This window comes from Arthrobacter sp. UM1, from assembly GCF_020483305.1.
GTDB lineage: Bacteria > Actinomycetota > Actinomycetes > Actinomycetales > Micrococcaceae > Falsarthrobacter.
The window spans coordinates 1-113,756 of sequence record NZ_JACWAB010000006.1 but is presented as its reverse complement, the minus strand read 5'-3'; the positions used below and the strand labels follow the sequence as shown (position 1 = coordinate 113,756).

The following is a 113,756-nucleotide window of genomic DNA, read 5'->3' as shown; positions in this document are numbered from 1 at the left end:
CTCATAGAAGACGGGGGGTTCGATGATCTCGAATATGGCCCGGATGAATGGCCAGAGCGGGTGCCTCTGGCGGATGGAACTGGCGCCGCCTGTCAGAAACTCAGCCTCCGAAAGGCCCCTAGGGCGCCGGGGCGTCTTCTGGCTCGGGACCGGGAAACCGCTTACGTGCTCTACACGTCAGGCACGACAGGCCGGCCCAAAGGGGTGCGGCTCGGTTCTCAAGGCATTGTTGATCTGCTTTCACATGATAGCCGTGTGGCTGTTGGCTCGGAAGATCGAGTAGCGATGCTCGCATCCCCGGCGTTCGACGCGATGCTCCTCGAAGTTTGGCTGGCGCTGACCAATGGCGCTTCTCTGGTGGTTGGTGCTTCTCAGGACGTCATGTCTGTATCCAGCCTCGGGGATTTTCTCTGGCGCAACAGAGTGTCGGTTCTGTGGCTGACGGCGGGGCTCTTCCATGAAATCGTCAGAGCTGACGTGGAGGTTTTCAGGGGACTCCGCCGACTGATGACAGGCGGGGATGTCGTCTCGACAAGGCACTTTGCGCGAGTTCGGCAGAAGTTTCCAGCCATTGAGCTTTTCAATTGTTACGGGCCAACTGAAAACACAATTTTCTCGACAGTTTACGAAGGTAATCCCGAAGGGGAGGATTTAGGGTCTCCGCTTCCTATTGGCACTCCGGTAGGAGCGACAAGAACACGAATCGTCGATTCTGAATATCAAGAAGTAGCCCCTGGTTTTCTTGGGGAACTGTGGGTCGGGGGCGCTCGGCTGTCTCCTGGGTATCTCAATTCTGATCACCATAATTCAACACGTTTCACATTTGATGAAAATGGCGAGCGGTGGTTCAAGACGGGAGATTTTGTAAGACTGCGTGCAGATGGTGAGCTTGAATTTTGTGGAAGAGAGGATGACCAAGTAAAAATCCGAGGGCATCGAGCCAGCCTCGGTGAGATACAGAACGCCGTTCTCCAGGCTCCAGGGATACGGGACTGTTGCGCCGTCTTAAGTCATGAAGACCCTCCGCGTCTCATTGCATATGTTGTGGAGTCGGGCGAGTCCACTCCCGCTGGAGGGCTCCTACCCCCCGGCGTCCAGATCGAGTTGCGGGAGACAGTAGGAAATTCGCTCCCGGATTCAATGGTCCCGCAGCTTTTCATCGCTGTCCGTGATTTTCCTCTAACGCCGAATGGGAAGACTGACAGGCGAGCGTTGCCTTTTCCGGAATCAGCTGAAGCGTTCGGCCTTGAGCAGAACAGAATCGAGAGTGGATCGGAGCTCGAGCAGGAAGTGCTCCGCTTGTCTTCTCAGGCCGTGCGAGCGCAAACCGGACTTAGAACAAATCTCCTGACAAGCGGCGGTGGTGACTCCCTTTCGCTTATGCGTCTAATTGCGGCCGTCGAGCGTCAATACGGCGTTTGTCTCGCCGCCGAGACTGTATTCTCAGATCCCACGCCGGCGGGAATCGCGGCTGCAGTGAGCGAGGCAAAAGAGAGAGGAGGGACGTTTGTCTCCAATTCTGGAAAAGGCGGGCCTCAGCGGCAAGCCCCGGATTTTGCCTCCTCTTCCAGCGAGCAGACGACGGGGCAAGGGGCGATCCAGTACCGGGCGGCCCCGGCACAGCAGCAGTTCTGGCGGGCACACTGCGCTGCTCCAGCCTCCGTTCAATACAACTGCCCGCAGGCGTTTAGGCTTCGAGGGGGCATACAAACTGAGTGTTTAATTGACTCCGTCGACGCCCTGGTTGATGAGACCGGGTTGCTTCGCTCAACCTTCTCGGAAGACGTAGATGGAGTTCTATGGGTGCATGAACATCCCAGGGTGAGGAGGATCCTAGATGTAGTCGACCTGACAGGGCAGGTCCCGGAAGAACGCGAAGCACAGCTGAACGCGTTGCTTGAGGCGTACTGTGCACAGCCGTTCGCTCTCGAGAGCGGGCCGGTTCTCCGCGGTGCGTTGATTTCGCTTGCAGAGGACGAATTCGTTCTCTTCCTCGACGTACATCACATCGTCACAGACGGGTGGTCGCAGGGTCTGCTTAATCGTCGTCTGAACGAACTCTATTCGGACAAGTGCGCCGGGCGAGCAAGCGCAGCGCCGCCTGGGGAATCCTACTCAGAGGCTGCACGCCGTCGGGGCGAAGATTCTCACTTGGCGCGGCTTGAAAATCAGCGGCAGTGGTGGGGGGAAAGACTATGCGAAGTAGAGCCTCTTCGATTGCCGACGGATCGCCCGAGGCCTCTCACCCGATCCAGAGCGGGAGACCGGGTGACATCCAAGATCGCGCCCGAGCTTCTTGAGCGGTGCCAGCTGTTCGCCTCCGAGGAACACGCGTCCGTCTTCTCTGTTCTAGTGGCAGCTCTGAGGATCCTTTTAGCTCAGCATTCCGGTCAGATGAACCCCACTCTCGGCGTAGTCGTATCTGGACGAACCGATTCGCGTGAAGACGAAACAGTGGGGCCGTTCGTCAACACTCTTCCCATCACGGGGTCCCTGGATCCCGATGAGAACTTTAGTGGCGTCGTCGCGAACAGCCGGGATTCAATGATGGAGGCGTTCGCTGCAGGAGATCTGGCAGTTGGTGACATCCTCGCAGCCTGGAATGAGCTGGGGCCGGGGGAAAGCTACGCTGAGATTAGTGTGTCCGCGGTCTTACAGGACGAGCAGGATTCGTCTCTCATGCTTGACGGAGCGGAGGTTGAAGCGGTCTGTCTTCCGAGGCATGCCGCCATCTTTGACTTGGCCTTTGAGTTCACAAAGACACAGAACTCCATGGACGTCTCGCTGGAGTACGACGCAGAGATCTTCGACAGAGAGACTGTTCGCGCCCTCTTGGAACGCTTTGGCTCGTTGCTGGAGATGTCTGTAGGGAACGCGCGCGGAGGCTCTAAGACTCTCGCGATACGCAACCTTCCAATCGTGTCGCCTCATGAGGAGCAGCGGATCCTCCAGGGGTGGAACGGGCGCCATGAAGCCTTTGACGAATCGCCGGTTCACCTTCAGTTTTTGCATCAGGTTCAGGCGGATCCGCAGAAGCTTGCATTAAGAGAACTAGGTTGCTCTGTTTCATATGGAAGACTCGAGCAGCTGGCGCATGCCGGAGCAAATCGGCTTCGCGAGGCAGGGGTAGTTCCGGGCGATATCGTTCCCGTGGCTCTTCCGCCAGGGGTTGATTTCGTCGTTGCCCTTCTGGCGCTCGGATTTTGTGGTGCGGCGCCCACGCCGTTGGCCCCGGAAACACCGCGCGCGCGGTTTGACTACGTTGTCCGCGACACCCGCGCCCAGGTAGTCGTAGCGAACGCGTCTACAACGGTGCCTGTGGGCCCACGCGTTGTGGACATGTCGAGGCTCCTTGCGGATCAAGGTGAACGGGCGGTTTTCCAAGCGGACCAGGACCACCCTGCGTACGTCATTTACACCTCGGGCACGACGGGGCGACCCAAGGGCGTCGTCGTGGCGCACAGGCAGCTGGCCGGGCTTTGCCACTGGGCTCGTCGCGAACTTGGTCTCCGACCTGGGAAAAGAATGGCTCAGCTGGTCAGCCTGGGGTTCGATCCCGTCATGCTGGAAGTATGGGGCACCCTCGCTTCGGGAGCTACGCTGACGGTGCCTGAAAATCGGGTCCTGGGTGATCCGCCCGAACTAGTTCGCTGGCTGGCAGAAGAGGAAGTAACGCATGCCATCGTCGTGACTTCACGAGTTGACTCCGTGTTCGATGAGATCAGTTTGTTGCTGGAGCGGGCCGATCGCGAGGGGACACCCAGCGGACTAGCTCTGGATGCCCTTATCGTCGGAGGCGAGAGGCTCCGGCGGCGACCGGAACAATCGTGGCGCTTTCGGGTCTACAACGCGTACGGGCCGACTGAGGCGACTGTCCTCGCAACAGTGGGCCTCGTTGCTCCTGAGAGTCCACGCATGCCGGAATCTCCGAGCATCGGTCAGGCGATTCCCAACATGGATGCTCTCATCGTGGACGACGAAGGCCGGCTTCTTCCCCCAGGCATTCCAGGTGAGCTTTGGCTGCGCGGGGTAGGTCTTGCCGTGGGGTACCTCGGTCAAGAGGGCCTGACCACGGAGAGGTTCTTCAACTCAGAGTGCTTCGGCCGCGTCTATCGGACTGGAGACACAGTCCGGTGGACCCGGACTGGCGAGATTCAGTTCATCGGCAGGAACGATTCGCAGGTGAAGATTCGCGGACATCGGATCGAGCTCGGCGAAGTGGAGCAAGTTCTTGCAGAATCTGGTGCGCCGAGCGGGACTCGAGTGCTGGCCCGACAAGATGCCCGTGGCCACACCAGGCTCGTGGCATATGCACTCTGTTCTTCCGAGGGGCCGGACATGGTGGCTCGAGAGGCGCTCTCCGCCTCCGTTCTCGCCGCCGCGAGCCGAATGCTGCCAGGCTACATGCAACCGGAGTTCCTTTGGATAGATAAGTGGCCAATGACTTCTCGGGGGAAACTCGACGAAGGCGCGCTTCCGCTCCCCGCCTGGGGTGAGGGTAGGACGTCGGTCGAAAATGCTGAGCCTTTGAGTGTCGGCGAACAGGCGCTGGCTGAGGCCTGGGAAGAGGTTCTCGGCCTTCCGCCGGCTTCTCGGAATGAGAGCTTTTTCGCAGCAGGCGGCGATTCGATCCTTGCTCTCCAGCTCGTGTCTGCTGCGCGCAGGAGGGGTTTCACCTTCAATGCTCAGGCGGTGTTTCGCGAACAGACAGTCCAGGGCCTTGCTGCTGGGCAGACGGCCTCGTTGGAGTCCGGAATCATCCAGACCGAGCCGTGGGGAGAGTTGCCCTTGCTTCCCGTCCATAGGCTCTACTTCGAGGGGGTGCCTGGAGGGGCCGCCTTTAATCAGTCAGTAGTGCTGGGACTTCGGACGGAGGTAGAAGACGCCGAAATCATCGATGCAGTGCGGAGGGTCGTCAAGGCGCACCCTGGACTCGGATTGCAGGTGCAGACTGGGCCGGGAGGACCGATTGAGACCCTACAAGCGGTGGAGCCCAATGTAGAGGTTAGGACGCTTCCCCGTACCCAGTCTCTCCATGAGGTCATCAGCGAAATCCAAAGCGAACCCCTGCCTGCTCGAGAACCATCACTTTTTCGCGCTGTCGTGCTCAGCGCTGGCGGCGAGCGAAAGCTGGTTCTTGTGGCCCATCACCTTGTCATCGATGGGGTCTCGTGGCGCATCATTTTGTCAGATCTCGAACAGGCTTGGGCCGATTTGAGAACTGGAGGCAACGGGATCTTGCCAGAGGGCACGGGACTGCGAGCATGGGCCACTGCGCTAAATAGTCAGCGGGCTCGCTTTGAGGGGGACCGGGAGAAGTGGGCTGAGCACATGCGGGGTCTCTTGTCTCCACCACCTGGGTTAGAGCCCGGCCGGGAATCGGAAGCAGTCACAGTGACGGCAAGATTCTCTCAGGCAGAGACATCGCGTCTCGAAGAGCTTTTGAGACTAGCTCACCGGGGCAGCATGAAGGACGTCCTCCTGGGGGTGGCTTCTGTGGCCGTGATGGATTGGCTCGGCGATGACGAGATTACCGTCGGTATTGAAGGACACGGCAGAGACGAAGACCTGTTCCAGGGATGTGACTTGAGCCGTACCGTTGGCTGGTTCACGAGCTATCACCCATTCAGAGTCATTCGTCCAGCGGCAGCCTCAGGCCGAGCGTATTCAAGCACGGACCTACTGGGGAGTATCGAGGAGATCCGCCGCCAGGCGGAAAGGATTCCCAATCCTGTTGGGTTCGGGCTGCTCGAGGCTGGAGCCGAGATCGGAAAGAGCGGAGGTCGTCCGGCAATCTCGTTTAATTATCTCGGCCGTTTTACTGAAACCGAGTCGGCAGTGGCAGAGTCTGTTTCTGGCATTGTCTTGGCTACCTCACCGGATGCTCCTCGACTCCATGGTCTTGATCTTCTGTTCCACGTTTCGGGTGGGCGACTGGAATTCACCGCCGTCTGCGGGGGGCGTTCCGCTCAGAGTCCTCGTCTTGCAGAGCTGGCTGATGTTATCGGAACCCGGATCCGGCAACTGCTCTCGGCTCTCGGCGACGAGGAAGAGACGGGCCCGTTTCCGCTGACTGAGATGCAAAAGGGCTTATTGGTCCACAGTCTGGGGCGTGGGGGAGTTCAGAGGGCCGGAGGGGGACCACACGAGGGGAAGCGCGCGGCTGCTTACCTTGAGCAGATCAGTTTCGACATCCATGGCACTGACGATCCGGAGCGCCTGGCAGAAGCCTGGAAGGAAACGGCACGTTCGCGGCCGGTCATGCGGACGACCCTTCACCTCGACGGAGCAGACGGCGGGGTTCAGCGCGTTCATGAGGACTCAGAGGGTGTAACCGTTTCGGTTTGCGACTGGCGGGACTTCAGCGAGTCCGATATTCGCGAGAAAACGGCTGAATATGTTCGCCAAGACGCTGCCAGGGGCCTTCGCCTGGATAGATTGCCAGTGATGAGAGTTATGGTCGCGCAAACCGGCGCGAGCACAGCTCGAGTCATCTGGACCTTTCCTCATGCACTTTTGGATGGCTGGAGCGGTGCTCAGCTTATTGCAGAGGTCCTACTTCGCTTCGCGGGGGACCGGGAGAGAGCGGCCCGACCTCGACCGTCGTTTCGGTCCTATGTGGACTGGGTGCGCTCTCAGTCGCAGGACGGCCTGTTGGGCGACTGGAAACGCTATCTGGAAGGCATTGAAGGGTCGACTCCACTGCCCTTCTCCCGTCCAGGCGCGGACGACGGAGAGGTCGTGGCAGACTCATCGATTAGATTCAATCTCACCACATCGGAAACGGAGCTCCTAGAGAGATTTGCGCGCCGTGAGCGTGTGACCGTTAATACGGTCCTGCAGGGCGCGTGGGGTCTAGTGCTCTCACGCCTGACCCAAGAGGATACGGTGACCTTCGGCGCGACCGTTGCCGGACGCCCGTCCGAAGTGGCTGGGGCGGAGGACATTCTAGGGATGTTCATCAACACGCTTCCCGTCCGTGTCGACTATGAGAGGGGCAGGAGCCCCGGTGCATTCCTGCGTCACCTACAAGAAGAAGCCAGCGCCTTGCGTGCGGTAGAGAATGTAAGCCAGTCGGCATTGCGGAGCCTGGTCGGATTGAAGCCTGGTGAGTCACTGTTTAGCTCCGTCATTGTCTATGAGAATTATCCCTCTATTGCAGCGGAGTACGCTCCGTATGGGTTGAGCATAAGCGGAATGCAAGGTTACAGCGGAACCAACTTCCCCCTCAATATTGTTGCGTACCCTGGCGACGAGTTCTCACTGCTTCTGACTTTCGACGACCGGCGGATTTCGGAATGCGGAGTCCGGTCCTTGGCGCGGCTTCTGCGTATTGCTTTACTGGGATTAACCAGGGCAAAGACGTTGGGATCAATTCGTTTGACGACCGGTTCTGAGCAGGCCGAACTTGTGGCTCTCGGCGACGGGGGCGAGTCCACTGATCGATTTGAGCTTCTCTGGGAGCCGCTTGCCCGAAACGCAGAAGAGAATCCAGAGGCTGTGGCCCTAGTTGACACTGACGGGCAGAGTTGGAGTTACAAGGCCCTGTGGGAAAAGGTCCTGCAGTGTGCACGCGGGCTGATCGCTCGGCGATTCTCTCCTGGTGACCGAGCTTTGATCCTCATGCCGCGGGGCGCGGAAGCGGTTGTCGCCTTGTTCGCCGTTCTGCGTGCAGGAGGGGTGGTTATTCCATTGGAGGTGGGAACCCCCATTGCGCGGGTTCGCTCCATGGCTGAAACAGTGGGCGCACAATGGGTTCTTGTCGACGCTGAAGCCGGCGCAGCTCACTCCGACCCAGTCTTGGACGGCGTCGAAACCGTCTCCGATCTTAGTCGGGCTCCAGCTCACGAGGAGACTCTTCCTGAGAGAAACTCCCCGAGCGCTCCGGCCTACATGGTTTTCACGTCTGGCACCACGGGCAAGCCGAAGGGCGTCGTTGTCTCTCATTCCGGGGCCCGTGTGACGACGAGCGCTGCGGCGCGACTCTACGGGGTCGGCTCGGGCACGCGGGTGCTGCTCGTTTGTTCTCTCGCCTTTGACGGAGGACTTCAGGACCTGTTCGGAGTGTTGGGCGCAGGGGGGACTCTCGTTCTCGCAGGGAACAATGCTCTCGCAGGTTCCTCGTCGCTGCATGAGCAGCTGCGCAGGTTCCAAATCGACTTCGTCTCTCTACCCACCTCACTGGCTGCAGAGCTCTCTGGAGAATTCCCGAGTCTGAAGGCAGTCGGTTCTGGCGGTGAAGCGCTTACCGGTGAGATTGCCTCCCGACCTCGCACATGGGACCTCGTGAACCTGTACGGCCCCAGCGAGGCGACCATTCTTGCAACCACGAAGAGGATCGGAGCCTGGCCCTCCGGAAAAGGCGTGCCTATCGGGCGGCCGGTTTCGGGCGTCCGCTGCCGTGTCTTGGGGGCTGATCTGGCACTGCTCCCCCGGGGTGGCACGGGCGAATTGTACATCGCAGGAGCGGGAGTAGCTCTCGGTTATGCAGGTGCGCCGGCGCAGACCGCAGAGCGGTTTGTCGCCGACCCCTACGGTCCACCAGGGTCCCGGATGTATCGCACTGGGGATCTTGTCCGTTGGCTTCCTGACGGCGACCTCGAATTCGTGGGGCGGGTCGATCAGCAAGTTAAAGTCCGCGGATTTCGAGTGGAGATGGGGGAGGTGGAAAGTGCCCTTCGGGCACTTTCTGGAATCGAGGACGCTCTAGTCGTCCCGTCTGAGACAGGAGGAGTTCGCGAACTCGCGGCCTACTGTATTGCGGCTCCAGGGGCGCCTGCGCCTACTCCAGGCGAGTTGCGGGAGCAGCTTGCGGAGTCACTGCCGGAGTATTTGGTTCCAGCAGCGTTCGTCATGCTTGGGGAGTTCCCCCTAAACAGCAACCGAAAAGTTGACCGGTCTGCTCTTCCTCCTGTTGAAAGGCGTCACCGCGTGGCCTCGGCCTTTAGATCTCCTTCTAACCCGACGGAGGAAGCAGTTTTGACGGCCTGGAAGGACGTTCTTGGGATTTCAGATATGGGAGTTGATGACGACGTTTTCGCTCTTGGCGCGGACTCGCTGTCCACTCTCAGGCTGTTGCCGAGACTGACTCAAGCCTTTGGTGTAGAGATTGCGCCGAGGGATGTGTTTCAAAATCCGACTGTAGCGAAGCTGGCAGATACGGTTCTCGATCTTATCCTTCAGCAGCTCGAGGCGGCGAGCGATGAATAGAAGAGAAAAATCTGCAGGAAATTTGCATCACAACGAACGGACTGGGATCGTGGAGAATTCACTCGAACAACGTATTGCAGCTCTCCCGGCTCATTTGCGAGAGAAGTTTCTTGAGCGGTCGGCAGGTGGGGCGGTAGACCTTAGACTAGGCGAGGACGAGGAATCGGCGGGTACGGCAACCCGACTGGTACCCGTTCCCGAGAGCGAGAGGCCATCGCCGATTCCTGCGGCTCCAACTCAGGAGCGCCTATGGTTTGCGCACCAGAGCAATCCGGAAGACCGGCAGTACAACGCGCCGCTGCTGCTGAGAATCCGAGGAATACTCGACCCTGAGCGATTCGAGCGTGCCGTTCGAGATCTGGTCCGCCTCCATCCGGTCCTGACTACTACTTTCTCAAGAGAAGAGCCGGACTTAGAGCACTCAGAATATTCGTGTGTTCAGCTGCCCGGAAAGGTCGAGGACATCCACGTCGAGTGGCATTATCCGGAGGCAGAGGGGGAGCGACCGGAAGAAGCGGTCTACCGCATTGGGAGAGAAGAGCTCGAACACATATACGATCTCGAGACTGGGCCGCTTTTTCGCCCATCTGTGCACTGTCTTGGGGACGAGGATTCTCTTGTCGTCTTGGGAATGCACCACATCATCTCTGACGGGTGGTCCGCAAAGGTCCTTCAAGAGGACCTCTCCGCCCTGTACCTGGGGAAGGAACCGAGTGCTCCGTCCGTCGATGCAGTCGACCACGCGGTGTGGCAGGCATCGAAAGGCGTGGCTGGGGAGAGGGAGTCAGACATCGCATGGTGGACGGATCACTTGCAGGGTGTCCCGGTACTGGACTTGCCCGTGCGGAGGTCTCGTCCTGCAGAGCGCACAACTCGCGCGGGGTCCATTCGACGTGAAATTTCCCCCGCGACAGCTGAGGTATTTGCCAGCATGTGCCGAGAGCGTCGAGCGACGCTGTTCATGGGCGTCCTGACAGCTGGGTTCGTCCTGTTCTCCAAACTGAGTGGACAGGAAGATTTTGCAGTTGCCACGGTCGCATCTGGACGAAGACAGCCTGAACTGGAGCGATCAGTCGGCTTCTTTGCAAACACAGTAGCCCTGCGTTCGCCCTTGCCTCAAGTGGAGTCTTTCATTGATGCGCTCGAAGTCGTCACACAGGATGTCCTTGAAGCATTCCGCCACGAAGACGCACCGTTCCAGAACGTTGTAGAGGGTGTTAACCCGGTTCGGGATCCTGCAGTTCCGCCCCTAGCCCAGGTGATGGTGAATGCGGACTTGGGCGCTGGCGGGGAAGATTTTGCGGGGTTTGCTGTACAGCGCGTTGCGCTTCCGTCGACGGCCACGGATCTTGATCTCGTGTTCGACATCGCTCAGACGTCCCGGGGGCTGTCGATCTCCGTGGAGTACAGTGCAGACTTGTATGACGCCTCTGACGCAGAGCGCATGGCCCAGCAGCTAGAACGGGTGATTGAGGCCGCGTCGGCCGATCCTTCGGTTGCGATCAGATCGATTTCTTTGCTCAGCGAAGATGAGGCTGCCGCCGCGGTTTCGGCCGGGACTGACGGTGTGAAGGTCTCAGCATGCGTCGAGGGACTGCATGAAGCTTTTTTCCGCCTGGCAGAGCAGGAGCCTGACGCCGAGGTTTTGTCTGGCGCGAATCAGACGTGGTCCCGCGCCCATCTCGCAGAGCGGGCCCGGGCGGTGGCGGGTTTTCTTCGAGACCGTGGACTTGCGGTAGGGGAGAGCGTCGTCGTCGACGCGGTGCGCACCCCCGAGACCGTGGCAGCAGTCCTGGGTGTCTGGGCCGCTGGGGGTGTTGCAGTGCCCCTTCTTCCGGATGAGCCTGAAGGCCGACGCCGTCACGTCGATCGCGTTTCAGGAGCGCGACTTAGGGTCACAGTGGATGATGTACGTTCCTCGTCCGTTCGCTGGGAGAGCCCGGAAGCTGTCGACCCGAGCTCGCCTGCTTACATTCTCTTCACGTCTGGAAGTACAGGTGAACCGAAGGGCGTCGTCGTAGAGCACAGTCAGGCTTTCGCTACGCTTGCGGCCTGGAACCTGCGCTACGGCTTCTCGGAGAAGCCGCCTCGGGTGCTGAGTGTGTCCTCGCCGAGCGTGGATCTCTATTTCGGGGACATCATGATCGGAGTCTCGTTCGGGGGGTCGCTTGTCGTGGCGGAGGCAGAGGATCTCGAAGATCCGGCTCGCCTCCGACGTCTCGTGCTCGAGCAGCAGCCCACTTTCCTCGCAACGGTCCCAGGAATAGCAAGGGTGTTGTCCGAAGAACTCCATGAAGAGAGCCTGCATGCCGAAAGTCTTCGGGTGATGGCTGTCGGCTCGGAAGGATGGCGGGCAGATGAGGCGGAGCTCCTGCTTAAGGTGCTTCCCTCTGATTGCAAGGTGGTGAACGCCTATGGTGTGACCGAGGCTGCAGTCGATTCTCTCGCGTGGGATGTCACGGAAGACTCGCTGAAGGGAGAGCGGGGCTATCTTCCTCTCGGTTTCCCCCTTCCAGGGGTTCAGGCTCAGGTCCTGGGGCACGACCTCAAGCCGGTACCGCAAGGTGTGGCGGGTGAGCTCTGTCTCGGTGGCCGTCAAGTGGCGCGAGGCTATGTGGGAGACAAAGAGAGGACTGAGCGGTCCTTCGTACCGGATCCATTTTCGGAGGAGGCCGGAGCACGACTGTACCGGACTGGAGACATTGCTCGTCGCAGGGAGGACGGGACGATTGAGTTTCTGGGCCGTTCAGACGACCAGGTAAAGGTCCGCGGGTTCCGAGTGGAGTTGGGGAATGTCGAACATGCTCTTTCTGAGGTGGACGGTGTCGTCGAGGCAGTGGCAGCGCTTGACGCCTCCGATGAAGGGAGAGCCCGGCTCATTGGGTTCGTGCGTCTCAGCCCGGACGGCCCGTCTCCTGAAGAGATCCTGAGGCGCCTGCGTCTGATTCTCCCTGCTCACGCGGTCCCTGCAGACGTGTGGCCGGTAGAGGGCGCTGTCCCGCGTCTGCCCAGCGGAAAGGCCGATCGAAAGACTTTGCTTGCCGGGAGACCGGAAAGGTCGCCCATGCGATCAGCACAGCCGAAGACCCCTGCAGAGAAGGCTTTGCGGGCGGTATGGGCAGACGTGCTCGGCCGGCCCGAATCGGAGATCAGTGTCGAGGACAACTTCTTCGACTACGGGGGGGACTCCATCCTGAGTCTTCAGGTGGTCACACGCGCCCGGCGACATGGAATTCACATCTCTTCCCGTGACGTATTCAGGTTCCAGACGATTGCGGCTCTAGCCTCGATGAGCGGTTTCGCGGCAGAGGAACCGATTTTTGGCAGCGCGGACTCGACTGGATGCCATCCGCCCCTTTTGCCTGTTCAGCATGATCTTCTGCAAGGGGGCGGGGGAATGCCGGAGACGGCGCACCAGAGTCTAGCCCTGCGGGTACGCTCCGATACCGATCCTGTAGCCCTGGGACAGGCTCTGGACTGTCTTCTCGAGCGTCACGAGGCGCTGAGGACCGTGGTGGGCCATGGGAGAGACGGAGAACCCGTTCCTGAGATCCAGCCTTTCGGAAATCAAATGGGCGGAAGGTTGCTGACGGTTGTCGAGGCGGGCGAACTCCGCGGTTCGGACGCGAAATCAGTTGAAAGGGACGCAGTGTCCAGGAGCCGGGGGCCGTTTTCCCTCGAAAGAGGCCCTCTCTTCAGCGCTGAGCTGGTCCGTTTCGGCAGTTTCCCAGGCTTGCTTGCTATCGCCGCCCATCATTGGGTCGTCGACGCAGTTTCGTGGCAGATCCTGTTGGAAGATCTCGAAAGAGCCTATTTCGCCGCCACGCGTGGTGAAATACCCGAGTTCGATGCACGAACTACGAGTGCGGCGGCCTGGGCCGAGACGCTGGAAGACGTGACTCGTAGAGGGGGCTTCGACGGAGAGGCCTCGTATTGGAGGCAGATCTCCTCCCAAGTCGAGGATTCTCGGAGGCCGGTCGAGCAAGTGTCGCCCTGCGCAGCTGAGCACGATCTGGGCGTTGCGGAGTCTCGCAGGCTCTTCGACATTGCCGCTCAGTCTGGTGCGGGGGTGGAAGCGTTGCTTCTCGCGGCTTTTGCTGAGGCTTATTGCGAGGTCCGTTCCGTTTCCGCTGTGCCTGTTCTGATGGAGGGGCACGGCCGTGAGACGGAGTTGGACTCTGAGCTCGGCTGGCCCGTGGGAGCAGACCTCTCGAGAACAGTGGGGTGGTTCACTGTGCTCTATCCAGTGGTGCTTGAGCCTCTCTCTGGGGGCGGTCCTGAGGAGAAGGCGCAGGCGGTCGCTACAACGCTTGGGGGAGTGCCCAGCCACGGGCTTGGGTACGGCGCGCTCCGATACATCGCGAGAGAGAAGGTGCTGGCAGAAGCTACGGAGCCGAGTATTTCTTTCAATTATCTGGGGCGGATCGATGCGCATCGGTCAAAGGGATCCCTCATTCTCGGACATGCCGATACAGATCCCGAGACTCGACCCACAGGGATGGGATTGGATGTCACTGTGGCACTCCATGAGGGTCGTCTGCGCATCGGACTTGTTGCGGGTGATGCCGAAGAGGCAGCTGGGTCGGAGCCCCTGATGTCTGCAATTGTGCGTATCCTCGGGCACTGGGCTAAGGAGCCGTCGGGTGTCCCTGGCTCCGGGTTGCCAAAAACTGAAGTCGAGGAGCTGTTCAAACTCGTCTCGGATGCCGAAGAGGTCGCTGCGCTCACGCCCATGCAGGAAGGGATGCTGTTCCACTCCGTGGGGTCCCGGCGGGACGATGAAGAAGATGACGTCTACATGAGCGTCATGGAGGCACGTCTTGAGGGAATCGACGAGCCTGAGCGCTTGGCGCAGGCGTGGAAGACGGTTTTTGAGAAGACACCTGCCCTTCGGGCGACTTTTCATTGGGCGGGCTTCACCGCGCCGGTGCAGGTTGTCCGCTCGGAGCTAGAGCTTCCGGTGGAGCAGCTTGACCTACGTGAACGAGGGGCTGAAGAGGCAATCGCCTCGGTCTTGGCGGCACGTAACAGGTGCTCAGTCCCTGGTGATCTCTCCCAGGGGCCTCTGGCCCGGCTGGCGATAGTCCGGCTGAGTGACTCCGAAGTGCAGATTCTTTGGGGTTGCCATCATTTGCTGGTTGACGGCTGGAGTTTTGCCAAGGTTCTAGGCGACGTATTGGACGAGTATCGCGAGCCGGGAAGTGCGAGGCGCCGTGAGGGGACTGGCGAGTACTCCAATTGGGTCAGGTGCAGGGACACCGCCTCTGACATAGCTTATTGGACCGAGGCCCTCGCAGGCATTGATGGGGCAACGCCGCTGCCCGGAACTCTGTTGCCTGGCGCTGAGGGACGAAGCTCTGCGAGGGCAGAGGCTGCGTTATCCCGCGAACACACTGACAGCCTCATCGAGAGGGCACGTCGTGAGCGAGTCACGATGAGCACCGTATTTCTGGCCGCATGGGGGCGCGTGCTCGCAGCCCACACGGGGCGTAGTGAGGTCGTCTTTGGTACCACGATGTCTGGTCGGACCCCTGATGTACCGGGGAGCGAGGAGATGGTGGGCCTGTTCATCAATACTGTGCCTGTACGGGTCAATGTCACCCAGGGCACGGAGACGGGAGAATGGCTGCGGACCCTCCAAATGCGTCAGATGGAGGCGGAAGCTCATCAGTTCGTGCCACTGCATGAGATCAACCGGGCAGCAGGCTGTCGCGCGGGGGAGCAGTTGTTCAACACTCTCGCAGTCTTCGAGAACTACCCGGTGACCGAAGGTTCCGAGGCCGGTCCGAGAGTTGTGGATCTGAGAGGTGAAGAGGACACCTCCTTCGCACTGTCGCTGACGGCCGGGGGCGGAGAACGCCTGGGGGTGACTATGGGCTTTGACCCCGAGTTGATCCCGTCTTGCGTCGCCGAAGAACTGTTGAGCGATCTCACGGAGACGCTGCGTGAGTGGGGGCAGAGTGATGATGGCTTCCGTCGGCGGACAGTTTTTGGTCAGCAGAAACTTCGTGAGCTGACCGCACTCGGCGAGGGAGGGGACTCGGAGAGCGCGGAGGCCGTTCACGAGAGGTTTGCGCGCGTCGCGGCCTCTCATCGTTCCGAGCCTGCTCTGGTACATGGAGATGAGACCTGGACCTATCGGGATCTTGACACCGCGTCTCGGCAGTGCGCGGATGCTCTTCGAGCGTACGGAATCGGTGCAGGAGACCGTGTGGCTGTGTTGGCAGGACGTTCCTGCCCAGTGGTGGCTGCGCTGCTCGGCATCCTCCGCGTCGGCGGCGCGTGGGTGCCGCTTCACGAGTCGGCTCCTCCCAATTTGATCGCGGGAATCATTCGGGATTCAGGCGTCAGAGCCATCGTCACTGACCAGCCAAGCGCTGGGAGAGCAGACGAAGCGGTTTCACTGACCGGTGAGGAATGGGAGCTGCAGGGGTCAGGGGGGCTGGATGACAGCCTTGCCCTACTCGTTGGGCCTAGCACGGCGTTGGCGACACGTTCAGTACGGACGGCGGACGCACCTGCCTACATCATGCACACTTCGGGGTCAACAGGGCGGCCCAAGGGGGTAGCAGTCTCACACCGCGCACTTTCATCGTTCGTCGCAGATCCCCTTTTCGCCACACCACAGGCCAAGCGGACGCTCGTTCACTCCCCTCTGGCCTTTGACGCAAGTAATCTCGAGCTGTGGGTTCCAATTCTCACAGGAGGGTGTGCTGTCCTGCTTGAGGGAGAGATGACCCCCACTGCGCTGCGGCATGCAGTGCAGCACCAAGGGGTCAGGCTCACATTCATGACGACTTCACTCTTGCGTGCGCTTGTCGCAGATGCAGTTGACGCGTTCACAGGCCTTGAGGAGCTGTGGACCGGTGGAGAGGCGGCGCAGAGCACTGTCTTGCGGCAGTTGCGTGCAGCGGTTCCTGAGCTCACCTTGGTCAACGGCTACGGTCCGACTGAGACGACGACTTTCGCCGCGAGCCGTAGGTTTCTCCCGGGGGAGGCTGTTCCAGACGCTGTGCCGATCGGCAGCCCGATGTCTGCGACTCAAGTGTATGTGCTTGACTCCGTTCTCCAGCCTGTTTCCGCAGGGGTTGTAGGCGACCTCTACGTGGGTGGTCCTCAGTTGGCGCTCGGCTACGTTGGGCAACCAGATCAAACGGCGGAACGATTCATTGCGTCACCGTTCCGGACCGGTGAGCGCTTGTATCGGACTGGCGACAGGGCTGCGTGGAACAGCGATGGCGAGATCGCCTACCACGGCCGTGTTGATGATCAGATTAAGCTGCGAGGATTCCGAATAGAGCCGGGCGAGATCGAGAAGGCTCTCGAGTCTCTTGATGGGGTGCAGGCGGCTGTTGTCCGAGTGCGGGGAAGATCCGGGAAGGATGCCGGGGGCGACGGACGCCAACTTGTGGCGTTCGTCCGTCCAGAAACGAAGGGGGAGGAGAGCAGTTCACGGAACTTGCGGGAACGAGCAGAAGCGATCCTCCCGGCGTACGAAGTTCCGGACGAAGTAGTCATGGTGGAGTCCTGGCCGCTTACCCCGAATGGCAAGCTGGACTTCTCGGCGCTTGAGGCGTTGGCCGCCGATGACGACAAGACATCGTACGCCGAGATGAGAGAGGTTACCGGACGCCTCCCGTCAGGCAAATGGGAGGAGATCGCTGCCCGTGCCTGGACGGATGTTCTGGGCATGTCAGAAGGCGAACTGGAAGCGAACGCCGATTTCTTCTCGCAAGGAGGAAACTCGATCGATGCATTGCGGTTCGTCACCGAGGTCGAACGCAGAACCGGACATCGGTTCAGCCCGCGCCAGGTTTTTGATTCGCCGTCCGCTGCCTCGTTCGCCCGTCTTTTGGACGCGGCAGCGAAGAAAGCCGATCTTGCTTCCGGAAAATCCGTCGACTGTGGAACGGCAGTGTCCGATTCGGTAGCCAGTGAGCCTGAGCTCACGGCTGCGCAAAGGAGGCTCTGGTTCCACCAGCAACTTTCGCCCAAGTCTGCCGAGTACAACACCGTTCTTACTCTCAGGCGCGCGGACGGTTTCGAATTCGGTGCAGTCTCTGCTGCCTTGGCAAGCGTCGTCGATAGGCATCCGGCACTGCGCACGTTAGTTGAGGAGTCGAGCGGCCGTCCTGTCTTGCGCCAACTGCCAGCAGGTTCCTGGGCGCCGAAAATCGAAGAACGTAGTCTTCAGACTGTGTCGCTTGCGACAGCTACGGGAGAGGCTCAGGCCGAGCCTTTCGATCTTGGAGCTGGACCGCCGTTGCGGTGTCTCCTCCTCCGTGCTCCCGCCGGAGGCACAGACCACCTCGTACTTGTCGTCCATCACATCGTGACGGACGGATGGTCGATGGGGATCATCGCCCGCGACTTCTCGAGAGCGTATGCAGCGCAGACCGAGATGCACGCTTGGGCGCCAGAGTCGTCCGAGTCCGCTGAGCGGCCCTGCGCCCTTCTTGCTCAGGCCGCTTCAGAGGCCGCACACGAAGAGGCCAGAGCCTATTGGGAGGCTCGTCTCGAGGGGATGACTCCGCTCCGCCTCCCTGTCGATCGCCCTCGCCCTGAGCTGCGAAGCTCTCTTGGGCGTGAGGTCAGGTTCCAAATCCCCGCAGAAACGGCGGAAGGTCTGCGCCGCGTCGCTTCCGACGTGAACAGCGGACTATTTCCTTCGCTAGTCGCTGTGACGACGCTCATGCTCGCCAGGTTCTGCGGGCAGCAGGACGTCACGGTGGGGACAGTTCTGGCGAATAGAGAGGGGGCGGGGGCCCAAAATCGTGTCGGTTTCTTCGTGGACACTGCGGTTCTGAGGCTGGACTGCAATGAGGATGTCGACTTCCGAACTCTTGTTCGAAAGGCGCGGGAAGCATTCCTGGACGTTGTCGAGCACAGGATTTCTTTCGACGAGCTCGTTGACCTCATGGATGTCGACAGGGACCCGAGCCGCAACCCTCTCGTTGATGTGATGGTGACTCTTGAGAATACTCCGAGAGCCCTCCTCGACGCGGGAATTGAGGTGGCCCCTGTCGACCTCGAAGGGGCGGAAGTCTCAGACGACCTTGCGTTCGATTTCACGGATGCTGGGTCAGCGGGCATTAGCTGCCGGATTGGCTACAGCACGGCGCTGTTCGACAAGTCGACTGTGGAGAAGATGGCACGGCACATCCGGCTGGTGGCTGATCAGGTCTCTCAAGCGCCCGAAAATGAACTGGGGACTCTTCCCCTGCTCGGCGCGGACGAAGAGCATCTGGCTGTGAGCCGGGTGCCGAAGGCCTTCGAGCCTGAGAGTTTGGACGAGACGCTCCTCATGCGTCTTCACCGCTGGGCCGAGGAATCACCTGCCTCGGCGGCAGTTACAGACGATGACGGGTCGTGGACCTTCAGCGATCTCGTGGCAGAGTCGGAGGCTGTTGCTGCGGCGCTCTCCTCCCGAGGCGTGGGCCGTGGGGACATCGTCGGAATTTGGATACGGCGAAGCAAGTACAGCGTCGCCTCGATGTTGGGCGTCATGCGCGCTGGGGCAGGGTTCTTGCCTCTAGGCGATGGGATTCCAGACAGTGAGCTTGCCTTCATGGTGTCTGATGCTGGAGCGCTTCTCGTGATCGTCGATGACGAAACTGAGGGGCGAGCGAAAGTGGCTCTCCCGGAAACAACGGAGGTCGTGAGGCTTGGCGGGGCGGTCTCCGGCACCGGACTCGTTGCGTCCTCCTGCCCCGGACCGGCGAGCGACGACGTCGCCTACATCATGTACACCTCTGGCTCGACGGGAAGGCCCAAAGGCGTTGTCGTCTCTCACCGAAGCCTGGCGCACCTGGCACGCCTTTGGGACCAGTACTACGGTCTCGAGGGGACTTCGCCGACAGCGCTGTGTGTATCCGGGTTCACGGTCGATCTGTTCATCGGAGACTTGATCTGGTCAACCCTTATGGGAGGACGGATGGTCGTCTGCTCGCGTGAGGACGCCCTTGACGCGAGTCGGCTGGTCGACGCTCTGGAGCGGAGCGGAGCCGACCTGCTTGTCACTGTTCCGTCATTAGCGACTCTCATCGGCCAAGAGCTCGCCTGGCGGCGGCAGCGCCTTGACAGCCTGCGAATTCTGGCCGTGGGGTCGGAGGGCTGGAAATCGGCAGATTGCCGGTCCCTGCTTGCCTGGATCGGGCCTGAAACTCGAGTCGTGAACGCCTACGGTGCGACTGAAAACACGGTTGACGCGACTTTGTGCGATATCCGAGCTGAAGGGGAATCCGCTTACGGTGCAGGCGGTCTGGTGTCCATCGGGCGGCCGGCACCGGGAACACCCGTCTACATTGTCGATGAGCGAGGCCGGATTGTTCCTGACGGGGTACCCGGCACGATGCTTATCGGGGGGCAAGGCGTGGCCCGAGCCTACGCGAACCGAGCGGAGGAGAGCCGTCTCGCTTTCCAGCCGGACCGATGGACAGACGCCGACGCCTCTCGAAGAAAGTCGGAAGGCCGTGGTACGCCAATGGTCTACGCGACGGCTGACGTTGTTCGCCGGTCTGGTGACGGTCTGCTCCATTTCCTAGGGCGGGCTGACGACATGGTGAAGGTCCGAGGCCACCGGATCGAGCTTGGACAGGTGGAAGCCGGGTTGCGGGCCGTGCCGGGCGTCGTCGCCTCTGCAGCATTGGTCCGTTCCGATCCCGCACGTGGTCAGATGCTGTGCGGATACGTGGTCGTCGAACGGGATTCCGCGTTGACGGGCGCTCAAGTGAAGAAGGAGGCTGCTCGTCAGCTTCCTGCCCAAGCTGTCCCTGCGGTGGTGACTGTGCTCGATGCACTGCCTCTCAACAGGAGCGGAAAAGTCGATCGACGGCTGCTGCCTGAGATCCGAATAGAGCCCGCCGAAGGGGAGTCCGCACCGCTGGGGCCGCGGGAAGAAGTGGTCGTGGGCCTCTTCTCGAACGTCCTTGGCGTGCCCCATTCCCATATCGATGCCCACAGCGGGTTCTTCGATCTGGGCGGAGACTCGATCCTCGCCATCCAGCTCGTGTTCAAGGCCAGGGAAGCCGGGTACGCGCTCACCGCAAAAGACATCTTTGTCCACCAGACTGTTGCGGGAATCGCCGAGGCCCTCCGCGCCTCTGCTTCTACCGACAGTGGGGAAGCCTACGGAGACGGCATGGGCGAGATTCCGTGGACCCCGATGCAGAGAAGTCTGGTCGAGTCGGCCCGGCCGAATCTAGCGCAGTATCGGCAGTCCGTCCTTCTTGAGCTTGACGCGGGGGCAAAACCCTCCGAAGTGCTTGGCGTGATCGAAGAGATTCAGCGGAAGCATCCCATCCTGGGAGTCGAAGTCTACGAGGACTCCGGGCTGCTTCGTCAGCGTATTCCGGAGGTACCGGTTCCCGTTCGGTGGGTGACGGCTGATCTGTCCGAGTTCGAGGGTGACCCCGATGACCTGCAGAGCCCGCTCATTTGTCAGGCTGAACAGTTGGCTCGGGGGCTGGATAGGGAGAGTGCATTCGGCGACGGGCCACTTGCCGCTTTGTGGATTTTCACCCGAAACCGTCCGTTGCTCTACCTCTCCGTCCATCATCTCGTTATCGATACTGTCTCGTGGACAGTGCTGTTGGAGGAGCTGAGTGGGGGCCCAGACGGGCCGCCAAGAACTGGTGACGTGCTTCCCGCGTCTTTCGGCGTGTGGGCGCAGTTCCTCAATGAGGCTGCTGAGTCCGGTGAGTTCGAACACGAGAGAGAGTACTGGGCCGGTTCTCGAAGGCCTGTTCCGCTTCCCGGTCGCGCTGCCCTGCCCTCAGATGCAGCGGGAGAGGTCACAGTTACCGGAGCCGTTTCGGCAGAGCGGACTCGCATGCTCACGGCCGGATCTATTCGGCGGCTGCGCATGCGAGTCAATGATGCGGTTCTTTCGTGTTTCGCTTGGGCGCTTCACACTTGGAGCGGGGCAGACACATTTGACATCGACATTGAGTCTCATGGCCGAGAGGATCTCATGGCTGGAGCTGACCTCTCTCGCTCCATGGGCTGGTTCACAGTGATCTACCCGGTCACCTTCCGCTGTGACGACGACCACGACACGTGGCTTCAAAGACTGAGGACCGCCAGACGTGCTCTGCGCGCAGTGCCGGCAGGAGGAGTCGGCTTCGGCGTCCTCGCACGCAACTCGGCGGTAGCCGATGTCGCCATCGTGGATCCGACGGCTTCGACTGTGTTGTTCAACTTCCACGGACAGCGGACTTCAAAGGGAGACGTGGGTAAGAGCGAGGGCGGGAGGGTCGTGCGGATTCTGCAAGGAATTGGTGAGCCCATGCATCCCGTACACGGTCCGAGCCACTCATTGGAATTGATTGCCGCTGTCGAGGACGGCGCTCTGTGTTGGGAGCTCCGCGGTGACGCTAGCGCTGTCAGCCGTGGGGCACTGCAGGACCTATCTGACCAGTTAGCAGCGGCAATTTCAGGAGCGGCAGCTGCGCTCACGGCAGAAGCCGAGGACAGGGGGAACAGCTAATGAGCAGCTTTGCTGGGGCGCCGCTACCCAATGGCGTCCCCGATGTCGGCGAACTTGAAACTTTTCTCGAAGAGGTTTGTCGGCGATATCGAATCCCAGGTGCGCAGTTGAGTGTCATCGGCGAAAATGGCGATTTGCGCAATGCCGTCTTCGGAGAGCTCGAATCGGGGTGCGGGATGCCTGTAGCGGGGGACACCCTGTTTCCCGCAGGATCCGTCTCGAAGACTGCCACGGCGGCTCTCCTGTTTCTGCTTGCCGAAGACGGTGAGTTGAGCCTGGAAGACAGGGTCGACAAAGTCATGCCCATTTTCAGGGGGCTGGATTCGGGACAGAGCCGTTGGCCGACGTTCGCAGAGGTGCTCAGCCATCGAGGAGGGTTCGCCTCGAACACTACTGCTGAGCAAGGGCGACACGGAAACCTCTCAGGCCTTGCCCGATCGTGTGTTCGTGAGGGCGGTCTAGTCTACGCCCCTGGGGAGGTCTTCTCGTACTCCAATCTCGGCTATTCGGTTCTTGGCTGCATCGTTGAGGAGCTCTATGGTCTGCCCTGGGGCCAGTGTTCAGCCGAGATGCTTTTCGAGCCGATGGGTATTCACACAGGATGGTTGGCAGGCGGGACAGGTGTTCCGGGCCCGGTTGCGGTTGGCCACGTCCTCGGCCCCGCCGGTGCCCCCAGAGCCGTTACTCAGTCCCTCGATCGGGCAGAGCAGGGAGCCGGGGCCTTGACGGTCAGTGCCGCGGGACTTCTTGAATTCGCACAGAAGGCATTCGCTCAGGGGCCAAGTGAGGTTGGCTCTCATGTCGGGACGGCAAGTCCATCAAGCCGTCCGTTCGGCATTGCGGACGACTGGGGGCTGGGATGGGCCCGCTTCGGCCCGGGGCTCGAATGGTTTGGCCACGACGGCACGGCGGACGGGGCCTGGGCGCATGTGCGCTTCCATCCCGCAACTGGCAGAGGTGTAGCGCTGACCGTGAACTCTTCCCAGGGACTTGATGCGTGGCTCGACACCGCCGCCGTGCTCTGCCCCGATGCGCAGCCCGTCTTAGGGCCGAGCGCACCGGAGAGTACGCTCCCTGAAGAGCTCGGCGGAGTGTTCCGCAACGGCACGGACGAGGTGCATGTCACTGTGAGGGAGAGTGGCCTGTCGTTCGGATTCGCCGGTGAGACTCCTGCACAGGCTCGTCACGAGGGCGGGGGACGGTTTCGGATTCTCAGCGAGCGTGTCGACAATCCCTTTGCCTGGGGCAGTTTCCTCCAGAGCAATCCGGGCGGGGAGTGGGACCTGTTCCAGTTCAGCGGCCGCACCGCCCATCGGAGGGAAAGCCGATGACTGAAGAAGAGCAGGCTCTTCCGCTTAGTCGGAATCGGAACTACACAATTCTGTGGTCCTCCCGCTTCGTTTCGGAGGTCGCGGCGGAGATTGCCTATCTGGCTTTCCCGCTGATCATCCTCAGCACGACAGGGTCTCCGTGGGAGCTGGGTGCAGTGGCCTCAGTGCACGGGGCAGCGCAGATTCTCGGGGTGATCCCGGCAGGGCTTCTTGCAGATACGCTTTCACGCAAGGTGATCATGCTCCTCACCGAACTACTTCGCTTTGCTGTCCTCGGGTCCTTTGCGATGGTGCTAGTGATCGGTGGCTACTCCTTCCCTGTCCTGATCCTCGTGGCAGCGCTGGAGGGAGCGCTCGCCTCGGCCTTTGCGCCGGCGGAAGACGCCGCCTTGCCAAGCGTTGTGGGGAAGTCTCAGCTCGTCGCCGCGCTGGCTCGGAATACCTCGCGGACCTATCTTGCCGCCCTCCTGGGACCGGCCGTCTGTGGCGTCCTGTTTGCCGTTCATACAGCGCTCCCGTTCGTCGTTGACACAGGGGTGATCGGGCTCAGCCTCTTTGCCCTTGCGCTTCTCCGTCTTCCGTCCAATGGTCGGTCAGAGTCGGCTATGACGAAAGACGATGGGTCGGACCTGAGCAGGGAAGGGTCCTCTTGGTCGGGGATCACGTGGGTTCTGAAGCACTCTGGCTTGAGGGCCACGATCTTGTGGATTGGCTCTTCTCAGCTGCTCACGACTGGGCTCGTGGTCGTCGTGCTCAGCCAGGCCGGTGAGAACAACACCTCTGCCGGAGGAATCGGCATCATGATGACCTTCTATGGAGCGGGTGGACTGCTTGGGTCGTTAGCCGCTGAGCGACTTCACAGACTGATGAGGCCTTCGGTGGTCATCATCGGGTTCTCTTGGCTTTTGGTGACGCTTGTGGCAGCGATGACGCTGGTGCCTGCCGACATCTTCCTCGGGATACTACTCGGGCTTGTCGCCTTCTTTGTCCCGACTGCTTTCACGACCGTCATGGGTTACCAGCTTCTCGTCACTCCAGACGAGTTGAGGGGGCGACTGAGCGGCCTCACAGGTGTGGCGACAGGTCTCGCCACCACCGCTGGGCCCCTCCTTGGGGCGGTGCTGGTCTCGACGCGAGGTGTCGTCAGCCCGTTCGCAGCGGCGGCCGGGGGGCTGGCTATCGTCGCCGTTGCATCAACAGTTTCTCCGACCATCCGGAGGATTTCCAAGCTCACTGCTCACCAGCCGACCACGACCGGTGCAGTGGCTGAGACCCACAACGGAACTACGAAAGATATGGAGAGGCCATGACTGTTGAGAACTCACGTCTCATTGTGAACATCAAGTCGGGAACGGTTGACGTAGAAGAGGCCAACTTGACTGAGTTCGAGTATGCCGCCATCAACTGTCACGTTACGAATGTGGCCGACGGCCACGCCAGGCAGAAGCAGACACGCTCTCAGGCGGCGATCATCGACGATCTTCCCGCTGTCTTCCGCGAATCTGAGCGGACGCCTGTCGACGAGCTGGAGTACAGGGCGCACCGTGCCTTTTTCGGCATGCTCGGCCAGACGGGATACCCGGCCGAACACAAGGACCGGATTTTCGCTTGTTATGCGTCGTCCGTCGCCATGGAGATCCTTGCTAGAGCACTGGCGACGGAGGTGTCCTCGCTCGCACTGGTACACCCGACGTTCGACAACATCCCGGACATTCTCAAGGGGATGCATATCAATCTTGTTCCATTCGAGGAAGAGCTGCTGCATGGAGGGGAGCGATCGCGGGTTGAGGACCTTGTCCAGAGCGTCGGTGCTGTGTTTATCACGACTCCGAACAACCCCACCGGTCGAGTCCTCGGGGAGAAGCGATTGCGCATGCTGGCTGAAATTTGTGCCGCTTCTGACGCTGTCTTGTGCCTCGACACCTCATTCAGAGGATTCGACCCACGTGCGCAGTACGATCACTACTCGATTCTCGAGAACAGCGGTTGCCGATGGGCCGTCGTTGAAGACACAGGCAAACTGTGGCCGACGCTTGATCTCAAGGTCGGCTGGCTGGTTACATCCGCGAACCTTAATCTCCCTGTCGGGAAGGTTTACTCGGATATTCTCCTCGGAGTCTCGCCCATGATTCTCACGCTCGTCCGCCGGTTCGCCGAAGACGGAACCGCTGGGGGTCTCGTAGAGCTGCAGAAATTCATCGCCGAAAACCGCGAGATCGTCCGCGAGGGGCTGAGAGGGCTCGACGGAGTTACCCATGAGGGCGATGAGGTCTACGGAAGTGTTGAGCGGGTCTTCATGGAGCGCCGGTCGTCCTCTGATGTGTGGTCTGAGCTGGCCGACTCCGGTGTCTATGTTCTCCCTTGCCACAAGTTTCACTGGGCCCGACCGGAGGAAGGGGACACGTCTTTGAGGATTGCCCTCGCACGTGATCCGGAGAACCTGGCGCTCAGCGTCCGCCGGATCCGGGAGGTGCTGGAGCGGGGATGAACGTGACGTTTGTGAGAGTCCGCAACCGAAGAGACTAGGTGGAGACCATGAAAACGAGGCAGAACAGCAAAGCCGTGGATAGCCCGCGGGGGTACAGTCTTCCTCTTTCGCCTTCAGGCGTCTCGTCCATGTTGACGCCGCCGCCCTGGCATTTCGCGGGCGAGGTCACTATGGTGGAGCTACGAGTCGACCCGGATGCGGCCCGCTCGTTCCTTCCTGCTGAACTTGACTTGGGAGCTGACCCTGGGGCCGCCGCTTTCGTCTTTGCGGACTGGGCATGGTGTTCGACAAGCGGGCGCGAGCTTCGGGAACCCCGATCGTCCCAATTCGGCGAGTTTCTCGTCCTCCTTCGATGTGAGTACAACGGTCGGGCGTTGGCGAGATGTCCCTATGCTTGGGTAGACAGTGCCGTCCCCATGATGCGTGGTTGGTTGCAGGGTATGCCCAAGCAGTTTGGCGAAATTGGTACCACGCGGCCGAAGCGTGTGGGCCGCACCGGCCCTCGCCCCGGAGGGTCTGGGAACTATACCGGGACTCTGTCAGTGGAAGGCCGTAGGGTCATCGACCTCTCTGTCGAAGCGGCTTCGCCGGTCAGAGAGAGGCCGCTTCTGCACGATGTTCCTCTTGTGCACAGCAGAGTCCAGCCGCCGTGGGTGATGTCAGAGCTCAACGAGAAGCAGGGCCGGAAGGACTGGCCATTGATGACTTCCCACGTGGAGGGGGTGGAGTTCTCCGAGATCCTGGCTGGGGATGCACACGTTACATTCCAGGACGTCCTGGACCCGGACTTCGCTTCCCTTGAGCCCATCGAGATCGGAAAGGGATATGTCTTCGATTATGCCGAGACGTTGGTTGGTGGACTCGCACTCGAGTGACCCTTGGCTGAACAAGCCAGGCGCTGGTTTGCGCGGCTCGTGCGGATCGCGGCCACCGATCCGGTTGGCTCTGCCCCATGTCTTTTTCCGTGGATCGTCGCCGTGGAGGGCATTGCTCTTTGTCCTGGCGACTGCTGTCGCGGGCCCGTTCATCCTGATATCCACGTTTCCGATTGCCGTCCTCTTGGCGTCTGGGGTGGGGTCTGGGCCGCTAGCCCGGGCCGCGTCGCGTCTCTTGGCCTTGCAGACTGATCTGGTAGATCCAGTCCTGGCCTGCAGGCTGCGTCGAGGGTATGGGGAAGGCGACGGCAGGACAGTCGTGGGAGTCGCGATCGCAGCAGGACTCCTCTTTGCCCCCGTTAGCGTCGCCTTTCTCCTCTTAGCGTCGGTGACTGTCGCAGGCCTAGCACTCGCACCTCTCCTCATTCGCTGGGACTCGATCAGCATTTTCGACTGGGTGGTGAGGAGTGATGGTGAGGCTTATCTTCTCTGTTTCCTCTCGATCGCCGCCGCTGCAGGGTTCCTCTACGCAGCGACGGGACTCGCTCTTGTCCAAGTGGGCTTTTACAGGTCCCTGACTGTTTCTCGGCTTGAGGATGCGGAGGCCGAGGCCTTGGAGCTTCGAGCTTCGCGGGATCTCCTTCTGGACGCGTTCGACACGGAGCGGCGTCGTATTGAAGGAATGTTGCATGACGGTGTTCAACACAGGCTGGTTGCCCTCGCGATGAGCCTGGGGCTTGCAGAGACGAATGCCGAAAACGAGACAGTGAGACAGATGCTTTCCCATGCGCATAGACAAGCCGACGAAGCATTAGCCGAGTTGAGACAGACGATCCGAGGCATCCTGCCAAGGGCTCTCACGGAACGCGGGCTGACGCCCGCCGTCCAGGATCTCATAGCCGACTTTCCGGGTGATGTTTGTGTCGATCTTCCAACGAGTTCTCGACTCCCGCGACGGGTGGAGCAGGTCAGCTATTTTGTGGTGAGTGAAGCCTTGGCCAACGTGATGAAGCATGCAGAGGCTTCCCGTACAGAAGTAGTCGGCGAAGTGAAGGGAGGAGAATGGTTGCTGAGGATCGACGACGATGGGGTCGGTGGAGCGAGGTCGCGGCCGGGAGGTGGTCTGGAAGGATTGAAACTTCGAGCGTCGGCGTTGGGTGGAAGTCTCCGGATCGGCCCGAGGCAGGGTGGTGGTACTTCCGTGGTGATGTCTTGCCCGCTGGAGGCGAGCAGCCCCAGAGAAGTTGCTGTTCATGAATTTGATTCGGATGTCCCAAGGGGAGGCATGGATTGAGTTCTGTCGAAGAGGCGGGCGGTCGGGTGCCACAACTGCGCACACCGACAGGAGAGCTTGTGAGAGTGGCGCTGGCGGAAGATCTTCCCCTGTTGCGAGAGGGAATTTCAGCTGTAATGGCTAGGGCTGGGTGTGAGATCGCGTTGTCTGTGGGCAACGCGGAGGACCTTCACTCAGGTCTTGAACAAGCGGACGTAGACCTTGTTGTCACGGATGTTAGGATGCCGCCTGACTTCTCTGACGAGGGGCTGCGGGCGGTTCGTTGCCTGCGCCGTGAGCATCCTGAGATGCCTGTGCTAATTCTCTCCCAATATGCTTCCGTGGCGTACCTGCCGGAGATCTTGGACCAGGATGCAAGCGGTGGCCTCGGCTACCTCCTGAAAGAACGGGTGGGGCACGTGGCGACTTTCATCTCAGCGATTGAAGGCGTGCTGGCGGGAGCGACCATCATCGATCCCGACATCGTCCACGCTTTGATGCGGCGCTCTCGTCAATATGCTGGGTTGTCGGCCCTGAGCCCTCGGGAACTAGAGGTGCTGGAGCTGATGGCACAGGGCCAGACAAATGGCGCGATCGCTGAACGGCTTTGGGTTTCGGAAGCAGCTGTGCGCAAGCACGTCGGCAGCATCTTCGCCAAGCTGCCGATGAAGGAGAAGGTGGATCGTCGCGTCTCGGCAGTCCTCACGTATCTTCGAAGCCGTTCCGATGAAGAGGGGGGAGGGTAGCGTCAGCGCTACCCGCGATCGGGCCCTGAGGCTAATGACTAAAACAGCTTGGGCCGATTTGATGGAGTCATGAGCATTTACCACCTTCAGTCCAGAGGAGTGACATCCGCACAGGGTGTCGTTAAATCGTACGGAGATAGGTCGTCAGAGGCCGTTTTGCGGGGCGTGACGTATGCTTTTCGCCCCGGATCATTTACGGCGATCATGGGGCCGTCTGGGTCAGGGAAGACGACACTTCTCAACTGTCTCTGCGGGTTGGATGTCCCGGACTCCGGATCAGTTTCCTTGGATGGGCATTCGCTGACGGGGCTGGACGAAGACGATAGGGCCCTGGTCAGGCGAGACACCTGTGGCTTCATCTTCCAGGATTACAACTTGTTTGAAGCCCTCGACGTTCATGGCAACGTGGCGCTCCCTCAGCGCCTTGCCGGACGCCCATTGAGCACCTCAGACATTCGCGGCGCTTTGGAGCGTGTGGGACTCGCTGATAAGGCGCGTTCTCCAATCGGAACGCTTTCCGGAGGTCAGCGGCAGCGGGTGGCTATTGCCCGTGCACTCGCCAGCCGACCTGGCACGATCTTCGCAGACGAGCCGACGGGTGCTTTGGACAGTCGGACAGCCCGTGATGTTTTGGCCCTCATGCGTCAGTCCGCATCAGAACTCGGATCCACCACCATCATGGTGACTCATGACGCGGTGGCAGCTGCTTGGGCGGATGATGTCGTGGTGATGTCGGATGGCTCGATTGCTGACGTCGTGAGAGGCGGAGATCCTGATCAAATCTCGCGTGCGGTCAATCATATCTGGAGTTGAGGGGATGCTGACCTGGGTCTTTGCAACTGTCCGTAAGCACTGGCTTCTTTTTCTGGGTAGTTTAGTCACCCTTCTCGTGGGATCATCGATCGTTGGTGCCTGCATGCAACTCCTCATCACTGCGTTCTCGACGCCCGACGGCGGGTTCGATGTCCTCATCACGGGAAGCGGGACTCTGGACAACGATGGGAATCTAGGAGCGGCGACGGAGCACTATTCGCCGATGGGCTCAGGACGTGAGGACCTGCTCTCCGTCGCAGGCACCGTCGGTGTCGTCTGCTTGTTTCTCACCGCAGCCACGCTCTCGATGACTGTGGGGTATCTCGTGGTCGCACGTGTGAAAGAGCTTGGCGCTCTGCGTTTGCTCGGTGCTACCTCAGGGGTCCTGAGGAAGGTGTTGAGCGCCGAGGTGGCGGCGCTGGCTCTTGTCGCTTCTCTGGCCGGTTCGATCATTTCCGTGTTCCTCGCTCCGCCGGTTCTTTCGGCGCTCAGGGCAGCTGGGTACGTGTCAGCGGACTTCAGGCATTCCCCTTCACTTCTGGGGATTGTCTTGACGGTTCTCGTGACCGTGGGAGTCTCGGTCCTCGGCGCGCGTCGGGGTTCCCGAAGGGCTTTGGACGTCACGCCTATTTTGGCCAGCCGCGACATCATCCCTGCCCGCCGGATATCGAGACGCCGCTGGCTGTTCGCGCTGCTCGGACTCATGGGCATCGGCGGCTTTGGACTTCTTGCGTCGGGCTCTCCTGGCGATGGTGCAGTCGGGCTTGGACTCCTTCTGCCGATGGCCATGGGCCTCTGTGTCGCTCTTCTTGCGCCCGTCCTTATTCCAGCAGTGGTAAATATGATTGCAGGTGTGGTCAAGGCTGTTCGCCCAAGCGCCGTCGCCCATTTTGGCGCAGAGACTGCGCGTTCGAGTCGCGACGCTGTCCCCGTCGTCGCGTTGCCCGCGGTGCTTTTTGTCGGCATCGCCGGGGCTGTGACAGCAACGCTCGCCTCGGATGCATATGCAACAAATGCAGCTACTCGAGCCGAGGTGAAGGCCGATGTTGTGGCTACTGCCATCCATCCGAACTTCTCGCCGGAAGGCGCGCAGAGGCTGGGAGCCGGGGCCGTTGACGCTCCACTTAGGCAGGTTGTTGTCGCTACGGATCGAGATACTGCCCTTGAGCTGAATGCTGAAGGAATCGATCCGGAAGCGATGGCCAAGACACGAGGCGGCGTCGTGGTTGCAGGCGACCTCAGTCGAATTCGTAGCGGCGGCGTTGCGCTAAGTCGCCAAGAGGCTGCTGACGACGGTTATCGAGTAGGGCAGACTCTTACGTTCGTGACACCGGATCGTAAGCGGCATTCGCTTCCGATCGTTGCGATTGTCGGCGGGAGCTCGGATCTAATTCCTCAGGTCATGCTTGGACGGGAATGGGCTGCGAAGCATATGCCTGGGGGGACGGTGGAGCGAGCCTATTTCACAAGCCACGACCCCGAGGGACTGGCTGAACGTCTAGAAAAGAGCGGCGCTGTGGGACAAGCTCAGGGGGTCGATGCTTGGGCTGATGACTCTGCGCGAGCTTATGCGGCCAACAGCGTCAAGGGTGTGGCGGTAGTGCTGCTGCCGGCCGGTGTCTTCTCGATGCTCGCCGTCACGAACGCAGTCCTCATGTGGTATTCCACCCGCAGGGGTGAAATCGAAGCTCTGGCTCGCATTGGAATGACAAGCGGTCAGCGACGCTCTGCTCTGCTCTGGTGGGCCGGGATCGTGACTGGGGCGGGGTGCGCGGTAGGCAGTCTCATCGTCTGGGGGACGGACCTGGTCGTCCGGATAGGACTGTTCAAAAGCCCTGTAGCCCACCTCGGCTCTTTCCCATTCGGCGCCTTGCTGGTGATAATCGCTCTCATGCTGGTGAGTGCCATCGTGCCTATTTTGGTGGTTGCTCCGAAGCTCAGAGAGGGCAGCGAAGCGCCCTTTCAGAAGCCGCGTTGCGCGGAGCCGGATGAACCGCCCGTCAGGGCGCGCCGGAGCGTCGGGACTCGCGCTGAGGACGGCGTTCCGCTCCCTGCCGGACGCTCATGGCCTGCAAACGAGAACCGCGGTTAGGAAGCACGATGACTGATCACTTTGAACCAGCAAGCTCATGTCTTCGCAGGTTTCATGAGGGGCCGCGCGATGGAAATCGCATTGTTCTGTTTCCCTTTGCCGGGGGGAATGCGTCATCGTTCTTCAGGTTCTCAGAACTGCTGGCTGAAGAATATGATGTGTGGGTCGTCCAGTATCCAGGGCGTCTTGACAGGTGGGATGACACTCTGCCGGAGTCGGTGGCTGCCCTTGCTCGGGAAGTCGTTGACGCTGTCGACTGGTCTGATTCCCGTCCGGTCTCCTTCTTCGGTCACAGCATGGGGGCCGTGGTGGCTTTTGAGGCAACCCGTATGGCGGAGTTGAGGGGTTTTGGCGTGGCTAGCCTTGTAGCATCTGCCAGTGCGCCGCCTCAGATGGCCGGAGAACGGGTAGCCCGGCATCTCGATGACTTGGCGTCTGTGAGGGCTCTCGAGCAGCTCGCCGATCTTCCAAGCGGCGCTCTTGAGGGAGATGCGACTCGGGACTTTCTTCTTAAGCCGTTGCGCGCTGATTGCCGGATTCTTTCTGACTACAGGCCAGACGATGGCGTCTCGGTGTCCGCTAACTTGCTGTTGGCAGGCGGGAGCGCCGACGAGGATCTTGAGGTGAGTTCCCTCATGGGGTGGAGTCGGCTGACCAGAGGCACTGTTACAGTCAAAGTCTTCGAAGGGGATCACTTCTACCTGTGGAAGAACCTTGCATCTCTAGTGAGCTGGCTGGGCCGAGAGCTCGCGCCGTCCCAGTCCTGAGCCCCGACCGCCACCGCCGTCCTCAGCAGCCCCGCCTCCGCGCTCCAGGCGCCCCGCATCTGCCCCGGGACGCCCTCGGGAATCGGCCCCGCGTCACGGCGGATCCGCGCGGCGAACGTCCCGTCCTCGCCGAAGCGGACCGTCACCTCGTGGAAGTCGAGCCACAGGCCCGTCAGCGGGAACCACGCCTTGTAGACGGACTCCTTGGCGCTGAACAGCAGCCGCTCCGCGCTGACCGGGTGCCCGGTCCGCCGACGCGCCGCCTCTCCGAGCGCCGCGAGCTCCTCCCGCGACTCGTCCGCCGCGAGCACGATCTCCAGCACCCCCTCCGGCAGCGGCTCGTTCTGCTCGACGTCGATCCCGAGGGAGCGCACGTCTCCCTCGAGCCCGACGGCGGCCGCCCGGTGCCCCTCGCAGTGCGTGATGCTCCCGACTACGCCCTCCGGCCACAGCGGCTCTCCCCGCTCCCCGCGGAGGATCGCATTCGCCGGGCGGCCGAGGCGCAGGAGGGCGGCGTGGGCGTACTCGCGTCCCTCGGCGAACTCCCTGCGTCGCTTCCCGACGGCCTCCCGCACCAGCGCCTCCTCCTGGGCGTTGGGCCGCGCGGGCGGGAAGTCAATCCCCGTCTCGGAGACCTCCACGCCGTGCGGCAGCAGGGCCGCGAAGCCCGAATGCCGGGGCGGGCGGTCCTGTCCCGGGGTCACGAGCGGTCCCCGTTCTGCCCCGCCTCGCGCTCCCGAACGCGCCCTGCGCTGTGGTCCCCCGTCGGCCCCGTCTTGCGGTCCCCTCCGCGCCCTGGCTCGCCCCGCCTCCGGTTCCCTCGGGTGCGGAGCCTGACCTTCGGCAGCGCGGGCGCCGGGATCGTCTCCTCCGTGACCGGCGCGCCGTAGCGACTCGTGTCCGGGATGTGCGGCGGTCGGCCTCCGTCGTCGTGCTCCGGGCCGCCGCTACGGGGAGCGGTCCCGGGAGTCTCAGCGCCGATCTCCGCCTGCCGCGCCCCGATCTCTTCCTGCCACTCGGCGCGGAAGGCCGCCACCTCGTCATGCGTGCGGCCCACGAAGTTCCACCACATGAGGATCTCCTCGCCGAACGGCTCGCCGCCGAGCAGGAGCAACCGCGCCGGGCCGCCTCGCGCGCTCAGCGTCATCCGCGTGGCTCCCGCGTCCACGGCCGCGAGCTCAGAGGGGCGGATCTCCCGGGCCTCCCCGCCCTCCACGGCAAGCCCGACGACGCCGCTCTCGGGCGTCCCCTCGACGGCACCGCTCTCGCCTGCAGGCTCGACGACGCCGCCCGACGGCATCTGGTCCACGAGGACCCCGTGCTCGAATCCCGGGTTCAGGGGCAGGTCCAGGGTGGCGCCGTCGTCGAGCAGGATCTCCGCGCCGAGCAGCGGCGAGAATGCCGTCACCGGCGACGTCTCCCCGAGGAGGCTGCCGAGGAAGACGCGGACCGTGGCCCCCGGAAGCTCAAGGGGCTCCGGCGCGTAGTGCTCGAAGCCCGGGTCTGTGAAGCGCGAGCCGTCCGGCAGCGCGACCCACAGCTGGCAGCCGTGGAGGACGGTGGTGCCAGCGGCGGTGAACTCGGAGTGGTTGATGCCGCGGCCGGCGGTCATGAGGTTGAGCTCGCCGGGGCGGACGCGGGCGGCGTGGCCGGCGGAGTCGCGGTGGTCGATCTCGCCCGTGAACAGCCAGGACACCGTCTGCAGCCCGGTGTGCGGGTGCGCCGGGACGTTCATGCCGCCGGTCTGGGAGACGTCGTCGGGCCCGTAGTGGTCCAGGAAGCACCACGCGCCGATGAGCGAGCGCTCCCTCGCCGGCAGCGTCCGCCGCACGGTCATGGCGCGCAGTCCGCCGAGCGGAACGTCCCGCGGGCGGATGACGACGACGCCGGGCCCGTCCTCCGCGGCGGGTCCGGGCCCATCCTGCGCGGTGACTCCGTCGCCTGCGTTGGCCTGGTCCTCCGCAGTGCCCCCAGCCTGGGCGGCCGCCGTCGCCTCAATCCGGACGCCCGCCGTCGCCTCACCCCGGGCGGCCGCCGTCGCTTCGGTTCGGGCCTCCGCGCAGGCGAGGAGCGGCGGGTCCTTCTCCAGGTTGCTCATGGCGTCAGTCTAGGAGGGGACTGGAGGTCTGCCGTCCTGGTCATATCTCCCGGCCTCGCTCTCTCGGCTCGACGCCGTCCTCACTCCCGTCGCCACACCCGTTTTCGCCTTCGCACCCGCTTTCAGGCGAATACACCCGGTTCTGAGCGGGTTTTTGAGCAGAAACGGGTGTGGATCGCCGGGGCGTGCGGAAGCGGGTGTGGGCCGGCGGGGGCGTGAGCAGAAAGCGGTGTGGATCGCCGGAGGTGAGCGGAAGAGGGTGCGGTGCGGGCGAGGGGCGGGTCAAGACGGGCGAGACGAGTGGGGGAGGACGTTTTTTGGGGCCAATGGGGCGCCCCTGCACCCTGCGCGTGCACAAATGCACGCACTACTTCAAGGAACTCCTGTCATCTGTGCGCAGATCACTGGTACTCTGTCCGGAAATAGTGACCTGAGTCACGTTCATTTTCAGACCTCACCCCCACAAGGCTGACTCACCTCCAGGAGGCCACCCATGTCCACCGCAGCACCCGGAAACGGCTCGGCCGCCCCCGGAGCCGGCCGCCCGACAGGACCCGGTCACGGTGGCCCGACAGGACCGGGCCACGGCGGCCCGGCGTCGAGCCCCGCCGCCCCCGCCACCCCCGCCCCCGGCAACGGCCCCCACACCAGCGCCACGAGCCGGGGCCTGCGCCGGGTCGTGGCCGCGTCCATGGCGGGCACCGTCGTCGAGTGGTACGAGTTCTTCCTCTACGCCACCGCGGCCACGCTCGTCTTCGGCCACCAGTTCTTCCCGGACACGGGCAGCGACGCGGACGGCATCATCAAGGCGTTCATCACCTACGCCGTCGGCTTCGTGGCCCGCCCGCTCGGCGGCATCGTGTTCGGCCACTTCGGCGACAAGCACGGGCGCAAGCACCTGCTCCAGATCGCCATCATCCTCGTGGGCGTCTCCACGTTCCTCATGGGCTGCCTGCCCACGTTCCACCAGATCGGCTACGCCGCGCCGGTCCTCCTCGTGGCGCTGCGCTTCCTCCAGGGCTTCGCCGTCGGCGGCGAGTGGGGCGGCGCCGTCCTCCTCGTGGCCGAGCACGCGCCCAACAGGGAGCGCGGCTTCTGGGCGTCCTGGCCGCAGTCGGCGGTGCCGCTCGGCAACCTGCTCGCCACGATCGTCCTGCTCATCCTGTCCAAGACCCTCTCCACCGGGCAGTTCGACTCCTGGGGCTGGCGCGTCGGCTTCTGGCTCTCGGCGCTCATCGTCGCCGTCGGCTACTACATCCGCACCAAGGTGGAGGACGCGCCGATCTTCAAGGAGGTCCAGGAGGAGGTCGAGGAGTCCAAGGCCCAGTCCTTCGGCGTCGGCGAGGTGTTCCGGCGCTACCCGCGCGGCGTCTTCACGGCGATGGGCCTGCGGTTCGCGGAGAACATCGCGTACTACATCATCGTGACGTTCTCGATCACCTACCTGAAGACGTTCCTCAAGATGGACACCTCGGCGATTCTGCTCTGGATGCTCATCGCGCACGTCATCCACTTCTGCACCGTCCCGATGTGGGGCCGCGCCTCGGACCGCTTCGGCCGCAGGCCCGTCTACGCGGCGGGCGCGGTGCTCATGGCGGCGTGGGGCTTCGCCGCGTTCCCGATGTTCGACACGAAGAACCCGTTCGTCATCCTCCTCGCGATCATCCTCGGCCTGCTCATCCACGGCCTCATGTACGCGCCGCAGCCGGCCCTCATGGCGGAGATGTTCCCCACCCGGATGCGCTACTCGGGCGTCTCGCTCGGCTACCAGGTCACCTCGATCGTGGCGGGCTCGCTCGCGCCGATCATCTCGCTCGAGCTCCTCAAGCGCACGGGCGCGCCGGTCTCCGTCTCGATCTACCTCGCGATCGCGTGCGCCATCACGTTCGTCTCGGTGCTCGTGCTCCGCGAGACCCGGGGCGCGGACCTTGAGAAGATCGACGACGAGGACCGCGAGCGCCTCCTCGCCGAGAAGGGCACCGTCTAGACCGGGCGCCCGCCCAGCCCACCCCAGACCAACGCACAGGAGCACTGATGGACTCGTTCTTCGAGGGAAAGCACGCCGTCGTCACCGGGGGAGCCTCGGGGATCGGCCTCGCGGCCGCCGAGGCGCTCGCGGAGGCCGGCGCCCGGGTCACCGTGGCGGATCGCGACGACGACGGCGCACGCCGGGTCGCCGAGCGGATCGGCGGCGAGGCCTGGGTGGTCGACTTCTCCGACACCGAGGCCCTGGAGCGGGAGCTCGCGGAGCGGCCGTCCGACGTCGACATCCTCGTCAACAACGCAGGCGTCCAGCGGATGAACCCGGTCCACGAGTACAAGGCGGAGGACTGGCGGCTGCTGCACCGGATCATGCTGGAGGCGCCGTTCCTGCTCTCGAAGTGGGTGCTGCCGGGGATGTACGAGCGGGGCTTCGGCCGGCTGATCCACATGTCCTCGGTCCACGGGCTGCAGGCCTCCCCGTACAAGTCCGCCTACGTCGCGGCGAAGCACGGGCTCGAGGGGCTGAGCAAGACCATCGCCCTCGAGGCCGGCGAGCACGGCGTGACGAGCAACTGCATCGGCCCGGCCTTTGTGGAGACGCCGCTCGTGCGGGGGCAGGTGCGCGATCAGGCTCGGCTGAATAGCATGAGGGAAGAAGATGTTGTGAGCCAGATCATGCTGGCCGAGGCGTCGATCAAGCGGCTCGTGCAGCCGGAGGAGGTCGCCTCGCTCGTGATGTGGCTCGCTGGCAAGGACGCCGGCATGGTGACCGGCTCGTCGTTCCCGATGGATGGAGGGTGGGGCGCCCGATGACCCCAGAAGCACACTCGCCGGTCCCGTCCGGCCAGCCCCCGGCGCTCTCGCCGGAGCTGCAGGAGAAGGTCGAGCGGCTCGCGCAGCTGCCCGGCTCCAAGATCGTCCGCACGCCGGAGGAGGCGGTGCAGGGCATCGCGTCCGGGCAGACGCTCTCCGTAGGCGGGTTCGGCCTCAACGGCATCCCGCAGATCCTCATCGACGCGGTCCTGGCTTCCGGCGCCGACGACCTCTCCGTGGCGAGCAACAACGCCGGCGTGGACGGGATCGGCCTGGCCGTGCTCCTCGAGGCGGGGCGGCTGCGGAAGATGATGTCCTCCTACGTCGGGGAGAACAAGGAGTTCGCGCGGCAGTACCTCGCGGGCGAGCTCGAGGTGGAGCTCATGCCGCAGGGCACGCTCGCCGAGCGCATGCGCGCGGGCGGCTCCGGCATCGGCGGCTTCTTCACCCAGGCCGGCGTGGGCACGCAGGTGGCCGAGGGCGGCCTGCCGCAGAAGTACGCCGCGGACGGCAGCGTGGAGAAGGCCTCGCAGAAGAAGGAGACCCGGACCATCCGCCACGGCGGCGAGGACACGGAGTTCGTCTTCGAGGAGGCCATCGTGGCGGACATGTCGCTCGTCCACGCGTGGAAGGCGGACGTGTACGGCAACCTCGTCTTCAACAAGGCCGCCCGGAACTTCAACCCCGTCGCGGCCATGAGCGGCAAGACGTGCGTGATCCAGGTCGAGGAGATCGTCGAGCCCGGCGAGATCGACCCGGACTCCGTCCACCTGCCGAGCGCGTTCGTGGACCGCATCCTCGTCGTCGGCCCCGACATCGAGAAGCCCATCGAGAAGCGCACCACCCGTCCCGCGGGGGAGCCGGCGCCCGAGACGCCCGGAGGAAGGAACTAGCCATGGCATTCTCGCGCGACGAGATGGCGGCCCGCGCCGCCGCCGAGGTCCCGGACGGGGCGTTCGTCAACCTGGGCATCGGCCTCCCGACCCTCGTGCCCAACCACGTCCCCGAGTCACGGTTCGTCATGTTCCAGTCGGAGAACGGCATCCTCGGGGTGGGCCCGTATCCGGTGGACGACGACGTCGACCCCGATCTCATCAACGCCGGCAAGGAGACGGTCACCGTCCTCAAGGGGGCGTCCTACTTCGACTCGGCCATGTCCTTCGGGATGATCCGCGGCGGGAAGATCGACGTGGCGATCCTCGGCGGCATGCAGGTGTCCGAGACCGGCGACCTCGCGAACTGGATGATCCCCGGCAAGATGGTCAAGGGCATGGGCGGCGCGATGGACCTGGTCCACGGCGCAAAGCGGCGCGTGGTGCTCATGGAGCACACGGCCAAGGACGGCTCGGCGAAGGTGCTCAAGGAGTGCTCGCTGCCGCTGACCGGCGCGGCCGTGGTGGACCGCATCATCACGGACCTGGCGGTGCTGGACGTGGTCGAGGGCGGCCTCAAGCTCGTGGAGACCGCCCCGGGCGTCACCGAGGACGAGGTCCGGGCGAAGACCGAGGCGAGGATCCTGTAGGGGGCGTCTCTCTCCTCCCGGCCCTCTTCCCCCTTCTGCCACCCCCTTTTTCCGGTTTGTGGCGCGTTTCGTGCGGAATCCGGCCCGATTCTGCACGAAACGCGCCACAAATCCGGGACAAGGACGGGGCGGGGGCGGGGGACGGGCTGAGCCTCAGCCGGCCCTCTCCATTCGGGCCCGCTCGATCCTGGCCCGTGCCTGCCGTTCGAGCCGCTCGCGCCGCTCGCGCCGGTCAGCGGTTCCGGCCTCCCGCTCCGCCTGCCTGCTCTGCATGATGTCCCCGGCAGCGAACATCGTGACCCACGCCAGGGTGAGCGGGGCGATCGACACCGACCCTCGGATGAAGAAGAGCACGGCGTCCACGGCGAAGAGCGCCCAGGCGCAGGTCTTGACCAGCTGTGGTGTGATGCACATGCACTGTTTATAGCGCCTCAGTGGGATCCGCCCTGCAGGCCTGATCCCCGGCGTCCCCGAATCGGCGCCTCGCCGCCGGAGTCCCCTCGCGTGCTGCCGGTCACAGGGCGAGCCGGTGCTGAAACGGCGTCACTCTGCCGAAAATCCCCTGGACCAGCCGCGATCCCTACGCCCCCGGAAGCACCCGGACGAGGGCGTTGAACAGGAAGGTGAAGACAGCCACGGGGAGGACGATCTGCGCGGCGACGTCGCCGGCCGTCGTCGTCGGGAAGCCGGCAGCGGCGGGGGAGCCGCCCCGGGAGGCCTCCGAGGAGGCGCGGGAGGACGGCCTGGCCGCGTCCGGCGTCCTGCTCGCGGACATGCGCACCCGCACGAGGTGGATGACCGCGGCCAGCACGGAGGCCGTGACGGCCTGCAGGGCCGGGCGGGCCGAGTCCGCTGCGATCAGCCCGGCCGCGCTTCCGGCGAGGACGGTGACGAGGGCGGGGAGAGCTGTCATCGTGCCGAGGCCGCGGGGCGTCGCCGGCATGACGGTTCCCTGCGAGAGCACGGCGGCGTGCTCGCGTGCGGGCTGGAACAGGGGAGCGGAGGCCGCGAAGAGGATGAGCGCGTAGGCCGTCGAAGCCCAGTCCTCGCGCGAGGGCAGCGCCAGCAGCACGGCCGCCGCGATGACCCAGCCGAGGCTCATCGCGGCCGAGCCCGGCCGGCGCAGCAGCCCCACAAGCGTTCGGCGCACGGCCCGGGCGGGCGCAATGCCGAGACGCGCGGAGCCGCGTGCCTCGGGGATTCTCCCGAGGGCGCTCCCGTCTCGGCGGGTTCCGCCTTGGGCTCGGCCCGCCCCGCTGGCGGCCCGGCCCATTCCGCCTCTGTCCCAGCCCGTCCCGCGACTGCGCCCATCCCACGCGCTCGTCCGACGCAGGCCGCGCGGGGCGGGGACGAGGCCGCGGGCGCCGTCGTCGGCACGGCCCGCCGAGACGGACGCGAGCGAGCGGTCCACACGGTCCGTCGCCGAGAGCACCGTGTCCTCGCGGATCCGCGTGAGGATCCACGCGTCCAGCGCCCCGAGCCCCACAGCGGCCGCGAGCCACGGAAGGGGCCGCGCGAGCGCCTCGAAGAAGAGCGGAGCCAGCACCCCCGTGCCCGCCAGCACGACGACGCTCGCCGCCCCCGCCAGAACCGGGACGCGGCGGCCCCACTCGCCCACGGCGGCGAGGGTCAGGGCGGCGGCCGCGGCGAGGAGGGTCGAGCCGAGCATGCCCGGGACGGAGGCCGGCCGCAGCGAGCCGAACGCCATCCCCATCCAGGCCGTGACGAGCGCGAAGGCGTTGACCGCCGCCGACACCCCCGCCCAGCCGGGGCCGAGGGTGAGCACGCGGGAGATCGGGAGGCGCAGCCGCCGGCGCACTGTGGCGCTGCCCGCCCGGACGGGGCCCACCACGGTCCCGAGCCCCAGCGCGGAGAGGAGGGCCGCGCCGAGGAGAAGGCTCGCGGCGAGCGCGTCGGGGACGGCGCCGGCCGCGGCGTCGAGGGCCGCGGTGATGAGCGCGGAGACCGCCTGGCCCGCGGGGAAGGCGAAGTACGCGCCCACGATGACCGCCGTGTACGTGTAGACCCACGCCTCCACGCGGCCGCCCTCCTTGCCCCGCGCGAGCCTCGCCCCGGCGAGGTACCTCTCCGCGCGCCGGGAGCGGGAGAAGGCCGTGCCGGCGGGCTCGGGCCAGTCGGGCTCGGCGCTCACGGGGCCGCGTCCCCGGTCTCGCTGCCGGGCTGCGCGAGGCCGTCGTCGTCGTGATCCGGATCCGCGCGCGGGAGGTGCGCCTCGAGGGTAACCGTCTGGTCCGCCGCCTCGAGGATCTCGCGGCTGTGCGTGCTCACGACGACGGCGGGGCCGCCTGCCGCCAGCGAGCGCAGGGCGCGGGCGAGGATGAGGCGGCGCTCGTGGTCGAGGTGCCGCTCGGGCTCGTCGAGGAGCATGAGCCGGGAGGGGCGGGCGAGGAGCATCGAGAGAGTGAGCATCTGCCGCTGGCCGGAGGAGAGCTCGTGCGGGAAGCGGTCGAGGAAGGCGTCCACGCCGAGCTCGAGCATGACGGGCGCGGTGGGGAGGTCGCGGAGGTCGGAGACGCCGTTCCAGGCGAGGCTGACCATGACGATGTTCTCGCCGACCGTGAGGTCCGAGGCGGTGTCCACGGGGTCGATGCCGTCGCAGACGGTCCGGCGGAACTCGGCCGAGCGGGAGTCCGGCGCGCTGCCGAAGACGCTCGCGGAGCCGCCGTGCTGGGGGACGCGGCCCGCGGCGATGCGCAGGAGCGTGGTCTTGCCGCTGCCGTTCGGCCCGGTCAGGGCGGTGAGGGTCCCGGCCGGCGCATCGAGGGTGGTGGGCGGAGCGCAGACGGTGGAGCCCAGGGTGAGGCCGCAGTCGCGCAGGGAGAGGGCGGGGCTGGCCATACGGAGATCCTATCGGTGTGACCTGGGTTTCACAGGGTTCTTTCAGGTGCCCTAAGCTGTCTTGCGTTCAGCGTGCCGGCGCGGCAGCCCGCAGCCTGGGCCCCGAGTCGGCGCGCCGTCGTGACGGGCCCGGCCCGGAAGCCCGCGTCCGCACGCGACGGCACACCAGCGAAGGAGCACCATGGCGCACACGGACACCGCACCGGCCGCGAAGCCCACCCCCGAGCAGATGCGCCAGGCCGTGGCGAACACGCTCAAGGGCTCGGCCGGCAACCTCATCGAGTGGTACGACCTCTACATCTACGCCGCGTTCAGCTCCTACTTCGCGGCGCACTTCTTCGACAAGCACGACCCCGTCCAGGGCCAGATCGACGCCTACCTCGGCTTCGCCCTGACGTTCCTCATGCGGCCGGTGGGCTCGTGGTTCTTCGGGCGGTACGCGGACCGGCACGGGCGCAAGGCCGCGCTGACGCTCTCCATCACGCTCATGTCCGCCGGCTCGCTCATCCTGGCGCTCCTGCCGGGCAAGGACGCGATCGGCCTCTGGGCCATGATCATCCTCTACTTCTCGCGGCTGCTCCAGGGCTTCTCGCTCGGCGGCGAGTACGGCACCTCGGCCACCTACATGTCCGAGATCGCGACGAGGAACCGCCGCGGTTTCTTCTCCAGCTTCCAGTACGTGACGCTCGTGGGCGGCCAGGTGCTGGCCCTGCTCACGCTCATCGTCCTGCAGAACGTCCTCACCCAGGACCAGCTCGGCGAGTGGGGCTGGCGCATCCCGTTCTGGATCGGCGCCGTGGCCGCGCTCGTGGTCCTCTGGCTGCGCCGCAGCATGGAGGAGTCCCTCGAGACCGAGCAGATCGCCGTGGCCTCGGACCGCAAGGACGTGCAGAACGCGGGCACCCTCAAGGTCCTCTTCACCCAGCACTGGAAGCCGCTGCTCGTGTGCGTGCTGCTGACGCTCGGCGGCACCGTGGCGTTCTACACGTACACCACGTACATCCTCAGCTACATGAACAACGTCTCCGGGATCCCCAAGACCCAGACCTCGGTCATCAACTTCTGGGCCCTGTTCATCTTCATGCTGCTCCAGCCGCTCGCCGGCCTCGTCTCGGACAAGGTGGGGCGCAAGACCGTGCTCATCGCCTTCGGCGTGGGCGGCGTGCTCTTCACCTGGCCGATTCTCGGCACCCTCGCCGGCGTGCGCTCCCCGTTCGCGGCGTTCCTGCTCATGCTGGGCGGCCTCGTCATCACCGTGGGCTACACGTCCATCTCCGCGATCGTGAAGGCCGAGCTGTTCCCCGCGAAGATCCGCGCTCTCGGCGTGGGCCTCGGGTACGCGATCGCCAACTCGCTCTTCGGCGGCACCACCCCGCTCATCGGCGAATACCTCAGCAAGCACGGCATGCGGACCGAGTTCTTCCTCTACGTCACGGCGTGCATTGCGGTCTCGCTCGTGGTCTACGTCTTCTTCCTCCCGAAGAACCGCAGCCGCACCGCGCTCGACGACGAAATGGGCTACGCCTTCGAAGGCCTCGAGACCCGGGGCCGCCGCGCAGGGCGGACGCGGTAGGGCGGGGCGCCTGTCTCTCGCGCGCTCCTGCCCGAGCCGCCGCGAGTCGGGCGCAGCTGCACCCGTTTTCGCTCGGCATGCGCCGCCTGGACCCTGGCCGCACCCATTTCTGTGCGTCCAGGTCCGTACACACCCGGTTCCGTGCGCCTCGTGCCGTTCGCACCCGTTTCTGTGCACCTGGCGCGGTTCACACCCGTTTCTGCTCAAAATCGTGATCGAAAACGGGTGTTTACGCCGGAAACCGGGTGCGGTGGCGAAAACGGGTGTGGAACAGACGGCACCCTCCGCAGGGGTCCGCACGATTTACAGGGGGAGGTTGCACCGTCGGGGCTCTGCGCGCCCTTGCGAACCGTCAGTCGAGGTCGTCCTCCGCGAACGCCTCGCGCCGATCCCGCCTCTGCCGGAGGAACTGTGCGACGACGACGGCGGTGAAGTACAGGCCCATGACGAGGAAGGTCAGGTCTGTCCCCTCGTGGCCGGGGCCGCCGAGGTCGATGCTCGGACCTATCACCGCTTTCTTGGCCAGTGAGAGGAAGGAGACCAGAGCTGTGACCGCCGCGAGGATTCGGTAGGGAGCAGAGTCCCCCTTCCCCGTGAGGAAGGCGCCATGCCAGATGGACATGACGGTGAAGAATCCCACGCTGACCCAGAACAGGACCAGCCCCTGGGTCAGCGGTGAGGCCCACGGGCCGGTGTAGTCCGTGATGATCCCGTTGACCAGGACGAGGATCGCGAGGAGGAAGAAGCTGAACGTCCCGACTCGGCGCCGGGCGGCAAGCTGGCGCTCGTCGAAGTTCTTGGAAGCGTTGTCGGGGGTGCGGCTGGCGATGTTCATGACGGGTCCTCCCAGAAGAGGTCGTTGAGCGTGAGGCCCAGAGCCTGGCAGATGGCCACGCACAGGCGGATCGTCGGGTTGTAGTCCCCGGACTCGACGGCGCTGATCGTCTGGCGGGTGACGCCGACCCTCGCCGCGAGCTCGGACTGCGAGAGGCCGAGCCCGGCCCGGGCCGCTTTCATGCGGAGGTTCTTCGGCACGGCGCTCCTTTCGTGTGATGTCAACTATAGACGACACTGTGACTGGTCTACAAGACGTTGTGCGGGTTTCAGCTGTCATCTCTCATCGTTCGCCGCGCAGCCATGCCCGGGGGGGCTTCCGTAGGCGCCCCTGTCCCGGCTCCTTGCGCCGTTCACACCCGTTTCTGCTCAAAATCGTGAGCGAAAACGGGTGTCTGCGTCAGAAACCGGGTGCGTTGGCGGAGACGGGTGCAGAGAAGACAAGGGCCGCGATGCCGCCAGTGTCGCGCCGGTGCGCCGTCGCTCGCCGCATCGCCTTTCCCGCCAGCCTCGGCCCCTCGGCCTCTCGGGCCCTCGAGTGTCCCGCGCAGATGCCCGCCCGACTCGGCGGCGATGTGCTGGCAGCGGCACGCCGACGACGGGCGGCCTCGACTTCCCCGGCACGGCCCGCCCCCACGGGCGCGGACTTCCTCTACTTCGCGATGACGCTCGGCTCCAGCTTCGCCACCTCGGACGTCACGGTGACGACGACGCGCATGCGCTGGCACGGCCTCGTCCACTCGGCGCTGAGCTTCTTCTACAACGCGGTGGTGCTCGCCGTCGGCTTCCGGATCCTGACCGGGGGATAGGCGGGCGCCCGCAGAACCCGGCGCGCAGGGCCCAACCCCGGCGCCGCAGGCCGAGGCGCCTACAGCCCCAGGATCTCGATGGCCCGCTCCCGCATCTCGACCTTCCGCACCTTGCCGGTCACGGTCATCGGGAACTCGTTGACCACGTGGATGTATCGCGGGATCTTGTGCCGCGAGAGCTGCCCGTCCGCGAACGCGGCCACGGTCTCGGCGGTGAGCGGCTCGGCGCCGTCGCGCAGGCGGACCCACGCCATGAGCTCTTCGCCGTACTTCTCGTCCGGCACGCCGATGACCTGCGCGTCCACGATGTCCGGGTGCGTGTAGAGGAACTCCTCCACCTCGCGCGGATAGACGTTCTCACCGCCGCGGATGACCATGTCCTTGATGCGCCCCGTGATCTGGGCGTACCCGTCCTGGTCCATGACGGCGATGTCGCCGGTGCGCATCCAGCCTTCGTCGTCGATGACCTCGCGGGTCTTGGCGTCGTCGTCCCAGTAGCCGCGCATGACGGAGTAGCCGCGCGTGCAGAGCTCGCCGGCCTGCCCGCGCGGGACGGTCTCGCCGGTGCCGGGGTCCGTGATCTTGACCTCCACGTGCGGGTGCACGCGTCCCACGGTGCCGACGCGCTGCTCGAGCGAATCGTCCGTGCGCGTCTGGAAGCTGACGGGCGAGGTCTCGGTCATGCCGTAGCAGATGGACACCTCGCGCATGTTCATGCGGTCGATGACCTTCTTCATGACCTCCATCGGGCACGGCGAGCCGGCCATGACGCCGGTGCGGAGGGTGGAGAGGTCGTAGGACTCGAAGTCGGGGAGGGCGAGCTCGGCGATGAACATGGTCGGCACCCCGTAGAGGCTCGTCGCCTTCTCCCGCTGCACCGCGTCCAGCGTGTCCGCCGGGGAGAACGCGGGCGAGGGCAGGATGACCGCCGCCCCGTGGCTCGTCGCCGCGAGGCAGCCGATCACCATGCCGAAGCAGTGGTACAGCGGCGGCGCGATGACGATCCGGTCCTTCTCCGTGTAGTGCACCAGCTCCCCGTCGAAGAACCCGTTGTTGAGGATGTTCCGGTGGGTGAGCGTGGCGCCCTTCGGGCGGCCGGTGGTGCCGGAGGTGTACTGGATGTTGATCGGGTCGTTCGGCGAGAGCGCGCTCCCGATCTCCGCGAGGAGCGCATCGTCCGGCTCCTCGAACAGCGCGTCCCACTCGGGTGTCCCCATGACGACGACGGCGGACAGCGCCGCAGCATTGGGCCTGGCGGCCTCGAGCATCGCGGGGTAGTCGCTCGTCTTGAACTTGGCGCTGCTGATGACGGTGGAGATGCCTGACTGGTTGAGGACGTAGTCCAGCTCGTGCTGCCGGTAGGAGGGGTTGATGTTGACGAGGATCGCGCCGATCTCCGCGGTGGCGTACTGGACGAGCACCCATTCCCACGAGTTGGGTCCCCAGATGCCCACGCGGTCCCCGGTCTTGACTCCGGCTCGGGCGAGGCCGGTGGCAAGCGAGCGCACGTCCCGCACGAACTCGCGGTAGGTCCAGCGGCGGCCCGCGCGGACGTCCACGAGGGCGTCCTGGTCCGGGAAGCGCTCGGCGGTTTCTCGGAGGTTCTGGCCGATGGTCTGCTCGAGGAGCGGCGTCTCGGTGGGGCCGGCGTCGTAGGAGAGGGCGGTGTCGTGGGGGAGAGCGGTGTCGTGGGAGAGGGCGGGGGCTGGGCGCTGCGCGGACTTGGCGCGGTCTGCGGGCTCGGGCGCGGCCGCTGCTGCCGGGCGGTCGGTGCTCATGGGGCTCCTCTGCGGTGAGGCCGGCGGGCGGAGCCGCCGCCGGGCGGGTCGTGCTCGCCGTCCGGTTGAGGCGGACGGCGCCGTGCAGGCCCGATTGTGTGCGTCAGGTCACACGGCTTTCGTCCGACTCTAGACCAGGAGGCGCGGCGGAGGGGAGGGGGCCTTGATAGCACAGGAGAAAACGAGTGTGTGGCTTTTCCCAGGTGAAGCGGCTAACCTGAATTGGTCGCGCTCGCCGGACGCACAGGCGGGGTGGCATGAGGGGAGGGTGACATGGGGACCACCATCGTCTACGAATTCACTGCAGCTGAGGCGCTCCGAGAGGTTGAGGCCCTCAAGGGCGAGCTGGCCATGCCCATGGAGGCGGCTGAACAGCTTGCCGCCGCGGGTGCGCTGGAGCCGGAGCAGTACTCGCTGTATCGGCGTATCCATGATCTCGCCTGGCTCCTCAAGCAGTGAGCTCTGTCTTTGCGGACCAGGCCCGCAGATTCTCCGATGAGCTCGCTGCGACCCTGTCGGCCTTTACGGGCAAAGCGGTCAACTGCGAACTGAAGCGGCTCGAAGACCGGTTCATCATCACGGAAGAGGACGCTCAAGGGGTCCCCCTTCCGATCCGGGATGACAACGGCTTGTCGGTGTCGATCGTCTACAAGTGCGAGCAGGACTCGCAACGGGCCTTTCTGGCCGTCCGGGAGTCTTCGATCAAGGTGCACGGCTCTCTGAAGCCCGGAAAAGATCCGCTCTTCCGATACGAATATGAAGACGGGAAGAGCGGCGGGCTCCCATCGGCTCATCTGCATGTCCATGCGCATCGAGACCAGATGTCCCTGCTCTTGGGGATCGCTGGGCTCAATGGGGGCCGGGCTCGTGCGTCCCTTAAGAAGCCGGCCTCGGCTGGGCGGATGTCTACGCTCCACTTTCCTGTGGGAGGGCCGAGGTTCCGGCCTGCGCTGGAAGACGTCCTTCAGATGGTCTCGACCGAGTTCGGAATCAAGCCCGGCTCCGAATGGAGCAAGGTCCTCGTGAACAGCCGAATCAGATATCGGCGTTCCCAGACCGCGGCCGTGATCCGCGATTGCCCTGCTGAGGCGGTGAGGGTCCTTGAGACGCTCGGACTGAAGGTGGTCGACGCGGCGGGGGAGCGAGTTCTCCCCGAAGGACTGCGGGATCTCGAGAAGACTTCGAGGCTCCGCGAGGTGTAGTCCGGCGCTGAGCCGGAAGGCGCTCCCACGTTGCAGCCGGGTCGTTTGCGTGACGGTGCACGGACGCCAAGACGCCGAGGGGCATTCTCTGGACCCCGAGCTCGCTGGGACGCAGAGAATGCCCCTCGACGTGTCTGTCTCAGCCTTCCTTCACCGACGCCGCAATGCTCCGCCCCACGGTGTCCTTGAGGATCTCGTTGGTGCCGCCGAAGATCGTGAGGAGCCGGACCGCCATGTAGGCCTGCGCCACGGAGGACTCCACGATGTAGCCGAACCCGCCGTGGAGCTGGAGGCAGCGGTCCACGAGGTCCTTGGCCATGGAACCGGCCTGCAGCTTCACCTTGGAGGCGGCCACCGCGTCCAGCTCGCCCGCGTTGAAGCGCTCGATGGCCCGCTGCACGTAGGCCTCGGAGGCCTCGAGCTCCGCGGAGAGCTCCGCCAGCTCGAACTGGGTGTTCTGGAAGTCCAGGACCCGCTCGCCGAACACGTTGCGGCTGGACGTGAACTCCACGGTCTCCGCGAGGACGCCCTTGCCCACGGCCACCGCAGCCACGGCGATGGCGAGACGGCCCTGGGGCAGCTGCTCCACGACGTAGTCCAGGCCTTTGCCCTCCTCGCCGATGAGGTTGGCGGCGGGGACCTCGACGTCGTCGAAGAAGAGCTCCGCCGTGTCCGAGGCCTTGAGGCCCATCTTGTCCAGCTGGTTGCCGGCGGTGTAGCCCTTGTGGTCCTTCTTCTCCACGAGGAAGAGGCTGAAGCTGTCCCGGCTGCCGCGGCCCTTGCCGCCGTCCGTCCGCGCGAGCACGAGCGCGGCGTCTCCCGAGATGCCGTTGCCGATGAACGTCTTCTGCCCGTTGAGGACGTAGTGGTCCCCGTTCCTCACGGCCTTGGCGCGGACCCCGCGCAGGTCGCTGCCCGCGCCGGGCTCCGTGAACGCCACGCTCGTCACGAGCTCCCCGGAGAGCATGCCCGGCAGCCAGCGCGTCTTCTGCTCCTGCGTGCCGTAGGCGAGGATGTGGGGGAGCACCCAGTCGTCATGCAGGTGCAGCGCGAGGCCGAGCGCCATGTGGCCGGCGCGCACGAACTCCTCGTCCATGACCGCCCGGAAGCGGTAGTCCGTGAGGCCCATGCCGCCGAACTCCTCGGGGATGGCGAGGCCCACGAGCCCGGCTTCCGCGGCCGCGGTCCACACGGAGCGGTCCATCATGTGCTTCTCGTCCCACTCGGCGTAGTGCGGGGCGACCTCGCGCTCGTTGAACTCCCGTGCGACCTCGCGGAACTCCTCGTGCTCCTCGCTGAAGTAACCGTCCGTCATGATGCGACCTCTTTCTGCCGTGAGGGTGAAGGATCCGGCGCGTCCACGGCGGAGCGCGCCATCTGGGTGAGCACGTCCTCGATGTGCCGGGTGGTGGTTCCGGTGCGCGGACGCGAGTAGGCGGTGGAGTTGATGAGCCCGATGACGCCGAACGCCCGCGTCTCCAGCTCTTCCTCGTCAAGATGGGGGTGCACGTGGCGCAGGAGGTCCTGCCACTCGGCCACGTACGTCCTCTGGGCCTCCCTGACCTCTGAGCGGTGGGGCTTGTCCAGGGAGCCGAAGTCTCTGTCATGCACGCGGATGACGTCCTTGTTGGCCACGGCGAAGTCCACGTGGAACTCGATGAGCTCGAACAGCGCGTCCAGCGGCGTGTCCGCGGAGGCGCGGATGACCCGGGCGCCGTCCACGAGGAACGTGGACACCCCGTTGAGCATCTCCTTGAGGATGTCCTGCTTGCTGCCGAAGTGGCGGTAGACGCCCGGCCCCGAGATGCCCGCCTTCTCCCCGATGGCGTCCAGGGGCACGTGCGCGTAGCCGTAGCGGGCGAACAGCTGCGCGGCGGAGTCGAGGATCTGCGAGCGCCGCTGGGCCTTGGCGCGGCCGCGCGCGGTGGTCTCCATGGGCGCCTCCCCTCCGGCTTCCGGACCAGTCTGGACGGACTGTGGACATCGGTCTCGAACGTGTTTATAGTCTAACTCAGTTAGCGGGCGCTAACTGAAACCGAAAGGTTGGCTATGGCTTCCCTGGAGACGACGGCGGACCGGCACTCGCCCGAGTTCGCGCGGAACGCGGAGACCAACGCGCGCCTGTGGAGCGAGCTCCGCGAGCGCACGGAGACCGCTGCGCTCGGCGGCCCGGAGAAGAGCCGCCGGCGCCATGTGGAGCGCGGGAAGCTGCTCCCGCGGGAGAGGATCGCGCGGGTCCTGGACGAGGGCTCGCCGTTCCTCGAGGTCGGGGCGCTCGCGGCCAACGGCATGTACGGGGACGTGTGCCCGGGCGCCGGCGTGATCGCCGGAATCGGGCTCATCCGCGGGCGGCTCTGCATGGTCGTGTGCAATGACGCCACGGTCAAGGGCGGCTCGTACTACCCCATGACGGTCAAGAAGCACCTGCGGGCTCAGGAGATCGCGGCGGAGAACCGTCTGCCGTGCGTCTACCTCGTGGACTCCGGCGGTGCCTTCCTGCCGATGCAGGACGAGGTCTTCCCGGACCGGGACCACTTCGGCCGCATCTTCTTCAACCAGGCCAACCTCTCCGCGCAGGGCATCCCGCAGATCTCGGCCGTGCTCGGCTCGTGCACGGCCGGCGGCGCATACGTGCCCGCCATGAGCGATGAAACGGTGATCGTCCGCAACCAGGGCACCATCTTCCTCGGCGGGCCGCCGCTCGTGAAGGCGGCCATCGGCGAGGTGGTCACCCCCGAGGAGCTGGGCGGCGGCGAGCTGCACTCCGTGCGCTCCGGCGTGACGGACCACCTCGCGGAGGACGACGCGCACGCGCTGGAGATCGTCCGGGACATCGTGGACACGCTGCCGCAGCAGAAGACCGCGGCCTGGGACGTCATCGCCGCTCGGGAGCCGGACCTGGAGGCCTCGGACCTCGCGGGGATCATCCCGAGCGACGTCAATGCGGGATACGACGTCCGCGAGCTCATCGGCCGCCTCGTGGACGCGAGCGAGTTCCACGAGTTCAAGAAGGACTACGGCACCACGCTCGTCACGGGGTTCGCGCACATCGACGGACACCCGGTGGGCATCGTCGCCAACAACGGCATCCTCTTCTCCGAGTCCGCCCAGAAGGGCGCCCACTTCATCGAGCTGTGCGACCAGCGCGGCATCCCCCTCGTCTTCCTCCAGAACATCACCGGGTTCATGGTGGGCCGGGACGCGGAGGCCGGCGGCATCGCCCGCAACGGCGCCAAGATGGTGACGGCGGTGTCGACGACGCGCGTCCCCAAGCTCACCGTCGTCGTCGGCGGGTCGTTCGGCGCCGGCAACTACTCGATGTGCGGCCGGGCGTACTCCCCGCGCTTCCTCTTCATGTGGCCCAACGCGCGCATCTCCGTCATGGGCGGTCCGCAGGCGGCCTCCGTGCTGTCCACGGTGAAGAAGGACCAGCTCGCCGCCTCCGGCGAGGAGATGAGCGCTGAGGAGCAGGAGGAGTTCGAGGCGCCCGTCCGCGAGCAGTTCGAGCGCCAGGGAAGCCCGTACTACTCCACCGCCCGGCTCTGGGATGACGGTGTGATCCAGCCCGAGGACACGCGGCGCGTCCTCGCGATGGCGCTCGCGGCCGTCTCCCTCCAGCCCCTGCCCGAGCCGCGCTTCGGCCTCTTCAGGATGTAGGAGCACCCATGTTCAGCACAGTCCTCATCGCCAATCGCGGCGAGATCGCGGTCCGGGTCATCCGGACCCTCCGCCGCATGGGCATCGAGTCGGTGGCGGTGTACTCAGACGCCGACGCCGGGGCCCTCCACGTCCGCGAGGCGGATCGCGCAGTCCGGATCGGCCCTGCTGCGGCCGCGGAGAGCTACCTCAGCATCGGGGCGATCCTCGACGCCGCCCGCCAGACCGGCGCGGAGGCCGTCCACCCCGGCTACGGCTTCCTCGCGGAGAACGTCGAGTTCGCCCGGGCCTGCGAGCGGGAGGGGATCGCGTTCATCGGGCCCCGGGAGCACGCGCTCGAGGTTATGGGGGACAAGATCCGCGCCAAGCAGCAGGTGGCCGAGTACGGGGTCCCGCTCGTGGGCGGCGTCTCGGAGCCAGGCCTCTCGGACGACGAGCTCATCGAGGCGGCGCGGGACATGGTCTACCCGGCCCTCATCAAGCCGTCGGCAGGCGGCGGCGGCAAGGGCATGCACCGCGTGGACCGCTTCGAGGACCTGCCCGAGACGCTGGCGGCGGCCCGGCGCGTGGCCAAGCAGAGCTTCGGGGATGACACGCTCCTCATCGAGCAGCTCATCGAGACGCCTCGCCATATCGAGGTCCAGGTCCTCGCGGACCAGCACGGCAACGTCATCCACCTCGGGGAGCGCGAGTGCTCGCTGCAGCGCCGGCACCAGAAGGTCATCGAGGAGGCGCCTTCGGCGCTGCTGGACGAGGCCACGCGGGCGCGCATCGGCGAGTCCGCCGTCAACGCGGCCCGCGCCGTGGACTACGTGGGCGCCGGCACCGTGGAGTTCCTCGTCTCGGACGCGGACCCGGAGACGTTCTACTTCATGGAGATGAACACCCGCCTCCAGGTGGAGCACCCCGTCACGGAGATGGTCACGGGCGTGGACCTCGTGGAGCAGCAGGTCCGGATCGCGGCGGGGGAGAGCCTCAGGCTGCGGCAGGAGGACGTCCGGCTCAACGGCCACGCCGTCGAGGCCCGCATCTACGCGGAGAGCCCGGCCCGCGGCTTCCTGCCCACCGAGGGCACGGTTCTGCGACTCGAGGAGCCGCGCGGCCGCGGAATCCGCATGGACTCCAGCCTCGTCGAGGGCCTTGTGGTCGGACTGGAGTACGACCCGATGCTCGCCAAGGCCATCGCCTGGTGAGCCACCCGGCGCGAGGCGTTCGAGCGTCTCGCCGGCGCGCTGGAGCGGACCGTCGTGCTCGGCGTGGAGACCAACATCGAGTTCCTCCACGCGCTCGTGAGCCATCCCGAGGTCCTCGCAGGGCGCTTGGACACAGGGCTCATCGAGCGGATCGTCCCCGAGATCGAGTGGGCCGAGCCGGACGAGGAGCTCGAGCAGCTCGTCCGCGAGTTCGCCGGACAGGAGAAGACGCCCGCGTTCACAGGCGGGGGCACCGCCTGGACCAGGGACGGGTTCGCCCTCGGCGCCCGTCTCTCTCAGCGGCCCCGGCCGTCCGAGACGTCGGACCGGACCGTGAGCAAGGCCCTCGGCGAGGGCAGCGCGGACACGGCGGCCGGCGTCGTCGTGCACGTGACGGAAGGGGAGCGGACGTTCGCCCTGTCGGTGCGCTCGCGGGCCGGCGAGGTGGCGCGGATGCTCCAGGACCGCGAGCACCCTCCGGGCGAGACCGGGCCGGAGCTCCGCTCGCCGATGCCGGGCACCGTGGTGGCCGTCCAGGCCGAGTCGGGCTCGCACGTCGAGGAAGGCCAGACGGTCCTCGCCGTCGAGGCCATGAAGATGGAGCACCGCATCACGGCGAGCATCGCGGGAGCCGTCACGGTTCTCGTCGGCGCAGGAGACCAGGTCTCCCTGGACCAGGTGGTCGCCCGGATCGAGCCGGAAGACCAGACCGCACACCCATCCCCGAGCGGGGCCTCAGACGAGGCCCCTGAACAGAAGTGAGTGGACCAGCATGAACCAGGACATCGAGCTCAACACGTGGGAGCTCTCGGAGGAGTACCAGGCGCTCTCGGACGCGGTCCGGGAGTTCGCAGACGAGGTCGTCGCGCCCGTCTCGGCGAAGCATGACGAGGAGCACTCGTTCCCCTACGAGATCCAGTCCCAGATGGCGGAGATGGGCCTCTTCGGCCTTCCGTTCCCGGAGGAGCACGGCGGCCAGGGCGGCGACTACTTCGCCCTCTGCCTCGCGCTCGAGCAGCTGGCTCGCGTGGACCAGTCCGTGGCCATCACCCTCGAGGCAGGCGTCTCGCTCGGCGCCATGCCCATCCACCTCTTCGGCACGGACAAGCAGAAGGAGGAATGGCTGCCGCAGCTCGCGAGCGGCAAGGCCCTCGCCGGGTTCGGCCTCACCGAGTCCGAGGCGGGCTCGGACGCCGGCGGCACGCGCACCAAGGCCGAGCTCAAGGACGGCGAGTGGGTGGTCAACGGAACCAAGGAGTTCATCACCAACTCCGGCACGGACATCACCAGGCTCGTGACGGTGACGGCGGTGACGGGGATGTCCGAGGGCAAGGACGGCAAGCCCAAGAAGGAGATCTCCACGATCCTCGTCCCCACGGACACCCCCGGGTTCACCGCGGAGAAGGCGTACAACAAGGTCGGCTGGAACGCCTCGGACACGCATCCGCTGACGCTCAAGGACGTCCACGTCCCCAAGGAGAACCTCCTCGGCGAGCGCGGCCGCGGATTCGCCAACTTCCTGCGGATCCTCGACGAGGGCCGCATCGCGATCGCCGCCCTCTCCACGGGCGCGGCGCAGGGCTGCCTCGAGGAGTCGGTCCGGTACGCCAAGGAGCGGCAGGCGTTCGGCCAGTCGATCGGCGAGAACCAGGCCATCGCCTTCAAGATCGCCCGGATGCGCGCCCGCGTCCACCAGGCGCGGCTGGCCTACTATGACGCGGCCTCCCGCATGCTCAAGGGCCAGCCGTTCAAGACGGAGGCGGCGCTCGCCAAGCTCATCGCCGGCGAAGCGGCCATGGACAACGCCCGGGATGCGACGCAGGTGTTCGGCGGATACGGTTTCATCAACGAGTTCCGGGTGGCCCGCCACTACCGCGACTCGAAGATCCTCGAAGTCGGCGAGGGCACCACCGAGGTGCAGCTCATGCTCATCGCCCGCGAGCTCGGACTCTAGGGCCCGGATACCCGGACGGAAAGGCGGACGCATGGGACGCGTCATCGAACAGAGAGGCCTCTACTTCGACGAGTTCGAGGTGGGGGACGTGTACCGGCACGCCCCTGGGCGAACCGTCACGGAGGCGGACAACGTCCTCTTCACCACGCTCACCATGAACACGCAGTCCCTTCACCTGGACGCCGCGTGGAGCGAGCAGCAGGAGTTCGGGGAGCGGCTCGTGAACTCGATGTTCACCCTCGCCACCATTGTGGGCGCCTCCGTGGCGCAGCTGACGCAGGGCACCATCGTGGCCAACCTCGGCTTCTCCGAGGTGGCCTTCCCTCACCCTCTGCACCACGGGGACACCCTCTACACGGAGTCCGAGGTCCTCGAGAAGCGTCCGTCCAAGTCCCGCCCCGGCCAGGGGATCATCACCGTGCGCCACACGGGGAAGAACCAGGACGGCACCGTCGTCGCCACCTGCGTGCGTTCGGTGCTCATGCAGTCCTCGCCGAAGGAGACGGAAGGAGACCGAGCATGACCGAGCAGACCTTCACCCTGGGGCCAGCCCTCCTCTTCTGCCCTGCGGACCGCCCCGAGCGCTTCGCCAAGGCTGCGGAGCGGGCGGACGCCGTCATCCTGGACCTCGAGGACGCCGTCGCCCCGGACAAGAAAGCCGAGGCGCGCGCGAACCTGGCCGGGGCGGGGACGGACCCCGAGCGGACCGTGGTCCGCGTCAACTCCGCGGACACGGGCCTGCTCGAGGCGGACCTCGACGCGCTCAAGGACACCCCCTTCCGCACGGTGATGCTCGCCAAGGCCGAGTCCGCCGAGCCCGTCCGGCTCATCCGCGCCGCCCTGGCCGGCGCCCGCGTCATCCTCCTCTGCGAGACGGCCCTCGGCGTCGTCCGCGCTTCAGAGCTGGCGGAGGAGGACGGCGTCGTGGCGCTCATGTGGGGCGCGGAGGACCTCGTGGCCTCCCTCGGAGGCCAGTCGAGCCGCCGCAAGGACGGCTCGTACCGGGACATCGCGACGACGGCGCGCGCCAACGTCCTTCTGGCCGCCGGTGCGGCGGGCCGCGCCGCCATCGACGCCGTCTACGTGGACATCCCGGACCTGGACGGCCTCGCCGCCGAGGCAGAGGACGCCGTGGCCAGCGGCTTCGCGGCCAAGGCCTGCATCCACCCCAGCCAGGCGGGGCCGATCCGCGCCGCCTACCTGCCCACCGAAGAGGAGGCGGAGGCGGCGCGTAAGCTCGTAGAGGCGGCGAAGGACCAGCCCGGCGTCTTCCGCTACGAGGGCCGCATGGTGGACGCGCCGCTCGTCCGCCACGCTGAGCGCACCATCGCCCGGGCCGAACAGGCCGCGCGGGCTTCCGAGTGAGGACCAACCCTGTGAGGATTGAACTATGAGCCACATGAACGTCGTCGTGCTCGTCAAGCACGTCCCGGACGCCCAGCTGCGGCGGAGCTTCTCCTCCGACCTCACCCTCAACCGCGAGGAGTCCATCCTCTCCGAACTGGACGAGTACCCCATCGAGGCCGCCCTGGCCCTCCGTGAGGCCGCCCAGGACAAGGAGATCTCGGTCTTCGCCCTCACCGTGGGCCCGGAGAAGGCCGCCGCGGCCGTCAAGAAGGCGCTGCAGATCGGGGCGGACGCCGGCTTCCACGTCCAGGATGCGGGCATCGCCGGCTCGGACGCGCTGACCACCTCCAAGGTGCTCGCCGCCGCCGTGACCAAGATCGGCGAGGAGCACGGGGGAGTGGACCTCGTGCTCACCGGCATGACCTCCACGGACGGGGAGACCTCCCTGGTGCCGGCGCAGCTCGCCGAGCTCCTGGACGTCGCGCTCGTCACCCAGGCGGACTCGCTCGACTGGGCGGAGGACGGCTCCTCCCTCGCCGCCACCCGCTCCGGCGGATCCGTGCAGCAGAGCGTCGAGGTCGCGGCGCCCGCGCTCGTGTCCGTGACGGACCAGGCCAACGAGCCGCGCTACCCCAACTTCAAGGCCATCATGGCCGCCAAGAAGAAGCCGGTCACGGACTTCAGCCTCGAGGACCTCGGCGTGGACGCGGCAGGCGTGGGCCGGGACGCCTCCACCATCGCGGTGGTCTCCGCGGACGAGCGCCCCGCCCGCGAGCAGGGCGAGATCATCCGGGACGAGGGCGACGCCGGCGTGAAGCTCGTCGAGTTCCTCGCCTCCGAGCGCCTCATCTAGCCAGCCGACACCGAGCACCAGGGAGAACCCATGAACATCCTCGTCGACCTCGGATCCTCGGCCGAGCTGACCTCCTCCGAGTCCGAGATCCTGACCCTCGCCCGCCAGCTCGCGGACGGCGGCGTCGTCTCCGTCCTCACCCACGTTCCGGCTGAAGACGGGTTCGTGTCCGCCGTCGGAGAGTACGGCGTCGGCCGCGTCCTCGCCCCGGAGAAGGCGGCAGAAGACCTCTCCGCCACGGACACCGCGCTGCTGGAGGCCGCCGTGGACGCCGCGTCGGCCACGCTCGTCCTCGGTCCGTCCACGGCTGACGTCACCGAGTGGTTCGGCCGCCTCTCCGTCCGCCGCGGCGCCGCTGTCATCACGGATGCGGTGGCCCTCGCGGAGGACCAGACCGTCACCAAGTCCGTCCTCGCGGGCAGCTACACCACCACGGTGCGCCCGCAGACGGACCTCGTCTTCATCACGGTGAAGCCGAACTCGCTGGACGCGGAGAAGGCCGAGTCGGCCAGCACTCCGCAGGTGCAGGCCCTCGAGGCCTCCGGCTCCCGCCCCGCCGCCCGGATCACGGGCAGCAGCCCGAAGCCGGTCTCCAACCGCCCGGGCCTCACGGAGGCCCGCGTGGTCGTCGCCGGCGGCCGCGGTCTCGACGGCGACTTCAGCCTCGTCGAGCAGCTGGCCGACGAGCTCGGCGGCGCCGTCGGGGCATCGCGTGCCGCGACGGACGCGGGCTGGATCGACCACAGCGCACAGGTGGGGCAGACCGGCGTCACCGTCTCTCCGCAGCTGTACGTGTCCGTGGGCATCTCGGGCGCCATCCAGCAGCGGGCGGGCATGCAGACGTCCAAGGTCATCGTCGCGGTGAACAAGGACGAGGACGCCCAGGTCTTCGAGATCGCGGACTTCGGCGTGGTCGGCGACCTCAACACCGTGCTGCCCCAGGCCATCGAGGAACTGAAGCGCCGCAAGGCGTAATCTGGAAGGCGTGCAGGACCGGATCACGCTGAAGCCGGCGCTCCCGCAGGCGGGGCGTCATCGGATGGCGCACGCCTTCCTGGCCCTGCTGCTCGCCTGCGCGGCAGTCCTGGGCCCCGTGGGCCCGGCGCGGGCGGACAGCTACCTCGTGGACTCACAGCCCACGGCAGGGTCCCAGGCGAATCCCGGCCCGGCCGAGATCCAGCTCTCCTTCGCGGACATCCCCGTGCAGACGAGCGTCTACGTGAGCGTCAAGGACGCCAAGGGCCACGAGTGGGCTCCGGCCCAGCCGGTGCTCAACGGCACGCTGGTGCGCCAGCCCCTCAAGCCCCAGGCCCCCGCCGGGTCCTACACCGTCTCATGGGCCGCCGTCTCTTCCACGACGGGCGCGCAGCAGTCCGGCAGCTACACCTACACGGTGACCACCGGCCAGGGCGTGGGCGGCCAGGTCCAGGAGAGCGGCGTTCCCGCTCCGGCCCCGAGCAACGGTGCGGAGGACAAGGCCGTCGAGGCCGCCGGCGAGCGCCAGTCCCAGCAGATCTCCACGGTGGTGGTGGTGCTCATCGCGCTCGGCCTCGTCGCGGCCCTCGCCGTGGGACTCGGCGCGCGCCGCAAGCTCATTCAGGCGGACCGCGGCGAGCCCGGGGGCTCCCACACCGCCCGCGGCGAGCCTGCTGGCTCCCACGCCGTCCGTCCTCCTGACGAGCGCTGACCCAGGTTTTCCGCACCCTGCGGGTGTAGCCTGAAAGGACACGAGGCAAGGAGCAAGAGCATGTCCACGAGCACCCCGAATTCCGCTGATCGCCTGGGAATCCTGGTCGGGTATGACGGCTCGGAGAGCTCAGACTGCGCCCTCGAGTGGGCGGTGGACGAGGCGAAGCGCTCGGGCCGCCCCCTGAGCATTGTGACGGCGTACTCCATCCCCACGTACAGCACCGTCGGCATGGAAGCGGCCGTCATGGTGCCGGAGGACGAGTCCATCAAAGCCGGCGCGGAGGCCGTGGCCGGCCAGGGCCGTGAGCGGGCCGAGGCCGCAGGGGTCGCCGCCACCGCCCTCACCGCGTTCGGCGACGCCACCGGCGTCATGCGAGACCTCTCGGAGCGCGCTGACCTGGTGGTGCTCGGAGCCCGGGGCCGCGGCGGCTTCATCGGCCTGCTCGTCGGCTCCACGGCGGCCTCCGTCCCCGGCCATTCGCACTGCCCCACCGTGGTCGTGCCCAAGTGCGTGGCCCATGAGGACGAGCGGGGAGTGGCGCGCGAGAACACCGTCGTCGTCGGCCTGGACGGCTCGGAGCGCGGACGTCTCGCGGCGCTCGTGGCCGCGGAGCGCGCCCAGCTGACCGGTGCCGCGCTGAAGCTCGTCTGCGCGCTGCCGCCCTTCAACGGCACGGTGGCGTGGATTCCGCCGAGCGACGCCATGGAGACCGTCCGCGAGGACGTCCAGACCCAGCTGGCCGCCGCTCGCGAGTGGATCCTCTCCCATTTCCCCGACCTCGAGGTCCAGACCGGCCTCGTGGACGGCGCTCCCGCCCGCGTCCTCACCTCGGAGAGCGAGAAGGCCGCCCTCACGGTGGTCGGCGCCCGCGGCGGCGGAGGCTTCGTGGGCATGCTGCTCGGCTCCACGTCCCAGGCGGTCCTCTCTCAGGGCCGCGGCCCCATCATGGTGGTCCCGGAGCGCGACGACGACCCGCGCCTCGCCTCCCGTGCCGACTTCGGGCCGAAGCACATTCCGACGTTCTAGCGACGCCGCTTCACTCAGACCGCCGCTGCGGGCCCCCTCGACGAGGGGGGCCGCAGTCGTGTGAGGCAGCTGATTCCGGCCTGCGGGGGCTGAGCGGGGACGTTCACAGGAACCCGAGACGCAACCGGCACACAATCGAGACCGTATTGTGATTTGAATTGGTACCGATAGATATATTGGCCGCCTAGGATTGAGTTGTTCCCGGCGAAGACTGCTGGGAAAGTCTCAAACCAAGACTTCTCGGAATCTCATGATTCGGGGAAGTCCATTCCGAAAGGGAATCGATATGTCCCGCATCACCAAGGCTGCTGCCGCTTCTGTCGCTGCGATCCTCCTCGCCTCTGCGGGTTCTGCCGCAGGCGCCGTCACTCCGAAGGCCTCTGCCGCCCCGACGTCGGCCCAGGCCGTCTCCTACCCGACCGCAGGCGCCACGTACCGCCAGGTCCACGCCAAGGTCTCCAACGGCTCCTCCTACGCGTGGACCACGAACCCGCACAGCACGATCAGCGCCGCGGCTACTTTGACGCCGAAGCCGGCCTACAGCTGGTCCGTCATGGGCGCGAAGGCCCCGGTGGCCCAGCGCGCTGCCGCTCCGATGCAGGCCCCGGCCGCCGCTACGGCTCAGCAGGCCGCTGCGGCGCGGACGGTCGCCCTCCCGGGCGGCATGGTGGCCACGGCACCCGCAGGCGTGCAGGTCAGCACCAACCAGTGGGGCGCGTCCTTCACCACGGCTGACGGCCTGGTCAGCGGCGCCGTCAACGTCGGCGTCGGCGGCGGCGGCAGCCTCGTCGGCGGTGCGGGAACCGTCTACCAGGGCACGCCGACCGTGATTCCGATGCCGAACGTTCAGGGCAAGATCGTCACGGAGGGGGCCTGGTTCCCGAACCGTCCGAATGCGGTCAACGTTCAGCTCGACTACATGGGCGGCGACCGTGCCGGCGGCACGGCGAACGTGGTCCTCCCGGTGAACCACAAGCCCACTCCGGCGGAGATCACCAGCATGGTCAAGCAGTTCCTGGCTTCCCAGGACGGCAAGAACGTGGTCTCCTTCTACAGCTCGGTGCGCCCGGCGCGCTGATCTGGAGAGCAGACTTTCTGAACGGAAAGTGAATTCTCGGCTGAGGCCGGGTGGTGCAGCATGGCGCACCGCCCGGCCTTTTCCGTGCTTTTTCGCCGATCACTTCAATTCGCCTGCTGTGATTTCCCTGTGTGGGAATCCTGAATACCCTGCCTCAGACTTTTCTATCCCCAGCCCAGCTCGTGGAGCCGCGCGTCCGTGATGCCGAAATGGTGGGCCACCTCGTGGACGATGGTCGTGATGATCTCCTCCACCACCTCGTCATAGGTCTCGCACGCCTCGAGGAAGGTCTCCTTGAAGAGCACCACGGCGTCCGGAAGGGCGCCGATCTCGGCGTCATAGACCCGCTCCGTCAGCGGGATGCCCTCGTAGATCCCCCAGAGCTGGGTGTCCGGATCTTCGCCGGGATCCGGCACGTAGCGGTCCTCGACGATCACGGCCACGTTCGAGAGCGAGGCGACCGCCTCCGCCAGCTGCGGCGGCAGGTTGTCCATGGCCTCGTTGACGGCCAGCTCGAACTCGATGTCCGTCAATTCGATCACGGCCGGCTCCCACCCTCGTTCGGCTCGCACGGCTCCGCGAGTCCGATGGGTCCCCGCGGCCGGAACGTGAGCGTCACGAGGCCGACGGCGACCGCGACGGCGGCGAGGTAGACCGCCGGCGCCGTCGTGCTCCCCGAGACGCTCACGAGCCACGTGCTGACGAACGGCGCCGTGCCGGCGAAGAGGAGGTACGCCAGGTTGAAGCCGAGAGCCGCGGCAGAGAAGCGCAGGCGCGGCGGGAAGATCTCCAGGACAGCGCTCGTCACCGGCCCGAAGTACAGCGCGAGCGCGGCGGCCAGAAGCACCTGCCCGGCGACCGCCGCGGCGAACGTGCCGTGGCCGGCCAGCCAGTAGGCCGGGTAGGCCGCGACGGCGATGCCCGCCGCCCCCGCCGTGAGCGTCCGGCCGCGGCCCCACGCGTCCGAGATCCACCCGCCCACCGGCTGGAGGACGAGCAGGGCGCCGAGGGCGATCGCGTTCGACCCCAGAGCCTCCGTGGGCTCCATGCGCGCCGTGGTGGTGAGGTACGTGCTCATGTAGCCGCTGATCGTGTAGAACCCCAGGCCGGAGAGCACCGAGAGGGCGAACGCGAGCAGGATGGCGCCGGGGTGGCGGCGCAGGGACTCGAGCACGGGGACGCGGGGCACGGCGTCCCGCTGGACGGTCCGGCGGAAGTCCGGCGACTCCTGGACTCGGAACCGGATGACGAGTCCCACGAGCGCGAACGCGCCGCCGAGGAGGAAGCAGAGGCGCCAACCGATCTCGCTGAACGCGGGTGCGCCCATGAGATGCGTGAGGGCCAGGACGAGGCTGGCCGCGAAGATGCCCGGGATGTTGATGCACGTGGACGAGAGGCTGACGAAGAGCCCGCGCCGACGGGCGGGGGAGTGCTCCGCCACGAGGGTGTTGCTGCCGATAGTCTCAGCCCCGGCGGAGAGGCCCTGCACCATGCGGCACAGGGTCAGCAGGACCGGAGCCCAGGCCCCCGCCTGAGCGTAGGTGGGAAGGACGCCGATGGCGGCGGTGGCTCCGCCCATGAGCAGGATGACCGCGGCGAGCACGCCTCGCCGCCCGAGGCGGTCCCCGAGGTGGGAGAAGAGGAGGCCGCCGAGCGGGCGCATGCTGAAGCCGAGGGCGAAGACCCCGAACGTCTTGAGCGTGCCGGCGAGCGGATCCCCGGGCGCGAAGAAGTGGTGGCTGATGGTGGAGGCCACGTAGGCGTAGACGAGGAAGTCGTAGAACTCCACGAACTGCCCGACGGCGGCCGAGGCGACGACGGGACGGATGCGGGAGCGCTCGGAGTCCCGGGCCCGCTCGGAGCCGTGGGAGGCGGCCTCGGCGGCCTCGGGACCCGGGCCTTGAGGGTCTGGGTGCGGGGGTTCTGCGGCGTGAGTGGTGGACACGTGTAAAGTCTATGCGGCGGCGGATCGGCGGGCTTTGTGCGGGTGCACGGCAGCGGAGGCCCGGGTTTGTGCGCAGGCGCGAGAGTGCCTTAGACTATTACGAGTCCACTTGAGAGAGTCCCGCGAGACTCGAACTCAGTGTTCAGGCCCCCATCGTCTAGAGGCCTAGGACACCGCCCTTTCACGGCGGCGACACGGGTTCGAATCCCGTTGGGGGTACTCCACCCCGGTGGACGTCCCGGATCTCGGCTTCGGCTGGGGCGAGGGAAGCGGATTCAGGAATGCGGATCCCGTCGGTTTGCACGGCGCGGAAACACATGATAGAGTCTAACTCTTGGAACGGCAAGGAAGTTCGTGAACTTCACAGCCGATTTCATCCAAGGCCCTGTAGCGCAGTTGGTTAGCGCGCCGCCCTGTCACGGCGGAGGTCGCGGGTTCAAGTCCCGTCAGGGTCGCTCAGATTGACGATTCGATCCGCTCTTCGGAGCATCGGTCGTGATCTCGGTGATCATCTCGGATGATGCCAGGCTCTGTAGCTCAGTTGGTAGAGCGTTCGACTGAAAATCGAAAGGTCACCGGATCGACGCCGGTCGGAGCCACTGAAAACCCCCGCGTAGCTTCTACATCGCGGGGGTTTTCTCATGCTCGGAAACGGCAGCGGATGACGTCAGACGCAACAGGGCCCGCGCCCCCGAGGTCGTCCCTCAGAGGCGCGGGCCCTGTCAGCGAGTGCCAGCCCGGTCAGGCTGGGCGCCCGCTCGCCGAGGGCAGGCGGGCGCCGAAGCCGTCCTTAGAACAGGCCGGGCATCTTCTTTCCGAAGTCGGACGTCGTCATGGTCAGCGAGCTGACGTCCTGGTCGTTGCCCGTGGACTTGTCGTCCTCGAGGCGGCCCGTCTGCGTCACCGAGACGGAGTTCTGCAGGCGGCCCTCGGACGTGTTGCCGTCGCCGAAGTTGAGCGTGCCGATGAGCTGGTCCTCGCCCTTGTTGACCGGGTTGGACAGCGTCACCTCGAACGAGCGGGTGGACGTCTTCTCGTTGAAGCCGAGGTCCCGCATGTAGGCACCGTTGTACCAGCCCGGCGTCATGAGGCGGTCCACGCCCTTGGGGCCCTTCTCCGTCTTCACGTCCACGCGGAAGCTGACCACGGGGAACTCGCCGTAGTAGCGCTCCGAGCCGACGTTCTTGACGCGGATGGCGACGGCGCCCGCGTAGCCCGGCGCCTTCGCGCTCGAGACCGTCACGTGGGGCGTGAGGTCGTGGGCTGCGGCGGCCGGCGCCGGCGTCTCCTCAGCGGAGGCGGCCGTGCCGAGGCCCGCGAGGGCCGTGCCGAGGACGAGTGCGCCAGCGGCGATGCGGTTCTTCACAGATGCAGTCATGGTGTTCTCTCCAGGTGTCCTCGGTGGGGCTTACTTCGTGGCGGCGTCGGCCGAGTCAGACGGCTTGTCGTAGAGCTTCACGCGGACCTCGTTCTTCACGGGGACGAACGCGGTCCAGGCGGTCGGCGTGGACCAGGTGCCGTTGGCCTTGCAGAACTGCTGGGTGCCCTGCATGCTGATCGTCCGGAAGCCGTAGGTTGCCTCGCCGGTGTAGCCCGCCGGGACGTCGTACGGTCCGATGTCCTGGCCGACCTCCCAGGAGAGCTCGTAGGAGGCCTCGCCGCCGACCATCTTGGCGAGCGACCAGGCGATGCCGGCCTGGCCGCCGTCCTTGGAGCCGCTGCCGTTGATGGACGTGGTCTCCGTCTGGCTGCCGTTGACCTTGATGGAGATCGACTGCGTCTTGGAGAGCTTCTGCGTCAGCGGGATGGTGCCCTTGGTGGTGTTCGTGGCGGAGATCGTGCCCACGGGGGAGAAGTTGTCCGTCACCTTGTAGACGGTGGTGCGGCGGTCCTCGAGGGAGTTGCACACCGGGTGCGGGTTGAGGACGTTCGGCTTGATGTGGTCCGAGCCGTGGGTCGTGTTCACGATGGGGAGCTTCGGCGTGTTCGACGGCGTCTCCGGGTACGTGTCGTTCTGCGTGATGGCCTGGGCAGGCGCGCCGGCGGCCGAGATCAGCAGTGCTGCGCCGCCGAGGGCGGCAGCGGCCTTGGTGTTCCACTTCATGGGGGTGCTCCTCTTTGGTCCGTACAGATGTGAAGGACTTCGAGGGAGACAGCTCCGGGCGTCGTACTCGGCTGCGGGGCGGCCGCCGTGGCCCCCGAGGGGGCTTGGCTGGCCGTCTCCACGGTCTCGCACCGTGAACGGGCTCCTTCGATGGCCTGTCCAGTACGGTAAGCACGCCCACATCCTGATAGCTACCTCAACGTAGGTTACGGTTCGGTAACTCCGGGTGAACCGGGCGGGAATCCCAGTCGGGACAAGGGAACGGACGTCGCAGACTTCTTGAAATGTGAAGTACTGTGCAGTAGCTAAGCGCGTAGACCGGTCTATAACATCCGAATGGAGAAATGGCGTCCCGGCTACAGGCCGCTCGTCAGATCCCGGGCGATGGCGTTGTGGACGTCCCGCCAGCGCCGCTCGAACCGGCGGTACGCGGCCGTGGCCGTCACGGTGTCCTGATCCTCGAGGGCGGCGAGCGCGATGCCGAGATCCCGCGGTGAGTCGTCCGAGCCCAGGATCCGGGAGGCGGCTCCGTAGTCCAGCTCGACGATTCCGTCGGCGTGCGGCGTCAGCCAGGCCTCGGTCCGTCCCAGCTCGTCCACGATGTCCGTGGGGAGCGCGGCCCAGGACAGCGTCAGGATGGCGCGGCGCAGCCTGGCCAGGGCGGTGTCCACGTCCACGCGGATGATCCCCGCCGCAGGCACGGGCTTGGCGTCCTCTTCGGCCCAGAGCACGAGCCAGGAGATGGGGACGCAGGCGGAGGCGGCCCACATGTAGCGGGACGCGGCCGGGTCCGCAGGGGCGAGCCGCCCGCTCACGCCGCTCAGCTCGGCGTCCAGCTGGCGGTCGTCGAACGCGTCGTGCGCCTCCTCCAAGTCTTCAGGGGAGACGATGCGGGCGAACATCTGCTCGCCGAGGGACTGGTAGAGGGCCCGCGCCGTCTCCGGGAGGCGGGCCTCCGGCTGCTCCGGCGTGACGTAGACGCGCTCGTTGGCGAAGAGCGCCCGGTACACGGGCGTGCGGGAGAGGCGCTGCTGCCGCCGCTCCGAGGCGGACATGAGGATCTCCGGCAGCTCGCGGTTCATGGCCGTGGCCTCGAGGGCCTCATGGTCCAGGCCGGCCGCGATGGTCTCGGGGCTCGTGGCGCCGGAGAAGTGCTCCGCCGGCAGGTAGAGGCGCAGGACGCTGTACGGCCGCGACGCCGCGGGAGAGGTCATCGGGACTCCCCGAGCCCCTCGAACTCCACCACCACCGGCGCGTGGTCCGAGGCGCCCTTGCCTTTGCGCTCGTCCCTGTCGATGTACGTGCTCTTCACATGCCGTGCGAGCGCGGGGGAGAGCAGCTGGAAGTCGATCCGCATGCCCTCCTTCTTGGGGAAGCGCAGCTGGGTGTAGTCCCAGTACGTGTAGACGCCCGGCCCGGGGTGCTCCGCGCGGACGGGATCCGTGAGCCCGAGGTCCAGGAAGGCCTGGAAGGCGGCGCGCTCCGGCGGGGAGACGTGGGTGTAGCCCTCGCGCTGGAAGAGCTCGATGTCCCAGACGTCCTCGTCCTTCGGCGCGATGTTCCAGTCCCCGACGAGCGCCAGCTTGGCCTCCGGATCCTCCTTCAGCCAGGCCTCCGTCTGGGAGCGCAGGACGTCCAGCCAGTTCAGCTTGTAGACCATGTGCTCGTCCTCGAGGCCGCGCCCGTTGGGCACGTAGAGGGACCAGACCCGCACCCCGCCGCAGACGGCGCTCAGCGCGCGGGCCTCCTGGACGGGGTCTTTCCCGCCCTTGCCGAACTCGGGCTGCCGGGGGAACGTCCGCTGGACGTCCTCCAGTCCCACCCGGGAGACGATGGCCACGCCGTTCCACTGGCTGAGGCCGAAGTGGGCCACCTCGTAGCCGGCGCGCTCGAAGAGCTCCCACGGAAAGTTCTCATCCTTGCACTTGGTCTCCTGGACGGCGAGGACGTCCGCGTCCTCCCGCTCCAGCCAGGACTCGACCCGGTCAGCGCGGGCGCGGAGGGAGTTCACGTTCCATGTTGCGATCTTCACCCTCCCGAATCTAGCAATTCACCTCGGCCCTCCCTTTGTGCACGTGCACTGTCGGCACCCCCTCGTTCTTGGTAGGTTGACAGGTGATTGCGACCCAGATCACGAAAGGCCTCCCGTGGACCAGAATCGACAGGACGCGAACGCCGGCAGCGCAGCCCAGGAGGGCGAGCCGACCGTCGTCGCCGAACGCCGCGGCCGCACCGGGTTCATCCTCCTGAACCGGCCCAAGGCGCTCAACGCCCTGAGCGGGGACATGATCGCCCGTATGCACGCCGCCCTGATCGGCTGGGCCGACGACGACTCGGTGGACCAGGTCGTGGTCCACGGAGCCGGAGAGCGGGGGCTCTGCGCGGGCGGCGACATCGTCGCGGTCTACAAGGACTTCACGGACGGCGACGGCTCCGCGAGCGAGCACTTCTTCCGCTCCGAGTACTCCCTGGACAACTACACGGCCGAGTACCCCAAGCCGTATGTGGCCGTCATGGACGGGCTCGTCCTCGGCGGCGGCGTCGGCATCTCCGCGCACGGCTCGGTCCGCGTCGTGACCGAGCGCACCAAGCTGGGCATGCCGGAGACCGGGATCGGCTTCCTCCCGGACGTCGGAGCCACCTACCTGCTGCCGCGCGTTCCGGGCGAGCTCGGCACGTACATGGCCCTCACCGGTGAGATGGTCACCGGGGCGGACGCCGTGGCGCTCGGGCTGGCCGACGTCGTCGTCGAGAGCGCGAAGCTCGAGGAGCTCATGAAGGCGGTCGAGGAGGAGCCGGTGGCGGACGTCCTCGCCCGCCTCAAGAGCGAGGCGCCGAAGTCCGAGCTGCTCGCCCAGCGCGAGTGGATCGACGAGGCGTTCGCGGGGAACGACCCGCGCCAGATCGTCGCCCGCCTCCGCGAGGGAGGCCACGGGGACGTGGCGGACACGATCGAGTCGAAGTCCCCGACGTCCACGTTCGTCACCCTCGAGCTGCTGCGGGAGGGCGCCGGGCAGACGCTCCGCGAGGCCTTCGACGCCGAGCTCGAGGCGGGCATGCACCTCATCCGCTCGGGCGAGATGATCGAGGGCATCCGCGCGCAGGTCGTGGACAAGGACAAGTACCCGAAGTGGAACCCGGGGCGCCTCGAGGACGTCTCGCAGGAGCGCGTCGACGAGATCCTGGGGCGCTGACCGCCGGCGGCCCGGCCGAGTGCTCGGCCGACGGCTGACCGCTTCCGGGCCGCGGGCCCGATCCCTTCCATCCGATCCCTCTGAGGAGAAGTCATGGCTGAGAGCTACGAGAACATCCTGGTGGAGACCCGCGGGCGCGTGGGCCTCATCACCCTGAACCGTCCCAAGGCGCTCAACGCGCTCAACAAGGCGACCATGCTCGAGGTCGTGGCGGCGGCCCGGGAGTTCGACCGGAACCCGGAGATCGGCGCGATGGTCCTCACCGGTTCCGAGAAGGCGTTCGCCGCCGGAGCGGACATCAAGGAGATGGCGTCGAAGGACTACGTGGACGCCTACCTCAGCGACTGGTTCGCCGACTGGGAGGGCCTCACGCGCCTGCGCACCCCGATCATCGCCGCGGTCTCCGGGCACGCGCTCGGCGGCGGCTGCGAGGTCGCGATGATGTGCGACATGATCATCGCCTCCGAGACCGCCCGCTTCGGACAGCCCGAGATCAATCTCGGCGTCTTCCCGGGCATGGGCGGCTCGCAGCGCCTCACCCGCGCCGTCGGCAAGTCCAAGGCCATGGACATGATCCTCACCGGCCGCACCATGAAGGCGGACGAGGCCGAGCGCGCGGGCCTCGTCTCCCGCGTGGTCGGCGCGGAGGACTTCCTCGACGAGGCGCTCAAGGCCGCCGAGGCCATCGCCTCCAAGTCCAAGCCCGTGGCCATGATGGCCAAGGAAGTGGTCAACGCCGCGTTCGAGACGCCCCTCTCGCAGGGCATCACCTATGAGCGCCGCCTCTTCCACTCCCTCTTCGCCCTCGAGGACCAGAAGGAGGGCATGGACGCCTTCGTGAACAAGCGCGAGGCGGACTTCAAGGGCCGGTAGGGCTTCCGGCTCTCCTGCACGACGACGGGCGCGGCGCCCGCGGTTCCCGCCGCGGGCGCCGCGCCCGCCTTCTGCGGTAACATACTGACTGCAGACCTCCCCCGTTCACGCGGATCAGGGAGGTCTAGCTGTATCCGCCCGTGCTCAGATGGCTTGAGGCCGTCGGTGGGGGTCCCGGAGTGAGAGGTGGGTGTCGTACCAGCGGTGCGCGAAATCGTGAGCCTTGATCGGGGAGAGCGCCGCGTTGGCTGACCAGGCTACGTGGTCGGCTATCTGGATCAGCTGAGAAGCAGACGAGTCGGTGTGGACCGGGTCTTCGATGATTCTGCGTTCGGCGAGCTTGAAATCCGGCCGCGGCCCAGCGCGTAGTCCGTCATGTGAAGCTCCTGCGAGGCGGGCACGGAGTACTTGAGCCACAGAGACTTGCGGTGGTCGAGCCAGGTGCGCAGGACGCCGTTCCAGTGCGCCGGTGTGAACTCGATCCAGCCGTACACCACGAGGCCTGACTGGGGACGCCCGGAGTCGTCGATGTAGATCATCCGGCTGAGGGAGGGCACAGGCATAACGACCATTTTAGGCGCGGCGCCCGCGGTTCCCGCCGCGGGCGCCGCGCCCGTCGTCGTCCCGGTCTACTCCTTGAAGTCGGCCTCGGAGTACTCGACGCCGAGGCCCTGGCCGGTGCCGCCCTCGCCGAACTCGCCGTGGCGCTCCGCCTCGGCCTTGCGCAGCTCCACGCGGCGGATCTTGCCCGAGACGGTCTTCGGCAGCTCGGCGAACTCGAGGCGGCGGATCCGCTTGAACGGGGCCAGGCGCTCGCGGCAGAACTCGAGGATGTCCTTCGCGAGCTCCGCGCTCGGCTCGGCCGAGGCCACCGTGACCACGTACGCCTTGGGCACGGAGAGCTTGATCGGGTCCGGCGAGGGGACCACGGCGGCCTCCGCGACCTTCGGGTGCTCGATGAGCACGGACTCCAGCTCGAAGGGGGAGAGGCGGTAGTCCGAGGACTTGAAGACGTCGTCGGCGCGGCCCACATAGGTGATGACCCCGTTCTCATCCCTCGAGGCCGTGTCGCCCGTGTGGTAAAGCCCGTCCCGCATGGCCTCGGCGGTCTTCTCCGGGTTGCCGAAGTAGGACTTCATGAGGCCCACGGGGCGCGGGTCGAGGCGGAGGCAGAGCTCGCCCTCGTCCCCCTCCTCGCCGGTGGCGGGGTCCACGAGGACCACGTCGTATCCGGGCAGCGGACGGCCCATCGAGCCGATCTTGACGCGGCAGCCCGGGGTGTTGGCGATCTGCACGGTGGACTCGGACTGGCCGAAGCCGTCGCGGATCGTGGCGTCCCAGGCGCGCTGGACCTGGTCGATCACCTCGGCGTTGAGGGGCTCGCCCGCGGAGACGGCCTTCTGCGGCGGGGTCTTCAGGCGAGTCAGATCCGCCTGGATGAGCATGCGCCAGACGGTGGGCGGCGCGCAGAAGCTCGTCACGCCCTCGCGCTCCATGTTGTCCATGAGGGCCGCCGCGTCGAACCGCTCGTAGTTGTAGATGAACACCGTGGCCTCCGCGATCCACGGCGCGAAGATGTTGGACCACGCGTGCTTGGCCCAGCCGGGGCTCGCGACGTTGAGGTGGACGTCTCCCGGCTCCAGGCCGATCCAGTACATCGTGGACAGGTGCCCCACCGGGTAGCTCGTGTGGGTGTGCTCCACGAGCTTCGCCTTGCTCGTGGTTCCGGAGGTGAAGTAGAGCAGGAGCGTCTCGTCCGCGCGCGTCGGCTCGGCGAGCTCGAACTCCTCCGGCGCGCTCTCGCTGTCCTCGTAGCGGAGGACGGTGCGGGATCCGGAGGGCGCGACGGCGGCCGCCTCGGACTCCTCCTCGCTCGCTCCGACGGCGATGACGGAGAACTCGCCCTCCACCTCGGCGAACTTGGCCGCGTGGGCGCCGCCCACGAGGGCCCAGCGGGCGCCGCCGCGCTCCACGCGGTCCTGGAGGTCGGCCTGCGCCATGAGCGTGGTGGTCGGGATCATGACGATCCCCATGCGGATGCCCGCGAGCATGGCCTCCCAGAGCTCCACCTGGTTGCCGAGCATGACGATCATCGCGTCCCCGCGCTGCACGCCCTGCGCGGTGAGCCAGGCGGCCACCTGCGTCGAGCGGCGGCTGAGGTCCTGCCAGGTGCGGCGCGTGGACGAGCCGTCCTGCTCCACGATGACGAGGGCCTGGTCCCCGCCGCGCTCCGAGCCGGCGACCGAGTCGAACCAGTCCGAGGCGAAGTTGAACGTCTCGAAGCGCGGCCACTCGAATGACTGCCGGGCGGCCTCGTAGTCCTCGCGGACGGCGAGCAGCGCGTCCCGGGCCTCGCGGAAGGCCTCGGCGTTGCGGGCCGGGCTCTCGGCGGCGGTGTCCGTGGGTGTCATGGAGGTCCTCTCTCCTTCTGCGGTTCCGGCCTGCGGCGGCCTGAGGATGTGAACCCAATCACACCGAAACAATCAAGAGTGTTCAAGGGTCTGTCCGCAATGCGAGTGGGACTGAAACTGCACAGCACTCGTGCACTGATGCACACTGTGAGGCGGGACACACTTCGGATAGGCTCGTTTCATGCACCGCGCCGTCGCGGCCCGCCTTTTCCCGCCGTGAGCGGAAAGAGGCAGGGGAGCGGGCGCCTGGACGACCCTGCAGCCCGAGGAGAGCGATGACGATTTCCGACCCGTCCCGGACCAGCGAGCCGCTTGTCGAGGCTCCTCCGTACGCCGATGCCGACGTCAGCTACGTCGTGGACCTCCTCGATCCGCAGGAGAAGGCCCGCTTCGAGGAGATCCGCGCCTTCCTCCAGGAGGAGGTGCGCCCGCACTCGATCGAGCCCTGGAACCGCGAGGAGTTCGCGTCCGGCCTCGTGGCCGCGATGGCCGAGCACGGCCTCGGCGAGCTCCAGCTGGACGGCTCGTCCCGTCTCTTCAAGGGTCTCGTCTACGCGGAGGTGGCGCGCGCGGATGTGTCCCTCTCCGCGCTCGTGGGCATCCACAACGAGCTCATCGTGGGCATGATCGACCACCTCGGCTCGGAAGAGCAGAAGCGGCAGTGGCTCCCGGGCCTGCGCACCTTCGCCAAGACCGGCGCCTTCGCCCTGACGGAGCCCCTGCACGGCTCGGACATCGCCGGCGGCCTCTCGACGACGGCGCGGCGCGAGGGCGACGAGTGGGTCATCAACGGCTCGAAGCGCTGGATCGGCATGGGCACCATCTGCGACTTCGCCCTCATCTGGGCGCGGGACGAGGCGGACGGCCAGATCAAGGCCTTCATCGTGGAGTCCGACCGCGAGGGCTACTCGGCGGAGAAGATCTGCAACAAGGTGGGCCTGCGCATCATGCAGAACGCCCACATCGAGCTGGAGGAGGTCCGCGTCCCGCACTCGAACCTCCTGCCGGGCGCCTCGAGCTTCCACGCCGCCAACGAGCTGCTCCGCGACTCCCGGGCCTGGGTGGGCTGGCAGGGCGTGGGCATCCAGCTCGCCGCGTTCGACGTGGCCCGCACCTACGCCCTCTCCCGCGAGCAGTTCGGCCGCCAGCTGGCCAAGTTCCAGCTCGTGCAGGAGCCGCTCGCGCGGATGCTCGGCAATGCTCACGCCTCGCTCGGCCTCATGGTGCAGCTGGCCCGCGTGCAGGAGGAGGGGCGTCTGGACATGGTCCAGGCTGCGCTCGGCAAGTCCACCACCACGCGGCTCGCCCGTGAGTCCGTGGCCGCCGGGCGGGCGATGCTCGGCGGGAACGGCATCACGAGCGACTACGAGATGGCCAAGATCTTCGGCGACGCCGAGATCCTCTTCACCTACGAGGGCACCTACGAGATCAACTCGCTCATCGTGGCCCGCGGCGTGACGGGCGTCAGCGCGTTCGTCTGAGCCGGTCCCTCGCCCGCGTCCGGGCGGCTGCGGGCCGCTCCGACGGCTTCGGCCGGGGGCTCGGGCTTCAGGACTCCGCCCTGGGACTGCCCGCTCAGGAGTGGTCGGCCGGAGCCAGCTCGTCCTCCTGCATCCACAGGTGGTTCCGCATGAACGAGCCGTCCGTCCCGCGCACATCCAGCATGTAGACCGGCGTGGTCACGACCTTCTCGATCGTGGCCCGCGCGCCCTTCATCCCCGGCATGTGCTCGGCCGTGAGGACCACCCGGTCTCCGGCCTTGTGGCTCGCCTGCCCCTCAGTCTCCTCGCGGACCACCCAGCGGTGGTTCTTCACGGGCGCCCCGCCCGTGGTGGGCGTGTAGGTCACCTCATACGTCTGGGTCGAGTACACGCCCGTCACCTTGGCGCCGGCGCCCTTCATGCCGGGCATGTGGCCTGCCGTCAGCTTGACCTGCGTGCCCACGGGGTACTTGGCGTTCGGGGCGGGGGCCATGCCGGCCGGTGCGCCAGGGCTGCTGTGGCCGTGGGTGTGCCCGTGTCCGCCTCCGTTCTGTCCGCTCCCGCCGTGGCCGCTGTGCGCTCCGCTGCCGTGGTGCCCGCCTGCCGAGGCGGACGAGGACGGCGCGCTCGCCTCCGCCTGGTCCGAGCCGGAGGCGGAGGGGGCGCTGCTCGAGGCTCCGGGAGCCGAGCCGGATCCTCCGCAGGCGGCGAGCAGAACGGAGCCGGTGAGTGCCCATGCTGCGAGCACGGGCCTGGCCGCGCGGTTCTTCAGAGACGAGCGGCGGAAGGGGACGGTGGGCGGCATGAAGCTCCTCGCGGGGAATTGAGGGAAGACTGCCCCGCCAGCATAGCAGACGAACGCTATATAAAGAACCCCCTCAGGCCCAGAAGCGAGATGCCCGCTGCCGTGAGGGCCCCGCTACTCCTTGCGCCAGCCCCGCAGCTCGTCGAGCTGCCGCCGCTCCCGTTTGGTGGGCCGCCCGGCGCCGCGCTCGCGGACGGGCACCGGCGGGATGAGCGGCTTCTCCCGCTTGGGGGTGTGGTCGATGTACTGCTTCGCCGCCACGGGAGCGCCCACGCGCTTGGCGATGAGCCCGGTCACCTCCAGGTGCTGGTCGAACCCCTGCTTCCTCACCCGGATCCGGTCCCCGATGCCGACGGTCGTGGCCGCCTTGACCGGCTCGTCGTTGACGCGGACGTGGCCGCCCCGGCAGGCCGCGGTGGCCGCCGAGCGCGTCTTGTACAGCCGCACGGCCCAGAGCCAGGCGTCGATGCGCGTGCTCATCGCTCCTCCTCGGGACTCAGCCCTGCTTCCACCAGGTGTCGAACACCGTCACCGGCGTCGTGCGCTTGTGGCGGGACGCGAGGAACTTCCGCTGGATGGCCGCGCCCGCCTCGGGGGAGACCTGCCTGCCCTCGAGGAAGTCGTCGATCTCGTCGTAGGAGACGCCGAGCTCGTCCTCGTCCGTCCGGCCCGGGTTGCCGTCGAGCAGATCCGCCGTCGGCACCTTCTGCCAGAGGGGCTCCGGCGCCCCGAGCTCCCGGAGCAGCGCGCGGTTCTGCCGCTTGTTGAGGCCGTAGAGGGGGAGGACGTCCGCGCCGCCGTCGCCGAACTTGGTGAAGAAGCCCGTGACGGACTCGGCCGCGTGGTCCGTGCCGATGACCACGAGCCGCTTCTCCCCGGCGAGGGCGTACTGCGCGATCATGCGTGCGCGGGCCTTGACGTTGCCCTTGTTGAAGTCGCTGAGCGGCTGGCCGGCGGTCTTCTCGAACTCCTCGGCGAGGCCGTCCACGCCCGGCTTGACGTTGTAGGTCCACTCGCGGTCCGCGCGGATCCAGTCCATGGCGGCCTGCGCGTCCGCCTCGTCCTTCTGGACGCCGTAGGGCAGGCGCACCGCCACGAACTCCGCCTCGTGCCCCTCGGAGCGGAGGCGCTCGACGGCGAGCTGCGCGAGCCGGCCCGCCAGGGTCGAGTCGATGCCGCCGGAGATGCCCAGCACGAAGCCGCGCGTGCCCGTGGTCCGCGCGTACTCCGCGAGGAACCCGACGCGCTTCTCGATCTCCTCGGCGGGGCTGATCTCGGGCTTGACGCCCATCTCGGCGATGATGTGTTCCTGGAGCGAGGTCATGCGACCAGCGTAGTCCCGTGCGCTGCAGCGCGGGCAGGGGCGGTCGAGGGCCGGACGGGGTGCGCACTGGCGTCGTCGTCACGGTGAGATCCCCTCGTAGAATGGCGAGCATGACGCACATCGACGCCGCTGACCGCGCCCGCCTCCTCGAGCTCGTCAAGGAGCTGGCGATCGTCCACGGGAGGGTGGTCCTCTCCTCCGGCAAGGAGGCCGACTACTACGTCGACCTGCGCCGCGCCACGCTCCACCACGAGGCCGCGCCGCTCATCGGGCGCGTCATGCTCGGCATGCTCGACGACGCCGGTCTCGAGTTCGAGGCCGCCGGCGGCCTGACCATGGGCGCCGACCCGGTGGGCACTGCCGTGCTCCACGCCTCCGCCGCCGCGGGCCGCCCGATCGACTCGTTCGTGGTCCGCAAGGCGGCCAAGTCCTACGGCATGGGCCGGCAGGTCGAGGGCCCGGGAGTCGAGGGCCGCACGGTGGTGGTCCTCGAGGACACGTCGACGACGGGCGGCTCGGCCCTCACCGCCGTCGAGGGCGTCCGCAAGGCCGGCGGCACCGTGGCGGCCGTGGCCGTCATCGTGGACCGGGACACGGGCGCCAAGGAGCGCATCGAGGCCGAGGCCGGCGTCCCGTACCTCACGGTCTTCACGAAGGAGGACCTGGGGCTGTAGACCGTCCGGCATTCGGCCCGGCCCCGCTCCTCGGGCCGCCGCTCCGCTAGCGTGGCCCCATGGACCGCCGACTTCCCCGCCGCATCATCCAGCTCCTCGTCTCCCTCTGGATGTTCGGCGTCTCGATCGGCCTCATCCTCCGCGCCGGGCTCGGCCTTCCGCCGTGGGACGTGCTGCACCAGGGCCTGGCCCACCGGTTCGGCCTCAGCATCGGCACGGTGGTCATCGCCGTCGGCGTTCTCCTGCTCCTGCTCTGGATCCCGCTCCGGGAGAAGCCGGGCTTCGGCACGCTCGCGAACACCGTCCTCATCGGCCTCTCCCTCAACTGGACCCTCTCGTGGATGCCGGCCGCGCACGGGCTGGCGGCGCAGATCGCCATGCTCGTCGGCGGCGTGGTGCTCAACGGCATCATGATCGCGAGCTACATCGGCGCCGGCATGGGGCCCGGTCCGCGCGACGGCCTCATGACCGGCCTCACCCGCGTCACCGGCCGGTCCACGCGGCTCGTCCGCACCGGGATCGAGGTCGCGGCCCTTCTGGCGGGGTGGGCCCTGGGCGGCACCCTCGGCGTGGGGACGATGGTCTACGCGCTCGGCGTCGGGCCCGTGGCCCACCACTTCATGCCGATCCTCGACGCCCGCCCGCGGCCCGCGCGCTAGCCTGAGGGGAGACCGGACCGCGCCTGCGCGCTCGCCGCGCGAGGCGCGCGGTCCGAGAATCCGATTCGCTCGAAGGAGAAGCCATGACCTCTCGTTTCCTCGTCACCGCCGAGATCCCCGAGCCGGGCCTCAGCATCCTGCGCGAGGCGGGGGAGACCACGGTGCTGCCCGAGCTGCCCTCGCCGGAGAGGCTGACCGAGCTCCTCGCGTCTGGGGACTACGACGCCGTCATCACCCAGATGGCGGACAAGGTCACCCCGGACACGCTCAAGGACGCGCAGGTCAAGGGCATCAGCAACTACGCAGTCGGGTTCAACAACATCGACGTCGAGGCCGCCACCGCGCGCGGCATCGGCGTGAGCAACACCCCGGGCGTGCTCTCCGACGCGACGGCGGACATCGCGTTCCTCCTGCTCCTCTCCGTGGCCCGGAGGCTCCGGGAGGCGGACGAGCTGGTCCGCTCCGGGCAGTTCAAGGGCACGGGGCCCATGTTCATGCTGGGGCACGACGTCACGGGCCAGACTCTCGGCCTCGCCGGCTTCGGCCGGATCGCGCGGGCGATGGCCCGCCGCGCGCTCGGGTTCGGCATGAAGGTGGTGTTCTCGCCGCGGCCGCCGCTCGAGCGCGAGGTCTCCGACGAGGAGCTCGGCGAGTTCGCGGGACGGGTGGAGCAGAAGCCGTGGGACGAGATCGTCGAGACCGCGGACTACATCTCCCTCCACGTTCCGCTCACCGACGACACGAAGCACCTCATCGACGCGGACGCGCTCTCGCGGATGAAGAAGACGGCGATCCTCGTCAACACCGCCCGCGGCCCCGTGGTGGACGAGGCCGCGCTGGTCGAGGCCCTCAACACAGGCGAGATCGCCGGGGCGGGCCTGGACGTCTACGAGGCGGAGCCCGCGCTCGCAGACGGCCTCGCCGAGGCACCGAACACCGTGCTGCTGCCTCACATCGGCTCGGCCACGGAGCAGACGCGCTCCACGATGGCGGAGATGGTGGCCCGCGACGCTATCGCCATGGCCCGGGGAGAGAAGCCCGAGAACCCGGTCAATCCGGAAGTGTTCGGGGGCTAGGCGCGGTCTTTCCCCGCGGTCCGCGTGAGCGCGGTGAAGACCAGGATCGTGCTGATCAGAGCTGTTGCTCCGAGGACGAGGGCGGCGGGGCTTCCCGCGCTCGGCGCCTGGCGTGCCAGGGCCAGGACCCCGACGACGGCCGCGGCGTGGATGACCGCCAACGGCCACGCCCAGCGTGTGCACAGGGCGCGGCTGCGGGCGCTGCTCATGCGTGCCGCCCGGCGTCCCGCGGCGGGGTGCGCCGCGCGTGGTGCTGCGCTTCGTGCGCGTGAGCCTTGTCCCGCTGGCGGGCGATGATGACGACGGCGATCGAGCCGACGAGTGGGAAGACGAGCGCCAGGAGGCAGCCGAGGATCTTCTCGTTGGAGGTGAGGTGCCTGCGCGTCACCACGAAGACCACCGCTGCGATGGGGACGACCACCAGGGCGAGGACCAGCACGAGGAAGACCGCGTGCGAGGGCTGAAGACTGGCCATGGGGCGAGGCTCCTTCCAGGAGGCGTGCGAGTGTGAGGCCAGATTAGACCTCGCCGGACCGCTCGCGCGGCGGAGAGCGCCTTGTGTGACGAACTATGACGCAGATTCCTCAGATCCGCCTTCCCCTGATCCGTCCGTTCCGTCCTCGTCCCGCAGGCGCTTGACCAGGTCTTCCACCCCGTCGAAGGAGTAGTCCGGGCTGAAGGGGAAGACGTCCACGTCCGACTCGCTCGTGATGCCCGTGTAGACGAGCACCGTCTGCAGGCCCGCCTCCATGCCGGCCACGATGTCCGTGTCCATGCGGTCGCCGATCATCGCGGTGGTCTCCGAGTGCGCGTCGATCCGGTTGAGGGCGGCGCGGAACATCATGGGATTGGGCTTGCCCACCACGTAGGGCTCCCGCTTGGTCGCCGTCGTGATAAGGGAGGCCACCGCGCCGGTGGCCGGGAGGTCGCCCTCCTTGGAGGGGCCCGTGGCGTCCGGGTTGGTGGCGATGAAGCGCGCGCCGGCCTGGATGAGGCGGATGGCCTTGGTGATGGCCTCGAAGGAGTAGGTGCGGGTCTCGCCGAGCACCACGTAGTCGGGCTCGGAGTCCGTGAGGATGAATCCGGCCTCGTGGAGCGCCGTGGTCAGGCCGGCCTCGCCGATGACGAACGCCCGGCCGCCCGGGTGCTGCCGCTTGAGGAACTCGGCCGTGGCGAGCGCGGAGGTGAAGATGCTCTCCTCCGGGACGTCGAACCCGGACTGGAGCAGGCGCGCCCGCAGATCCCGGGGCGTGTAGATCGAGTTGTTCGTGAGGACGAGGAACCGCTTCCCCGTCTCCCTCCACCAGTCGATGAGCTCGGCGGCCCCGGGCAGCGGGTGGCTCTCGTGGACGAGCACGCCGTCCATGTCGGTGAGCCAGCATTCGACGTCGTTCAGGGTGCGGGCGGGGGCTGCCATGGTGCTCCTCGGGTCAGGCGGTCACCCTCATTCTGTCACTGCGGCGCAGGCTCCTCGCCCGGCGTCCAGCTCGGCGTGAGCCCGAACTTCTCCGCGTACGCGTCCCGCAGGCGCTCCCACCCGTAGGGCATGGACTCCATGCCGAGCACGGGGGACGCGTCGTCGCCGTCGGCCAGGGTCTCCAGGGTGGCGAGGCAGATGTGCCAGCCGGCCGCGCACGCGAGGACCATGTCATCGGTTGAGCACGTCTGCGTGAGCCTGAGGTCCGTGTAGCCGTCCGCGGGGGAGAGCTCCCAGTCCAGGGTCTCGGCGCCCCAGTGGTGCTCGAGGCGGGAGGGCGGCTCGAACGCGGTGACCGAGCCGTCCACGGGATCGCTCGAGGGGTCCTCCTGCAGTTCGTATTGGCCGGTGCCCGCCATGTCCCGCGTGGGGACGCACGGGGACCACTGGGCGGTCCCGGCGGCGGTGGTCAGCATCCGCCACACCCACTCGGGCTCGCGGGCGAGGCGGCGCTCGAGCGTGAGCGCCGACTCCGCGTCGAACCTCGCCTCCTCGATCGAGTTCTCCTCGATGCGGCGCAGCACCGCCTCCTGAAGGCGGGAATCTGACATGGGGAGCCCCTTCGTCGTTGGCATCCGCTCCACCTAAACACGGATCGTCTCGGATGTGGAGACGCGATCTCACCATCCGGATTCTGCGTACGCTGGTGTTCATGCAATCGGAGGAGACGACGACGGCGGCCGAGCGCGCCGTCGCGGAGCACATCGTCGGCGTGGGTCCGTGGGAGGGGCCGTGGCCCGAGGACGAGCGCTACGACCCCGAGCTGCTCGAGCGCGGCGACCGGCGGAACGTCCTGGACCGGTACCGCTACTGGACCATGGAGGCCATCGTGGCGGACCTGGACTCCCGCCGGCACCCGTTCCACGTGGCCATCGAGAACTGGCAGCACGATCTCAACATCGGCACCGTGGTCCGCACCGCCAACGCGTTCAACGCCGCCGCCGTCCACATCATCGGGCGGCGCCGCTGGAACCGGCGCGGGGCCATGGTCACGGACCGCTATCTGCACGTGCACCACCACCCGGATGTGGAGTCCTTCGCGGCCTGGGCGCGCGAGGAGGGGCTGACCGTGCTCGGCGTGGACCTGTTCCCGGACTCCGTCCCGCTGGAGACCTACGACCTCCCGGAGCGCTGCGTGCTCGTCTTCGGCCAGGAGGGGCCGGGGCTCTCGCCGGAGGCGGTCGAGGCGGCGGAGTCCACGCTCTCCATCGAGCAGTTCGGCTCCACCCGTTCCATGAACGCCGCCTCCGCTGCGGCCATCGCGATGCACGCGTGGGTCCGCCGCTGGGCCTTCGGTCAGCGGGTGTAGCCGGTATATCCTCGGGAGCGTGCGGCCCGGAGTCTCCGCGCCGTGAAATCCTCACCTCCTCGAAGGAGCATCCCCATGACCACGCTGAACCCCTATATCAGCTTCACGAACAACGCCCGCGAGGCGATGGACTTCTACAAGGAGGTCTTCGGCGGCGAGCTCAACGCGATGACCTTCGGCCAGATGGGCGAGACCGGTGAGATCAAGGACCTCATCATGCACTCCATGCTCACCACCCCGTCCGGCTTCACGCTCATGGGCGCCGACTCCCCGAGCCCCGAGCACCCCGTCACGTACGGCGACAACATCCAGATCTCCCTCTCCGGCACCGAGGCGGACGAGCTCCGCGGCTACTGGGAGAAGCTCGTCGAGGGCGGCGAGATCGAGGTGCCGCTCGAGAAGCAGATGTGGGGCGACGAGTTCGGCATGGTCAAGGACCGCTTCGGCGTGAAGTGGCTCGTCAACATCACGGGCCAGCAGGGCGGGCAGCAGGGAGCCTAGGCGGCCGCCGTCGTCGTTCCCTGCCACAGGGGGCGTGCGCGGCTCCGGCGCTTTCTTTCCCGACCGTTCGGTGAACAGCAGGTGAAGCAGCGTCACGGTTCCGTATCGCTTCGGCGAAATCGCCCCGGAACCGTTGACTCGGCGGGCCTGCCGGCGGAATCTCTTGGTGTGGCTACTGATCGGTAGACACAGATCGAATCACGAATCAAGGAGAGTTCCATGGACTGGACCGCGCTCATTCAGCACTTCATCGAGCTGGGCAAGACCATCGCCGAGATCGTCAAGATCATCATGGGCATGGTGGGCTGACGCCGTTCCCACACCCCCATTCCGGAGGGCTCCGCGCTGCGGGGCCCTCCGGTTCCGTTTCCGGGCGGCCTGCCGCCCGAGGGCGTTCCCCTGACGTGTCCAGAGAGCGCTATTAGGATGGTGGCAAGGCGGCCTGGAAAGGCCGGTCCAGCCGACAACGAGGGAGCAGACGATGCCCATTGTGACGCCCGACAAGTACAACGAGATGCTCGACGCCGCCAAGAGCGGCGGGTTCGCCTTCCCGGCGATCAACGTGACCAGCTCTCAGACCCTCAACGCGGCGATCCGGGGCTTCGCGGAGGCGGGCTCGGACGGCATCGTCCAGGTCTCCACGGGCGGCGCGGCCTACTGGTCCGGCTCCTCCGTCAAGGACATGGTGACGGGCTCGCTCGGCTTCGCGGCGTTCGCGCGCGAGGTGGCCAAGAAGTACGACGTCAACATCGCGCTCCACACGGACCACTGCCCCAAGGACAAGCTGGACGGCTTCGTCCTCCCCCTCCTGGAGGCGTCCGAGGCGGAGGTGAAGGCGGGCCGCGACCCGATCTTCTCCTCCCACATGTGGGACGGCTCGGCCGAGACCGTGGAGGAGAACCTCCGCATCGCCGAGGACCTGCTCAAGCGCACGGCGGCCGCCAAGATGATCCTCGAGGTCGAGATCGGCACGGTCGGCGGCGAGGAGGACGGCGTCGAGAACGAGATCAACGAGAAGCTCTACACCACGGTCGAGGACGGCCTGAAGACGGTGGAGGCGCTCGGCTCCGGCGAGAACGGCCGTTACATCACGGCCCTCACGTTCGGCAACGTCCACGGCGTCTACAAGCCGGGCGGCGTGAAGCTGCGCCCCGAGCTCCTCAAGAAGATCCAGGACGAGGTCGGCGCGAAGATCGGCAAGAAGGACCCGTTCGACCTCGTCTTCCACGGCGGCTCGGGCTCGACGGCGCAGGAGATCGCCGACGCCGTGTCCTACGGCGTCATCAAGATGAACGTGGACACGGACACGCAGTACGCGTTCACGCGTCCCGTGGCCGGGCACATGTTCGACAACTACGACGGCGTCCTCAAGGTCGACGGCGAGGTGGGCAACAAGAAGGCCTACGACCCGCGCGTGTGGGGCGCCAAGGCCGAGGAGAACATGGCCAAGCGCGTGGTGGAGGCCTGCCAGAACCTCGGCTCCGCCGGCAAGTCCGTCAAGTAGTCGAGGGGGGCGCCATGTCCAGCAGCCTCGGCATGCCCGGCACAGGCCCGGCGGAGACGCTGCTTCCCGCGGAAGACGACGTCCTCGAGGCGTTCCAGCGGGGCGCAGACCCGGACGACATCGCCCGCGAGCACCCCGCCTCCCCGTTCGCGTGGGCCCTCCTGGCGGACCTCGCCTGGGCCAACGGCGAGGAGGTGCCGAGCTACGCGTTCGCTCGCGTCGGGTACCACCGCGGCCTCGACGCCCTGCGCAAGGCCGGGTGGAAGGGCGCCGGCCGGATCCCGTACTCGCACCAGGGCAACCACGGCTTCCTCCGCTGCCTTGTGGCGCTGCAGCGCGCCGCCAAGGCGATCGGGGAGGAGGCCGAGGTGGAGCGTATCGGCCAGTTCCTGGACGAGGCGGACCCGACGGCCAAGGTCGCCATCCTCAACATCTAGCCCGGGCGCTTGTGCACCCGGTGTCCGCGCTTGTGCACCCGCTGGTGTCAGGATTTCGCTCGAATCCTGACACCAGCGGGTGCTTAAGGGAGGGGAGGGCGAGGGCCTGGGCTCCTCAGTGCGTCAGCACGTGGGCCACGCCCATGAGGACGGCGATGGCCCCGCTGCCGATGAGCGTGAGCTTCTCGGAACCGCCGAGCCTGCGTCCCACGCCGTCGATGAGCCAGGGGAGGATGAAGACGTCAGCGACGACTCGCCAGTCTTGCGTGCCTGAGCCTGAGATCCACACGGCGAGGCAGGCGAGACCGGGAACGACAGCGCCGCGGAGCGTGACATCACTGGCCTCGTAATGGTGGCGTCGGCTGGCCTTGCACCGCTTCAGCTCTCGAGTCACCGAAACTGCATAGAGTACTGCCAGAAAGATGCCGACTCCAATGCGAAGGTGCTCAAGGGCCTGAAACTGAAGCATCGCGACTCAGAACGAGAACCCGCAGGCGCTGAGCTTGCCGGACCCGCTCGCCGCCGTCCTTCGATTCGGACTCGCCAGGGTTGTTGATGTGCTCATTGCGATGATTCACCTCCGCGGTGTGAGCGAGGGCCTTGTGCCGATCGCTTGGAAAGAGGGTGAGACACATCACAATAAAAAGCAAGCGTCTGTGCCGTTAAGTCGGCAACAGAGCTCCGAATCGGCGTCATCATGCCGCGGAGCGAGCCGGGTCGAGCCGGTTTCGGCGGCAGGTCGCCGGGTGCGGCGCTACGCCGCCAGGGCCGCGAGCTTCCGCAGCGTGCTGACATTCCGACTCGTGGTGACGGTTCCCAGCCGCCGCTCCACCAGCGCGTTGCTCAGCTTCGACTGGTGCACGTTCCCGCGATACCCCAGGTAGAGGAATCGCCCGCGAGCCTCGATCCGGTCTCCGCCGAAGTCCCGCTCCTGCAGTGCGCTCACGGCCTCTGCCTCGGGTGCCTCCGCACACACGCTGATGTAGACGGTGGCGAACTCGCCGTCGTCGTAGGGGAGGGCCTCCAGTGCGGCGGCCAGCTCCTCCGGGGCGACGACGACGTCCGCCGTCCCCACCCCGAGCTCGCAGCGGATTCGCTCCACGAGGGCGTCCGCGAACCCCTCCGGCTCTGTCTCGGCCACGAGATTGCCGGTGTTGAGGAGGGTGCGCACGCCGGTGGCGCCGAGCTCCTCGGCGATGCGGCGGAGCTCGGCCATGGGGACCTTGTTCCGGGCGCCGAGGTTGACGGCGCGGAGCAGGTGGATGCGGGTCACGGCGTCTCCCGTCGGTGCTGCGGTCAGAAAAGGGTGGGCTCGTCGACGGCGGCCTTCTCCGCGCCGACGCCCTTGAGGATGGCGCGGACGCCGAAGTCGAAGGCCTCGGAGGCGCGGGGGTCGAGGTCTGCGCCGAGCGCCGCAGCGTTCTGCTCCTCCGCGACGGCGGCCAGGATGTGGTGCATCAGGGTCCGGGCGCCCCATTCCGCCTCCTGCTCGGCGAGGCCGGCGGCCTGGAGCATGACGGGCAGCTCGGCGAGTCCCGGCAGCGGCTCCTTCGAGGCGGGCACGGCGATGAGGGCCACGTCGGCGCCGTCGCGGACCGAGGAGAGGGCGGCGCGGATGCTGCGCGCGAGGGTGGGGACGTCCTCGCCCCGGCAGAACTCGAGGATGGAGGTGGCCGTGAGGACGAGCAGCTCCTGCTTGTTCTGCACGTGCCAGTAGAGGGCGCTCGGCTGGACGCTGAGCTCCGCCGCGATGCGCCGCATGGACAGGTCCGCGAGACCGTAGCTCCGCAGGATGCGCAGGGCAGCCTGGGTGATCTGTTCGCGGGAGAGGGCCATGGGGCCAGCTTAGTCGGGCGGGGTGCGGGGCGGGGTCCGCTGTCCTCTCCCTCCCGTCCCTCGGCCCAGCCCCCCGCCGTTCGGCCCAGCCCCCCCCCGCCGTTTGTGGCGCGTTCCGTGCGATTCAGGGCCGGATTTCGCACGGAACGCGCCACAAATCCGAGAGAGAGGTCAGGGGTGGCTGGGCGTGGAATTGAACAGTGTTCACGAGGTGTTCTATCCTCAACTGAACACCGTTCAAGTGTGCTCCGTGGCACACCCAGACCCGTGAGGACTCCGCGATGACCACGCACGCAGCCGCCCCGAGCCCGTCCCGCCCTCAGGCCCACGCCGGAACGCCCGTCCAGACCGGAACGCCCGCCCAGGCCGGAGCGTCGGCCCAGACCGGAACGCCCGTCAGGGCCGGGGCCGGCGGCAGCGGCCCCGCCAGCCCCCGCGAGCTCGCGGACCGCGTCCTCGCCGGGCACACGCTCACCGAGGCCGAGGCGCTCGAGGTCCTCCGCACCCCGGACGCTGAGACGCTCGCCCTCGTGGCGGAGGCGTACCGGGTCCGCCGTGCGCACTTCGGCCTCGCGGTCAAGGTCAACTACCTCGTCAACCTCAAGTCCGGCCTCTGCCCGGAGGACTGCACGTACTGCTCCCAGCGCCTCGGCTCCGCCGCCGAGATCCTCAAGTACACCTGGCTGGACCGCGAGGAGGCCGTGCGCCAGGCCGGTCTCGGGATCGGCGGCGGGGCGCGCCGGGTCTGCATGGTCGCCTCCGGCAAGGGGCCCACGGACCGGGACGTGGAGCGCGTCTCCGGCATGATCGAGGACCTCAAGTCCGAGCACCCCGACATCGAGGTCTGCGCGTGCCTCGGCATCCTCAAGGACGGCCAGGCCGAGCGCCTCCGCGAGGCGGGCGCGGACGCCTACAACCACAACGTCAACACGGCCGAGTCCCACTACGAGGACATCTGCTCCACGCACTCCTACGCCGACCGCGTCCAGACCGTCCAGCGAGCCCAGCATGCCGGCATGAGCGCGTGCTCGGGGCTGATCGTGGGCATGGGGGAGTCGGACGAGCAGCTCGTCGAGGCGGTCTTCGCCCTCCGGGACATGGGCTCGGACTCGATCCCGGTCAACTTCCTCATGCCGTTCGACGGCACCCCGCTCGAAGGCACCTGGGAGCTCTCTCCGCTGCGCGCCCTGCGCATCCTGGCCCTCGTCCGCCTCGCTGCGCCGGACCGCGAGCTGCGGATGGCCGGCGGCCGCGAGATGCACCTGCGCAGCCTCCAGCCGATCGCGATCCAGCTCGCCAACTCCCTCTTCCTCGGCGACTACCTCACCTCCGAGGGCCAGTCCGCGGAGGAGGACCTCGCCATGATCCGGGACAACGGCTTCCACGTCCTCGGCGAGGAGCCCGGCGAGCCGGGCTTCCGCGAAGAGGGCTCCTGCGCTCCGGGGACGACGACGCCGGAGATCCGCCGCCGCGGCGCGGGCACGGCCTCAGCCCCCAACGCCTGATGCCGGCCGGACGCGGCTCCCTGCTCGAGCGGGACGCCGGACTGCTCTGGCACCCGTACGCGCCGCTGCGGGAGAACGGCGCCTCGAGCGCGCTCGCCGAGGTCCGGGGAGCCGCCGGGGCGCAGCTGCTCCTGCGGGACGGCGACGGCGCCGAGCGCTGGGCCGTGGACGGGATGGCCTCCTGGTGGTCCGCGGTCCACGGCTACCGCAACCCGGTGCTCGACCAGGCCGCTCACGCGCAGATCGACTCCTTCTCCCACGTGATGTTCGGCGGCCTGACGCACGAGCCCGCCGTCGTCCTCGCGGAACGGCTGCGGGAGCTCTCGCCGGCCACGCCGCACGTGTTCCTCGCGGACTCCGGCTCGGTGAGCGTGGAGGTGGCCCTCAAGCTCGCCGTCCAGCATGAAGCCGCCCGGGGGAGGCCGAGGCGGCGGCGCTTCCTGGCCCTGCGCGGCGGCTACCACGGCGACACCACTGGCGCGATGTCCGTGACGGACCCCGAGGGCGGGATGCACCGCGAGTTCGCGGGCCTCCTTCCGGAGCACGTCTTCCTGCCGCGGCCGCCTGAGCGCTCGGCGCCGGCGGAGGAGGTCGAGGCGTGGGCGGATGCCGCCCGCGAGACGGCCCGGGCGCACCGGGACGAGCTCGCGGCGGTGGTCTGCGAGCCGCTCGTCCAGGGCGCGGGCGGGATGCGCTTCTACGCGCCGGAGTGCCTGCGGGCGCTGCGCGAGATCTGCGACGAGCTGGAGATCCTGCTCATCGCGGACGAGATCGCCACGGGATTCTGGCGCACGGGGACGCTCTTCGCGTGCGAGGCGGCGGGCGTGACACCGGACGTCCGCTGCGTCGGCAAGGCGCTGACGGGCGGGTACGCCACCCTCGCGGCGGTCCTCGTGGGCGAGGCCCCCGCGCGGGTCATCGGGGACTCTCCGCTGCGAGCCCTCATGCACGGACCCACGTTCATGGGCAATCCGCTCGCGTGCGCGATCGCCTCGGCGAGCCTCGGCCTCCTCGACGGGCCGGACCCGGCGTCCGCGGCCGTGCGGCGGATCGAGCGGGCCCTCGAGTCAGGGCTCGGGCCGTGCCGAGAGCTCGACGGCGTGGCCGACGTCCGCGTCCTCGGCGCGATCGGCGTGGTCCAGGCGGAGCGGCCCGTGGACGCCGCCGCCGTGACCCGGCTGTGCCTGGAGCGCGGCGCGGGGGTGCGCCCCTTTCGCGACCTCGTCTACGTCATGCCGCCGTACGTCGCCTCCGACGACGAGCTCGCGACCCTCTGCTCCGCCGTCCGCGCGGCGGCGGACGAGCAGCTCGGAGGACAGGCGAGTGAAGGAGAGCGGCCGTGACGGACTGGGACGCGTGGCTCGCCGGCCGCTCCGCGGTGCGGGCGCGGCGGGGACTGGCCCGTGAGGACGCGCCGGCGGCGGAGACCCCGCCGGACTCGGGCCCGTGGCTGGACTTCGCCTCGAACGACATGCACGGCCTCTCCCGCCGCGCCGAGGTGATCGAGGCCGCCCAGGCCGCGCTCGAGGAGCACGGCGCGGGGGCGCGGGCGAGCCGGCTCGTCGTCGGCACCTGCGCGGAGCACCGGGCGCTGGAGGAGGAGCTCGCGGCGTTCGCGGGGGCAGAGGCGGCGCTCGTCTTCTCCTCCGGGTACACAGCCAACCTGGGGCTGCTCGGCTCGCTCTCGACGCCCGGCAGTGCCGTGCTCCTCGACGAGCACGCCCACGCGAGCATGCGGGACGGGTGCCGGCTGGGGCGAGGGGAGACCGTCGTCGTGCCCCACAACGACGTCGCGGCGGTGCGCCGCGAGCTCGAGGCGCGGCCCGGGACGCGGTGCATCGTGGCGGTGGAGTCCGTGTACTCGGTGCTCTCGGACGCGGCGTCGCTGCGGGAGCTCGCGGAGGCCTGCCGGGAGCACGGCGCGCTGCTCTTCGCGGACGAGGCGCACGGACTCGGCCTGCGCGGCGAGGGGCGCGGGTTGGCCGCGGAGCTGGGGCTCTGGGAGATGCCGGGGCTGCGGCTCGCCGCGACGGTCACGCTCTCCAAGGCGCTGGGCAGCCAGGGCGGGGCGGTGCTCGGCAGCGCGGCCCTCCGGGAGCACCTCGTCAACGAGGCGAGGCCCTTCATCTTCGACACGGCGCTGGCCCCGGCGAGCGCGGCGGCCGCCCGGGCCTCCCTGCGGCTGCTCGCCGGGCCCGAGGGGCTGCCCGGCGCGCTGCGGCGGAACGTCGAGCGCGTGGCCGGGATCCTCGGCACGCAGGCGCCCGCGGGGGCCGTGGTCTCCGTGGCAGTCCCGAGTGCCGGGGAGTGCATGCGCGCGGCCGGCGAGCTGCGCGGGAGGGGGATCCTCGTGGGCGCCTTCCGCCCGCCCTCGGTCCCGGACGGGCGGTCCCGGCTGCGCTTCTCGGTCTCCTCGGCGCTCGGCGAGGAGGACGTGCGGCGCCTCGAGCGGGAGGCGAGGGCGCTGGGGCTCGGCACGGACGACGACGGCGAGGCCCTCTCCGCCGCCGCCCGCTGCCCGGTGGGACTCACCGCGGTCACCGACCCGGCCGAGGCCGCCGAGGCCATGCGGCGGGACGACTTCGCCCCGGACAACGCTCTCACCGCCGTCACCCCGATCCGCGGGGAGGCCCTGCGCATCCTGGCCCGTGGCCGGTTCGGCCTCCCGCCCGTGCTCGCGTCCCACGCCGGGCCGCAGCACGCGGCGGTGCGGACGGCCGTGGAGACCTTCTTCAGCCCTCGCGACGTCCGGGCGCTGCGCGGCCCGATCCGCGCCTGGACCGCCGAGCGGATGGAGCTGCTGGGGCACGCGCGCCGGGCGGACCTCGCCGCCGAGGTCGTCCGGCACGTGCCGCCGAGGGCCTTCACCGCGCTGACCGGCGTGGAGGTCCCGCCGCCGGAGGTGCTTCAGCCGTGGAGCCTGCGCTCCCTGGAGCTCTTCTGGGGCTGGCCGGACGCGGACCGGCAGGCGGAGCTCGCCCGCACCGCCGTCGAGTTCCACGCCTGGCTGCGGAGCGCCGTCGCGGACGCCCCGGACGGGACGCTCTTCGAACGGGTCCGCCGGGAGGCCGCGCTCGCAGGAGTGCCGGTCACGGAGCAGCAGCTCGTCTCGCTGGGGTACTTCCTCGTCATCGCCGGGCAGGAGACCACCTCCCTGCTCGTCAACACCGCGGTGGCCCGGGCGGCGGAGTCCCCGTCCGCGTGGGCCGCCGCAGCCCGCGGAGACACCGCTCGCCTCGCGCGGCGCGTTCTCGCGGAGGAGTCCTCCGTCCCCGCGTGGCGGCGGGTGGCGAGTCGGGACACCCGGCTCGGCGGCCGGACCGTCCGCCAGGGCGAGGAGCTTCACGTCACCCTGAGCGGGCAGGGCGGAGCGTCCTCGCTCGCGTTCGGGGGAGGGGCGCACCGCTGCCTGGGCGCGCTGCTCGCGCCGCTCGAGGCCGAGGAGATCGTCGCGGGGATCGCCTCCGCGTGGCCGGACGCGCGGCTCGCGGCCGCCGGCCGCCGGCTCGAGCTCTCCTCCTTCAGCGCCCCCACGCGGGTCCTCCTCGAGCGGGAGGGCGCGGCATGAGCCTGGACCGGGAGGCTGTGGCGGCGCTGAGCCGGCATGTCGTCGTGACCGGCACGGACACCGGCGTGGGCAAGACCTTCGCGAGCGCCGAGCTGCTGCGGGTCTTCGCCGAGCTCGGCGAGCGGGCCGTCTACGTCAAGCCCGCGCAGACCGGTGTGGGGCGTCTTGGCCCCGACGGCCGGACGGCCTGCCCCGTGACCGGCGAGGATCCGGACCGGTCGGACGCCGCGACCGTGCAGGCGCTCCTCCCCGGCGCGGCGGTCCGGGAGGGCGTCCGTCTCAGCGAGCCGCTCTCGCCCCGCATGGCCGCGGAGATCGACGGCGTCCGCCTCCCCTCCGTGGCCGAGACCGCCGCTTGGATCCGTGCCTGCGGGGAGGGATTCGACCGGGTGGTCGTCGAGGGCGCCGGCGGGCTCCTCGTGGACGTGTGCCGGGACGGCGGGCCGCTCGAGCTGGCCTCCGCGCTCGCGGAGGGCGGGCCGCGGGACGATGCGGCTGGAGGCGGCGAGTCCCGGAGTCGCGGGCCCGGAGCGGGCGGCGCGAGCCTCGTCCTCGTGGCGCGCGCCGGGCTCGGCACCCTCAACCACACCGCCCTCAGCCTGCGCGAGGCCCGGCGATGCGGCTGGGAGGCGCACCTCTGCGTCGGGGCGGGCGAGGGCGAGACGGCCACGCACCGGCTCAACCGAACCGCGCTCCGGGAAGCCGCCGCCCCCGGGCACTGGCTCGGCGAGGCGGACCGCGTCACCGAGCAGCACTGACCCCTGGGAGGGGACCCCGGCCCTGCGGGTTCGCTGTGAGCGTGTTGCGTCGTCGTCCCCGTGGCGAAAGAGTGGAGGGGAAGGCCCGGGGCCGAAGCGCTCCCGGGCACGCACGCGATGCGAAGTGGAGTGAGCATGACTGAGCAGACCCTCACCGGACGGAAGATCCTCATCCTCGCGAGCCAGGGCGTGGAGGAGGTCGAGCTGACCTCTCCGCGCGACGCCCTCACGGAGGCGGGCGCGAGCGTCACGCTCGCCTCGCCGGACGGCGACGAGTTCCAGGCCCTCAACGGGGACTGGGACCGCGGGCAGTCGTTCCAGCCGGACTCGGGCTTCGACGGCCTGAGCGCCGAGCAGTTCGACGGCCTGGTCCTCCCCGGCGGCACGCTCAACGCGGACCGGGTCCGCCAGGACGAGCGCGCGCAGACCCTCGTCCGCGAGTTCCTCGACCACAGCAAGCCCGTGGCCGCGATCTGCCACGCGCCGTGGCTGCTCATCGACTCGGGCGTGGTCGAGGGACGCACGCTGACGTCCTTCGCCTCCGTAGCCCCCGACCTCAAGAACGCGGGCGCCACCTGGCTGGATGAGGAGGTGGTGCTCGACGACGGCCTCATCACGAGCCGCAACCCGGGCGACCTCGAGGCCTTCAACCGGGCGATCGTCAACGCGTTCCAGGACGAGGACGCGTCCGAGCCGACGGGCTGACGCACAGACGGAGATCGGCCCGGAGGCGTTGGCGCCTGGTGGGGATCCGGCGTCGGCGCCCGGGGCCGCTCCCGTGCCCGCGACGCGCACGTGCGCCGCCGTTCCCCCGGTGAGACAATGGAGGCGATGGCTTCCACACCCGCAACCCCCGCCTCCCGTCCCCGCAAGCGCCAGGTCCGCCCCGCCACCGAGGGGTGGACCCAGGCCACCACGCCCGAGGGCCGTCCGCTCCTGCAGTTCAAGTCCCCGCGCGTCCGGCAGCCGGACACGCACTGGGCGGACCTGACGCAGGAGGAGCGGGCCGCCGCGGTGAAGGAGCGCGGCTGGCCGGCGTTCCGGGCCAAGCAGCTCAACACGCACTACTTCCAGCACTACACCACGGACCCCGCGGCGATGACGGACCTGCCGAAGGCCGGCCGCGAGGACGTGGTGGGCGAGCTCTTCCCACCGCTGCTCACCGAGGTCAAGCGCCTCGAGACGGACAACGGGGACACCATCAAGTTCCTGTGGCGGCTGTTCGACGGCGCCCTCGTCGAGTCCGTCCTCATGCGCTACCCGGGGCGCATCACGCTCTGCATCTCCTCGCAGGCCGGCTGCGGCATGAACTGCCCGTTCTGCGCCACGGGCCAGGCGGGCCTGACGCGCAACATGTCCACGGCGGAGATCGTCCACCAGGTGGTCGCGGCCAACCAGGCCATCGCCCGCGGCGAGCTCCGTGGCTCCACGCGCGCCGAGGGGGACCCGGCGGAGCGCGTCACGAACATCGTCTTCATGGGCATGGGCGAGCCGCTCGCCAACTACAAGCGGGTCATGGCCGCGCTGCGCACGTTCGTGGAGCCGCAGCCGAACGGCCTCGGCATGAGCGCCCGCAACATCACCGTCTCCACGGTGGGCCTGGTCCCCGCGATCCGGAAGCTGGCCGCCGAGGACCTCCCGGTCACCTTCGCGCTCTCCCTCCACGCGCCCGACGACGAGCTGCGCGACGACCTCATCCCCGTCAACGACCGGTGGAAGGTGGACGAGGCCCTCGACGCAGCCCGGGAGTACTTCGAGACGACGGGCCGCCGCGTCTCCATCGAGTACGCGCTCATCAAGGACATGAACGACCACGGCTGGCGCGCCGACCTCCTCGCCCGCAAGCTCAACGCACGCGGCCGCGGATGGGTCCACGTCAACCCGATCCCCCTCAACCCGACGCCCGGGTCCATCTGGACGGCCTCGGAGAAGGACGTGACGGCCGAGTTCATCGACCGCCTCGAGTCCGCCGGGATCCCGACGACGCTCCGCGACACCCGCGGCCAGGAGATCGACGGCGCCTGCGGACAGCTCGCCGCGACGGACGAGGAGCAGGCCGAGGCGGACCAGGCCGCGGAGGGGCCGGACGCCGCGGCGCGTCCCTAGCCCGCGAGCAGCGGAACGAGCTTCTCCGCGAGGAGCCCCGCGCCGATGAGCAGCATCGCGCCGCCGGCGACTTTGGTCACGACGGCGCCCGCCGTCGGCCTCGAGGCCAGGAGCCTGCGCGCGGCGAGCGCGACGCCGAAGTACACGGCCGCGCACGTGAGCACGTGGACGCTGCCCAGGGAGAGCATCTGAGCCGAAGCCGGCCAGCCGTGGGGGCTGACGAACTGGGGGAGGATCGCGAGGAAGAGGAGCAGGGCCTTGGGGTTGAGGCCGCTCACGGAGAGGCCCTTGAGGAACTCGCGGGCGCCCGAGGGCGAAACGCCGGCGGAGAGGGCGGTGCGGGGCGCGGCCATGGCCTCGGCGGGAGTCGCGTGCTGGACCGTGGCCTCGGCGAGAGGCTGACCCGTGCTGCCCGCGAGCGGCTGGGCCGGAGCGCGGAGCGCGCCGACGCCGAGCCACACGAGGTAGGCGCCGCCGAAGACCGTCAGAGCCGTGAGGACGCCCGGATTCGCGGCGATGAGGGAGCCGACCCCGAGCGCCACGACGACGATGAGCAGCCCGTGCCCGGCCAGCATTCCCGAGACGGAAGGCCCCACCCGGCCGCCGCGGATGCCGGAGGCGATGGCGTAGCTCCAGTCCGCACCGGGCGTCAGGATGAGGAGCGCCGCGACGATCCAGAACTGCATGAGCATGGCCATCTGCATGGGAGACACCGCCTTCGTGGAGCAGGCCTTCGTGGAGCCTGTGGGGAGAATTCGGTGTAGATCCTACGAATTTGGCCGCGAAATGTGCTTCGGACTTCTGGGCTGATCGCGAGATTGCGTGCAAGAATCTCGTCTATGGATGCGCTTGACCGGGAGATTCTCTCTCATCTGCAGAAGGAAGGCCGTCTCAGCGTCACGGAGCTGGCGGGACGCGTGGGGCTGAGCCTCTCGGCATGTCACCGCCGGGTGCGGGAGCTGGAGCAGTCGGGGGCCATCGACCACTACCGGGCCGTCGTGGACCCCAGGGCGCTCGGCCTCGAGTTCGAGGCGGTGGTCTTCGTGAACCTCAAGGCCACGGATCCGGAGCTGGTGGCGGAGTTCGAGGCGGCCGTCGTCGCCCAGCCGAACATCGTGGAGGCGGAGCGGATGTTCGGCGAGATCGACTACGTCCTGCGCGTGCTCGCCACGAGCCTCGAGCACTACCAGCAGCTCTACGACGGCGTGCTCGGCTCCCTGCCCGGCGTCCTGCGCCTCAACTCGACCCTGGTCATGAAGCGGCTCCACCCGACCCGGGACGTGCCGGTGTGAGGCGCTCCAGCGCGGGCGCGGGTCTCAGCGAGTTCCCACCCGGCGTTCCTAGCCTGGGGGCATGAGCATTCTCGACTCCCTTCCTCCCGCCCGCTCCGTCAAGACCGCTCCCGTGGTGGCGTTCGGCCTCCTCGGCGGCTACCTCTCCGCCCGCGTGACCAAGGTCCGCCCGATCGGCGGCGCAGTCCTCGCGGCGGCCGGCGTCTACGCGGGCCGCACCTGGCAGGCCAAGGGCGGCGCCGGCACCACGGCCGTGCTCGCTTCGGTCTACACGCTCGGCTTCGGCCTCTCCCACCCGCTGGCCAAGAAGATCGGCTCCTGGCCGTCGGTTCTCGCGGTCACCACGGTGGCGGCGACGGCGGCCCACTTCCTCAGCGACGAGAAGTAGCGCGCTCCGGCCGTTCGCCGCTGCGCAGAGCGAAGGCCCCGGACCATTCGGTCCGGGGCCTTCGCATGTGCGGCCAGGGGGGGCACTTCTCGGCGGGGGAGTGCCAGGCGCCGTGCGGCTAGGAGCCGCTCACGAGCTCCGGGTGTTGCTTCGCGGCGACGCCGGGGTGGGCGCGGAGCCAGCCCTTGAGGACGTTCTCGCCGTACGTGGCGAGCATGGGGTTCTCCGGGTCGTCAGAGACGCCCCGCGCGTCCGCGGCGTACTCGGGCGGGAGCTGGACCTTCTCGATCGTGGCGTCCAGCCGCGGCGAGTAGAAGAACGGCACGGCGTAGCGGTCCACCCCCTCCGGCGGGGCCTGGACGCGGTGGATCGTGGCCATGAGGTAGCCGTCCGTGGCCACCTCGAGCATCTCGCCGAGGTTGACCACGAGCGCGCCCGGGATCGGCTCGACCGGCAGCCACTCGCTGCTCCCGTGCGGCTGCACCTCGAGACCGCCGATCTGGTCCTGGAGCAGCAGCGTGATGAAGCCGTAGTCCGCGTGGCTGCCCACGCCCTGGCTGCCCGCCTCCTTGAGGCCGCCCACGTAGTGGATCAGCTTGGCCATCCAGGCGGGGGTGCGCTCGAACGCCTCCGTGAACTGGTCTTCCGGAAGGCCGATGGCGACGGCGAGGTGGGAGAGCAGCTCATGGGCCACGCCGGACATCCGCTCCGCCCAGGCCATGGCCGTCTCCTCAAGCTGCGGGTACTCCGCCGGCCACTGGTTGGGGCCCTGGAGCTTCCAGTAGGCGTTGTCCTCGGGGGCGACGTCGAGCGCCGGGCGCTCCGGGCCGTAGTCGATCTGCTCCCGCGAATCGGGGCGGCCCCGGGTGATCTCCTTGCCGAGGCTCGTGTAGCCGCGGAAGGCGGGGGAGTTGAGGTTGGTCAGCGCCTCGCGCTCCTCTTCCGGGCGGCGGAAGAACTCGGCCACCGTGTCGAGGAGGTGCTGCGGCACCTGCGGATCGGCGCCGTAGCCGACGATCTGGAAGAAGCCGACCTCGTGGGCGGCGCGGCGGAGCCGCTCAATGAACTCCGGGTTGCGGGAGCCGTCCGCGAGGCGGGCCGTGGAGAGGTCGAGCACCGGGACCTCGTGCGGCGCCCCGTGCGAGGGTGCGGCCGTGCCCGGGGCGGTGTCTGCGGGTGTCTGGGGAGCGTTCATGTCTCCGACCGTAGACCCCTCCCGGGGTATCTGTCACTCGAATGTTACGTAATGTGACGAGAGGTGAAGCCTGACATGCCAGGGAAAGCGCCTTGAATGTTACGAACTGTGTTCGTCATCGGCGCACAGACCCGCCCCTGGGTGCGCGCCCCGCAGAGCAACGGGCCCGCCCACCGGAGGCGATCCGGTGAGCGGGCCCGTCGTCGTCGTTCCGGCCCGGAGGGGCGCGGCGGTCTAGCCGAAGTGCTTGGGCATGGTGCCCTCGTGGGCCTCGCGGGCCTCGGTGAGGGAGACGGAGAAGTCGTCGAACTCCACGGCCTCGGACTCCGCGTCCACCACGCCGATGCGGGCGATGGTGACGCCGCGGGCCGAGCACATGTCGTTGAACCGGACCTCCTCGCTGCGCGGCACGGAGACCACGGCGCGGGCCTGGGACTCGGAGAAGAGCGCGGTGAACGCGTCGATCCCGTCCCGCTCCGCGACGTCCGCGAGCTGGACGCGCGCGCCCACCCCGAAGCGCAGCGCCATCTCCGCCACCGTGACGGCGAGGCCGCCCTCGGAGACGTCGTGCGCGGCGTCGATCATGCCGTCGCGGGACGCGTTGACGAGGATCTCGCCGAGGAGCTTCTCCGCCGCGAGGTCGGCCTTCGGCGGCACGCCGCCCAGGTGCCCGCGGAGGTTGGCGAACTCGGAGCCGTCCAGCTCGTCCGCCGTGGTGCCGATGAGGTAGACGGCCTGGCCGTCCGCGCTCTTCTGCCAGCCGGACGGGGTGCGGCGGGAGACGTCGTCGAACCGGCCGAGCACGCCCACCACCGGCGTCGGGTGGATGGCCACGCCGGACGTCTGGTTGTAGAGCGAGACGTTGCCGCCGGTGACCGGGACGCCGAGTTCCATGCACGCGTCCGAGAGGCCGCGGACGGCCTCCGCGAACTGCCACATGACGCCCGGGTCCTCGGGGGAGCCGAAGTTGAGGCAGTCGGTGACGGCGAGCGGAACCGCGCCGCTCGCGGCCACGTTGCGGTAGGACTCCGCGAGGGCCAGCTGGGCGCCCGCGTAGGGGTCCAGGTAGGCGTAGCGGCCGTTGGCGTCGGTGGAGAGGCCCACGCCCATCCCGGTGGACTCGTCCACGCGGACCACGCCGGAGTCGTCCGGCGAGGCGAGCGCGGTGTTGCCGCCCACGTACTTGTCATACTGCTGCGTGATCCACTGCTTGGAGCAGAGGTTGGGGCTCGCGAGGAGCTCGAGCAGCGCGTTCTTGTACTCCAGGCCGGAGGAGGGAAGGCTCGCGCCGGCCGGGGAGGAGCGGAAGGCGTCCGCGGCGAGCGCGTCCTGGGACTCCGGGCGCTCGAACGGCCGGTTGTAGACCGGGCCGTCATGCGCCACGGAGCGCGGATCCACGTCCACGATGGTCTCGCCGTCCCACTCGATGACGAGCCGGCCGGTGTCCGTGACCTCGCCGAGCCACGAGTACTCGACGTTCCACTTCTCCATGATGGCCTCGAACGCCTCGGCGTTCTCCGGCGTCACCACGGCCATCATGCGCTCCTGGGACTCGGACATGAGGATCTCGCCCGGGGTGAGCGTGTGGTCCCGCAGCAGGACGTTCGTCAGCTCGATGTGCATGCCGCCCTCGCCGTTGGAGGCCAGCTCGCTCGTGGCGCAGGAGATGCCCGCGGCGCCGAGGTCCTGGATGCCCTCCACGATCTTCTCTGCGAAGAGCTCGAGGCAGCACTCGATGAGCACCTTCTCCGAGAACGGGTCTCCCACCTGGACGGCGGGGCGCTTGGACGGCTTCGAGTCGTCGAAGGACTCGGACGCGAGCACGGAGGCGCCGCCGATGCCGTCGCCGCCGGTGCGCGCGCCGAAGAGGACCACGCGGTTGCCCACGCCCGAGGCGTTGGCGAGGCGGATGTCCTCGTGGCGCATGACGCCCACGGCGAGCGCGTTGACGAGCGGGTTCTTCTGGTAGACCGGGTCGAACACCGTCTCGCCGCCGATGTTCGGCAGGCCGAGCGAGTTGCCGTAGCCGCCGATGCCGGAGACGATCCCGTGGACGAGCCGCGCGGTGTCCGGGTGGTCCACGGCGCCGAAGCGCAGCGGGTCCATGACCGCCACAGGCCGGGCGCCCATCGAGATGATGTCCCGGACGATGCCGCCGATGCCCGTGGCCGCGCCCTGGTAGGGCTCCACGAAGCTCGGGTGGTTGTGGGACTCGACCTTGAACGTGACCGCCCAGCCGTCCCCGAGGTCGGTGACGCCGGCGTTCTCGCCGATGCCCACGAGCATGGACTTCTTCATCTCGTCCGTCACCTTGTCCCCGAACTGGCGCAGGTGCACCTTGGAGGACTTGTAGGAGCAGTGCTCGCTCCACATGACGGAGTACATGGCGATCTCCGCCGCGGTGGGGCGGCGGCCGAGGAGCTTCTTGATCTCCTCGAACTCGTTCTCCTTGAGGCCGAGGGCCTCCCAGGGAAGCTCGGTCTCGGGCGTCTGGGCCGCGTTCTCGACGGTGTCGATGTTGAACTGCTTGCTCATGCTCTACTTTCCTGCGAGGACGGACGTGAGAACGGACGTGAAGAGGGCCAGGCCGTCCGTGCCGGAGGACAGGGCCACCTCTCCGCGGGCGGACTCGGACGGGCCGAAGCCCGCCTCCACCGCGTGCTCCGGGTGCGGCATGAGGCCGACGACGTTGCCGCGCTCGTTGGAGATGCCCGCGATGTCATTGCGGGAGCCGTTCGGGTTGAAGCCGACGTAGCGGAACACCACGCGGCCGGAGGACTCGAGCTCTGCGAGCGTGGCCTCGTCCGCCACGTACTGGCCGTCCTGGTTCTTGAGCGGGACCACGATCTCAGAGCCCTTCTCGACGCCCGAGGTCCACGGGGTGTCCGTGCGCTCCACGCGCAGGCGCTGGTCCCGGCAGATGAACTGGAGGTGGTCGTTCTTGATCATGGAGCCCGGCAGCAGGTGGGTCTCCGTGAGGATCTGGAAGCCGTTGCAGATGCCGAGCACGGGCAGGGCCGCCTCGGAGGACGCCTCCTTGACCACGCGGTCCACCATGGGCGCGAAGCTCGAGATGGCGCCCGCCCGCAGGTAGTCCCCGTAGGAGAAGCCGCCGGGGATGATGACCGCGTCCACGTTCCTGAGGTCCGTGTCCTTGTGCCACAGCGAGACGGCCGTGCCGCCCGCGAGCCGGACGGCGCGCGCCGCGTCCCGGTCGTCCAGAGTGCCGGGGAGGGTGACGACGCCGACGACGGCACCGCTCAGGTCCTCGCCCGCGTCCGAGGTGTACTGGCCGATGAGGGGAGTCTCCACCGTGCTCACCCTCAGGCGTCCTCGGCCGCGCCGGCGGCGCTGTCCTCGGGGAGGGCCTCGACCCGCACGACCTCCTCGATGACCGTGTTGGCGAGCAGCTCCTCCGCGGCCGTGCGGGCGGCCTCGAGGTGCGCGTCCGTCACGGGGCCCTCGACGGTCAACTCGAACCGCTTGCCCTGGCGCACGAGGGAGAAGTCAGTGAGGCCGAGGCGGGGCAGAGCCGCCGCAATGGCCTTTCCCTGCGGGTCCAGAATTTCCGGCTTGGGCATGACATCGACGACGATCCTGGCCATTCGGGGCTCTCCTTGAGGGTGGCGTGAAGTGCACAGCCGAGTCTACCGGGGACGTCCCGCCGGTTTCGGCCCCTTTCCTGCGAGAATAGGTCGCATGGACAAGGTGTACCTCTTCATTCACATCCTCGCCGCCATTCTCACCTTCGGCGTGCTCTCCGTGGCCACCTCGATGTTCCCCCGGCTCGTCCGCGACGGCGTGGACCGCACCGCCCAGACCATGGCCCGCATCACGCGGATCTACGGCTATGCGGCCTTCATCGTCCCCCTCATGGGCTTCATGATCCCGTTCGTCGGCAGCGGCGGCGGCCTCAAGATGTGGCACTGGGAGGCGCTCATCATGACGATGGTGGCCCTCGCCGTGCTCCTCTTCTGGGTCATCCCGAACCAGCAGAAGGCCCTCGAGACCCCCGCGAACGAGCGCAAGGGCCTCTTCGGCCGGCTCCACGCCTCCTCGGGCGTCTTCAACATCGTCTGGCTCTTCGTCCTCGTGCGGATGGTGTGGCACTGACCCCCGACTCCCTCGAGACGGCGGAAGGCCTCATGCGCTCGCGCTATGAGGCCTTCCGCTCTCTCGACGCCGCGCACCTCCTGGCCACCTGGCACCCCTCGACGCGGCCGGCGGACCTCGAGCTGGACCCCGAGACCGAGTGGCGCGCCCTCCGGGTCATCGACACCGTCCGCGGCGGGGTGAACGACGACGACGGCGTCGTCGAGTTCATCGCCGTGTGGAGGCAGGACGGGCAGAGGGGAGAGCTGCACGAGCGCAGCCGGTTCGTCCGGGAGGGCGGCCGGTGGCTGTACGTGGACGGGGACGTCCTCGGCTGAGGCTGAACCTGAGCTGGAAGCCCGGTCTGACTCGGGCGGGTCCGGTCATGCAGAATGGCGGCATGACGCATCAGAACGGATCCGCTGACCATGTGCACGCCGACCACCTGAACGCCGACCCGCTCCAGGCTCCGCCGTCCAACGGCCACGCGGCGCGCATCGCCGCGGCCCGCCAGGCCTCCCGTCCGGACGGCGGCCTCCGCGAGTCCTACACCCCCGGCTCCCAGCAGGCCTCGGTCCTGCCCCTGGTCCTCGGAGCCGCCGTCTTCGCCGGCCTCGGCGCCCTGGCGGCCCGGGCCGTCCGCGGCCGGCGCGGCGACGTCATCGCGGCGAAGCGGTAGGGTCTGACGCCGACCGGGGCAGACCGGCCGCCGGTCAGGCGATGCCGGGCGGTCGTCGAGTGAGAATGAAGTACTCGGCCGCCTCTGCAGAGAGGTAGCCGGACGCGTATCGAGTGAGGGCCCGTCGAATCGTCTCGACGTCGAGCTCGAGCCCGCGATCTCTGGCGTCCCACACCGCAGCCCCGACGTGCTCAGGCTCGTACGGCTCTTCGAGCAGGTCGACGATGGTTCGCGTGGGGGTGGTGACAGGCAGCCCCTTCACGATGGTGATGTCATCCGTCGTGAGCGGGGACGTGCGTGTCTCGATGTCACATGCGCGGCTCTTCTTCCCTGCAGGGACGAAGAACGAATGCTTGTGTACAACGAGATCCCCGATTTCGAGATGCTCGGCTGCGGACTCAGCCCGAAGGACGCCGAGCTCGGGACCAGCCAGCCGCTCGCTCATCGTCATGTGCGGGTAGAGGGAAAGCCAGGCAGCCTTGACGTCTTCGAGGTAGTCGAAAGGGGCCGCCTCGTGGACGTAGACGCCGCGGCGCAGTCTTCTGAGGTCTCCGCGTCGTGAGAGGCTCAGGATCTGATCTGTGCTCAGGCCGATGCGGCGTGCCTGTGCGGTGGTGACGATGCCGCCTTGACGGCTGCAGAGACTCAGGAAATCTCGATAGCTCACGTGAGAGCGACCTTTCAGGGGTTGGATGTGAGGGCGGACGGCGGCACCTCTGCCAACCGCTCCAGCACCCGCTCCCTGAGGTCCTGGGCCTCCCGCATGAATCCCTGCTGGCGCCGCACGTACTCGGCGCGGCCGGCGGGGGTCTCGATGCGGATGGGCTCGTAGCCCCATCCCGCAAGGTCGTACGGGGCCGCCTGCATGTCCATCGCGCGGATGCGGAAGGCCAGCTCGAAGGCCTCGAACACGATCTCGCTCGGCAGCAGCGGCACGAGCTTGTAGACCCACTTGTAGACGTCCATGTTCGCGTGGAGGCAACCGGGCTGCTCGAGGTCCCGCTGGGTCTCCCGGGTCGGCTGGATCTCGTTGAGCGGCCCGGCTTCCGGGGCGTAGAAGCGGAACGCGTCGAAGTGGGTGCAGGCGATCCGCGACTCCTCGACCACCGCGTCCGTGCCCTCGGCTCCGAGCCGCAGGTCCAGGTACTCTTGGCGGTGGCCGTTGGTCTCCGACTTGTAGGCCATGGCCCACTCGTGGAGGCCGAAGCATCCGAGCCTCGCCGGCCGCTCCAGGGTCCGCTGCAGGATCATGCGCGCGAACTCCAGGGCCGGGCCCCGCTTCTCGAGGAAAGCGTCGAGGTCGGCCGTCGCCGTCGTCGTGCCCTCCGGGAGGCCGAGGGCCTCCCGTTCCCCGCCCGAGAGCTCCCGGTAGAGCTTCCAGCGCAGCTGTTCGCGCGCGATCCGGCCGGTGACGACGACGCCGGCGCCCGGGTGCCACCGCCGCAGCTGGGCGGGGGTGAGGGTGTAGTAGGTGAAGAGGAAGTCGTTGACGGGGTGCTTCTCGCCGCGGTGGCGCCGCTCGAGGAAGGGCTGCGCGTAGGCGTCCACGGCCTGTTCGTGGGCGGACTTGCGGCGGAGGGCCTCGTCGGCGGACAGCACAGTGAGTCCGCGGGCAGTCGCGGCGGGGGTGCTGGCCATGGGCGGACTCCTCTCAGGATGCGGACGGGACGAGATGTGCGGGGCGGAAGAGACCCTTTGGTTCCCGAAGCGTTGGCTTTAGAATTCTCCCATGGGCAACAATTCGACGTCTCAGGATGCGGGCCGTTCCCGCGGGCAGCGCAGCTTCGCACAGAAGTTCATGGATGCCACGGGAAAGCTCCGCATGTTCTTCGGGCCGGCGGAGTCCAGCTCCCGGGACCACGAGATGACCGAGGAGAACAAGCGCTCCCTCGCCGAGATGCAGGCGCAGACGGAGGCGCAGTACGAGACGGTCCGCCGCCCGGACGGCAGCACCTACCTCATCCCGAAGCGGCCGGACGCAGGCCAGTAGGCCCCTCGGGCTTCGGGGCCCGAGCCCTCTAGCGGCCCGTGCCGCCGTAGACGGTGGCCACGGAGTCCGCGTCCAGGTCGAACGCCGTGTGGACGGCGCGCACAGCCGTGTCCAGCTTGTCCGCCGCGGTGACGATCGAGATGCGGATCTCCGACGTGGAGATCATGTCCACGTTGACGCCCGCCTTGTGCAGGGCCTCGAAGAACGTGAAGGAGACGCCCGGGTTGGAGCGCATGCCGGCGCCGATGAGGGAGAGCTTGCCGATGTGCTCGTCGAAGTCGATGGACTCGAAGCCCACGTTCTCCTGAGCAGCCTCGAGCGCGGCCATCGCCGCCGCGGACTCCGTGATGGGCACCGTGAAGGAGATGTCCGTCTTCCCCGAGCCCTTCGTGGAGATGTTCTGGACGATCATGTCGATGTTGGACTGCGCCTTGGCGATGATGCCGAAGATCTGCGCCGCCTTGCCGGGGATGTCCGGGACGCCGACCACGGTGACCTTGGCCTCGGAGCGGTCATGCGCAACGCCGGAGATGATGGGCTGTTCCAAGGGCTCTCCCTTTTCGATGGTGATCGTGTCGTCTGGATTGGGGATGACCCACGTCCCCTCGTGGTCCGAGAAGCTCGAGCGGACGTGGAGCGGGACGCCGAACCGGCGCGCGTACTCCACGCTGCGCAGGTGCAGGACCTTGGCGCCGGAGGCGGCGAGCTCGAGCATCTCCTCGCTCGAGATCCGGTCGATCTTCTTGGCCGAGGCCACCACGCGGGGGTCCGCGGTGTAGACGCCGTCCACGTCCGTGTAGATCTCGCACACGTCCGCGTTGAGCGAGGCGGCGAGGGCCACAGCCGTGGTGTCCGAGCCGCCGCGGCCGAGCGTGGTGATGTCCCTGCTCTGCGGGCTCATGCCCTGGAACCCGGCCACGATGGCGATGTTGCCCTCGTCCAGCGTGGTCTGCAGGCGGTGCGGGGAGACCTCCACGATCCGGGCACGGCCGTGGAACGCGTCCGTCATGAGGCCGGCCTGAGAGCCGGTGAAGGACTGGGCGCGGGCGCCCAGCGAGTCGATGGCCATGGCGAGGAGGCTCATGGAGATGCGCTCGCCTGCGGAGAGGAGGATGTCCATCTCACGGGCCGGGGCGTCCTCGGTGATCTGCGCGGCGAGGTCCAGGAGCTCGTCCGTGGTGTCTCCCATTGCGGAGACCACGACGACGACCTGGTTGCCCGCGTTCGCGGTGGCGACGACCCGCCGGGCGACACGCGTGATTCCCGCGGCGTCCGCCACGGACGATCCGCCGAACTTCTGGACGATGAGGCTCACACTGGTTCCTTCTGAGACTGGAGGTGGCGGTTCCATGCTATCGGCGCTCCCTGTGGCGGCCGCACAGGCCGGTCTGCCGTCCGCGATGTGGGCGGCTGGGCGGTGGCGCTCTGCTCGTAAAAAGGGGGTCGAGAGCAGAGGGCAGAAGGTCTAGGTTGTGGGGACGGGCCGCAGGGAGACTGGGCCCGTGTTTGACACCCGTGAAAGCGATACCGGAAAGCAGGGAACACACATGACCGAGATCTCTCAGAAGCAGGTTGTCGAGATCATGCGCGGCGAGCGGTTCGTCATGCTGACCTCCGTGGCCGAGGACGGCAGTCTCCACAGCCATCCGATGGTCCCGCAGGAGGTCACGGACGACGCCGACGTCTGGTTCTTCGTGGGGCTCCAGGGCGAGCAGGCGGACGCGCTGCGCACTCACCCCGAGGTGAACCTCGCCTTCGCCGAGACGGGGTCCTGGCTGTCCGTGGCGGGGCGCATCCGCTTCGTGGAGGACCGCGCCAAGGTGGACGAGCTCTGGAACAAGGGTGCCGAGGCCTGGTTCGAGGGCGGCAAGGAGGACCCCAACCTGGGTCTGGCCGTCTTCGAGAGCGAGTCGGCCCAGTTCTGGGGCCAGCCGGGCGGCAAGGCCGCCGCGCTCGCGAGCATGGTCAAGTCCCGCGTGACGGGCCAGCGGCCCTCGGGCGAGAGCGCGACGACGGAGCTCTGACGCCGCGCTCCTGAGGCTGGCCGCTGACGGCTAGCCGCTGATGGTGAGGCGGCCTTCGAATGCGCGGCCGAGGGTGACCTCGTCCGCGTATTCGAGGTCCCCGCCCACGGGCAGGCCGGAGGCGAGGCGGGAGACCTTGATGTCCAGCGTGGACATGAGCCGGGCGAGGTACGTGGACGTGGCCTCGCCCTCGAGGTTGGGGTCCATGGCCAGGATGACCTCTTGGACGCGCTCGTCCGAGAGACGCGTGAGCAGCTCGCGGATGTGGAGCTGGTCCGGGCCCACTCCGCCGATCGGATTGATGGAGCCTCCCAGCACGTGGTACTTGCCCCGGTAGGTCCGGGTCCGCTCGATGACCGCCACGTCCTTGGACTCCTCGACCACGCAGATCTTGTCGTCCTCCCGCTTCGGGTCCGCACAGATGGCGCAGAGCTCCGACTCGGTGATGTTGAAGCACACCTCGCAGAAGCGGATCTTCTGCTTGACGGTGGTGATGGCCTGAGCGAGCTTCTCCATGTCCCCGCGGTCCGCGTCGAGGATGTGGAACGCGAGCCGCTGGGCGGACTTGGGGCCGACGCCGGGCAGGCGCCCGAGCTCGTCGATGAGGTCTTGGACTGCGCCTTCGTACATGTCCTATGCGATCCCGTCTGCTGGTCGTTCGGCTTCCAGGCGGCCTCCGAGGATCCTCTCGATGGCCGCCCGGCCGTGCATGGATGACGCTTCGAGCATCTCGTCGTCGTCGCTGGCGACGTCCTCCACCTGCGGCCGTGCAGGGGCATGGGCGGCGGCCTCCTGCGCCCAGCGCTGGGCGATCCGGGCGGCCTTGGCCTCCTGTGCGGCCACGAGCCTGTCGAACCGGATGCGGCTGCCGTTGCCGGAGCCGTTCTCGGAGGCAGGGGCCCCGCCGGGCTGGCCCGAGCCCTCGCGGCCCTGAGCTTCTGCAGGCTGCCCGTGGCCCGCTTGGCTGGCCTGGCCGGCCGGGGAGGGGGCTGAGCCCGGGGTGCCGAACGTCTCGCGCTGGTCCGAGGACGCCGCGCGCTGCGCGGCCTGACGAGCTCGCTCGACGGCGCTCATGCGGCGCTGCGGGCTCCGCTCTCCGCCGCTGGAGCCGGTGTCCTGGGGAACGCCGGGCTCTGCGTTGGGGCTCTCCTCGCTGGCCGGTTCGCGTCCGCTGGACGGGGCCTGCTGGGCCGCCGGATGGGCATCCCCGCGCGGCTCCGACGCGATCGCCCACGCGGCTCCGTCTCCGCCGGGGGCGGGAATGGAGTCCAGCTCCTCCGGAGAGAGCCACTCGGGGGCGCTGCCGGCGGGTGCGGCGTTGTCAGGCGACCCGTTCGCGGGAGCATCCGGGGAGGGCGCACCGGGCGACGGTGCACCGGCCGACGGCGCGCTGGGGGCGGGCGCCGCAGATTCGGGCTCCTGCGATGGCCTCGGCGCGGCCTCCTCCTGCCCGTGAGCGCGATGCTCGGAGGGCGAGGACGAGCGGGAGGGGGCGTGTGAGGGCGCCTGCGCGGGCTCGTCCTCGAAGGGCGTGGAGGAGTCCGGGAAGGAGTAGTCCACGTTCTCCGGGACGTTCTCCCAGGCGGTGGACTCGGGCATCTCCTGCGGCGCGTAGGGGTCCTCGAAGTACGAGTCCTCCTCCGGGATGGGCTCGCGGGCGTCCCAGGGGCTGCGCTGCGGAGCAGCCTGAGCGTTCGGCTGAGGCGCCTGCTGCGGGGCGCGCTGCGGGCCAGGCTGCTGGCCCGGCCGGGGTCCCTGCTGCTGGCCGCGAGGCGAGCCTCCCTGCGCGCTGCCCTGAGCGGTGCCCTGCGGGGACTGCTGTCGTCCGGCACCGCCGGCGGGCCGTTCCGGACGCCCCGGCTGTTCCGGCGTGGGACGGGACTGCCCCTGAGGTGGGCGGCCGGAGCTCTGCTGCGCTCGGCCCTGGTCATCCCTGCGGCGCTCTCCCTGCTCCGGAGCGCGCGGGGGCTGGGACGAGTTCTGCGTGAGCCCTGAACGCTGTTCAGCCGCCGAAGACGGGCGACTTTCCTCCTTGCGGTCAGCGGCCGGGGCCGCCTGGGCTTTTGGGCCGGCATCACCGCCGTGGTGAATGGGCGTGATGGTCACCTGGATGCCGAGCGCCTGGTGGATGGCCTGGGCCAGGTTCTCCTGATGGGAGGCGTTGAACCCTCGCTCTGCGCCTGCGGCCGGGAAGCCGACGACGACGTTGTCGCCCGAGACGTCCACCACGTGGGACTGCTGGGCGAAGATCGCCGTGGCGCGGCGGATGCCCCGGAGCTTCTCCAGGATGTCCGGCCAAGCACGCCGCAGCATGTCCACCTTCTGGCGCGAGCTCGGCTCCTGGCCGCGCTTCGAGGAGCTGACCGGCTGCGGCTCCTGGCCCTGTCCCGGCCGCTGGGCCGGGGCGTCCGAGGGGGCGGGCTCACGGTCGGCTGGCCCCTGCGGGGCGTCCGGGCGAGGCTGCTCCTGGCGCGGCTGCTGCTGGGGCGGGCGCCCGGCCGGCTGGCCCGAGGGCTGCTGAGACTGCTGGCGGGGCGGCTGCTGCTGCGGCGCCGAGTGCTGGGCGCTCGGCCGCTGAGCGTCTGCGCTCTCTGCCTGGGGACGCTGCGATGCCGGCTCCTCGGCGGGTGCCTGACGGCGGTCTCCCTGGCCGGAGGCGGGCGCTGAAGCCGTCTCGGCCGGAGAGGGCTCGGCCACCGCGGGCCATCCGCCCCAGTCCCGCGCGGAGGAGTCCTCGGCCGGGGCGGGGGCAGGCGGGGCCGCAGACGCGGAGGTCCGCTGGGCGGAAGGGGACTGTGCCTGAGGCTGGGCGGGCTGCTCCGGGCGAGACTCGGGCTCCGGACGCGACCCGGGCTGTGGCGTCTGCCCGGGCTGGGCCTCGGGCTGCGGCCGCGGGGCGTCCTCGGCACGGCCCTGGCTGCGCTCACGGGACGAGCGCAGGGCCTCGCGCGCAGCCGCTGCGCCGCTCAGGCCGGCCCGCGCTCCAGACTGTGCAGATTGGGGCTGAGCCGACTGCGAGGGCGCGGAGGGGGCCTGTCCCGGCTGGGCCTGTCCGGACTGGGCCTGCGGGGCTCCGGCCTGCGCTGGGCCGGAGGAGGCCGGAGCGCCGTCGAACTCAAGACGCCGCTCCACGCGCTCGAGGCGGGCCGCGAGGGAGCTCTGAGTCTCCTCCGCCGCGGGGAGGAGCATCCGCGCGCACATGAGCTCGAGGTGCAGACGGGGGCTCGTGGCGCCCGTCATGTCCGTGAGCGCCGCGTTGACCACGTCCGCGGCCCGGGAGAGCTCCGAGGGGCCGAGCTGCGAGGCCTGGGCGGACAGGCGCTCCAGCTGGTCCCCGGACATCCCCTGCAGGACGGAGGCGGCGTTCTCCGGCACGGCCTTGACGATGATGAGGTCCCGGAAGCGCTCGAGCAGGTCCTCCACGAAGCGCCGCGGATCCTGGCCGGTCTGGATGACGCGGTCCACCGCGCGGAAGACCGAGCCGGAGTCATGGGCGGCGAAGGCCTCGATGACGTCGTCGAGCAGAGCGGCGTGCGTGTAGCCGAGCAGGGCCACGGCGCGCTCGTAGGTGACGCCCTCGGCGGATGCGCCTGCGATGAGCTGGTCCAGGACGGAGAGCGTGTCACGGACCGAGCCGGCGCCTGCGCGAATGGCGAGCGGCAGCACGCCCGGCTCGATCTGCACGCCCTCCTGCTCGCAGAGCTGGCCGAGGTAGTTCTGCAGGGTCTCCGGCGGGACGAGCCGGAACGGGTAGTGGTGCGTGCGGGAGCGGATGGTCCCGATGACCTTGTCCGGCTCCGTGGTGGCGAAGATGAAGAGGATGTGCTCCGGCGGCTCCTCCACGATCTTGAGGAGCGCGTTGAAGCCGGCCGACGTGACCATGTGGGCCTCGTCGATGATGAAGATCTTGTAGCGGTCCCGCGCCGGCGCGAACGTGGCGCGCTCCCGCAGGTCACGGGCGTCATCCACGCCGCCGTGGCTCGCCGCGTCGATCTCGATGACGTCAATGGACCCCGGCCCGCCCTGGGCGAGGTCCCGGCAGGACTCGCACTCCCCGCACGGGGTGGCCGTGGGGCCCTGCGCGCAGTTGAGGCAGCGCGCCAGGATGCGGGCGCTCGTGGTCTTGCCGCAGCCGCGCGGACCGGAGAACAGATACGCGTGGTTGACCCGGTTCCTGGCCAGGGCGGCCTTGAGCGGCTCCGTCACGTGGTCCTGGCCGATGACGGCCTCGAACGTGTCCGGGCGATAGCGGCGGTACAGGGCTTGAGTCACAGTGAAACCCTATCGCGAGGGACGCGGCGGAGATCAGGGGATCAGCCGAACGTGGACAACTTTGCGCACGGGTTTCCCCACAGGGTCTCAGGCGGTGAACACCCACGGCTCGCGCGGCACCCGACTGGGGGTGAAGACGTCGAGCGCCTGCTCGAGCGTCCGGGGGCCTCCGGGAAGCTGGAGAGAGTCCAGGATGAGCCCGACGACGGCCTCGGTGCTGCCCAGCCGCTCGGACAGCTGGCGCAGCGTGACGGCGCCGTCGCGCTTGGCGAGCCGCCTGCCCTCCGCGTTGAGGGCGAGGGGGACATGCGCGTAGGACGGCACGGGCAGGCCCAGGACGCCGGCGAGCCAGGCCTGGCGGCCGGCGGAGTCGAGGAGGTCGTCGCCGCGCACCACCTGGTCCACGCCGGTGAAGGCGTCGTCGACGACGCTGACGAGGTTGTAGGCGAAGGCGCCGTCGTTCCGCTGGACCACGAAGTCGTCCACGGGGGTCTCGGTGCGGCCGCAGAGCTCGTCGTCGACCGCCCAGGTCCGCACGTCCGCGGCGATGCGCAGCGCAGGCCGACGCCCCTGCTCGGCGAGGCGCTCGCGGCGGCGCTCCCGCTCGGACGCGGACAGGTCCCGGCACGTCCCGGGGTAGAGGGCCGGCGCGTGGGCGCCCGGGCCGCCGTTCGGGGCGCTCGCGGCCTCCTCGATCGCGGCCGCGATCTCCTTGCGGGAGCAGAAGCACTCGTAGAGCAGGCCGCGGCGGTCGAGGCTCTGGAGGGCCTCGGCATAGCGTCCCTGCTCCTCGGACTGGCGGAGCAGCGGGGGATCGAAGGTCACGCCGACGGCGGCCAGGTCTTCCCGCTGGATCTCCTCGGAGCCGGCTCGGACGCGGTCCAGGTCCTCGACGCGCAGGAGGAACCCGCGTCCGCTCGAACGGGCGAAGAGCCAGGCGAGCATCGCGGTGCGGAGGTTGCCCACGTGGAACTCGCCCGTGGGGCTCGGGGCGAAGCGGCCGGCGCCGTTCGAGGAATCAGTCACCGCTCCAGCGTACGGAATGCCCGTCCTGGGGGGGGGGGGGGGGAGAAAGCCGACGGGGCATGAAAAAGACCCCCCGCGCACCTACCAGAGCCCGCCTACCCTTGCTACCTTCCGGTCCTGGGGGAGTTCAGCAGGATGGCACCACGCGGGGAGCCGGATTCCATCGTAGCCGAGTCGGAGAGGCGGTGTCACACCGGGACGGGATCCGCCGGCGATTGGCTTCCGGGGCGCCTCTCGGGTACAGTTGTTCGAGCTGTCCGGCTCGGCCGAGCAGCAGCCAAGGAGGATTCGCCTAGCGGCCTATGGCGCACGCCTGGAACGCGTGTTGGGTTCACGCCCTCGGGGGTTCAAATCCCCCATCCTCCGCCGAGAAAGCCCCGGTTCCGCGAGATGCGGACCGGGGCTTTTCCGTGTTCGGACGCCGTTGAGGCGGCTCCCCGAGGGGCGGGCAGCCGGGCTGGACATCCGGGAAGAGGGAACAGGGGCTCCGCAGCGGCAGCAAGGCCGCTGCGGAGCCCCTCGCGTCAGCCGTTGCGGCGGCGGACGATGAAGGCGACCGCTCCGGCGGCGACGACGGCGGCTGCGGCCGCGAGGGCGCCGATCCAGGTGCGCTGGCGGGCCTCGGCCTGGGCGTGGGCGCCGGTGTCGGCCCCGGTGACGCCGTAGGAGCCGGGGGCAGAGGATGGGGCCGTGCCCGTTCCGCTCGAGCCTGTGGTCCCGGTGCCGTTGGATCCGCTGCTGCTGGAACCTGGTGCGGGCGTCGTCGACTGCGAGGGGGACGGGGCCGGGTTCGCGGGGCTCGGCGTGGAGCCCGGGGCTGTCGGGGTCGGCGAGGCCGCCGGCGTGGTCGGGGTCGGGGAGCCGGTGGGCGAGCCGCTCGGCGAGGGCGAGGTGGGGCTGGCGGTCGCCGTCGGGCTCGGGGCCGGGGTCGGCGGGGTGGTGGCTCCGGCGGGGACGGTGATGGTGACGGTGGCCGTCGTCGTGTGGCCGTCTCGATCGTCGGTGATCGTGTAGGTGAAGGTGTCCGTGCCGGAGAAGCCGGGGGCGGGGGTGTAGGTGTAGGTGCCGTCGTTGTTGTAGACCGCGGTGCCGTGGAGCGGGGCCGTGTTGGACGTGATGGCACCCTGCGCTGTGACGCCGATGGTGTCGTTGGCGGTGGCCTTGACGGTCACGGGGGTGTTCTGGGGTGTGGTGGCGGCGTCGTCGGCTGCGAGTGAGGGTCGGTAGACGATGATGTTCTGCAGGGCCGTCGCCTCGCACCCGTGGACGTTCTGGTCCACAAGCGAGCCGCCGTCCAGGCACTCCTTGATGAGATCCCGGGAGATGGTGGTCAACCCGAAATCCCAGGTCCAGGCGTACGTGGGGAGATTCTCAGATGTTGCCACAGCGGGGACAGCCAGAGCGTACGTGTAGTGCAGCACGACGGAGTCCTCCCCGTCCGGAACCACTCCGGTGTAGTCGTACTGCAGCGTGCGCAGATCCGCCTGAGGAGTGAGCGAGTTCGCCTGCTCCGGGGCCGTCGAGAGCCAGTCGTTGGAGACACCGGTGCCAGGGCTGATCCCGCCAGTGCAGATCGGGCCGCCGACGTGGTTCCTGAGGCTCGGGCTCAGGAACTGGAGATGGTTGAACGCTGGGACCGGAGTGAGGGGAGTGAGGGTTCCTGGCCGGGCCGGCGCGTAGGCATCGGTCAGCTGTGCCACGGGCCGTGCCCCGAAGTAGCTGGTGGCTTCATGAGTGCCGACCCATTGGGGTTCGCCCGGGAACACCGGCTGCATGGGACCGCCGGAGGTGAACCGTCCGCAGACACAGTCCGCGCCTCGTCCGTCGAGCTCGCTAGTCCAGTACGTCTGGGTGCCTGGCTGTGCTGCGTTTCCGGTCGGCGCCGGTGCCGGGTCCGTGGTGGCGTCGGCCAGCGCGGCCGGTGCGGCCAGGGTCACGAGTCCGACGCCCAGAGAAGTGGCGGCGAGCGCGCTGCGGGCCTGCGAGAGCAGGCGGGGAGAGGAGGTCATGGGGATTCCTTTGAGGCGGACTCGGGCGTCTGGGGTCAGCCGTTGCGGCGGCGGACGAGGAAGGCGATGGCTCCGGCGGCGACGACGGCGGCTGCGGCCGCGAGGGCGCCGATCCAGGTGCGCTGGCGGGACTCGGCCTGGGCTTTGGCGCCGGTGTCGGCACCGGCGACGCCGTAGGAGCCCGGGTCAGAGGAGGGTGCCGTGCTCGTGGCACCGGGGCCGGTGACGCCGGTGCCGGAGTTCCCGGAGCCTGGGCTGCCCGGCGTGGTGGTGCCGGGTCCGGGCGCCTGCGACGAGGCAGGCGCCGGGGTGGCGGGCTTCGCGGAGCCTGGGGTGTTCGGAGCCGGGCTTGCCGTGGGCGATCCGGTGGGTGTGCCGCTCGGGGTCGGTGCCGGCGAGGTCGGGGCGGCGGTCGTCGTCGGGCTCGGGGCGGGGGTCGGCGCCGTCGTCGGTCCGGCCGGGACGGTGATGGTGACGGTCGCCGTCGTCGTGTGGCCGTCGCGCTTGTCGGTGATCGTGTACGTGAAGGTGTCCGTGCCGGAGAAGCCGGTGTTGGGGGTGTAGGTGTAGGTGCCGTCGTTGTTGTAGACCACCGTGCCGTGGGAGGGTGCGGTGTTGCCGGAGACGGCGCCCTGGGCCACGACGCCGATGGTGTCGTTGCCGGTGACCTTGACCGTGACGGGGGTGTTCTGGGGCGTGGTGGCGGCGTCGTCGACGGCCAGGGAGGGCCGGTAGACGATGATGTTCTGCAGCCCGACAGCCTGGCATCCGTGGATGTTCTGGTCGACGAGCGAGCCGCCGTCGTGGCACTCGGTGAACGGGTCCCAGGTCGTCGTAGTTCCCACGGCGGCGCTGCCGTTGGCGACGGCTGGCACAGAGACGTTGTAGAGGAGCCGCACGGTGGCCGAGTCCGTGCCGGCGGGGAGGTAGTCCCGCAGCCGGTATTCGACCGTCCGCCCGTCAGCTCCGGGGAAGAACTGCTCCGGCTGAGGCCAGCTGCTCGCGGGGACGGAGTACGCGTCGGTGTTGACGCAGATCGGCCACGCCCCGGTCTTCTCCTGGCTGAAGACGAGTCCCCCGAACGCTCCCACCTGGGGGAGGGGGTTGATGGAGCCGTCGGACGCGGGGACGTACTTGTCCGTGAGCTGGGCGGTGGGCATGACGCCTGGAACGCCCGTGAAGGCCGAGATCGCGCCGATCCACTCCGGGCCTTGCGGGAAGACGGGGGACATCGGCCCGCCGTAGAGGAACTGGCCGCAAGCGCAGTCGGACATCTGGGTGGAGTAGTTGCCCGACTTGTAGGTCTGTGTGCCGTTGTCCGCGCCCTGCGGCTCGGGAACGGGGGCGGGAGCGCTGGAGGCGGAAGGGGCGGCCAGCGCAGCCGGGGCGCCGAGGGCGACGGCGCCCACGCCGAGCGAAGCGGCGGCGAGGACGGTACGGGCGTGCGAGAGGATGCGGGGCGAGGGCGACATGGCGTCTCCGAGGGGATGGGGCTGCGGAGACGGATCCCGGCGCAGCAAAGGGGATCAGGTGAAATGAATACTAGTCAAGAAATGTGGTCTGGCCAACCCTTCACGGTGTCCAGAATCGCCTGTGGGGCATCCGGGTCCGCGAGGAGGGCGGCGCGGGCCTCGGCGAACTCCCGCGCCCGCCCGGTGGCGTGGAGAGCCCGGGCCGTCTCGAAACGGGCCTCCGCGCGTGCGGCAGGGCGGACGAACATGAACTCGCTCGGGTGCGCAGGCGCAGAGGAGATGAGGCGCTCGAGCTCGAGGACCGCCTCGAAGCGGCGCGTCTCCACGAGCCGGCGGTACAGGACCGCTCTGGCCTCGAACCGGCCGGGCCGGAGGGTGCAGGCCTGAAGGAGGGCGTCCTCGACGGCGGCGTCGGGCATCCCCGCGAGCTCCAGCTGCTCCGCCAGGTGGAAGTGGGAGATGTACGACGACTCGCTCTCGGGGTCCGTCTCCAAGGCGATCGCCTTGCGGTACTCGCGGACGCTCTCCCTGTGGTTCCCCAGAACCCGATGCGTTCCCGCCAGATAGTAGTGGGTGACCGGGTCGTCGGGATTGTCCTCGAGGTCCAGGGCCAGCAGGCGCAGGTCCCGCTCGAACTTGTCGGAGCGGGAGCCGCCCGTGGCGAAGTGAAGCGCCTCCGTGGCGGAGAAGCGCAGGTCCGGGTTGCCCGACGGATGCACGGCGAGCTCGTGGGTGCGGTATTTGTACCGCCACCCGCGGCCAGTGCGGAAGACGCGGACCTGCCAGTACGTCTCGGTGTCCCCGATCCGCACCGCAAGGCCGTCCACGGACTCCTGCGGGTGGACCTCCTCGATCTCCCTGCGCAGCAGATCGGCCCGGTCCCAGGCCATGTCAGCGTCGAGGATGACCATCCAGTCGCACGTGGGCTCCGCGAGGTCGAGCAGGACGTTGCGGGTGCTGGCGAAGTCCGTGAACGGCGCCTCGTGGAGGAACCCGGGGTGCTCGGCCGTGTACTCGCGGAGCAGGTCCTGGGTGCCGTCCGTGCTGCCGGTGTCGAGGACCACCCAGTGGTCGGCGACGGGCTGCAGCGAGCGCAGGGCGTCCAGCACCACGTGGTGCTCGTTTTTGACCATGAGGATCGCGGCGACGACGGGCTTCTCCATGGCTCCAGTGTGCCTCACCGCCTGCCCGGGTCCGGCGGGAGGGGTCAGATTCCGGCCTGGTAGTGCTGGAGCACCTCTGTGGCCGTGAGCGGGCGGTTGTACGCGGCGGCGTACTGCATGTTGCCGGCGAAGCACTCGTTGGCACGGGCCGGCGCTTCGGGGAAGTTCGTCAGCTGCATGCAGCCGATGCGGAAGAAGCCGTTGATGTTGCCCGGCGTGGGCCCGGCCGGAGTGCTGGCCACGGCCTTGCCGTCCA

The 113,756-nt window shown here is 67.8% G+C and carries 94 protein-coding genes, 4 tRNA genes, 1 other RNA gene and 2 pseudogenes (1 of these 101 running past the window's edge); 56 read left to right on the top strand and 45 right to left on the bottom strand.

The window, feature by feature from the left end; all coding sequences use genetic code 11:
• The 11 genes from H9I38_RS08515 to H9I38_RS08465 form a co-directional block, all read left to right on the top strand.
• Positions 1-9,210 carry the 3' portion of a non-ribosomal peptide synthetase gene (locus H9I38_RS08515; RefSeq protein ID WP_226338416.1) on the top strand. The gene continues 342 nt to the left of window position 1, outside the view, so 9,210 of the gene's 9,552 nt are visible here — the last part of the coding sequence; its start codon lies beyond the left edge, outside the window; it ends in the stop codon at positions 9,208-9,210.
• A 49-nt stretch (positions 9,211-9,259) separates the two neighbouring features.
• Positions 9,260-21,697, top strand: a complete 12,438-nt coding sequence (locus H9I38_RS08510) for a non-ribosomal peptide synthetase (RefSeq protein ID WP_226338369.1) — start codon at positions 9,260-9,262, stop codon at positions 21,695-21,697.
• Positions 21,697-23,028 carry a serine hydrolase domain-containing protein gene (locus H9I38_RS08505; RefSeq protein WP_226338368.1) on the top strand — a complete coding sequence of 444 codons (1,332 nt, stop codon included), beginning with the start codon at positions 21,697-21,699 and terminating at the stop codon, positions 23,026-23,028. The genes H9I38_RS08510 and H9I38_RS08505 overlap by 1 nt, the downstream gene beginning before the upstream one ends.
• Positions 23,025-24,338, top strand: a complete 1,314-nt coding sequence (locus H9I38_RS08500) for an MFS transporter (RefSeq protein ID WP_226338367.1) — start codon at positions 23,025-23,027, stop codon at positions 24,336-24,338. Before H9I38_RS08505 ends, H9I38_RS08500 begins: the two co-directional genes overlap by 4 nt.
• On the top strand, positions 24,335-25,516 hold the full coding sequence (locus tag H9I38_RS08495) for an aminotransferase class I/II-fold pyridoxal phosphate-dependent enzyme (protein WP_226338366.1): 1,182 nt from the start codon (positions 24,335-24,337) through the stop codon (positions 25,514-25,516). The genes H9I38_RS08500 and H9I38_RS08495 overlap by 4 nt, the downstream gene beginning before the upstream one ends.
• A gap of 47 nt (positions 25,517-25,563) precedes the next feature.
• The gene (locus H9I38_RS08490; RefSeq protein ID WP_226338415.1) at positions 25,564-26,391 is read left to right on the top strand and encodes an acetoacetate decarboxylase family protein; all 828 of its coding nucleotides are present in this window, start codon (positions 25,564-25,566) and stop codon (positions 26,389-26,391) included.
• Positions 26,392-26,710: 319 nt separating this feature from the next.
• A complete protein-coding gene (locus tag H9I38_RS08485; protein ID WP_226338365.1) occupies positions 26,711-27,685 on the top strand; it encodes a sensor histidine kinase in 975 nt (324 codons plus the stop codon).
• A 26-nt stretch (positions 27,686-27,711) separates the two neighbouring features.
• A complete protein-coding gene (locus H9I38_RS08480; protein WP_319002222.1) occupies positions 27,712-28,410 on the top strand; it encodes a response regulator transcription factor in 699 nt (232 codons plus the stop codon).
• 69 nt (positions 28,411-28,479) lie between these two features.
• A complete protein-coding gene (locus H9I38_RS08475; RefSeq protein WP_226338362.1) occupies positions 28,480-29,223 on the top strand; it encodes an ABC transporter ATP-binding protein in 744 nt (247 codons plus the stop codon).
• A 103-nt stretch (positions 29,224-29,326) separates the two neighbouring features.
• Entirely contained in the window at positions 29,327-31,315 is a 1,989-nt protein-coding gene (locus H9I38_RS08470) for an FtsX-like permease family protein (RefSeq protein WP_226338361.1), read from the top strand.
• Positions 31,316-31,323: 8 nt separating this feature from the next.
• Complete coding sequence (locus tag H9I38_RS08465; protein ID WP_226338359.1) at positions 31,324-32,082, top strand: thioesterase II family protein; 759 nt, start codon at positions 31,324-31,326, stop codon at positions 32,080-32,082.
• On the opposite strand, the gene H9I38_RS08460 is transcribed toward H9I38_RS08465, so the two are convergent.
• Positions 32,013-32,786: a 4'-phosphopantetheinyl transferase family protein gene (locus H9I38_RS08460; RefSeq protein WP_226338358.1), complete on the bottom strand. Its 774-nt coding sequence runs from the start codon at positions 32,784-32,786 to the stop codon at positions 32,013-32,015. The genes H9I38_RS08465 and H9I38_RS08460 overlap by 70 nt on opposite strands.
• A complete protein-coding gene (locus H9I38_RS08455; RefSeq protein ID WP_226338357.1) occupies positions 32,783-34,180 on the bottom strand; it encodes a pirin family protein in 1,398 nt (465 codons plus the stop codon). Before H9I38_RS08455 ends, H9I38_RS08460 begins: the two co-directional genes overlap by 4 nt.
• 493 nt (positions 34,181-34,673) lie before the next feature.
• On the opposite strand from H9I38_RS08455, the gene H9I38_RS08450 reads away from it, so the two are divergent.
• The 4 genes from H9I38_RS08450 to H9I38_RS08435 are packed head-to-tail and all read left to right on the top strand — an operon-like array spanning position 34,674 to position 38,498.
• A complete protein-coding gene (locus H9I38_RS08450; RefSeq protein ID WP_319002221.1) occupies positions 34,674-36,167 on the top strand; it encodes an MFS transporter in 1,494 nt (497 codons plus the stop codon).
• Between the two features lie 47 nt (positions 36,168-36,214).
• Entirely contained in the window at positions 36,215-36,976 is a 762-nt protein-coding gene (locus tag H9I38_RS08445) for a 3-hydroxybutyrate dehydrogenase (RefSeq protein WP_226338356.1), read from the top strand.
• A complete protein-coding gene (locus H9I38_RS08440; protein WP_413463538.1) occupies positions 36,973-37,869 on the top strand; it encodes a CoA transferase subunit A in 897 nt (298 codons plus the stop codon). Before H9I38_RS08445 ends, H9I38_RS08440 begins: the two co-directional genes overlap by 4 nt.
• 2 nt (positions 37,870-37,871) lie before the next feature.
• Complete coding sequence (locus H9I38_RS08435) at positions 37,872-38,498, top strand: 3-oxoacid CoA-transferase subunit B (RefSeq protein WP_226338355.1); 627 nt, start codon at positions 37,872-37,874, stop codon at positions 38,496-38,498.
• Positions 38,499-38,651: 153 nt separating this feature from the next.
• On the opposite strand, the gene H9I38_RS08430 is transcribed toward H9I38_RS08435, so the two are convergent.
• The 3 genes from H9I38_RS08430 to H9I38_RS08420 all read right to left on the bottom strand — a co-directional run bounded on the left by H9I38_RS08430 (position 38,652) and on the right by H9I38_RS08420 (position 41,357).
• Positions 38,652-38,912, bottom strand: a complete 261-nt coding sequence (locus H9I38_RS08430; RefSeq protein ID WP_226338353.1) for a hypothetical protein — start codon at positions 38,910-38,912, stop codon at positions 38,652-38,654.
• 166 nt (positions 38,913-39,078) lie between these two features.
• On the bottom strand, positions 39,079-40,650 hold the full coding sequence (locus tag H9I38_RS08425; RefSeq protein WP_226338351.1) for a hypothetical protein: 1,572 nt from the start codon (positions 40,648-40,650) through the stop codon (positions 39,079-39,081).
• Positions 40,647-41,357 (bottom strand): AAA family ATPase, encoded by a 711-nt coding sequence (locus tag H9I38_RS08420; RefSeq protein ID WP_226338350.1) that lies wholly within the window; start codon positions 41,355-41,357, stop codon positions 40,647-40,649. Before H9I38_RS08420 ends, H9I38_RS08425 begins: the two co-directional genes overlap by 4 nt.
• 181 nt (positions 41,358-41,538) lie before the next feature.
• Between H9I38_RS08420 and H9I38_RS08415 the strand changes: the two genes are divergently transcribed.
• Complete coding sequence (locus H9I38_RS08415; RefSeq protein WP_226338349.1) at positions 41,539-42,930, top strand: MFS transporter; 1,392 nt, start codon at positions 41,539-41,541, stop codon at positions 42,928-42,930.
• A gap of 352 nt (positions 42,931-43,282) precedes the next feature.
• On the opposite strand, the gene H9I38_RS08410 is transcribed toward H9I38_RS08415, so the two are convergent.
• Both H9I38_RS08410 and H9I38_RS08405 read right to left on the bottom strand, forming a co-directional pair.
• Complete coding sequence (locus H9I38_RS08410; RefSeq protein WP_226338347.1) at positions 43,283-43,765, bottom strand: hypothetical protein; 483 nt, start codon at positions 43,763-43,765, stop codon at positions 43,283-43,285.
• Entirely contained in the window at positions 43,762-43,965 is a 204-nt protein-coding gene (locus H9I38_RS08405) for a helix-turn-helix transcriptional regulator (protein WP_226338346.1), read from the bottom strand. The genes H9I38_RS08410 and H9I38_RS08405 overlap by 4 nt, the downstream gene beginning before the upstream one ends.
• Before the next feature lie 350 nt (positions 43,966-44,315).
• Here H9I38_RS08405 and H9I38_RS08400 point away from each other — a divergent pair, with 350 nt between their 5' ends.
• Positions 44,316-44,573, top strand: coding sequence for a DUF1345 domain-containing protein (locus tag H9I38_RS08400; RefSeq protein ID WP_226338345.1), 258 nt, complete (start codon positions 44,316-44,318; stop codon positions 44,571-44,573).
• A 59-nt stretch (positions 44,574-44,632) separates the two neighbouring features.
• Here the strand turns inward: H9I38_RS08400 and H9I38_RS08395 are convergent, their stop codons facing one another.
• Positions 44,633-46,351, bottom strand: a complete 1,719-nt coding sequence (locus H9I38_RS08395) for an AMP-binding protein (RefSeq protein ID WP_226338343.1) — start codon at positions 46,349-46,351, stop codon at positions 44,633-44,635.
• Positions 46,352-46,624: 273 nt separating this feature from the next.
• Here H9I38_RS08395 and H9I38_RS08390 point away from each other — a divergent pair, with 273 nt between their 5' ends.
• Positions 46,625-46,810, top strand: a complete 186-nt coding sequence (locus tag H9I38_RS08390) for a hypothetical protein (protein WP_226338342.1) — start codon at positions 46,625-46,627, stop codon at positions 46,808-46,810.
• Positions 46,807-47,553: a hypothetical protein gene (locus tag H9I38_RS08385; RefSeq protein ID WP_226338341.1), complete on the top strand. Its 747-nt coding sequence runs from the start codon at positions 46,807-46,809 to the stop codon at positions 47,551-47,553. The genes H9I38_RS08390 and H9I38_RS08385 overlap by 4 nt, the downstream gene beginning before the upstream one ends.
• A 139-nt stretch (positions 47,554-47,692) precedes the next feature.
• Here the strand turns inward: H9I38_RS08385 and H9I38_RS08380 are convergent, their stop codons facing one another.
• Positions 47,693-48,868 carry an acyl-CoA dehydrogenase family protein gene (locus H9I38_RS08380; protein ID WP_226338340.1) on the bottom strand — a complete coding sequence of 392 codons (1,176 nt, stop codon included), beginning with the start codon at positions 48,866-48,868 and terminating at the stop codon, positions 47,693-47,695.
• A complete protein-coding gene (locus tag H9I38_RS08375; RefSeq protein WP_226338338.1) occupies positions 48,865-49,488 on the bottom strand; it encodes a TetR/AcrR family transcriptional regulator in 624 nt (207 codons plus the stop codon). The genes H9I38_RS08380 and H9I38_RS08375 overlap by 4 nt, the downstream gene beginning before the upstream one ends.
• Before the next feature lie 114 nt (positions 49,489-49,602).
• On the opposite strand from H9I38_RS08375, the gene H9I38_RS08370 reads away from it, so the two are divergent.
• From H9I38_RS08370 to H9I38_RS08325, 10 genes and pseudogenes are all read left to right on the top strand, one after another.
• On the top strand, positions 49,603-51,210 hold the full coding sequence (locus tag H9I38_RS08370; RefSeq protein WP_226338337.1) for a carboxyl transferase domain-containing protein: 1,608 nt from the start codon (positions 49,603-49,605) through the stop codon (positions 51,208-51,210).
• 8 nt (positions 51,211-51,218) lie between these two features.
• Positions 51,219-53,165, top strand: a pseudogene (locus tag H9I38_RS08365) (biotin carboxylase N-terminal domain-containing protein).
• Between the two features lie 10 nt (positions 53,166-53,175).
• On the top strand, positions 53,176-54,357 hold the full coding sequence (locus H9I38_RS08360) for an acyl-CoA dehydrogenase family protein (RefSeq protein WP_226338335.1): 1,182 nt from the start codon (positions 53,176-53,178) through the stop codon (positions 54,355-54,357).
• 31 nt (positions 54,358-54,388) lie between these two features.
• Positions 54,389-54,880: a MaoC family dehydratase gene (locus tag H9I38_RS08355; protein ID WP_226338332.1), complete on the top strand. Its 492-nt coding sequence runs from the start codon at positions 54,389-54,391 to the stop codon at positions 54,878-54,880.
• Positions 54,877-55,722 (top strand): HpcH/HpaI aldolase/citrate lyase family protein, encoded by an 846-nt coding sequence (locus H9I38_RS08350; protein ID WP_226338331.1) that lies wholly within the window; start codon positions 54,877-54,879, stop codon positions 55,720-55,722. The genes H9I38_RS08355 and H9I38_RS08350 overlap by 4 nt, the downstream gene beginning before the upstream one ends.
• A 34-nt stretch (positions 55,723-55,756) precedes the next feature.
• Positions 55,757-56,557 carry an electron transfer flavoprotein subunit beta/FixA family protein gene (locus tag H9I38_RS08345; protein WP_226338411.1) on the top strand — a complete coding sequence of 267 codons (801 nt, stop codon included), beginning with the start codon at positions 55,757-55,759 and terminating at the stop codon, positions 56,555-56,557.
• Positions 56,558-56,587: 30 nt separating this feature from the next.
• Positions 56,588-57,532: an electron transfer flavoprotein subunit alpha/FixB family protein gene (locus H9I38_RS08340; RefSeq protein WP_226338330.1), complete on the top strand. Its 945-nt coding sequence runs from the start codon at positions 56,588-56,590 to the stop codon at positions 57,530-57,532.
• A 10-nt stretch (positions 57,533-57,542) separates the two neighbouring features.
• Complete coding sequence (locus H9I38_RS08335; RefSeq protein WP_226338328.1) at positions 57,543-58,244, top strand: copper resistance protein CopC; 702 nt, start codon at positions 57,543-57,545, stop codon at positions 58,242-58,244.
• 60 nt (positions 58,245-58,304) lie between these two features.
• Positions 58,305-59,273 carry a universal stress protein gene (locus H9I38_RS08330; RefSeq protein ID WP_226338327.1) on the top strand — a complete coding sequence of 323 codons (969 nt, stop codon included), beginning with the start codon at positions 58,305-58,307 and terminating at the stop codon, positions 59,271-59,273.
• A gap of 286 nt (positions 59,274-59,559) precedes the next feature.
• Positions 59,560-60,351, top strand: a complete 792-nt coding sequence (locus H9I38_RS08325) for a hypothetical protein (protein WP_226338326.1) — start codon at positions 59,560-59,562, stop codon at positions 60,349-60,351.
• 164 nt (positions 60,352-60,515) lie between these two features.
• On the opposite strand, the gene H9I38_RS08320 is transcribed toward H9I38_RS08325, so the two are convergent.
• Entirely contained in the window at positions 60,516-60,893 is a 378-nt protein-coding gene (locus H9I38_RS08320) for a metallopeptidase family protein (protein ID WP_226338324.1), read from the bottom strand.
• On the bottom strand, positions 60,890-62,296 hold the full coding sequence (locus H9I38_RS08315) for an MFS transporter (protein ID WP_226338323.1): 1,407 nt from the start codon (positions 62,294-62,296) through the stop codon (positions 60,890-60,892). Before H9I38_RS08315 ends, H9I38_RS08320 begins: the two co-directional genes overlap by 4 nt.
• Before the next feature lie 146 nt (positions 62,297-62,442).
• Between H9I38_RS08315 and H9I38_RS08310 the strand changes: the two genes are divergently transcribed.
• From H9I38_RS08310 to H9I38_RS08300, 3 genes are all read left to right on the top strand, one after another.
• Positions 62,443-62,515: transfer RNA gene (locus tag H9I38_RS08310), tRNA-Glu, on the top strand.
• A gap of 162 nt (positions 62,516-62,677) precedes the next feature.
• Positions 62,678-62,751 (top strand) — tRNA-Asp (locus H9I38_RS08305).
• Between the two features lie 71 nt (positions 62,752-62,822).
• Positions 62,823-62,895 (top strand) — tRNA-Phe (locus tag H9I38_RS08300).
• Between the two features lie 191 nt (positions 62,896-63,086).
• Here H9I38_RS08300 and H9I38_RS08295 read toward each other — a convergent pair.
• The 4 genes from H9I38_RS08295 to H9I38_RS08280 all read right to left on the bottom strand — a co-directional run bounded on the left by H9I38_RS08295 (position 63,087) and on the right by H9I38_RS08280 (position 66,432).
• The gene (locus H9I38_RS08295; protein ID WP_226338322.1) at positions 63,087-63,674 is read right to left on the bottom strand and encodes a hypothetical protein; all 588 of its coding nucleotides are present in this window, start codon (positions 63,672-63,674) and stop codon (positions 63,087-63,089) included.
• A 30-nt stretch (positions 63,675-63,704) separates the two neighbouring features.
• Positions 63,705-64,400: a hypothetical protein gene (locus H9I38_RS08290; protein ID WP_226338321.1), complete on the bottom strand. Its 696-nt coding sequence runs from the start codon at positions 64,398-64,400 to the stop codon at positions 63,705-63,707.
• 356 nt (positions 64,401-64,756) lie between these two features.
• Positions 64,757-65,614, bottom strand: a complete 858-nt coding sequence (locus H9I38_RS08285) for a hypothetical protein (protein ID WP_226338320.1) — start codon at positions 65,612-65,614, stop codon at positions 64,757-64,759.
• The gene (locus H9I38_RS08280; protein ID WP_226338319.1) at positions 65,611-66,432 is read right to left on the bottom strand and encodes an exodeoxyribonuclease III; all 822 of its coding nucleotides are present in this window, start codon (positions 66,430-66,432) and stop codon (positions 65,611-65,613) included. Before H9I38_RS08280 ends, H9I38_RS08285 begins: the two co-directional genes overlap by 4 nt.
• A 115-nt stretch (positions 66,433-66,547) precedes the next feature.
• Here H9I38_RS08280 and H9I38_RS08275 point away from each other — a divergent pair, with 115 nt between their 5' ends.
• Together H9I38_RS08275 and H9I38_RS08270 are read left to right on the top strand one after the other, a co-directional pair.
• The gene (locus tag H9I38_RS08275) at positions 66,548-67,594 is read left to right on the top strand and encodes an enoyl-CoA hydratase/isomerase family protein (RefSeq protein ID WP_226338318.1); all 1,047 of its coding nucleotides are present in this window, start codon (positions 66,548-66,550) and stop codon (positions 67,592-67,594) included.
• A 93-nt stretch (positions 67,595-67,687) separates the two neighbouring features.
• A complete protein-coding gene (locus H9I38_RS08270) occupies positions 67,688-68,467 on the top strand; it encodes an enoyl-CoA hydratase (protein ID WP_226338317.1) in 780 nt (259 codons plus the stop codon).
• Positions 68,468-68,611: 144 nt separating this feature from the next.
• Here the strand turns inward: H9I38_RS08270 and H9I38_RS11055 are convergent, their stop codons facing one another.
• The 3 genes from H9I38_RS11055 to H9I38_RS08255 all read right to left on the bottom strand — a co-directional run bounded on the left by H9I38_RS11055 (position 68,612) and on the right by H9I38_RS08255 (position 70,878).
• On the bottom strand, positions 68,612-68,791 hold the full coding sequence (locus H9I38_RS11055; RefSeq protein ID WP_226338410.1) for a DUF3800 domain-containing protein: 180 nt from the start codon (positions 68,789-68,791) through the stop codon (positions 68,612-68,614).
• Complete coding sequence (locus tag H9I38_RS08260) at positions 68,746-69,030, bottom strand: hypothetical protein (protein WP_226338418.1); 285 nt, start codon at positions 69,028-69,030, stop codon at positions 68,746-68,748. The genes H9I38_RS11055 and H9I38_RS08260 overlap by 46 nt, the downstream gene beginning before the upstream one ends.
• 66 nt (positions 69,031-69,096) lie before the next feature.
• Positions 69,097-70,878, bottom strand: a complete 1,782-nt coding sequence (locus H9I38_RS08255) for an AMP-binding protein (protein ID WP_226338316.1) — start codon at positions 70,876-70,878, stop codon at positions 69,097-69,099.
• A gap of 275 nt (positions 70,879-71,153) precedes the next feature.
• Between H9I38_RS08255 and H9I38_RS08250 the strand changes: the two genes are divergently transcribed.
• Positions 71,154-72,359, top strand: a complete 1,206-nt coding sequence (locus tag H9I38_RS08250; protein WP_226338315.1) for an acyl-CoA dehydrogenase family protein — start codon at positions 71,154-71,156, stop codon at positions 72,357-72,359.
• 94 nt (positions 72,360-72,453) lie between these two features.
• Here H9I38_RS08250 and H9I38_RS08245 read toward each other — a convergent pair whose 3' ends face one another.
• The 3 genes from H9I38_RS08245 to nadE form a co-directional block, all read right to left on the bottom strand.
• A complete protein-coding gene (locus tag H9I38_RS08245; protein ID WP_226338314.1) occupies positions 72,454-73,164 on the bottom strand; it encodes a YdhK family protein in 711 nt (236 codons plus the stop codon).
• 114 nt (positions 73,165-73,278) lie between these two features.
• Positions 73,279-73,644, bottom strand: coding sequence for an RNA-binding S4 domain-containing protein (locus H9I38_RS08240; RefSeq protein ID WP_226338313.1), 366 nt, complete (start codon positions 73,642-73,644; stop codon positions 73,279-73,281).
• A 16-nt stretch (positions 73,645-73,660) separates the two neighbouring features.
• A complete protein-coding gene (gene nadE, locus H9I38_RS08235; RefSeq protein WP_226338312.1) occupies positions 73,661-74,488 on the bottom strand; it encodes an ammonia-dependent NAD(+) synthetase in 828 nt (275 codons plus the stop codon).
• A 101-nt stretch (positions 74,489-74,589) separates the two neighbouring features.
• Between nadE and pyrE the strand changes: the two genes are divergently transcribed.
• From pyrE to H9I38_RS08220, 3 genes are all read left to right on the top strand, one after another.
• Positions 74,590-75,162 (top strand): orotate phosphoribosyltransferase, encoded by a 573-nt coding sequence (pyrE, locus tag H9I38_RS08230; RefSeq protein ID WP_413463537.1) that lies wholly within the window; start codon positions 74,590-74,592, stop codon positions 75,160-75,162.
• A gap of 59 nt (positions 75,163-75,221) precedes the next feature.
• A complete protein-coding gene (locus H9I38_RS08225; RefSeq protein WP_226338309.1) occupies positions 75,222-75,821 on the top strand; it encodes a YczE/YyaS/YitT family protein in 600 nt (199 codons plus the stop codon).
• Positions 75,822-75,904: 83 nt separating this feature from the next.
• A complete protein-coding gene (locus H9I38_RS08220; protein WP_226338308.1) occupies positions 75,905-76,897 on the top strand; it encodes a 2-hydroxyacid dehydrogenase in 993 nt (330 codons plus the stop codon).
• On the opposite strand, the gene H9I38_RS08215 is transcribed toward H9I38_RS08220, so the two are convergent.
• From H9I38_RS08215 to H9I38_RS08200, 4 genes are all read right to left on the bottom strand, one after another.
• Complete coding sequence (locus H9I38_RS08215; protein WP_226338306.1) at positions 76,894-77,106, bottom strand: hypothetical protein; 213 nt, start codon at positions 77,104-77,106, stop codon at positions 76,894-76,896. The genes H9I38_RS08220 and H9I38_RS08215 overlap by 4 nt on opposite strands.
• Positions 77,103-77,372, bottom strand: coding sequence for a hypothetical protein (locus H9I38_RS08210; protein ID WP_226338305.1), 270 nt, complete (start codon positions 77,370-77,372; stop codon positions 77,103-77,105). Before H9I38_RS08210 ends, H9I38_RS08215 begins: the two co-directional genes overlap by 4 nt.
• 93 nt (positions 77,373-77,465) lie before the next feature.
• The gene (locus tag H9I38_RS08205; protein ID WP_226338303.1) at positions 77,466-78,314 is read right to left on the bottom strand and encodes an HAD-IIA family hydrolase; all 849 of its coding nucleotides are present in this window, start codon (positions 78,312-78,314) and stop codon (positions 77,466-77,468) included.
• A gap of 35 nt (positions 78,315-78,349) precedes the next feature.
• The gene (locus tag H9I38_RS08200; protein ID WP_226338301.1) at positions 78,350-78,925 is read right to left on the bottom strand and encodes an SRPBCC domain-containing protein; all 576 of its coding nucleotides are present in this window, start codon (positions 78,923-78,925) and stop codon (positions 78,350-78,352) included.
• A gap of 101 nt (positions 78,926-79,026) precedes the next feature.
• On the opposite strand from H9I38_RS08200, the gene H9I38_RS08195 reads away from it, so the two are divergent.
• The 4 genes from H9I38_RS08195 (at position 79,027) to H9I38_RS08180 (ending at position 82,125) form a co-directional block, all read left to right on the top strand.
• Entirely contained in the window at positions 79,027-79,683 is a 657-nt protein-coding gene (locus H9I38_RS08195; protein WP_226338299.1) for a TrmH family RNA methyltransferase, read from the top strand.
• A gap of 75 nt (positions 79,684-79,758) precedes the next feature.
• Positions 79,759-80,184 carry a VOC family protein gene (locus H9I38_RS08190; RefSeq protein WP_226338298.1) on the top strand — a complete coding sequence of 142 codons (426 nt, stop codon included), beginning with the start codon at positions 79,759-79,761 and terminating at the stop codon, positions 80,182-80,184.
• A gap of 481 nt (positions 80,185-80,665) precedes the next feature.
• On the top strand, positions 80,666-81,688 hold the full coding sequence (fbaA, locus tag H9I38_RS08185; protein ID WP_226338297.1) for a class II fructose-bisphosphate aldolase: 1,023 nt from the start codon (positions 80,666-80,668) through the stop codon (positions 81,686-81,688).
• A 14-nt stretch (positions 81,689-81,702) separates the two neighbouring features.
• The gene (locus tag H9I38_RS08180) at positions 81,703-82,125 is read left to right on the top strand and encodes a DUF3151 domain-containing protein (protein WP_226338296.1); all 423 of its coding nucleotides are present in this window, start codon (positions 81,703-81,705) and stop codon (positions 82,123-82,125) included.
• A 115-nt stretch (positions 82,126-82,240) separates the two neighbouring features.
• Here the strand turns inward: H9I38_RS08180 and H9I38_RS08175 are convergent, their stop codons facing one another.
• The 3 genes from H9I38_RS08175 to H9I38_RS08165 form a co-directional block, all read right to left on the bottom strand.
• A complete protein-coding gene (locus H9I38_RS08175) occupies positions 82,241-82,519 on the bottom strand; it encodes a hypothetical protein (protein WP_226338295.1) in 279 nt (92 codons plus the stop codon).
• 360 nt (positions 82,520-82,879) lie between these two features.
• Positions 82,880-83,398 carry a DUF1697 domain-containing protein gene (locus H9I38_RS08170; RefSeq protein ID WP_226338294.1) on the bottom strand — a complete coding sequence of 173 codons (519 nt, stop codon included), beginning with the start codon at positions 83,396-83,398 and terminating at the stop codon, positions 82,880-82,882.
• Positions 83,399-83,421: 23 nt separating this feature from the next.
• A complete protein-coding gene (locus H9I38_RS08165; protein WP_226338293.1) occupies positions 83,422-83,961 on the bottom strand; it encodes a TetR family transcriptional regulator in 540 nt (179 codons plus the stop codon).
• A gap of 281 nt (positions 83,962-84,242) precedes the next feature.
• Here H9I38_RS08165 and bioB point away from each other — a divergent pair, with 281 nt between their 5' ends.
• The 6 genes from bioB to rlmN all read left to right on the top strand — a co-directional run bounded on the left by bioB (position 84,243) and on the right by rlmN (position 91,898).
• On the top strand, positions 84,243-85,466 hold the full coding sequence (gene bioB / locus H9I38_RS08160) for a biotin synthase BioB (RefSeq protein WP_226338292.1): 1,224 nt from the start codon (positions 84,243-84,245) through the stop codon (positions 85,464-85,466).
• The gene (gene bioA / locus H9I38_RS08155) at positions 85,466-86,809 is read left to right on the top strand and encodes an adenosylmethionine--8-amino-7-oxononanoate transaminase (protein ID WP_226338291.1); all 1,344 of its coding nucleotides are present in this window, start codon (positions 85,466-85,468) and stop codon (positions 86,807-86,809) included. Before bioB ends, bioA begins: the two co-directional genes overlap by 1 nt.
• Positions 86,806-89,034, top strand: coding sequence for an aminotransferase class I/II-fold pyridoxal phosphate-dependent enzyme (locus H9I38_RS08150; RefSeq protein ID WP_226338290.1), 2,229 nt, complete (start codon positions 86,806-86,808; stop codon positions 89,032-89,034). The genes bioA and H9I38_RS08150 overlap by 4 nt, the downstream gene beginning before the upstream one ends.
• Entirely contained in the window at positions 89,031-89,792 is a 762-nt protein-coding gene (bioD, locus tag H9I38_RS08145; RefSeq protein WP_226338289.1) for an ATP-dependent dethiobiotin synthetase BioD, read from the top strand. Before H9I38_RS08150 ends, bioD begins: the two co-directional genes overlap by 4 nt.
• Before the next feature lie 135 nt (positions 89,793-89,927).
• Positions 89,928-90,497 (top strand): type 1 glutamine amidotransferase domain-containing protein, encoded by a 570-nt coding sequence (locus tag H9I38_RS08140; protein ID WP_226338288.1) that lies wholly within the window; start codon positions 89,928-89,930, stop codon positions 90,495-90,497.
• 126 nt (positions 90,498-90,623) lie between these two features.
• A complete protein-coding gene (rlmN, locus tag H9I38_RS08135) occupies positions 90,624-91,898 on the top strand; it encodes a 23S rRNA (adenine(2503)-C(2))-methyltransferase RlmN (RefSeq protein ID WP_226338287.1) in 1,275 nt (424 codons plus the stop codon).
• Here the strand turns inward: rlmN and H9I38_RS08130 are convergent.
• A complete protein-coding gene (locus tag H9I38_RS08130) occupies positions 91,895-92,602 on the bottom strand; it encodes a LysE family translocator (protein ID WP_226338286.1) in 708 nt (235 codons plus the stop codon). The two genes, rlmN and H9I38_RS08130, sit on opposite strands and share 4 nt — an antisense overlap.
• 135 nt (positions 92,603-92,737) lie before the next feature.
• Here H9I38_RS08130 and H9I38_RS08125 point away from each other — a divergent pair, with 135 nt between their 5' ends.
• Together H9I38_RS08125 and H9I38_RS08120 are read left to right on the top strand one after the other, a co-directional pair.
• Positions 92,738-93,190 (top strand): Lrp/AsnC family transcriptional regulator, encoded by a 453-nt coding sequence (locus H9I38_RS08125; RefSeq protein WP_226338285.1) that lies wholly within the window; start codon positions 92,738-92,740, stop codon positions 93,188-93,190.
• A 61-nt stretch (positions 93,191-93,251) separates the two neighbouring features.
• Positions 93,252-93,578 carry a hypothetical protein gene (locus tag H9I38_RS08120; RefSeq protein WP_226338284.1) on the top strand — a complete coding sequence of 109 codons (327 nt, stop codon included), beginning with the start codon at positions 93,252-93,254 and terminating at the stop codon, positions 93,576-93,578.
• 118 nt (positions 93,579-93,696) lie between these two features.
• On the opposite strand, the gene H9I38_RS08115 is transcribed toward H9I38_RS08120, so the two are convergent.
• From H9I38_RS08115 to purS, 4 genes are all read right to left on the bottom strand, one after another.
• On the bottom strand, positions 93,697-94,773 hold the full coding sequence (locus H9I38_RS08115) for an isopenicillin N synthase family dioxygenase (RefSeq protein ID WP_226338283.1): 1,077 nt from the start codon (positions 94,771-94,773) through the stop codon (positions 93,697-93,699).
• 234 nt (positions 94,774-95,007) lie between these two features.
• Positions 95,008-97,308: a phosphoribosylformylglycinamidine synthase subunit PurL gene (gene purL, locus H9I38_RS08110; protein ID WP_226338282.1), complete on the bottom strand. Its 2,301-nt coding sequence runs from the start codon at positions 97,306-97,308 to the stop codon at positions 95,008-95,010.
• A 3-nt stretch (positions 97,309-97,311) separates the two neighbouring features.
• The gene (purQ, locus tag H9I38_RS08105) at positions 97,312-98,094 is read right to left on the bottom strand and encodes a phosphoribosylformylglycinamidine synthase subunit PurQ (protein ID WP_226338281.1); all 783 of its coding nucleotides are present in this window, start codon (positions 98,092-98,094) and stop codon (positions 97,312-97,314) included.
• A 2-nt stretch (positions 98,095-98,096) separates the two neighbouring features.
• A complete protein-coding gene (gene purS / locus H9I38_RS08100; protein ID WP_226338280.1) occupies positions 98,097-98,378 on the bottom strand; it encodes a phosphoribosylformylglycinamidine synthase subunit PurS in 282 nt (93 codons plus the stop codon).
• A gap of 94 nt (positions 98,379-98,472) precedes the next feature.
• On the opposite strand from purS, the gene H9I38_RS08095 reads away from it, so the two are divergent.
• The 3 genes from H9I38_RS08095 to H9I38_RS08085 all read left to right on the top strand — a co-directional run bounded on the left by H9I38_RS08095 (position 98,473) and on the right by H9I38_RS08085 (position 99,544).
• Positions 98,473-98,886, top strand: a complete 414-nt coding sequence (locus H9I38_RS08095) for a hypothetical protein (protein ID WP_226338279.1) — start codon at positions 98,473-98,475, stop codon at positions 98,884-98,886.
• A complete protein-coding gene (locus tag H9I38_RS08090; RefSeq protein WP_319002218.1) occupies positions 98,877-99,203 on the top strand; it encodes a YchJ family protein in 327 nt (108 codons plus the stop codon). Before H9I38_RS08095 ends, H9I38_RS08090 begins: the two co-directional genes overlap by 10 nt.
• Before the next feature lie 62 nt (positions 99,204-99,265).
• Positions 99,266-99,544, top strand: coding sequence for a hypothetical protein (locus tag H9I38_RS08085; RefSeq protein WP_226338278.1), 279 nt, complete (start codon positions 99,266-99,268; stop codon positions 99,542-99,544).
• A gap of 34 nt (positions 99,545-99,578) precedes the next feature.
• Here H9I38_RS08085 and H9I38_RS08080 read toward each other — a convergent pair whose 3' ends face one another.
• Positions 99,579-100,211: a type IV toxin-antitoxin system AbiEi family antitoxin domain-containing protein gene (locus H9I38_RS08080; RefSeq protein ID WP_226338277.1), complete on the bottom strand. Its 633-nt coding sequence runs from the start codon at positions 100,209-100,211 to the stop codon at positions 99,579-99,581.
• 14 nt (positions 100,212-100,225) lie between these two features.
• Entirely contained in the window at positions 100,226-101,182 is a 957-nt protein-coding gene (locus H9I38_RS08075) for a 3-methyladenine DNA glycosylase (protein WP_226338276.1), read from the bottom strand.
• 91 nt (positions 101,183-101,273) lie between these two features.
• On the opposite strand from H9I38_RS08075, the gene H9I38_RS08070 reads away from it, so the two are divergent.
• Positions 101,274-101,534, top strand: a complete 261-nt coding sequence (locus tag H9I38_RS08070; protein ID WP_226338275.1) for a hypothetical protein — start codon at positions 101,274-101,276, stop codon at positions 101,532-101,534.
• Positions 101,535-101,562: 28 nt separating this feature from the next.
• Here H9I38_RS08070 and H9I38_RS08065 read toward each other — a convergent pair whose 3' ends face one another.
• Positions 101,563-102,849 carry an aspartate kinase gene (locus H9I38_RS08065; RefSeq protein ID WP_226338274.1) on the bottom strand — a complete coding sequence of 429 codons (1,287 nt, stop codon included), beginning with the start codon at positions 102,847-102,849 and terminating at the stop codon, positions 101,563-101,565.
• A 232-nt stretch (positions 102,850-103,081) separates the two neighbouring features.
• Here H9I38_RS08065 and H9I38_RS08060 point away from each other — a divergent pair, with 232 nt between their 5' ends.
• Positions 103,082-103,558, top strand: coding sequence for a pyridoxamine 5'-phosphate oxidase family protein (locus H9I38_RS08060; protein WP_226338273.1), 477 nt, complete (start codon positions 103,082-103,084; stop codon positions 103,556-103,558).
• A gap of 30 nt (positions 103,559-103,588) precedes the next feature.
• Here H9I38_RS08060 and recR read toward each other — a convergent pair whose 3' ends face one another.
• The 4 genes from recR to ffs form a co-directional block, all read right to left on the bottom strand.
• A complete protein-coding gene (gene recR / locus H9I38_RS08055; protein WP_226338272.1) occupies positions 103,589-104,188 on the bottom strand; it encodes a recombination mediator RecR in 600 nt (199 codons plus the stop codon).
• A gap of 3 nt (positions 104,189-104,191) precedes the next feature.
• On the bottom strand, positions 104,192-107,830 hold the full coding sequence (locus tag H9I38_RS08050) for a DNA polymerase III subunit gamma and tau (RefSeq protein WP_226338271.1): 3,639 nt from the start codon (positions 107,828-107,830) through the stop codon (positions 104,192-104,194).
• Between the two features lie 87 nt (positions 107,831-107,917).
• Positions 107,918-108,856, bottom strand: coding sequence for a tRNA glutamyl-Q(34) synthetase GluQRS (gene gluQRS / locus H9I38_RS08045; protein ID WP_226338270.1), 939 nt, complete (start codon positions 108,854-108,856; stop codon positions 107,918-107,920).
• Between the two features lie 61 nt (positions 108,857-108,917).
• Positions 108,918-109,014, bottom strand: an RNA gene (gene ffs, locus H9I38_RS08040) — signal recognition particle sRNA small type.
• 123 nt (positions 109,015-109,137) lie between these two features.
• Here ffs and H9I38_RS08035 point away from each other — a divergent pair.
• A tRNA-Ser gene (locus H9I38_RS08035) sits at positions 109,138-109,222 on the top strand.
• A 158-nt stretch (positions 109,223-109,380) separates the two neighbouring features.
• Here the strand turns inward: H9I38_RS08035 and H9I38_RS08030 are convergent.
• From H9I38_RS08030 to H9I38_RS08015, 4 genes and pseudogenes are all read right to left on the bottom strand, one after another.
• Complete coding sequence (locus H9I38_RS08030; RefSeq protein WP_226338269.1) at positions 109,381-110,865, bottom strand: Ig-like domain-containing protein; 1,485 nt, start codon at positions 110,863-110,865, stop codon at positions 109,381-109,383.
• 35 nt (positions 110,866-110,900) lie between these two features.
• Positions 110,901-112,337, bottom strand: coding sequence for an Ig-like domain-containing protein (locus H9I38_RS08025; RefSeq protein ID WP_226338268.1), 1,437 nt, complete (start codon positions 112,335-112,337; stop codon positions 110,901-110,903).
• A gap of 74 nt (positions 112,338-112,411) precedes the next feature.
• Positions 112,412-113,500, bottom strand: coding sequence for a glycosyltransferase (locus H9I38_RS08020; RefSeq protein WP_226338267.1), 1,089 nt, complete (start codon positions 113,498-113,500; stop codon positions 112,412-112,414).
• A 44-nt stretch (positions 113,501-113,544) separates the two neighbouring features.
• Positions 113,545-113,756 (bottom strand): annotated as a pseudogene (locus tag H9I38_RS08015) (LamG domain-containing protein); the annotation flags it as partial.

Bases quoted from the DNA above. Each gene is read 5' to 3' on its own strand.
- H9I38_RS08505 (WP_226338368.1), top strand. From the start codon at position 21,697: ATGAGCAGCTTTGCTGGGGCGCCGCTACCCAATGGCGTCCCCGATGTC.
- H9I38_RS08500 (WP_226338367.1), top strand. From the start codon at position 23,025: ATGACTGAAGAAGAGCAGGCTCTTCCGCTTAGTCGGAATCGGAACTAC.
- H9I38_RS08495 (WP_226338366.1), top strand. From the start codon at position 24,335: ATGACTGTTGAGAACTCACGTCTCATTGTGAACATCAAGTCGGGAACG.
- H9I38_RS08490 (WP_226338415.1), top strand. From the start codon at position 25,564: ATGAAAACGAGGCAGAACAGCAAAGCCGTGGATAGCCCGCGGGGGTAC.
- H9I38_RS08475 (WP_226338362.1), top strand. From the start codon at position 28,480: ATGAGCATTTACCACCTTCAGTCCAGAGGAGTGACATCCGCACAGGGT.
- H9I38_RS08470 (WP_226338361.1), top strand. From the start codon at position 29,327: ATGCAACTCCTCATCACTGCGTTCTCGACGCCCGACGGCGGGTTCGAT.
- H9I38_RS08465 (WP_226338359.1), top strand. From the start codon at position 31,324: ATGACTGATCACTTTGAACCAGCAAGCTCATGTCTTCGCAGGTTTCAT.
- H9I38_RS08455 (WP_226338357.1), bottom strand. From the start codon at position 34,180: ATGAGCAACCTGGAGAAGGACCCGCCGCTCCTCGCCTGCGCGGAGGCC.
- H9I38_RS08450 (WP_319002221.1), top strand. From the start codon at position 34,674: ATGTCCACCGCAGCACCCGGAAACGGCTCGGCCGCCCCCGGAGCCGGC.
- H9I38_RS08445 (WP_226338356.1), top strand. From the start codon at position 36,215: ATGGACTCGTTCTTCGAGGGAAAGCACGCCGTCGTCACCGGGGGAGCC.
- H9I38_RS08440 (WP_413463538.1), top strand. From the start codon at position 36,973: ATGACCCCAGAAGCACACTCGCCGGTCCCGTCCGGCCAGCCCCCGGCG.
- H9I38_RS08435 (WP_226338355.1), top strand. From the start codon at position 37,872: ATGGCATTCTCGCGCGACGAGATGGCGGCCCGCGCCGCCGCCGAGGTC.
- H9I38_RS08430 (WP_226338353.1), bottom strand. From the start codon at position 38,912: ATGTGCATCACACCACAGCTGGTCAAGACCTGCGCCTGGGCGCTCTTC.
- H9I38_RS08420 (WP_226338350.1), bottom strand. From the start codon at position 41,357: ATGGCCAGCCCCGCCCTCTCCCTGCGCGACTGCGGCCTCACCCTGGGC.
- H9I38_RS08415 (WP_226338349.1), top strand. From the start codon at position 41,539: ATGGCGCACACGGACACCGCACCGGCCGCGAAGCCCACCCCCGAGCAG.
- H9I38_RS08410 (WP_226338347.1), bottom strand. From the start codon at position 43,765: ATGAACATCGCCAGCCGCACCCCCGACAACGCTTCCAAGAACTTCGAC.
- H9I38_RS08400 (WP_226338345.1), top strand. From the start codon at position 44,316: ATGCCCGCCCGACTCGGCGGCGATGTGCTGGCAGCGGCACGCCGACGA.
- H9I38_RS08395 (WP_226338343.1), bottom strand. From the start codon at position 46,351: ATGAGCACCGACCGCCCGGCAGCAGCGGCCGCGCCCGAGCCCGCAGAC.
- H9I38_RS08390 (WP_226338342.1), top strand. From the start codon at position 46,625: ATGGGGACCACCATCGTCTACGAATTCACTGCAGCTGAGGCGCTCCGA.
- H9I38_RS08380 (WP_226338340.1), bottom strand. From the start codon at position 48,868: ATGACGGACGGTTACTTCAGCGAGGAGCACGAGGAGTTCCGCGAGGTC.
- H9I38_RS08375 (WP_226338338.1), bottom strand. From the start codon at position 49,488: ATGGAGACCACCGCGCGCGGCCGCGCCAAGGCCCAGCGGCGCTCGCAG.
- H9I38_RS08370 (WP_226338337.1), top strand. From the start codon at position 49,603: ATGGCTTCCCTGGAGACGACGGCGGACCGGCACTCGCCCGAGTTCGCG.
- H9I38_RS08360 (WP_226338335.1), top strand. From the start codon at position 53,176: ATGAACCAGGACATCGAGCTCAACACGTGGGAGCTCTCGGAGGAGTAC.
- H9I38_RS08355 (WP_226338332.1), top strand. From the start codon at position 54,389: ATGGGACGCGTCATCGAACAGAGAGGCCTCTACTTCGACGAGTTCGAG.
- H9I38_RS08350 (WP_226338331.1), top strand. From the start codon at position 54,877: ATGACCGAGCAGACCTTCACCCTGGGGCCAGCCCTCCTCTTCTGCCCT.
- H9I38_RS08345 (WP_226338411.1), top strand. From the start codon at position 55,757: ATGAACGTCGTCGTGCTCGTCAAGCACGTCCCGGACGCCCAGCTGCGG.
- H9I38_RS08340 (WP_226338330.1), top strand. From the start codon at position 56,588: ATGAACATCCTCGTCGACCTCGGATCCTCGGCCGAGCTGACCTCCTCC.
- H9I38_RS08330 (WP_226338327.1), top strand. From the start codon at position 58,305: ATGTCCACGAGCACCCCGAATTCCGCTGATCGCCTGGGAATCCTGGTC.
- H9I38_RS08325 (WP_226338326.1), top strand. From the start codon at position 59,560: ATGTCCCGCATCACCAAGGCTGCTGCCGCTTCTGTCGCTGCGATCCTC.
- H9I38_RS08295 (WP_226338322.1), bottom strand. From the start codon at position 63,674: ATGACTGCATCTGTGAAGAACCGCATCGCCGCTGGCGCACTCGTCCTC.
- H9I38_RS08290 (WP_226338321.1), bottom strand. From the start codon at position 64,400: ATGAAGTGGAACACCAAGGCCGCTGCCGCCCTCGGCGGCGCAGCACTG.
- H9I38_RS08285 (WP_226338320.1), bottom strand. From the start codon at position 65,614: ATGACCTCTCCCGCGGCGTCGCGGCCGTACAGCGTCCTGCGCCTCTAC.
- H9I38_RS08270 (WP_226338317.1), top strand. From the start codon at position 67,688: ATGGCTGAGAGCTACGAGAACATCCTGGTGGAGACCCGCGGGCGCGTG.
- H9I38_RS08260 (WP_226338418.1), bottom strand. From the start codon at position 69,030: ATGCCTGTGCCCTCCCTCAGCCGGATGATCTACATCGACGACTCCGGG.
- H9I38_RS08255 (WP_226338316.1), bottom strand. From the start codon at position 70,878: ATGACACCCACGGACACCGCCGCCGAGAGCCCGGCCCGCAACGCCGAG.
- H9I38_RS08250 (WP_226338315.1), top strand. From the start codon at position 71,154: ATGACGATTTCCGACCCGTCCCGGACCAGCGAGCCGCTTGTCGAGGCT.
- H9I38_RS08245 (WP_226338314.1), bottom strand. From the start codon at position 73,164: ATGCCGCCCACCGTCCCCTTCCGCCGCTCGTCTCTGAAGAACCGCGCG.
- H9I38_RS08240 (WP_226338313.1), bottom strand. From the start codon at position 73,644: ATGAGCACGCGCATCGACGCCTGGCTCTGGGCCGTGCGGCTGTACAAG.
- nadE (WP_226338312.1), bottom strand. From the start codon at position 74,488: ATGACCTCGCTCCAGGAACACATCATCGCCGAGATGGGCGTCAAGCCC.
- pyrE (WP_413463537.1), top strand. From the start codon at position 74,590: ATGGCGAGCATGACGCACATCGACGCCGCTGACCGCGCCCGCCTCCTC.
- H9I38_RS08225 (WP_226338309.1), top strand. From the start codon at position 75,222: ATGGACCGCCGACTTCCCCGCCGCATCATCCAGCTCCTCGTCTCCCTC.
- H9I38_RS08220 (WP_226338308.1), top strand. From the start codon at position 75,905: ATGACCTCTCGTTTCCTCGTCACCGCCGAGATCCCCGAGCCGGGCCTC.
- H9I38_RS08215 (WP_226338306.1), bottom strand. From the start codon at position 77,106: ATGAGCAGCGCCCGCAGCCGCGCCCTGTGCACACGCTGGGCGTGGCCG.
- H9I38_RS08210 (WP_226338305.1), bottom strand. From the start codon at position 77,372: ATGGCCAGTCTTCAGCCCTCGCACGCGGTCTTCCTCGTGCTGGTCCTC.
- H9I38_RS08205 (WP_226338303.1), bottom strand. From the start codon at position 78,314: ATGGCAGCCCCCGCCCGCACCCTGAACGACGTCGAATGCTGGCTCACC.
- H9I38_RS08200 (WP_226338301.1), bottom strand. From the start codon at position 78,925: ATGTCAGATTCCCGCCTTCAGGAGGCGGTGCTGCGCCGCATCGAGGAG.
- H9I38_RS08195 (WP_226338299.1), top strand. From the start codon at position 79,027: ATGCAATCGGAGGAGACGACGACGGCGGCCGAGCGCGCCGTCGCGGAG.
- H9I38_RS08190 (WP_226338298.1), top strand. From the start codon at position 79,759: ATGACCACGCTGAACCCCTATATCAGCTTCACGAACAACGCCCGCGAG.
- fbaA (WP_226338297.1), top strand. From the start codon at position 80,666: ATGCCCATTGTGACGCCCGACAAGTACAACGAGATGCTCGACGCCGCC.
- H9I38_RS08180 (WP_226338296.1), top strand. From the start codon at position 81,703: ATGTCCAGCAGCCTCGGCATGCCCGGCACAGGCCCGGCGGAGACGCTG.
- H9I38_RS08165 (WP_226338293.1), bottom strand. From the start codon at position 83,961: ATGGCCCTCTCCCGCGAACAGATCACCCAGGCTGCCCTGCGCATCCTG.
- bioB (WP_226338292.1), top strand. From the start codon at position 84,243: ATGACCACGCACGCAGCCGCCCCGAGCCCGTCCCGCCCTCAGGCCCAC.
- bioA (WP_226338291.1), top strand. From the start codon at position 85,466: ATGCCGGCCGGACGCGGCTCCCTGCTCGAGCGGGACGCCGGACTGCTC.
- bioD (WP_226338289.1), top strand. From the start codon at position 89,031: ATGAGCCTGGACCGGGAGGCTGTGGCGGCGCTGAGCCGGCATGTCGTC.
- H9I38_RS08140 (WP_226338288.1), top strand. From the start codon at position 89,928: ATGACTGAGCAGACCCTCACCGGACGGAAGATCCTCATCCTCGCGAGC.
- rlmN (WP_226338287.1), top strand. From the start codon at position 90,624: ATGGCTTCCACACCCGCAACCCCCGCCTCCCGTCCCCGCAAGCGCCAG.
- H9I38_RS08130 (WP_226338286.1), bottom strand. From the start codon at position 92,602: ATGCAGATGGCCATGCTCATGCAGTTCTGGATCGTCGCGGCGCTCCTC.
- H9I38_RS08125 (WP_226338285.1), top strand. From the start codon at position 92,738: ATGGATGCGCTTGACCGGGAGATTCTCTCTCATCTGCAGAAGGAAGGC.
- H9I38_RS08120 (WP_226338284.1), top strand. From the start codon at position 93,252: ATGAGCATTCTCGACTCCCTTCCTCCCGCCCGCTCCGTCAAGACCGCT.
- H9I38_RS08115 (WP_226338283.1), bottom strand. From the start codon at position 94,773: ATGAACGCTCCCCAGACACCCGCAGACACCGCCCCGGGCACGGCCGCA.
- purL (WP_226338282.1), bottom strand. From the start codon at position 97,308: ATGAGCAAGCAGTTCAACATCGACACCGTCGAGAACGCGGCCCAGACG.
- purS (WP_226338280.1), bottom strand. From the start codon at position 98,378: ATGGCCAGGATCGTCGTCGATGTCATGCCCAAGCCGGAAATTCTGGAC.
- H9I38_RS08095 (WP_226338279.1), top strand. From the start codon at position 98,473: ATGGACAAGGTGTACCTCTTCATTCACATCCTCGCCGCCATTCTCACC.
- H9I38_RS08085 (WP_226338278.1), top strand. From the start codon at position 99,266: ATGACGCATCAGAACGGATCCGCTGACCATGTGCACGCCGACCACCTG.
- H9I38_RS08075 (WP_226338276.1), bottom strand. From the start codon at position 101,182: ATGGCCAGCACCCCCGCCGCGACTGCCCGCGGACTCACTGTGCTGTCC.
- H9I38_RS08070 (WP_226338275.1), top strand. From the start codon at position 101,274: ATGGGCAACAATTCGACGTCTCAGGATGCGGGCCGTTCCCGCGGGCAG.
- H9I38_RS08060 (WP_226338273.1), top strand. From the start codon at position 103,082: ATGACCGAGATCTCTCAGAAGCAGGTTGTCGAGATCATGCGCGGCGAG.
- recR (WP_226338272.1), bottom strand. From the start codon at position 104,188: ATGTACGAAGGCGCAGTCCAAGACCTCATCGACGAGCTCGGGCGCCTG.
- H9I38_RS08030 (WP_226338269.1), bottom strand. From the start codon at position 110,865: ATGACCTCCTCTCCCCGCCTGCTCTCGCAGGCCCGCAGCGCGCTCGCC.
- H9I38_RS08025 (WP_226338268.1), bottom strand. From the start codon at position 112,337: ATGTCGCCCTCGCCCCGCATCCTCTCGCACGCCCGTACCGTCCTCGCC.
- H9I38_RS08020 (WP_226338267.1), bottom strand. From the start codon at position 113,500: ATGGAGAAGCCCGTCGTCGCCGCGATCCTCATGGTCAAAAACGAGCAC.